Origin of the sequence: Amycolatopsis nivea (genome assembly GCF_004522235.1) — a bacterium.
GTDB lineage: Bacteria > Actinomycetota > Actinomycetes > Mycobacteriales > Pseudonocardiaceae > Amycolatopsis > Amycolatopsis nivea.
Genome location: NZ_SDLT01000023.1, coordinates 1 through 115343, shown reverse-complemented (window position 1 = coordinate 115343; position 115343 = coordinate 1). Strand labels below are relative to the sequence as shown.

At 69.3% G+C, this 115343-nt stretch carries 104 protein-coding genes and 1 pseudogene (1 of these 105 running past the window's edge); 53 read left to right on the top strand and 52 right to left on the bottom strand.

Features of this window, described 5'->3' with window-relative positions:
• Positions 1 to 2, top strand: a 2-nt sliver of a protein-coding gene (locus EIZ44_RS25720; protein WP_134731656.1) for a colicin immunity domain-containing protein. The gene continues 301 nt to the left of window position 1, outside the view; just 2 of its 303 coding nucleotides fall inside the window; the start codon falls outside the window, past its left edge; the stop codon is cut by the window's left edge — 2 of its three bases fall inside, at positions 1 to 2.
• A 397-nt stretch (positions 3 to 399) separates the two neighbouring features.
• Here the strand turns inward: EIZ44_RS25720 and EIZ44_RS25715 are convergent, their stop codons facing one another.
• The 6 genes from EIZ44_RS25715 to EIZ44_RS25695 form a co-directional block, all read right to left on the bottom strand.
• Positions 400 to 1278 (bottom strand): hypothetical protein, encoded by an 879-nt coding sequence (locus tag EIZ44_RS25715; RefSeq protein WP_134731655.1) that lies wholly within the window; start codon positions 1276 to 1278, stop codon positions 400 to 402.
• Positions 1278 to 5660, bottom strand: coding sequence for a PDDEXK-like endonuclease domain-containing protein (locus EIZ44_RS25710; protein ID WP_240691413.1), 4383 nt, complete (start codon positions 5658 to 5660; stop codon positions 1278 to 1280). Before EIZ44_RS25710 ends, EIZ44_RS25715 begins: the two co-directional genes overlap by 1 nt.
• Before the next feature lie 649 nt (positions 5661 to 6309).
• Positions 6310 to 6486 carry a hypothetical protein gene (locus EIZ44_RS45650; protein ID WP_240691412.1) on the bottom strand — a complete coding sequence of 59 codons (177 nt, stop codon included), beginning with the start codon at positions 6484 to 6486 and terminating at the stop codon, positions 6310 to 6312.
• An 82-nt stretch (positions 6487 to 6568) separates the two neighbouring features.
• Entirely contained in the window at positions 6569 to 7966 is a 1398-nt protein-coding gene (locus tag EIZ44_RS25705; RefSeq protein ID WP_240691411.1) for a protein kinase, read from the bottom strand.
• Positions 7967 to 8564: 598 nt separating this feature from the next.
• Positions 8565 to 9869 (bottom strand): adenine nucleotide alpha hydrolase family protein, encoded by a 1305-nt coding sequence (locus EIZ44_RS25700; RefSeq protein ID WP_134731653.1) that lies wholly within the window; start codon positions 9867 to 9869, stop codon positions 8565 to 8567.
• Entirely contained in the window at positions 9866 to 10429 is a 564-nt protein-coding gene (locus EIZ44_RS25695; RefSeq protein ID WP_134731651.1) for a hypothetical protein, read from the bottom strand. Before EIZ44_RS25695 ends, EIZ44_RS25700 begins: the two co-directional genes overlap by 4 nt.
• 781 nt (positions 10430 to 11210) lie before the next feature.
• Here EIZ44_RS25695 and EIZ44_RS25690 point away from each other — a divergent pair.
• A complete protein-coding gene (locus EIZ44_RS25690) occupies positions 11211 to 12953 on the top strand; it encodes a DNA/RNA helicase domain-containing protein (protein WP_205673298.1) in 1743 nt (580 codons plus the stop codon).
• 195 nt (positions 12954 to 13148) lie between these two features.
• Here the strand turns inward: EIZ44_RS25690 and EIZ44_RS25685 are convergent, their stop codons facing one another.
• The 4 genes from EIZ44_RS25685 to EIZ44_RS25670 all read right to left on the bottom strand — a co-directional run bounded on the left by EIZ44_RS25685 (position 13149) and on the right by EIZ44_RS25670 (position 15547).
• Positions 13149 to 13427 carry a hypothetical protein gene (locus tag EIZ44_RS25685; protein WP_134731647.1) on the bottom strand — a complete coding sequence of 93 codons (279 nt, stop codon included), beginning with the start codon at positions 13425 to 13427 and terminating at the stop codon, positions 13149 to 13151.
• A 34-nt stretch (positions 13428 to 13461) separates the two neighbouring features.
• Positions 13462 to 13857, bottom strand: coding sequence for a hypothetical protein (locus tag EIZ44_RS25680; protein ID WP_134731645.1), 396 nt, complete (start codon positions 13855 to 13857; stop codon positions 13462 to 13464).
• Positions 13854 to 14936, bottom strand: coding sequence for a hypothetical protein (locus tag EIZ44_RS25675; protein ID WP_134731643.1), 1083 nt, complete (start codon positions 14934 to 14936; stop codon positions 13854 to 13856). Before EIZ44_RS25675 ends, EIZ44_RS25680 begins: the two co-directional genes overlap by 4 nt.
• 338 nt (positions 14937 to 15274) lie before the next feature.
• Positions 15275 to 15547, bottom strand: coding sequence for a hypothetical protein (locus tag EIZ44_RS25670; RefSeq protein WP_134731641.1), 273 nt, complete (start codon positions 15545 to 15547; stop codon positions 15275 to 15277).
• Between the two features lie 254 nt (positions 15548 to 15801).
• On the opposite strand from EIZ44_RS25670, the gene EIZ44_RS25665 reads away from it, so the two are divergent.
• From EIZ44_RS25665 to EIZ44_RS25625, 9 genes are all read left to right on the top strand, one after another.
• Complete coding sequence (locus EIZ44_RS25665) at positions 15802 to 16098, top strand: hypothetical protein (RefSeq protein WP_134731639.1); 297 nt, start codon at positions 15802 to 15804, stop codon at positions 16096 to 16098.
• 592 nt (positions 16099 to 16690) lie between these two features.
• Entirely contained in the window at positions 16691 to 18067 is a 1377-nt protein-coding gene (locus EIZ44_RS25660) for a flavin monoamine oxidase family protein (RefSeq protein ID WP_134731637.1), read from the top strand.
• A gap of 500 nt (positions 18068 to 18567) precedes the next feature.
• Positions 18568 to 20451 carry a PAS domain-containing hybrid sensor histidine kinase/response regulator gene (locus tag EIZ44_RS25655; protein ID WP_167754274.1) on the top strand — a complete coding sequence of 628 codons (1884 nt, stop codon included), beginning with the start codon at positions 18568 to 18570 and terminating at the stop codon, positions 20449 to 20451.
• Positions 20448 to 21086, top strand: a complete 639-nt coding sequence (locus EIZ44_RS25650) for a response regulator (RefSeq protein ID WP_134731633.1) — start codon at positions 20448 to 20450, stop codon at positions 21084 to 21086. Before EIZ44_RS25655 ends, EIZ44_RS25650 begins: the two co-directional genes overlap by 4 nt.
• A 272-nt stretch (positions 21087 to 21358) precedes the next feature.
• Complete coding sequence (locus tag EIZ44_RS25645; protein ID WP_134731631.1) at positions 21359 to 22966, top strand: purine-cytosine permease family protein; 1608 nt, start codon at positions 21359 to 21361, stop codon at positions 22964 to 22966.
• Between the two features lie 36 nt (positions 22967 to 23002).
• Entirely contained in the window at positions 23003 to 25078 is a 2076-nt protein-coding gene (locus EIZ44_RS25640) for a hydantoinase/oxoprolinase family protein (RefSeq protein ID WP_134731629.1), read from the top strand.
• Position 25079: 1 nt separating this feature from the next.
• Positions 25080 to 26846: a hydantoinase B/oxoprolinase family protein gene (locus EIZ44_RS25635; RefSeq protein ID WP_134666052.1), complete on the top strand. Its 1767-nt coding sequence runs from the start codon at positions 25080 to 25082 to the stop codon at positions 26844 to 26846.
• Between the two features lie 97 nt (positions 26847 to 26943).
• Positions 26944 to 28200, top strand: coding sequence for an aspartate aminotransferase family protein (locus EIZ44_RS25630; protein ID WP_134666050.1), 1257 nt, complete (start codon positions 26944 to 26946; stop codon positions 28198 to 28200).
• 27 nt (positions 28201 to 28227) lie between these two features.
• On the top strand, positions 28228 to 29781 hold the full coding sequence (locus EIZ44_RS25625; RefSeq protein ID WP_134731627.1) for an AMP-binding protein: 1554 nt from the start codon (positions 28228 to 28230) through the stop codon (positions 29779 to 29781).
• Between the two features lie 130 nt (positions 29782 to 29911).
• Here EIZ44_RS25625 and EIZ44_RS25620 read toward each other — a convergent pair whose 3' ends face one another.
• The 4 genes from EIZ44_RS25620 to EIZ44_RS25605 all read right to left on the bottom strand — a co-directional run bounded on the left by EIZ44_RS25620 (position 29912) and on the right by EIZ44_RS25605 (position 34515).
• Positions 29912 to 30688 carry an acetoin reductase gene (locus EIZ44_RS25620; protein ID WP_043827579.1) on the bottom strand — a complete coding sequence of 259 codons (777 nt, stop codon included), beginning with the start codon at positions 30686 to 30688 and terminating at the stop codon, positions 29912 to 29914.
• 78 nt (positions 30689 to 30766) lie between these two features.
• Complete coding sequence (locus EIZ44_RS25615; RefSeq protein WP_037814443.1) at positions 30767 to 31651, bottom strand: MIP/aquaporin family protein; 885 nt, start codon at positions 31649 to 31651, stop codon at positions 30767 to 30769.
• Positions 31652 to 31769: 118 nt separating this feature from the next.
• A complete protein-coding gene (locus tag EIZ44_RS25610) occupies positions 31770 to 32909 on the bottom strand; it encodes a glycerol dehydrogenase (RefSeq protein ID WP_134731625.1) in 1140 nt (379 codons plus the stop codon).
• 154 nt (positions 32910 to 33063) lie between these two features.
• Positions 33064 to 34515, bottom strand: a complete 1452-nt coding sequence (locus EIZ44_RS25605) for an AAA-type ATPase lid domain-containing protein (protein ID WP_134731623.1) — start codon at positions 34513 to 34515, stop codon at positions 33064 to 33066.
• 179 nt (positions 34516 to 34694) lie between these two features.
• Here EIZ44_RS25605 and EIZ44_RS25600 point away from each other — a divergent pair, with 179 nt between their 5' ends.
• From EIZ44_RS25600 to EIZ44_RS25585, 4 genes are read left to right on the top strand one after another with little or no spacing between them, the layout of a single operon-like run.
• The gene (locus EIZ44_RS25600) at positions 34695 to 35720 is read left to right on the top strand and encodes an amidohydrolase family protein (protein ID WP_134666042.1); all 1026 of its coding nucleotides are present in this window, start codon (positions 34695 to 34697) and stop codon (positions 35718 to 35720) included.
• Positions 35720 to 36451, top strand: coding sequence for an iron-sulfur cluster assembly protein (locus EIZ44_RS25595; RefSeq protein ID WP_134666040.1), 732 nt, complete (start codon positions 35720 to 35722; stop codon positions 36449 to 36451). Before EIZ44_RS25600 ends, EIZ44_RS25595 begins: the two co-directional genes overlap by 1 nt.
• On the top strand, positions 36448 to 37473 hold the full coding sequence (locus EIZ44_RS25590; RefSeq protein ID WP_134731621.1) for an NAD(P)-dependent alcohol dehydrogenase: 1026 nt from the start codon (positions 36448 to 36450) through the stop codon (positions 37471 to 37473). Before EIZ44_RS25595 ends, EIZ44_RS25590 begins: the two co-directional genes overlap by 4 nt.
• Positions 37474 to 37499: 26 nt before the next feature.
• Complete coding sequence (locus tag EIZ44_RS25585) at positions 37500 to 37826, top strand: putative quinol monooxygenase (RefSeq protein WP_134731619.1); 327 nt, start codon at positions 37500 to 37502, stop codon at positions 37824 to 37826.
• Between the two features lie 58 nt (positions 37827 to 37884).
• Here the strand turns inward: EIZ44_RS25585 and EIZ44_RS25580 are convergent, their stop codons facing one another.
• The 3 genes from EIZ44_RS25580 to EIZ44_RS25570 all read right to left on the bottom strand — a co-directional run bounded on the left by EIZ44_RS25580 (position 37885) and on the right by EIZ44_RS25570 (position 40535).
• Positions 37885 to 38460, bottom strand: a complete 576-nt coding sequence (locus EIZ44_RS25580) for a TetR/AcrR family transcriptional regulator (protein ID WP_134731617.1) — start codon at positions 38458 to 38460, stop codon at positions 37885 to 37887.
• 66 nt (positions 38461 to 38526) lie between these two features.
• On the bottom strand, positions 38527 to 39081 hold the full coding sequence (locus EIZ44_RS25575; RefSeq protein WP_134731615.1) for a nuclear transport factor 2 family protein: 555 nt from the start codon (positions 39079 to 39081) through the stop codon (positions 38527 to 38529).
• Positions 39082 to 39092: 11 nt separating this feature from the next.
• Positions 39093 to 40535 (bottom strand): aldehyde dehydrogenase family protein, encoded by a 1443-nt coding sequence (locus EIZ44_RS25570; RefSeq protein ID WP_134731613.1) that lies wholly within the window; start codon positions 40533 to 40535, stop codon positions 39093 to 39095.
• A gap of 207 nt (positions 40536 to 40742) precedes the next feature.
• Here EIZ44_RS25570 and EIZ44_RS25560 point away from each other — a divergent pair, with 207 nt between their 5' ends.
• Complete coding sequence (locus tag EIZ44_RS25560) at positions 40743 to 41945, top strand: IS110 family RNA-guided transposase (RefSeq protein WP_134731611.1); 1203 nt, start codon at positions 40743 to 40745, stop codon at positions 41943 to 41945.
• On the opposite strand, the gene EIZ44_RS25555 is transcribed toward EIZ44_RS25560, so the two are convergent.
• The 4 genes from EIZ44_RS25555 to EIZ44_RS25540 form a co-directional block, all read right to left on the bottom strand.
• Positions 41929 to 42291, bottom strand: coding sequence for a hypothetical protein (locus EIZ44_RS25555; protein ID WP_134731609.1), 363 nt, complete (start codon positions 42289 to 42291; stop codon positions 41929 to 41931). The two genes, EIZ44_RS25560 and EIZ44_RS25555, sit on opposite strands and share 17 nt — an antisense overlap.
• Positions 42278 to 44248, bottom strand: a complete 1971-nt coding sequence (locus EIZ44_RS25550; protein ID WP_134731607.1) for a primary-amine oxidase — start codon at positions 44246 to 44248, stop codon at positions 42278 to 42280. The genes EIZ44_RS25555 and EIZ44_RS25550 overlap by 14 nt, the downstream gene beginning before the upstream one ends.
• A gap of 28 nt (positions 44249 to 44276) precedes the next feature.
• Entirely contained in the window at positions 44277 to 45716 is a 1440-nt protein-coding gene (locus EIZ44_RS25545; RefSeq protein WP_134731605.1) for an APC family permease, read from the bottom strand.
• A gap of 207 nt (positions 45717 to 45923) precedes the next feature.
• On the bottom strand, positions 45924 to 46682 hold the full coding sequence (locus tag EIZ44_RS25540) for a GntR family transcriptional regulator (protein ID WP_134731603.1): 759 nt from the start codon (positions 46680 to 46682) through the stop codon (positions 45924 to 45926).
• Between the two features lie 119 nt (positions 46683 to 46801).
• Here EIZ44_RS25540 and iolC point away from each other — a divergent pair, with 119 nt between their 5' ends.
• The 6 genes from iolC (at position 46802) to EIZ44_RS25510 (ending at position 54420) form a co-directional block, all read left to right on the top strand.
• A complete protein-coding gene (gene iolC / locus EIZ44_RS25535; RefSeq protein ID WP_134731601.1) occupies positions 46802 to 47749 on the top strand; it encodes a 5-dehydro-2-deoxygluconokinase in 948 nt (315 codons plus the stop codon).
• Positions 47746 to 48612, top strand: coding sequence for a Cgl0159 family (beta/alpha)8-fold protein (locus EIZ44_RS25530; RefSeq protein ID WP_043827556.1), 867 nt, complete (start codon positions 47746 to 47748; stop codon positions 48610 to 48612). Before iolC ends, EIZ44_RS25530 begins: the two co-directional genes overlap by 4 nt.
• Positions 48609 to 49415 (top strand): 5-deoxy-glucuronate isomerase, encoded by an 807-nt coding sequence (gene iolB, locus EIZ44_RS25525; protein ID WP_134731599.1) that lies wholly within the window; start codon positions 48609 to 48611, stop codon positions 49413 to 49415. The genes EIZ44_RS25530 and iolB overlap by 4 nt, the downstream gene beginning before the upstream one ends.
• Positions 49412 to 51277: a 3D-(3,5/4)-trihydroxycyclohexane-1,2-dione acylhydrolase (decyclizing) gene (gene iolD / locus EIZ44_RS25520; RefSeq protein ID WP_134731597.1), complete on the top strand. Its 1866-nt coding sequence runs from the start codon at positions 49412 to 49414 to the stop codon at positions 51275 to 51277. The genes iolB and iolD overlap by 4 nt, the downstream gene beginning before the upstream one ends.
• Positions 51278 to 51300: 23 nt before the next feature.
• The gene (locus EIZ44_RS25515) at positions 51301 to 52794 is read left to right on the top strand and encodes a CoA-acylating methylmalonate-semialdehyde dehydrogenase (protein WP_134731595.1); all 1494 of its coding nucleotides are present in this window, start codon (positions 51301 to 51303) and stop codon (positions 52792 to 52794) included.
• A 465-nt stretch (positions 52795 to 53259) separates the two neighbouring features.
• Entirely contained in the window at positions 53260 to 54420 is a 1161-nt protein-coding gene (locus tag EIZ44_RS25510) for an IS30 family transposase (protein ID WP_439098622.1), read from the top strand.
• 143 nt (positions 54421 to 54563) lie between these two features.
• Here the strand turns inward: EIZ44_RS25510 and EIZ44_RS25505 are convergent, their stop codons facing one another.
• From EIZ44_RS25505 to EIZ44_RS25480, 6 genes are all read right to left on the bottom strand, one after another.
• Positions 54564 to 55439, bottom strand: a complete 876-nt coding sequence (locus EIZ44_RS25505) for a sugar phosphate isomerase/epimerase family protein (RefSeq protein WP_134731593.1) — start codon at positions 55437 to 55439, stop codon at positions 54564 to 54566.
• 67 nt (positions 55440 to 55506) lie between these two features.
• The gene (locus tag EIZ44_RS25500) at positions 55507 to 56499 is read right to left on the bottom strand and encodes a sugar phosphate isomerase/epimerase family protein (protein WP_134731591.1); all 993 of its coding nucleotides are present in this window, start codon (positions 56497 to 56499) and stop codon (positions 55507 to 55509) included.
• Positions 56496 to 57515, bottom strand: a complete 1020-nt coding sequence (locus tag EIZ44_RS25495) for a Gfo/Idh/MocA family oxidoreductase (protein WP_134731588.1) — start codon at positions 57513 to 57515, stop codon at positions 56496 to 56498. The genes EIZ44_RS25500 and EIZ44_RS25495 overlap by 4 nt, the downstream gene beginning before the upstream one ends.
• 22 nt (positions 57516 to 57537) lie before the next feature.
• A complete protein-coding gene (locus EIZ44_RS25490) occupies positions 57538 to 57882 on the bottom strand; it encodes a universal stress protein (RefSeq protein ID WP_134731586.1) in 345 nt (114 codons plus the stop codon).
• Positions 57883 to 57885: 3 nt separating this feature from the next.
• Complete coding sequence (locus EIZ44_RS25485) at positions 57886 to 59328, bottom strand: sugar porter family MFS transporter (protein WP_134731584.1); 1443 nt, start codon at positions 59326 to 59328, stop codon at positions 57886 to 57888.
• A gap of 71 nt (positions 59329 to 59399) precedes the next feature.
• The gene (locus EIZ44_RS25480; protein WP_134731703.1) at positions 59400 to 60329 is read right to left on the bottom strand and encodes a TIM barrel protein; all 930 of its coding nucleotides are present in this window, start codon (positions 60327 to 60329) and stop codon (positions 59400 to 59402) included.
• A gap of 162 nt (positions 60330 to 60491) precedes the next feature.
• On the opposite strand from EIZ44_RS25480, the gene EIZ44_RS25475 reads away from it, so the two are divergent.
• Positions 60492 to 61538, top strand: a complete 1047-nt coding sequence (locus tag EIZ44_RS25475) for a LacI family DNA-binding transcriptional regulator (RefSeq protein WP_338081088.1) — start codon at positions 60492 to 60494, stop codon at positions 61536 to 61538.
• Between the two features lie 7 nt (positions 61539 to 61545).
• Here EIZ44_RS25475 and EIZ44_RS25470 read toward each other — a convergent pair whose 3' ends face one another.
• The gene (locus tag EIZ44_RS25470) at positions 61546 to 62451 is read right to left on the bottom strand and encodes a LysR family transcriptional regulator (RefSeq protein WP_134731582.1); all 906 of its coding nucleotides are present in this window, start codon (positions 62449 to 62451) and stop codon (positions 61546 to 61548) included.
• A gap of 90 nt (positions 62452 to 62541) precedes the next feature.
• On the opposite strand from EIZ44_RS25470, the gene EIZ44_RS25465 reads away from it, so the two are divergent.
• From EIZ44_RS25465 to EIZ44_RS25455, 3 genes are read left to right on the top strand one after another with little or no spacing between them, the layout of a single operon-like run.
• Positions 62542 to 63873 carry an aspartate aminotransferase family protein gene (locus EIZ44_RS25465; protein ID WP_205673297.1) on the top strand — a complete coding sequence of 444 codons (1332 nt, stop codon included), beginning with the start codon at positions 62542 to 62544 and terminating at the stop codon, positions 63871 to 63873.
• The gene (locus tag EIZ44_RS25460) at positions 63870 to 65375 is read left to right on the top strand and encodes an APC family permease (RefSeq protein ID WP_205673296.1); all 1506 of its coding nucleotides are present in this window, start codon (positions 63870 to 63872) and stop codon (positions 65373 to 65375) included. Before EIZ44_RS25465 ends, EIZ44_RS25460 begins: the two co-directional genes overlap by 4 nt.
• On the top strand, positions 65372 to 65572 hold the full coding sequence (locus tag EIZ44_RS25455; protein WP_134731580.1) for a hypothetical protein: 201 nt from the start codon (positions 65372 to 65374) through the stop codon (positions 65570 to 65572). The genes EIZ44_RS25460 and EIZ44_RS25455 overlap by 4 nt, the downstream gene beginning before the upstream one ends.
• 58 nt (positions 65573 to 65630) lie before the next feature.
• Here EIZ44_RS25455 and EIZ44_RS25450 read toward each other — a convergent pair whose 3' ends face one another.
• On the bottom strand, positions 65631 to 66926 hold the full coding sequence (locus EIZ44_RS25450; protein WP_205673295.1) for an MFS transporter: 1296 nt from the start codon (positions 66924 to 66926) through the stop codon (positions 65631 to 65633).
• 225 nt (positions 66927 to 67151) lie between these two features.
• Here EIZ44_RS25450 and EIZ44_RS25445 point away from each other — a divergent pair, with 225 nt between their 5' ends.
• The 9 genes from EIZ44_RS25445 (at position 67152) to EIZ44_RS25405 (ending at position 74384) form a co-directional block, all read left to right on the top strand.
• A complete protein-coding gene (locus EIZ44_RS25445) occupies positions 67152 to 68036 on the top strand; it encodes a LysR family transcriptional regulator (protein ID WP_134731578.1) in 885 nt (294 codons plus the stop codon).
• A gap of 113 nt (positions 68037 to 68149) precedes the next feature.
• The gene (locus tag EIZ44_RS25440; protein WP_134731577.1) at positions 68150 to 68680 is read left to right on the top strand and encodes a carboxymuconolactone decarboxylase family protein; all 531 of its coding nucleotides are present in this window, start codon (positions 68150 to 68152) and stop codon (positions 68678 to 68680) included.
• A 56-nt stretch (positions 68681 to 68736) separates the two neighbouring features.
• Positions 68737 to 69738 (top strand): alcohol dehydrogenase catalytic domain-containing protein, encoded by a 1002-nt coding sequence (locus tag EIZ44_RS25435; protein ID WP_205673294.1) that lies wholly within the window; start codon positions 68737 to 68739, stop codon positions 69736 to 69738.
• Positions 69725 to 70795, top strand: a complete 1071-nt coding sequence (locus EIZ44_RS25430) for a flavin monoamine oxidase family protein (protein ID WP_134731575.1) — start codon at positions 69725 to 69727, stop codon at positions 70793 to 70795. Before EIZ44_RS25435 ends, EIZ44_RS25430 begins: the two co-directional genes overlap by 14 nt.
• Positions 70783 to 71316, top strand: coding sequence for a DinB family protein (locus EIZ44_RS25425; protein WP_134731573.1), 534 nt, complete (start codon positions 70783 to 70785; stop codon positions 71314 to 71316). The genes EIZ44_RS25430 and EIZ44_RS25425 overlap by 13 nt, the downstream gene beginning before the upstream one ends.
• Before the next feature lies 1 nt (position 71317).
• The gene (locus EIZ44_RS25420) at positions 71318 to 71809 is read left to right on the top strand and encodes a BlaI/MecI/CopY family transcriptional regulator (protein ID WP_439098620.1); all 492 of its coding nucleotides are present in this window, start codon (positions 71318 to 71320) and stop codon (positions 71807 to 71809) included.
• Positions 71806 to 72744: a M56 family metallopeptidase gene (locus EIZ44_RS25415; RefSeq protein ID WP_134731571.1), complete on the top strand. Its 939-nt coding sequence runs from the start codon at positions 71806 to 71808 to the stop codon at positions 72742 to 72744. Before EIZ44_RS25420 ends, EIZ44_RS25415 begins: the two co-directional genes overlap by 4 nt.
• A 90-nt stretch (positions 72745 to 72834) precedes the next feature.
• A complete protein-coding gene (locus EIZ44_RS25410; RefSeq protein WP_134731569.1) occupies positions 72835 to 73548 on the top strand; it encodes a thioredoxin domain-containing protein in 714 nt (237 codons plus the stop codon).
• On the top strand, positions 73545 to 74384 hold the full coding sequence (locus tag EIZ44_RS25405) for a cytochrome c biogenesis CcdA family protein (RefSeq protein ID WP_134731567.1): 840 nt from the start codon (positions 73545 to 73547) through the stop codon (positions 74382 to 74384). Before EIZ44_RS25410 ends, EIZ44_RS25405 begins: the two co-directional genes overlap by 4 nt.
• A gap of 10 nt (positions 74385 to 74394) precedes the next feature.
• Here the strand turns inward: EIZ44_RS25405 and EIZ44_RS25400 are convergent, their stop codons facing one another.
• Genes EIZ44_RS25400 through EIZ44_RS25375 form a run of 6 tightly spaced genes read right to left on the bottom strand, consistent with a single transcriptional unit; the run spans position 74395 to position 79036 of the window.
• The gene (locus EIZ44_RS25400) at positions 74395 to 75438 is read right to left on the bottom strand and encodes an LLM class flavin-dependent oxidoreductase (RefSeq protein WP_037814479.1); all 1044 of its coding nucleotides are present in this window, start codon (positions 75436 to 75438) and stop codon (positions 74395 to 74397) included.
• Positions 75435 to 75647, bottom strand: coding sequence for a tautomerase family protein (locus EIZ44_RS25395; protein ID WP_037814481.1), 213 nt, complete (start codon positions 75645 to 75647; stop codon positions 75435 to 75437). Before EIZ44_RS25395 ends, EIZ44_RS25400 begins: the two co-directional genes overlap by 4 nt.
• A gap of 2 nt (positions 75648 to 75649) precedes the next feature.
• The gene (locus EIZ44_RS25390) at positions 75650 to 77137 is read right to left on the bottom strand and encodes an aldehyde dehydrogenase (RefSeq protein ID WP_037814482.1); all 1488 of its coding nucleotides are present in this window, start codon (positions 77135 to 77137) and stop codon (positions 75650 to 75652) included.
• The gene (locus EIZ44_RS25385; RefSeq protein ID WP_037814484.1) at positions 77130 to 77861 is read right to left on the bottom strand and encodes an alpha/beta fold hydrolase; all 732 of its coding nucleotides are present in this window, start codon (positions 77859 to 77861) and stop codon (positions 77130 to 77132) included. The genes EIZ44_RS25390 and EIZ44_RS25385 overlap by 8 nt, the downstream gene beginning before the upstream one ends.
• A gap of 6 nt (positions 77862 to 77867) precedes the next feature.
• Entirely contained in the window at positions 77868 to 78419 is a 552-nt protein-coding gene (locus EIZ44_RS25380; RefSeq protein ID WP_037814485.1) for an amino acid synthesis family protein, read from the bottom strand.
• Positions 78416 to 79036 (bottom strand): amino acid synthesis family protein, encoded by a 621-nt coding sequence (locus tag EIZ44_RS25375; RefSeq protein ID WP_134731565.1) that lies wholly within the window; start codon positions 79034 to 79036, stop codon positions 78416 to 78418. Before EIZ44_RS25375 ends, EIZ44_RS25380 begins: the two co-directional genes overlap by 4 nt.
• 321 nt (positions 79037 to 79357) lie before the next feature.
• Between EIZ44_RS25375 and EIZ44_RS25370 the strand changes: the two genes are divergently transcribed.
• The 6 genes from EIZ44_RS25370 (at position 79358) to EIZ44_RS25345 (ending at position 83812) form a co-directional block, all read left to right on the top strand.
• Entirely contained in the window at positions 79358 to 80833 is a 1476-nt protein-coding gene (locus EIZ44_RS25370) for a purine-cytosine permease family protein (RefSeq protein WP_134665994.1), read from the top strand.
• A gap of 32 nt (positions 80834 to 80865) precedes the next feature.
• Positions 80866 to 81294, top strand: a complete 429-nt coding sequence (locus EIZ44_RS25365) for an ester cyclase (protein ID WP_134666234.1) — start codon at positions 80866 to 80868, stop codon at positions 81292 to 81294.
• A gap of 5 nt (positions 81295 to 81299) precedes the next feature.
• Complete coding sequence (locus EIZ44_RS25360; protein WP_199817725.1) at positions 81300 to 81824, top strand: flavin reductase family protein; 525 nt, start codon at positions 81300 to 81302, stop codon at positions 81822 to 81824.
• 42 nt (positions 81825 to 81866) lie between these two features.
• Positions 81867 to 82547, top strand: a complete 681-nt coding sequence (locus EIZ44_RS25355; protein WP_037814493.1) for a GntR family transcriptional regulator — start codon at positions 81867 to 81869, stop codon at positions 82545 to 82547.
• Between the two features lie 19 nt (positions 82548 to 82566).
• On the top strand, positions 82567 to 83157 hold the full coding sequence (locus EIZ44_RS25350; protein WP_134731563.1) for a 3,4-dihydroxy-2-butanone-4-phosphate synthase: 591 nt from the start codon (positions 82567 to 82569) through the stop codon (positions 83155 to 83157).
• Between the two features lie 211 nt (positions 83158 to 83368).
• Positions 83369 to 83812, top strand: coding sequence for a hypothetical protein (locus tag EIZ44_RS25345; protein WP_134731561.1), 444 nt, complete (start codon positions 83369 to 83371; stop codon positions 83810 to 83812).
• A gap of 101 nt (positions 83813 to 83913) precedes the next feature.
• On the opposite strand, the gene EIZ44_RS25340 is transcribed toward EIZ44_RS25345, so the two are convergent.
• The 3 genes from EIZ44_RS25340 to EIZ44_RS25330 all read right to left on the bottom strand — a co-directional run bounded on the left by EIZ44_RS25340 (position 83914) and on the right by EIZ44_RS25330 (position 87675).
• The gene (locus tag EIZ44_RS25340) at positions 83914 to 84897 is read right to left on the bottom strand and encodes a S1 family peptidase (RefSeq protein WP_043827530.1); all 984 of its coding nucleotides are present in this window, start codon (positions 84895 to 84897) and stop codon (positions 83914 to 83916) included.
• Between the two features lie 505 nt (positions 84898 to 85402).
• Positions 85403 to 85963, bottom strand: a complete 561-nt coding sequence (locus tag EIZ44_RS25335; RefSeq protein ID WP_037814504.1) for an isochorismatase family protein — start codon at positions 85961 to 85963, stop codon at positions 85403 to 85405.
• Between the two features lie 155 nt (positions 85964 to 86118).
• Positions 86119 to 87675 (bottom strand): GMC family oxidoreductase, encoded by a 1557-nt coding sequence (locus tag EIZ44_RS25330; protein WP_134731559.1) that lies wholly within the window; start codon positions 87673 to 87675, stop codon positions 86119 to 86121.
• Positions 87676 to 87779: 104 nt separating this feature from the next.
• Here EIZ44_RS25330 and EIZ44_RS25325 point away from each other — a divergent pair, with 104 nt between their 5' ends.
• Together EIZ44_RS25325 and EIZ44_RS25320 are read left to right on the top strand one after the other, a co-directional pair.
• Complete coding sequence (locus EIZ44_RS25325) at positions 87780 to 88256, top strand: GbsR/MarR family transcriptional regulator (protein WP_134731557.1); 477 nt, start codon at positions 87780 to 87782, stop codon at positions 88254 to 88256.
• Between the two features lie 55 nt (positions 88257 to 88311).
• Positions 88312 to 89532 (top strand): hypothetical protein, encoded by a 1221-nt coding sequence (locus EIZ44_RS25320; protein ID WP_134731555.1) that lies wholly within the window; start codon positions 88312 to 88314, stop codon positions 89530 to 89532.
• On the opposite strand, the gene EIZ44_RS25315 is transcribed toward EIZ44_RS25320, so the two are convergent.
• On the bottom strand, positions 89527 to 90291 hold the full coding sequence (locus EIZ44_RS25315; protein WP_439098621.1) for an outer membrane protein assembly factor BamB family protein: 765 nt from the start codon (positions 90289 to 90291) through the stop codon (positions 89527 to 89529). The genes EIZ44_RS25320 and EIZ44_RS25315 overlap by 6 nt on opposite strands.
• A 51-nt stretch (positions 90292 to 90342) precedes the next feature.
• Positions 90343 to 90522: pseudogene (locus EIZ44_RS46300) on the bottom strand (hypothetical protein); the annotation flags it as partial.
• 271 nt (positions 90523 to 90793) lie between these two features.
• Here EIZ44_RS46300 and EIZ44_RS25310 point away from each other — a divergent pair.
• Positions 90794 to 91264, top strand: a complete 471-nt coding sequence (locus tag EIZ44_RS25310; RefSeq protein WP_134731551.1) for a hypothetical protein — start codon at positions 90794 to 90796, stop codon at positions 91262 to 91264.
• A gap of 417 nt (positions 91265 to 91681) precedes the next feature.
• On the opposite strand, the gene EIZ44_RS25305 is transcribed toward EIZ44_RS25310, so the two are convergent.
• Positions 91682 to 92224: a flavoprotein gene (locus tag EIZ44_RS25305; RefSeq protein ID WP_037814511.1), complete on the bottom strand. Its 543-nt coding sequence runs from the start codon at positions 92222 to 92224 to the stop codon at positions 91682 to 91684.
• A 59-nt stretch (positions 92225 to 92283) separates the two neighbouring features.
• Positions 92284 to 92991 carry a 5-formyltetrahydrofolate cyclo-ligase gene (locus tag EIZ44_RS25300; RefSeq protein WP_134731549.1) on the bottom strand — a complete coding sequence of 236 codons (708 nt, stop codon included), beginning with the start codon at positions 92989 to 92991 and terminating at the stop codon, positions 92284 to 92286.
• A gap of 153 nt (positions 92992 to 93144) precedes the next feature.
• Here EIZ44_RS25300 and EIZ44_RS25295 point away from each other — a divergent pair, with 153 nt between their 5' ends.
• Positions 93145 to 93819: an HAD family hydrolase gene (locus EIZ44_RS25295; RefSeq protein ID WP_134731547.1), complete on the top strand. Its 675-nt coding sequence runs from the start codon at positions 93145 to 93147 to the stop codon at positions 93817 to 93819.
• A 49-nt stretch (positions 93820 to 93868) separates the two neighbouring features.
• Here the strand turns inward: EIZ44_RS25295 and EIZ44_RS25290 are convergent, their stop codons facing one another.
• The 3 genes from EIZ44_RS25290 to EIZ44_RS45185 form a co-directional block, all read right to left on the bottom strand.
• On the bottom strand, positions 93869 to 94753 hold the full coding sequence (locus EIZ44_RS25290; RefSeq protein ID WP_240691409.1) for a phosphotransferase family protein: 885 nt from the start codon (positions 94751 to 94753) through the stop codon (positions 93869 to 93871).
• 186 nt (positions 94754 to 94939) lie between these two features.
• On the bottom strand, positions 94940 to 95590 hold the full coding sequence (locus EIZ44_RS45190; RefSeq protein WP_205673300.1) for a response regulator transcription factor: 651 nt from the start codon (positions 95588 to 95590) through the stop codon (positions 94940 to 94942).
• Positions 95591 to 95595: 5 nt separating this feature from the next.
• Complete coding sequence (locus tag EIZ44_RS45185) at positions 95596 to 96777, bottom strand: sensor histidine kinase (protein ID WP_205673293.1); 1182 nt, start codon at positions 96775 to 96777, stop codon at positions 95596 to 95598.
• A 184-nt stretch (positions 96778 to 96961) separates the two neighbouring features.
• On the opposite strand from EIZ44_RS45185, the gene EIZ44_RS25275 reads away from it, so the two are divergent.
• Complete coding sequence (locus tag EIZ44_RS25275; protein ID WP_134731689.1) at positions 96962 to 97723, top strand: ABC transporter ATP-binding protein; 762 nt, start codon at positions 96962 to 96964, stop codon at positions 97721 to 97723.
• 1 nt (position 97724) lies between these two features.
• Positions 97725 to 99614 carry an FtsX-like permease family protein gene (locus EIZ44_RS25270; RefSeq protein WP_134731541.1) on the top strand — a complete coding sequence of 630 codons (1890 nt, stop codon included), beginning with the start codon at positions 97725 to 97727 and terminating at the stop codon, positions 99612 to 99614.
• A gap of 22 nt (positions 99615 to 99636) precedes the next feature.
• Here the strand turns inward: EIZ44_RS25270 and EIZ44_RS25265 are convergent, their stop codons facing one another.
• Together EIZ44_RS25265 and EIZ44_RS25260 are read right to left on the bottom strand one after the other, a co-directional pair.
• Entirely contained in the window at positions 99637 to 100872 is a 1236-nt protein-coding gene (locus tag EIZ44_RS25265) for a helix-turn-helix domain-containing protein (RefSeq protein WP_240691408.1), read from the bottom strand.
• Complete coding sequence (locus EIZ44_RS25260; protein ID WP_238606741.1) at positions 100827 to 101843, bottom strand: S1 family peptidase; 1017 nt, start codon at positions 101841 to 101843, stop codon at positions 100827 to 100829. The genes EIZ44_RS25265 and EIZ44_RS25260 overlap by 46 nt, the downstream gene beginning before the upstream one ends.
• A gap of 245 nt (positions 101844 to 102088) precedes the next feature.
• Between EIZ44_RS25260 and EIZ44_RS44855 the strand changes: the two genes are divergently transcribed.
• Positions 102089 to 102235: a hypothetical protein gene (locus tag EIZ44_RS44855; RefSeq protein ID WP_167754273.1), complete on the top strand. Its 147-nt coding sequence runs from the start codon at positions 102089 to 102091 to the stop codon at positions 102233 to 102235.
• Between the two features lie 274 nt (positions 102236 to 102509).
• Positions 102510 to 103271, top strand: a complete 762-nt coding sequence (locus EIZ44_RS25255) for a hypothetical protein (RefSeq protein WP_238606743.1) — start codon at positions 102510 to 102512, stop codon at positions 103269 to 103271.
• 120 nt (positions 103272 to 103391) lie between these two features.
• Here the strand turns inward: EIZ44_RS25255 and EIZ44_RS25250 are convergent, their stop codons facing one another.
• The 3 genes from EIZ44_RS25250 to EIZ44_RS25240 are packed head-to-tail and all read right to left on the bottom strand — an operon-like array spanning position 103392 to position 107255.
• Positions 103392 to 105182, bottom strand: coding sequence for a dihydroxy-acid dehydratase domain-containing protein (locus tag EIZ44_RS25250; RefSeq protein WP_240691407.1), 1791 nt, complete (start codon positions 105180 to 105182; stop codon positions 103392 to 103394).
• A 52-nt stretch (positions 105183 to 105234) separates the two neighbouring features.
• Entirely contained in the window at positions 105235 to 106230 is a 996-nt protein-coding gene (locus EIZ44_RS45645) for a helix-turn-helix domain-containing protein (protein WP_240691406.1), read from the bottom strand.
• Positions 106231 to 106232: 2 nt separating this feature from the next.
• On the bottom strand, positions 106233 to 107255 hold the full coding sequence (locus tag EIZ44_RS25240; RefSeq protein ID WP_167754272.1) for a ketoacyl-ACP synthase III family protein: 1023 nt from the start codon (positions 107253 to 107255) through the stop codon (positions 106233 to 106235).
• Between the two features lie 212 nt (positions 107256 to 107467).
• Between EIZ44_RS25240 and EIZ44_RS25235 the strand changes: the two genes are divergently transcribed.
• Positions 107468 to 108640, top strand: coding sequence for a cytochrome P450 (locus tag EIZ44_RS25235; protein WP_134665974.1), 1173 nt, complete (start codon positions 107468 to 107470; stop codon positions 108638 to 108640).
• A gap of 109 nt (positions 108641 to 108749) precedes the next feature.
• Positions 108750 to 109301 (top strand): hypothetical protein, encoded by a 552-nt coding sequence (locus tag EIZ44_RS25230; protein WP_043827486.1) that lies wholly within the window; start codon positions 108750 to 108752, stop codon positions 109299 to 109301.
• A 260-nt stretch (positions 109302 to 109561) separates the two neighbouring features.
• Here the strand turns inward: EIZ44_RS25230 and EIZ44_RS25225 are convergent, their stop codons facing one another.
• Both EIZ44_RS25225 and EIZ44_RS25220 read right to left on the bottom strand, forming a co-directional pair.
• A complete protein-coding gene (locus EIZ44_RS25225) occupies positions 109562 to 112033 on the bottom strand; it encodes a hydroxymethylglutaryl-CoA lyase-like TIM-barrel protein (protein ID WP_134731539.1) in 2472 nt (823 codons plus the stop codon).
• Entirely contained in the window at positions 112024 to 113061 is a 1038-nt protein-coding gene (locus tag EIZ44_RS25220; protein ID WP_134665970.1) for a polyprenyl synthetase family protein, read from the bottom strand. Before EIZ44_RS25220 ends, EIZ44_RS25225 begins: the two co-directional genes overlap by 10 nt.
• A 217-nt stretch (positions 113062 to 113278) precedes the next feature.
• Here EIZ44_RS25220 and EIZ44_RS25215 point away from each other — a divergent pair, with 217 nt between their 5' ends.
• Positions 113279 to 115039: a 1-deoxy-D-xylulose-5-phosphate synthase gene (locus EIZ44_RS25215; RefSeq protein ID WP_134731537.1), complete on the top strand. Its 1761-nt coding sequence runs from the start codon at positions 113279 to 113281 to the stop codon at positions 115037 to 115039.
• A partial coding sequence (locus EIZ44_RS25210; protein WP_439098619.1) for a flavodoxin-dependent (E)-4-hydroxy-3-methylbut-2-enyl-diphosphate synthase occupies positions 115036 to 115343 on the top strand: 308 nt, incomplete at its 3' end. The genes EIZ44_RS25215 and EIZ44_RS25210, both read left to right, overlap by 4 nt.

Here is a 115343-nt window from a genome sequence, read left to right as displayed (position 1 = left end):
AATCGACGCGCGCTACGGCCGTCGAGGGACCTTCCGCCGACGATAAGCCAGAACCAAACCGAAGGGCTTGCTTCTGTGAGAAAGCTACGTCGTTCACGGAGCCAGGTGCAGGCGTGTGGAGTTGTGATCCCCAGGACACTTACTGTCCACCCGCGGAGAGGCTGTCACGTCGACAGCCTCCTTTCGTGGTCGAACCGCAGGTCAAGATCGAGGTCTGGGCAAAAGCGGGGCCAGATTGTCCAGCTTCGGACCAGTCAGCGCGGCTGCGAAGACCGCAAGAGTCACACCAATTCATCACGGCCAGCCCGGGTATCGGCCCAGCTGCACCGCGACGGGGACAGGCCCCTCCGGCAAGGACCCGACCAAGTGGGTCCCGGCCTCCGCGGCCGGGACCCTTTGTCACTTCCCGACCGGTTCCAGGTTCTGCTCCAGATCGTTCAGCAGCGCTTGAACGGGACCCCAGCACAGCATCACGGTGTCCGCATCGAATCGGGGGCTTTCCGCCAGTTCTTTGCGCGGGTGGATGAAGTTCCGGAAATCTCGCACGGTGTGCGCGAACGCCGTCGCGTCGAGTTGCACCCAGTCCTTCGCAAAGGCCGTGTCGATCAACAGTTCCATCGAAACCCAGTCGGGGCTCGAACGCTTTGTCGAACGCTTGTCAGGGGCGATTCGCTGGCGAACATCCGGGAATCCGTGTTTCCGCAAATCTTCGTCGCGCTCCAGGAGAACCGACAGCAGCAGGCCTTCGATGAAGGTGCCGATTCCGATCGTCGCCATCCGGTACGCGCCGCCCTCGACGCAGATCCGTGCCTCGGCCACCCGGCCCATGAGCACTTCGATGGTCTTCTCATCGGCGATCAGGTTTTTCAGGCGGCGCTGGAGTTCCGGCGGCTCCGCGAAGACCGGGTTGCCCCCGTCCGCGGCGAGCTCTCCGATCACCGGCCGGCCGCCGACCAGGGTGACGACCAGGCCCTCCGGAGCCAGCTTCTCGTTGACGACCAGGCGGAACTCCTCCGCGACCGCCGCGCCGTCGTCGTACTCGATCGGATCGCACACCCGGCAGAGCAGGCGCTCGATTTCGGCGTGGTTGTCGGCGCGCTCCACGAGCTGATCGCGCAACCACGGCACCCGCCGCGAGCCGTCGTACTCGGGCGGGTCGGCCCATCCGGCGTGCCGCAGCAGCTCCTCCAACTGATATCCCTTCCGTTCGTAGGAGCCGTCCATGTCGACGATGACCTCGGCCAGCCGGACGGCCGTCCGGTAGTCCAACGGGAACATCAGTTCTCCTCCTTGTCCGCGAGATGCAGCGCGATCTCGACGGCCCGGCTCAGCCGTTCGACGATCCGGGGGCCGCGTCGCCGGAATCCCAGCTCGGACATCGCCTGGGTCAGCCGTTGATCGGCGTCGAGCAGGAGGCCGTCGCGCATCAGCCAGCGGCAGATCTCGATGAGCTGCCGCTCGGGGTACTCCTGAATGGACAGACCGGCCGGGACCGGTGGCCGTGGACCGCGGACGGCCACCGGCGGCGGGTCGGCCGGCCGTGGCGCCGGCTCCGCAGCCGGCGCTACGGCCGTGTCGACGGCCGCCATCGCCTCGTGCCACGCCACGACGATGTTCTCGGCTTCGCGCTCCGGGTCGGCGAACCACGCCGAGGACCAGACCCGGTGGAAGCGCCAGCCGAGGTTTTCCAAGTGGGTCTGGCGAAGCCGGTCCCGATCCCGGGCGCTGTGCGCCTGGTGGTAAGCATGCCCGTCCGCTTCGACAGCCAGCACCATCCGCCCTGGCTGATCACGGTGTTCCAAAGCGAAGTCGATCCGATAATCCGAGAAGCCCCACTGCGAGTGGACCGGAACACCGCGACGTGCCAGGGCGTCAGAGATCGAACGTTCGAACCCGTTCAACGGCGTGCGCAACGGCCGCCCGACTTGGTCTGCGTTCAAGTGCGTAGCGAAATCGAGATAGCGCCGGAGCAGTTCGGTGCCGGTGATCTCGGCGGACGGCTCGATGTCGTGATGAGTGAACGAAGCCACCAGCGTCATCCGGCGCTTCGCACGGGTCACCGCGACATTGACCCGGCGCTCGCTGCCCTTCCGGTTGAGAAACCCGAAGCCCGTCTTGTTGATTTTGCCCGACGCAGTGCGTGCCACGCCGATCGTGAGGATGATCGCGTCTCGTTCGTCGCCCTGCACGCTCTCCAGGTTCTTGACGAAGAACCGACGGCCTAGCTCCTTCTCGTCGTCGGAAAAGAAATCTTCGAGTTCCGGATGGTCGCGACGGGCCCGCATCAGCCCTTGCTCGATCCGCGCTTGATGTGTGGTGCCGGGAGTGATCACACCGAGGCTTTCTGCCGGCCGCGTCCGCGCGTGCTCCATGATCAGCTCGACGACGCGCTCGACCTCGGCCGGAGACGAGCCCTTCTGCCCCGGTGCGGCCTGACCGTCCACGCTGACGAGAGCAACGGGGGTTTCTCTCTCCGCACCGGGGAAGGTGACCAGCCCATTGCGGTAGATCTCCTTGTTGGAAAATGCGATCAGGCGTTCATCGGCGCTGCGATAATGCCACCGCAGCATCTCCTGCGACGGCATGATCGGCCGAAGTGCGGTCAGGACCGATTCGTAATCCGAGAGCTCGCCTTCGTCGTTGTCGTCTTCCTCGTCGTCGATGGTGATCGCCCGGTCGAAGAAGTTCGACGGCGGCAGCTGTTTCTCGTCACCGGCGACAATCAAGTGCTCGCCACGCATGATCGACGTGATCGCATCGTGCGGGCGGATCTGGCTCGCCTCATCGAAGATCACCAGGTCGAACAACCGCTCGGCCGGCAGCATCCGGCTCACCACCAGCGGCGACATAGCCCAGCACGGCCGAAGCGAGAGCAGCACGTCCGACGCCTTCTCCACAAGCTTGCGAGTCGGCATGTGCCGCGTCTTCAGGCTGGCCTGTTTCTTGAGGATCTGCGCCTGGTCCCGATAGGTGTCCTGGGCCTCGCGGGCACGCCTGGCCACCCGCCGCCTGACCCTCCGGGCAGCCATCGCGAAGTGCTCTCGGTCCACAGTGCGGAAATCGGCCGCGGCCCGGCTTTGCTGGTCGGCCACGAACTGCCCGAGTTCCGGGATCCGCAGCTTGAAGTCGTCCTCGATAGAGGAGAGCCACATGCGTTCGAACGCTCGCCAAGCCTCGTCGGACGAAAGGTTGCGATCCGCGATGTCCTTGAGCAACGGCTCGAGACCGAGCTGGCGGAACCGATCCAGCTGCGCGTTCAGACCCGGCATTTTGAATAGCATGTCCTTATCGCTGGCCAAGGCAGTCAACCGTTGTTCGACCTGGGGCGCCGGGCCGTCGGCCAGATCCGGCCACTGTGCCGACACGGCCACCGCCGCGAGCTGGCGACGCAGCTCGGTGTAGTCACGCGCGACCTGGTCGAGCCCGATGATTTCGGACGGCGCCACCTCGCGGCCGCCGAGCTCCTGCCAGCGCTGCCGCTGCCCGAGTACTGCCGTCAGCGCCGCGTGGAGTGCCGGCTTCTTGCGCAAGCCGGTCGTGGTCAGCCCCCTGAGCTGTTTCACCAATGCTCGCCGCTGTCCCCACGAGAGAGGTTGCGAGTACCGAGCCCGAGTGGCACGGTCCGCAGTCGCCTGCGCGAACTGATCCAGCTGGGTCCCAAAGATCGTCGGCCCGAAGTCGCGGACGCTTTGGGTGATGCCGTCGAGAAGACCGAGCACCTCCTCCCACCCTGCGAAGTCCTGCGGCTGGCGCAGGCCGGTTTGCGTGACGAGCCGCTGGACACCGTGCTGACTGCGCTTCAGCGTCTGGTTGGATAATTGGTCGAGCTGGATCAGCACCGCTTCGGCCTCGTCGACGGTGCGGACCTGTGTGTTGCACCATGGCGTCTCGCGCCGCAGGATCCGCAAGCCGCCGCGGTCGACGAAGTCCTTGATCCCCTGCTCGAGTTCGCCGACAACTGTTGCGTCCAAGGCACGGAGATGGTTTCCCCGGAAAGCGCCGCGAATTTCGGGGCCTGGTGGCAGGTCGAGCAGCCGCTGCCGGACCTTGTACGCGCTCAGGTCCCACGGTTGTCGCCGTGTATGTAGCTCCCGCGAGTGGTCTAGCAGGCGCTGCCGCGCGTCGGACAGGCGGTTGTGCAACGCGGTGGCGTCGACCGGCGGTTCCTTCGACAGCTGGTCGAGACTGAGCGCGAGCTGCTGGGCTACTTCCCGCTTGCTGATCTTCTGCTGGTGCAAGTCGAACATCAAACCGTCGAGCTCGACGGCCGCCAGCCGGTTGAGCACCGCTTCGATGGCCGCCCGCTTCTCGGCTACGAACAGCACCTTTTTCCCGGTCGCGGCCGCCCCGGCGATGATGTTCGCGATTGTCTGGCTCTTGCCCGTGCCGGGCGGGCCTTCGATGAAGACGTGTCTGCCCGACAAGGCCGTCATGATCGCCCGGTGCTGGGACGAGTCCGCGTCCTGGACCAGGAATTCGTCGGCGGGCGACAAGGAATCGACGGCCGGCGGGCGGAACCCGCCCTCCGCGACCAGCGATTCGGCGGCCGGTGCGAACCCGGCCATGGCGGCAACCAGGTCGTGCGAGGCCAGCAGTTCGGTCGCGTTCGCCAGATCCTCGACCATCGGGAGCTTCTCGTAGTTGAAGGTGCCGAGCACGACAGCCTTCTCCAGCTGCAACGCGATCCCCTGAGCCGCGGCGACCTCGGTCAGCCGGGAGTAGGCGCTCTCCATCTGGATCGCGTGGTCCGAAGCGGAGTCGATCACGTCGCCGAGCCGGTCCGCGAGCCCTGCGACATCGACGCCGTACTGCTCGTTCAGTGCGTGCAAAAGCACTGGGTTGAGCTCGGGTTCGTCCGTGAGCTCGAGCGTGTAGTCGCTTTCGGAGTTCGTCCTGGCCTTGATCGTGACCGGCCGCAGCAGAAGGGGCGCCCGCAGCGGCGGCACCGGAACCGAGCCCTGCCGCTGCCGAGGGGTCGTGCGAATCAAGCCAAACGCAATTCGGCCGACGTCAAGCCCCTGTTCCTCTTCGAAGAGCTGGATCCGCTTGCCGAGGGCCCGGGTCCGGCTACAGGCGTCTTTGAGCTTCTCCTGCTCGGGTACCAGCTTGCTCAGCCGTACCTTGCCGCGAGTCGTCAGCTCCGCCAGGGCAGCCGGGTCCGCATCGGTAAGGTCGAGGCTGCCCAGTTTGGTGGTCTTGAAGTAAAGCAAGGTATTGCGGAAACTGAGGTCGATGAGATTGCGCCGCCACTCGGCGGCTTTCCCGGCGACGACTTCGAGCCGCCCGGTGTCCAGCTGTGCGGTCATACCGCTGATCCCCTTCGACAGAACGGAACGGTCGACCGCACGTACCTGGCACGTGCGGGCCCGACGTTCTGCGACGAGCCCTCCAGCATGCCAGAAGATCGCGCCCAACGGAACTTGCCCGATTGGCGTGCATCGTGTGCGATCACCAGCCTCCTCACAGGTTTCCGGGGAGAGATCGTTTACCAGCACGCCCTTGTCACACCTCACGCGAACAATCCACCCGTTCGGCCCTGACGGACCACGCCATCCAGCGATCGTCAGCCCAGGCCGACGGCCACCGTCGACGCACTTATCGGCCGTCTCGCAGGCCTCGACCGGCAGAACCTGGCGACAGTGCTGGCCCACCGGCCGCACGTGCTCGGTGAGCGATGGCGGAGGAGGCTGGACGCGTCGCCGCGCGGCTGGCGTCGGTGGCCTGGGTGAACGCGGCATTGCTCGGGCTGACGACGCCGCAAGCGCAGGTGTTGCGAGCCTCCAGCTGTGTCATGCGCTGGGTCGGCGGCCGGCACCGGTCGCCGGGGACACCCGATTGTTCGGCGCAGAACCAGCCATCGTCGAGTCCTTTGCGGATGCGCTCAAAGAGCAGGTGCTGGCTTGTTTGCTACCCGCCTGCCAGACAGCAGTACTCCTGGGTAGCCAAGTGTCGCTGGCGCTACCCCGCGCTGAGCCTGCCCGGCTGCGGAAAGCCATGGCAGATTCAGGGGTAGCTGATCACGTCGTACCCTCGAACCGAAGTGCGTTCCCGCTCCGTGGTTCCGGTCACGCGGATCCGCATCGGCACCACCATCGGCTGGAAAAGCGGGCCGATGCATGAACAACCAGGCGGACTTCCTGGTAAGCAGCAAGATCGACGCGTTGTTCGAGAGGTCCTCGTTCGGAACACCTGGCCTGAGTTCTGAACATGCGGCGAGTGCTGACACGTCAGGTTCAGATGAACGCTACCTGATTACGCCGGCGAGATGTCGGCCGACAACCGCGTCAAGGTGAAGCACCAGCTGCAGGCTCAGGCGGACACCTGCTCCAGCGCGCGGGCCTCAGCACGCAACCGGGCGGCCTTGTCGCCGTCCAGCGCGATCTTGAGGACACGCCGCTCACTGTGCGGCTTGCCGTCCTCGTCCTCCTCGGCGCGGCTGACGAGCAAGGCCCGCGCTGTCGCGCCGGTCCCGAGAATGCGTTCCACGATCCAGTCGCCGTCGACGGCCTGCCCGGGGGTGGCGGTGAGCGGGTCGACCTGAGGTGCAGTTTCGTCGGTCGGGGCGCCGTCACGTTCGACGGCGTCGAGGCGGGTCAGGAACGCATCGGCCGAATCCAGCCGGTCCGCAATGTCGGCACGGGCCGCGTCGAAGATCAGCGAATCCAAGGCGTCGGACACGCCGTCGGAGACAGCGAACGGATGCAGGCCCTTGTCGGCGGCCAAGCGCTCGATCAGTCCGCTGCGCTGGGCAGCAGGGGGTTGCCCGGTGGTGACGAGGTAGGCGATCGCACCGAGGCCGAACACGTCGAGATCGACCGGGTCGGCGAAGGGGGGTGTCGAACTCCGGTGCCAGGTACACCTCGGCGGCGTTGGAAACGTGTTCGCCGGGCAGCGAGGTGTTGCCGATCGAAGAGAAACCGGTGGTGTCGAAGTCACGCGCCGCGGCCTGCCAGTCGACGATCCGCATGATCGGCTCGGCGCCATCGTCCTTCGCCGACACGTATACGGACCGGGCAGCCAGCGCGCGGTGGTAGAGGGATCGGCTGTGCGCGTACCGGACGGCCTCGGCGAGCTGACGGACCATGTCGAGGCGGACCTCGGCTCCGAGACGCTCGCCGTGCACAGCCAGGTAGGACTCCAGCCGCAGGTCGTTGGCGCGATGGCGGAAGAGGATCGCAGGGCCCGCCTGGTGCTCGCGAATCTGCATGGCTTGGGCGATGCCGCGATGGGTGATGCCCTGCAGGACCTGGTACTCGCGGCGCGCAGCGCGCTCTACCGACTGCCGCCGCTCGTCGGTCGCCTGCTGAGCGGTGAGGTAGAGCTGGACCCGCCCCTCCTCGCGAACGATACCCGTCCGTTCGGCCAGGCGGTCCTCCCAGGTGGGACCCGCATCGAGCAGGTCGGAGCTGAGAGTCCAGTCGTCGCCGAAGCGCAGGTGCGCGGTGGACGCACGGATTCCGATCTTCTCCAGCAGCTGCGGCAGAACATGCCGAGAAAACTCCGGCGTGATCCGCTGCCGCTCCTGTTGCGGCGGTCGGGACAGCAGGTCGCGCCACAGCCACGGCAACCCTTCTGATGCCTCATCGCGGCCATAGACGCGGGTGCTCTGCACTTCGTCGAGTCCGGAGCGCAAGTTCGGCGCAGAGAGGAACACGGCGGGCTCGATGCGGGGAAGCCGGGTGCTGAGGTGCAACTGCTTGGCTGCCCACTCCAGCCTTCCCTTGAGTTCCTTGCACTTGAGGTCGGTGAAGTGCAGTGGGTTGCGCAGTGTCAACACCCGATTGGAGTCGTCCTGGAAGAACCTCCAGGTGTCGCCGTTGTTCACCACCCGCCCGGGGTGTCCTTTGAGCTCGAGCAGGTAGAGGCCGCCGGGGACGGCGATGAGCAGATCGCACTCGTTGATGCGCCCGGACGCGGCAGTGAACGAGAAGGTGGCCCAAGCGCGGTACGGCGCAGCCTTCGGCATGAGCCGACGTACGTGATCGAGCCCGTCCTGCTCCCAAGGATAAGGCGACGTCCGCTCCTGGAACCAGCGCTGAGCCTGCGGTGGAGGTGAAGGTTTGGGTATCGATGGTCCCCCGCCCGACAACACTGCCTCCCCTTCTCGGCTGACTAGCTGCTCGCTTGACGATCCTAGTTGCGCACGCCGAGGCGGACGTCAAGTCCTCGGGTGCTCAGCGGGCGATGGTCCACTCGATACCAAGTCGAGGTCACGCTGCGTTACGTTACATCTGCACCGAGGTCGTAGCCGGGTAGTTATCGGACGATCATGGGTGATCACTGCCGCGACTGGAATTACTAACGCCTGCAAGCAAACCAAGCATGCCACCGACGGGGCCCACGGGCAGCGCAGGATTCCCCGCCGAACCGACCTGCCCGATCACGGACGTCTTCCTCGGACAGTGTTCCAGCCGGCCGTATACCTACCACCGGCCGCAGTTCGGGACTGACCACCGATGTCACAAGAAGGCCCGCGTAACCAACCGTTCTTGCGCTTCAGGGGCGTTTGCTGCGGCCAGTAGCCGCAGACCGCCCACCGCTTCGGATCAGCTCAGCGCTCAAGGTCAGCTAGCGAGCCGGGGCACCCAGTTCCGCCTTAACACGCTGTTCTCCGGCACGACCTGTTCCACCATCGCCGCCAATTCGCGCCGCCCGCGGTGCAGCATCGGCAGCACCAGCGGGATCGGGGTCGTGCGCGGGAAAGGCATATCGGCGACCACATCCCGGAATCCGAAGTCGGCAGCCAGCCACCGGGCCAAAGCCCGGAGGTGCTCCGTGGTCTTGGTTCGCGCATTGGCTTCGGCGAGATCGACCCGGTAGTCGGTTCGGTCTTCGCCGGCGGCGGCCAGCAGCCCGGACCGGCGGACGAGGCACGGATAGCAATGCCCGCAGTTAAGTCGGCCGTGGTGGGCGTAGCGTGCGCTGCTCGGATCACCACAGCTGACCGTGCGTGCCAGGTCGTCCGGAGTAAGGCCGGCGTGCAGTGCCTGGCTGCACACCTCGCCTTTGGTGAACTGCAGGAGCGGGTTGATGACCTCGACACCTCCTCCCAGCCCGCGGATCAGGCGATTCGTCAGCTCCAGCGTCCAGGGATGCACCGAGCGCGTCGAGAGACAGGCAAGCCTGTTCGGTGTCAGCGGGGGATTGATCGCGAGCTGGCCGTTCTCCGGAGCTTTGATCCGCTCGACGCGATGCGCCGATGCGGCGGCGACCGCAGTCGCCATGTAGAGCAAGCCCCGGGTGCGGCTGCTGCGCTCGAGTTCGCCGTCGGGGCCGGAAAGCACCCGCTGGCCGATCTGGGCAAGCCTGACCGGACGGCGCTGGATACGGCCGATGGCTCGGCATACCTCTTGCTGACGGGCGCGGATGTTGTCGTCGTAGCCCATCAGCAACAAAGTTCCGGCGCGAGGTTCGGTCGCGGCTTGCGCGGCGTAGGCGGTGGAGTCCAGTCCGCCAGAGAAGAGCGCAACCTCCGATGCTCGTTCTTCGTAGTCCAGCCACTGTCGGTAAGCAGCGCCCCCGGTCACCGCGACATACCAGGTATCGCTCGTCAATGCTGCGAGCAGCGCAGTGAGATCAGCGAGTTGTGCCGCACCCCAGCGCTCGGGTTCCGCGACCTCAACCACTAAGTCGACAGTGCGCGACCACCCGTCCTCGGTCTTGCGGACGTAGCGCTTGTCCACCAAGTAGGCCGCCCTCGCGACTTGGAGAAGATCCCGCGCCCAGGTTTCCGCAGGTCCGGTCAGCGCGACCCCCTTGTCGAGTCGAGCCTCCCTGTCGTGAAAGTCGGCGTCGGAGAGCAGTTCGCGATTAAAGCCTTCGGGGCTCCGGCCGTCCGCGGAGAAGGCGAAACGGCGACCGCGGGTCACGCTTCCGCCCCGGGCAGTCCCAGCGCGATCGCGACCGCGTCCTGCAGCATGTCCCTGCCCAGTTCGAGGACAGATCGCGGATCTTCGGGATGCTCGCGCTTTCCGGCGCACGGCATCGGGAGCACCTCGGTGATCCGGTCGGCGACCCAGTCGGCGATCTGGCCGCTCGGATCGACCAGCACAAGAGCAGGCACCACCAGTTTCACTTTTTCGGCGATGACCGCATGCACGAACTCGGCGACGCAATCGGCGAACAGAAGCTGGTAGATCTCGCAGAAGAGGCCGTCCGGGAAGCTCCAGCCCGGATCTCCTTTCGCGATCGCGTCCGCCGCGGCCGGACTGGCAAGGACCCTCTCCGCGCACACAGCGGCGGAACGGCGCACGACGGCGTCGGCGATTGTCGTGCCTTCTCCGGCAACCGCGGAAACGAATCGGCAGACAAACCATTCCTCGCGAGTTCCGGGCCAGCCGGACTCGGGAACCAGGTTGTCCTGCCCGCGGCCCCGACCGAAGCTTTCGACGAATCCGATCAGCGACTCGCCCGCTGCTCTCATCGTCACTCGCAGTCCAAACGCGTCCGGGTCGTCGCGCACTGCCGCTGCGAGCGCCTCCCGGCAGCGTTGTCCTCGCTTTGCCGCCGACTCGTCCGAGACCAGGTGATCGCCTGGCAGTCGCGGCCCGGGAATCTCCGCGGCTATCGCCGCGGCGTCCTGGGCCGGTTGCAGTCGCGCGACGCTCCGGGAAACCGCCTTCCAGACGTCCGTTCTGGGCCCGGTCCATCTGCTCGATGTACCCACGCTAGCTCTCCCCATGCCGGCGACCTCATCCACGGTACGCACAGACAGTCACTCCGCAATAGCCTTCGGTAAAACCATCCGTTCGGCCCAGGTTGTCCGGTCGCTCCGGAAGGGCCGGGACGGCACCCGGTCACCTAATCGTGTAGAACGTGTTTACGAACCAAGACAGTTCCGGTTCCGAGAGCAGGGGGTGAAGCTCGAAAACGTGCTCTGATCGCAGACGACTGCGCGATCGGAGCACATCGCTGCACCCCGCAAGCTTGAGTCTGACAGACCAATCCCACATGGAATATTCCGCTTTCTCGGCCTCGTTCCCCTGTGCAGTGCGGGATCCCGAGAATTCCGGCGGAATGGTTCGAAGGAGACGACGACGAACGCGTGGAAGCCTCTGGAAGCGTTCTGGCCGGCACGGGAGATCCTTCGGGACAGTGACCGGCTGATTCCGGAAATCGAGAACCGCTTCCGGGAAGCGCACCCGAAGAACGAGGATGCGGGCCCCGGCGACGTGCGGTCCTGGCGGGAAAGCGTGTATTGGCTGGCGTCCTTGCTCGATCGCGTCGGGCTGGACCAGGTCTGGATGTTCGTGGAGTACCGGGTCGGGGCGATGAATCCGGTGGACGTCGTCCTGGCGGGTTACCACCCGAACGGCGGCTTGAGTTACGCGGTGATCGAGCTGAAGCAGTGGAGCCAGGCGGGACGTCCGCAGCCGAACCCCGCCAAAGGTCTGTGCGCCGAGTGCCGCCGGGCGGGAACGGGCGCCATGTGCGGTCGATGCGCACTCGACCTGGTCTTTGTGGACTCGTACGGAAGAAACAAGAAGCATCCGGCTGTGCAGGTATACGAGAACATGCAGTCGCTCAAGGTGCACCACGCCATGTTCGACGACCGTTACGTACACCTCACGGGTGCGTCGTACCTGCACAATCTCAAGGATCCCGATTCGCAGTGGATCAGAAATGTCTCTCCTCGGCCCGGGGTACCGACCTTCACCGCACGCGTCCCTCGCGAGCTCGAGAAATTTCTCAAGACCGCTTTCAGCGAGGAGTCAGGCGCCGGCGCCGCCGAAGCCCTGCTCGAACGTCGCCGGACCAGCTCGCTGATCGACTCGGACGTTGGAGCGGTCGTAGCCGGGCACACGCGGTTCAGCCTGGTGGAGAACCAGTTGACCGCAGTGAAGAAGGTGACTGAAGAGGTGGCCAGCCCGTCGACGGGCGCGAAGAAGGTGTTCGTCGTCAGTGGTCGCGCCGGGAGCGGGAAGTCGCTCGTCGGGCTCACTCTGCTGGGCTGGGCGCTCAGTACGGGACGCAAGGCCTGCTACGTCTCCGGCGGCGTCGCTTCGCGCGAGACCTTCAAGCGTGCCGCGCTGGGGCGGCGCTCCGCTTTCGCGACTCTGAACAGCATCGCGGACAACCGCACGGCGGACGAGTTGGACCTCGTCCTGTGCGACGAGGCGCACCGGCTGACGGAGCGGCCGATGAAGGGCTCCTATTCCATGCGCCCCGGCGAGTCCTCGGTTTCGGTGGTGGTCACCCGAGCGAAGGTGCCGGTGTTCTTCATCGACGGCGACCAGCGGTTGTTCTCCGACGAAGTCTGGTCTCCAGAAGCGCTCGTCCGCGAGGTGCAAAGCCTCGGCGCGGAGGTCGTGCCGATCAGTTTGGACCGGGTGCTGCGCGCTGTCGGCAGTTCGACCTACGACACGTGGATCCGCCGGCTGCTCGCCGAAGACCCGCTCCCCTGGAGGCCGGACGACGGGGACGAGCCGGAGCCGTTCCAGCTCTGCTACACCGAGAGCGCCGCGACCATGGAGCGCTTTCTCCGGGACAAGGAGCGCAACAAGGAAAGCGCACGGATGTCCGCCGGAATCTGCTGGAAGTGGGAGGACCGGAGCGGCACGGACCCGGAAGTCGCACCCGAACCCGGGTGGGCGCGCCCGTGGAACGCCGGCGACCAGCACGACACCCCCGGCGTGCCGAAACGACGTTACTGGGCTACGGAACCCGGCGGTTTCGGACAGGTCGGCTGCGTCCACACCGCGCAGGGCCTCGAGTACGAGTGGGGCGGCGTGATCATGGGGCCCGACCTCACCTGGAACGGCGTCGGCTGGCAAGTCCACCGCGAGCACGTGCTGAGCAAGGCCAGCCGGATCCGCGAGGACAACGACCTCGCCATCGCGATCCGGAACGCGTACGGGGTCTTGATGACCCGCTCGATCCGCGGCACGGTCCTCTACTCGGTCGACCCTGGAACCAGGAGGCTCTTCGCCGAACTCGGCGTTCAGAAACTGTGAATGCCGCCGGTGACGCGGAGTCGCCGCGGCCCTGTCCGTGCAAGCCGGACCGGCGGGACCTCGCCGTTTTGGCACGTACGCTTCCGAACTGCGCCCGAGCAAGCGGCGGCGGTCTGGCTTTGTCCTCGCCTGTCTGGTTCACGGGCCGGATTCGATTGCTGTGGGAGCGCGCACCCGACCCATCGGGACGCCAGCTCAGGACCGCTGGGTGACATGTGCGGCAAGCCCGGCGAGGCATCCAGCCGCGACGACAAGGACCAGGACCGCCGTGCTCAGGACCGCGACCGTGCCGCGGGTCGTCGCGAGCCTGAGCCGCAGGGCCAGAAGCAGGCTCAGCACCGCGCAGCCGATCGGCACTGCCCACAACCAATGCGGTCGCACAAACAGACCCAGCACAGCGAGCGCCGCTAAGGCCAGGCTGATCAGGAGGGCGCTGAAACACGCTTGCCGGAGGATCGCGCTCTGCCAATACATCGGGCCTGACTCCTCGTCCGAAGCTCGACGGCTGTTACTCATCAAGCCAGTCCCGTTCGGAAAAGTCTTCGACGTACTCATCGTCTTCGACCTGACAGCGCGAAGTTCGAGGCTTCCGTGATTCGTCGGCTCGCTCGTCTGCCAGATCGCGGAGCGCGTTTTCGCCTTTGGCTGCCTCAGCGTCCTTCTCAGACTCCGACAAGCCGCTGTACCAGGCGGCGAAGTCGTCAGCCGGTTTCTCCAGAGCGCCGGCGTAAAGCTGGGACTCGACGATCCGTCTTGGCGTCACGTTGCCGGCTAGCAGTTCTCGAGCAAGTTCCGCCATCATCGGGTTTCGGGTGTTCGCGGCCAATTTGACCAGCAACGCATGCCGTGCACGGTCCTGGACCGGGTCGGCGGAAAACTGCGGGCGATCTTCGGTCATCTTCACGCGCCAGGGTGATCGTAGCCGGCGGGCAATGGGTGTGCCTGAAATGCTCCGCTGGAGCCAACGACATCGAGGATGCCGCCGTGGATGATTCGAACGATGTTCTCAATATTCATCAGAAGGTTGCTTATCTGTTTCCAGTCGTCGACGACGCTCTTGCACTCCAGAGCCGCCAACGCCCAAAACGCCGCCGCGCCGACCACGGTCTCGGACAGCACAGCCCCGGCGGCGACCTCGATGGCAGCCCAGAAGGCGTTGTCGAAGATGCTTTGGATCAGGTCGTTGACCGACTCCGAGAACTCCCAAACTCCTTGCGCCGCCTCGCGGTACTTGTCTCGCAGAGCTGCCAGCCCTCCGCTGTATCCGTTGACCACGTCGCCGAGCTCGGTGAAGTAATGGAATGCTTCGTTGGCCACGTTGCCGGTCCAGGACGTCAGCAGTGCGTCGATATTGGCTTTGAGATCCTGTCCCAGGTCGGAGCAGAATAACGACAACGAGTTCAACGCGTCCGACGCTTTGGCGAATTGCTCCCAGTCGCCGGCCACCCAGTTGGAGAACTCTTGAACCGGGTTGACCCCGATCGTGCCTTCAAGAGCCTTCTGGATCCAGTACCCCGGGCTGATGAGATTGCCCAGATCGTTGAGGGTCTGAACGGGGTTGGTGAACCCGTCGGCCTTGGGCTCGGCCAGCCGGGCGGCCGGAAACGCAGTCTGCTGGACGGCCTCCGGCCCCTGGCTGGCAGGGATGCCGGGCAGCGACGGCATCGGCGGCGGACCGCCGGGATCGGGATAGGTCTGGTCCAGCCGACCGGCGGAACTGTAGTCGGTGCGGTCGTACATCCTCCAAGCACGGTCGAGCTCGGCCCCGCTCGCCTCGCACACTTTCTCCAGACTCCGCAAAGCAGTGAGGATCTCCGCTTTGGCCTGCTCGTGACTGCCGACCAGCCCAGCGATCAGGCCAGGCTGCTCACCAATCCGCAGGTTCTTGTCCGCGAATCTCTCCGCGGCCGTCGCATCCTGCTGATGGTTCTTGACGATCCCTGCATACACGCCGAGCTGGAACGTATCGACAGTGAATCCCACCGAGCCCTCTCATTCGCGTAGCCGTCTCGAAGCTCAGCGTGACGCACTGTCGGTGTCGACAGGTTTCCCCGACCACACGACACACCGCGGCAACGCCCCAGAGCTCCTGCGCCAAGACGATCCACTCGTCGCGCACGACGGACTCGGCGCAGCCGCCAGGGCCTGCAATGAGCTAGCACTTACTTGCAAGCACCCGCGTCACCGGCCGGTTGACTTCGCAGTGCGGAGCGAACCGCCAAGGGCGCGGAATTTCCGCTCGTTCGTGAAGATTCCTTCAACGGCGGAGCGAGTACTCGCTCAGCGGTGCAGACCTCCAGGACGGCCCGGCGGACGCCGGATCACGGCTCCGCCGGGGCCTGGCTCAGGAATCCCGCATAGATGATCTTCATCAGGACCGCGTAGGCGTGCTGCTGGTCCGCGCTGATCTGCTGTTCCTCGGTCAGCCCGCTGTTCAACGCTTCGATCCGGCCGATGATGCGGTCCAGTCTCGCCAGGACATCGATCTGCGCGGGGATGAAGATGCCGCGTTCCACGAAGCGGATCACCGTGGCCACGTACTCCTCGGTGCCTGCCAGCTCACCCTTGGTGTCGCCCAGGGGGTGGTTCAGCACGCCGCGAGGGAAAGGAAGCCACCGCCACAGCGTGTAAGCATCCTGGAAGCTCAGCATTCCGCTCTTTCTCCGATTCTCCTTGTACTGCCCGACGTTGAGCTTATCCTTCCCGGAAGGTCTATCCATGACCGCTGGCCGGAAAGACGACACTGTCGTCCGGTCCGGCTTTGAAGGACACAGCCGGCCGGAAGCGACGTCCTGGCAGAAACCCTCTGTGCGGAGCGGACAGCCCCACGGGGGCTACGCTGCCGACCATGACGGCACAACCGCGTCGCGCCGCGGTCCGCGCCGAACTTCGCCCCGAATTCCAGCAGTTCGTCATTGGAACCGGCGACGTGCTCACCGTTGCCCGGCAACTCACCGAACGCACATCCGGTGCCGACGCAGTGACGTCGTCGGATACCTGCATGCTGTTCACGCTCCGGCCGGGAATTGCCGACGTCAGGCTGACTGTCGAAGTCTGGGCTACGCCACCGTCCCCTCCCCTGGCGCAGGTGCAGCGATTCACTAGCACGCTCCGGACTGAGAGCGAACTTCTCCAGATCGTCTGATGTCCGCGATTACTCCGTCGCCGTATTCCTGACCGAGTTGTCGCGCGAGCACGACGATGTCTTCGACACGGACGTGAGAACGGAAAACTGGCTGGTTCACCTCTGGTGATCTCCGCCAGGGCCCGGCAGAGGCAGGCTTCTGCCGGGCAGGCGGCCCGGTCCTCCCGAAACTTTCTCGAGCGAATCCAGCGAGAGTGCTCGTGAAATGCAATTCGGCATAGACCGGTCCGCACTGCAACGGTGGTCTTCTGAATAAGAGAAACTGTAGTAGTCGCCCGAAGCTCTCGGCAGCCATCGGGCGGGAACCTGGCGGATGGAAAGGTTCCGGATTTCCCGGCTGGTCTGTGGCCAAGGAACTCGGTGCATCGTGCACCGGCCCTCGGGAAATCAGGTGCGTTCTGCAGTGGGGAGCCGCTGTCGCTGGCAGGAACAGTGGAAAGCATCGGCAGCGGAAAGAGCGAGAACCAGGGCGGTCATGACAGCTGAGGCATCCGGACACCGGGCCGCCCAGCTGTGCGCGGGATTTTCGCGGCCGAGGCGATTACCCGATGCATCGCACACCACGCGGACCGCGTGTGTCAAGGAGGGAACTATGTCGAAATCTGTTGAGCGTGAACCGAATACCGTATCGGCGGACGTCGTGATCGTCGGCGCTGGATTCGCGGGGTTGACCGCTGCGGAACGACTCGCGGACCTGGGGGTGTCCGTGCGGGTCGTGGAGGGGCGCGACCGGATCGGTGGCCGGTCGTATTCCGGCGAGGTCGCGGGGGTCAAGGTCGATCTCGGGGCGACGTGGGTTTCGCGGCGGCACACGGAAATCCGGAATCTCGCGAGCCGGCTGGGGTGTACTACGACCTCGCAGTTCGCCAAAGGTCTCAATGTTCTGTGGATGGGCGGGGAGCGCAGTACCTACCAGGGCACCATTCCCGAGATTTCGACTGAGGCCGTGGAGGACATGGGCCGCGTGCAAGGGATTCTGCACGAGCTGCTCTCGACGGTCGACGTCGAAGCGGTTTGGGAGTCTCCGGAAGCCGACCGGCTCGATGCGATTTCGTTCGGTGAATGGCTCGACCAGAACGACGCGCAGCCTGGCACGCGTGCGCTGATGACCATTCTCAGCAAGGTGCAGTGGGGCTGCAGCCCGGGTGACGTCTCGCTGCTGCACGCGTTGCGCTACATCCGCGCGGCGGGCGGGGTTTCGCACATGCTGGACGTCGAGGACGGTCAGCAAGAGGAGCGTTACGCCGAAACCACTCAGGAGATCGCCATGCGGCTCGCCGGGAAGCTCGGCGACCGGGTGGTGGTGGGCACTCCGGTCCGGCGAATCGCGCAGGACGGCAGTGGCGTCACGGTCAGCACCGACTCGGAGGTGATCAACGCCAGGTACGCCATTGTCACCGCTGCTCCCGCGCACCGGGCCGACATCGAGTTCGAGCCTGCGCTGCCGGAGAAGGGCGAGTGGCTGGCCAAGACCTGGCGGATGGGCGCGTTGAGCAAGGCGTTCGTCGCCTACGAGAAGCCGTTTTGGCGCAGCAGCGGGCTTTCCGGCGAGGCACTGACCGACACCGGCACCGTGTTCATCACGTTCGACGTCTCGCCTGACGACAGCGGACCGGGCATTCTGATGGCCTTCTGCGACCCCCGGGTGTACGACAACTTCAGCCCGGAAGCCCGGCGGGACCGCGTCGTCCGGCAGCTCGTCGATCTGTACGGGCCGCAGGCCGGTGCCCCGATCGACTACGTGGACCACTGCTGGGGCACGGAACCGTTCGCCCCGGGCGGCCCGAATCCGGCGGTTCCCCCTTACGCGTCCGGCAGTTACGGGAGCGCTCTCGCCGAGCCGCACGGGCGCGTGCATTGGGCTGGGGTGGAAACCGCGGGCGAGTGGGCCGGAACGATGAACGGTGCGGTCCTGACTGGTCAGCGGGCTGCTGAGCAGGTCGCTCGGCAACTCGGTGTCTTCAAATAATTCGCGCTGTTTCCTCGGGAGCAGGACGGGTCGGTCCTGCTCCCGAGGACTCCTCGATCAGGTGAGCCGGGGCAGCGGGTGCACCGTTCCGGAAGAGCGCGGAGCCGCGTGCGGTGCCCCTCCCCCGCCACGTCCAGCGAGTCCTCGACCGTGAACGGGACGCCGTGAGACGCCGTCGCCCCGGCGAAACCGCTGCGGGACAAGTGCTTGGCGATACTGGACGCGGCGGTGCAGGATTCCGAACGCGCAACCGGTACGCCGCGTGCGCTCAAGTCATCAGCTCCGGCGGCGACCTGGGCAGGAATCCCGAAGTCACAGCGAGTATCGGCGCGGATCAGCTCCTTCAGCTCTGCGATCCGGCGGGCTGTCCGGGAAGCGCCGAGGTCATGACGCGGTCAGTTGCACAACGGCGACCTGAATCGAAAGAGCGGCCTCAGTTCGCCCTGCTTACCAGCGTCATGGGCCGACGCACTGCCGGTGTGCGCCTAGGATCTGCGGCTGTGGACGTGTCGCGCCGATCCAACGGAGTATCGACGGCGGCCGCGGAGCTGATCGAGCTCGCGGTCGCGCCGTCGTTGATCGTGCGCCACGGGCCGGACGGCGCCGAGGTGGTTGCCGCCAGCACGGCGTTCAGCGCGCTGCTCGGCCGTTCTGTTCCGGCGGGCACCTGCTTGAGCGAGCTGTTCCCGGCGCTGCCCGCCGACGCGCTCGCGGCTGGCTGCGGACCGCGCGAGGTGAGTCTCGCCGGTGCTGGCGGGGAGACTCCGGTGCTTCTGCGCGTCGACCGGTTGCGGTCCGACGAGCTCACCGGGCTGGTGCTCGTGCAGCTCGACGTCACCGCGTCGCGCTCCCGGGCCGATCGCGCGCTCTGGGAAAGCGAGCAGATGATGCAGGCGATCGCGGACGCGGTCGACGCGCTCATCTACCTCAAGGGCGCCGACGGGCGTTACCTGCTGATCAACAGTTCGTTCGAGAAAGCCACCGGGGTCCGCCGGGAGGAGGTCGTCGGGATGACCGACGACGACATCTTCGGCGCCCGGCTCGGCCGCACCTATCACGCCAACGACCGGCGCGTACTCGACGCGGCCCGGAGCATGATGTTCGAGGAGCTGGTCCCGGGAGACACGATCTACCTGTCGACGAAGTTCCCGCTGATCGGCGAGGACGGAAAGCCGTACGCGGTCGGCGGCATCTCGACCGACATCACCGACCGCAGCCACGCCGAGCAGGCCGTCCGCCTCGCTCGCGACGAGGCGGAGCGCGCCAACGCGGCGAAAACGGAGTTCCTGTCCCGGATGAGCCACGAGCTGCGCACGCCGCTCAACTCGATCCTGGGCTTCGGCCAGCTCCTGGAGCTCGACCTGCGGGGCGAGCAGGCCGACCGGGCGCACCGGATCGTGCAGGCGGGCCACCACCTGCTGAACCTCATCAACGAGGTCCTCGACATCACCACCACCGAGCACGTCGGACTGGACGTCGAGGTCGAGCCGGTCGGCGCGGTCGAGGCCTTCCAGGAAGCGCTGGTCCTCGTGCGCCCGCTGGCGGAGGCCCGCGGGATCACCCTCGCCCGGGATTTCCACGGCGGCCTCGACACCGCCGTCGTGGCCAACCGGCGCCGGCTCGCGCAGGTGCTGTTGAACCTGCTCAGCAACGCGGTGAAGTACAACCGCCCGGACGGCATGGTGACCGCGTCCTTCCGCGCCGGCGAAGGGCGGATCCGGTTCCTGGTCACCGACACCGGCCGGGGGCTGACCGCCGAGGAGGCCGAGCGGGTTTTCGCCCCGTTCGAGCGCCTCGACGCCGGCGGGACCGAGGTGGAAGGGACCGGTTTGGGCCTGACCCTTTCCCGCACCCTGGTCGAGGCGATGGGCGGGACGCTGGGGGTCGAGCGGTCGAAACCGGGCCGCGGAAGCGTGTTCTTCCTCGAACTGCCGGTCGCCCCCGGGGTGCGGCCGCAGCACGAGGCGGCGGAGACCGGGCCTGGCGAGCCGCTCGCCGACCTGTCCTCGGTGCACGTGCTGTACATCGAGGACGCCGACGCGAACGTCGAACTCGTGCGAGGCGTGCTCGAGCGGCAACGCGTCGCCGAGCTGACCTGCGCGAGGACCGGGGCCGACGGCGTCGCGCTCGCGCGCGTGGCCCGGCCCGACATCATCCTGCTGGACCTGCACCTCCCGGACGCCGACGGGGAGAACGTCCTCGCCCGCCTCCGCGCCCAGCCGGAGACGGCGGCGATCCCGGTGGTCGTCGTGTCCGCGGACGCGCTCGGCCCGCGCATCACCCGGCTCACCGAAGCCGGGGCCGCGGCCTACCTGACCAAGCCCGTCGACCTTCGTGCGCTCGTCCGCACGATCAGCGAACTGACCTCGGAGAGCCGCGGATGAACCTGGTGCGGGTGCTGCTCGCGGACGACCACCCCGTCTATCGCGACGGGCTGGCCGCGCAGCTGGGAAGCCATGCCGAAATCGAGGTCGTCGGAGTGTCCGGGGACGGCGCGCACGCGCTCGAACTGCTTCGCCGGACCGAACCCGACGTCGCGGTGCTCGACCTCATGCTCCCCGGGGCCGACGGAATCGAGATCATCGAGCAGTGCGCGCGCGAGGGCCTCGCGTCGCGATGCGTGATCGTCTCCGCGTACGAGGACAGCGCGACGGTCTACCGCGCTCTGGCCGCCGGCGCCCGCGCCTACCTGATGAAGATCGTCTCCGGGCAGACCGTCGCCGAGACCGTCCTCGCCGTCGCCGGCGGGGCTACCGTGATCCCGCCCGAGTTGCAGACGGGCCTGGCCGAGGAACTCCGGCGACAGGCCCGGCGGCAGGAGCAGCCGCCGCTGACCGAGCGCGAGCGCGATGTGCTGCGGCTCGCCGCCGAGGGAACAGCGATCAAGGACATCGCCGCCGAACTCTTCGTCGGCGTGACGACGGTCAAGACTCATCTTCAGCACGCCTACGAGAAGCTCGGCGTGAACGATCGGGCCTCGGCGGTGGCCGCGGCGATCCGGCGCGGCCTGCTCGACTGATCCCCCGCCACCGGCCGCGCGGAGGATGCCTTCCTCCTCCGGATGGCCGGAGCGATCTCCTCCCGAAGACCGTCCGCCGGGATGACCCAGGTCACAAGGGCCGCTCGTAGCGTTGTCCGCGGCGATCGACGGCCCGCCCACCCCCAGCGGCCCGGTCGCCGGAACCGCATTCGCCGGTTCGCAGCGTCGCCGCCCAGTCGACGGCGGCCCATCCGGTCGTGTCCGCCGCACCCGCCCGCGGCGGACGACCATGGCCATCCGAGGACTGCCCCATGACTGCCGATTCCTTCCCGGAGACCGAACACCCCGTCAGACCTCCGCTCCGCATCACCCGCACCGACGACCCCGCGGTCGTCAAGCAGGCCGCGACCCAGGACTACGCCACCCACGTCGTGCCGCTGACCGGCCGGGCAGGCCGGACGTCCCTGTCGATGGCGTGGCTCGCGACTTTCAGCGCGATGTTTTGGCTCTACGTAGCGGTTTCGGTGGACCAAGCCGTCGGCCGCACGAACGCCGTCGTCGGCATGGTTCTCGCCTCGGTGGTCTTCGGGCTCGTTCAAGCCGTGCTGGTCCGCTACGCCATTCGTTCCGGGCTCACCGTGGCCCTGCTTTCCCGACGGCTGTTCGGTTATCTCGGCGGCGGCCTCGCTCCGCTCCTGCTCGGCGCCACCGCGATCTACTACGCGGTCTTCGAGGGCTCGGTGATCGCGGTCGCGCTGCAGCGGTGGTTCGCGCCGACCAGCGACATCCGCATCTGGTACGCGATCGTGGTCCTCTACGCCGTGCCTCTCGTGATCGGCGGAGTCCAGCGCTGGCTCGACCGGCTCAACGGCGTGCTGCTCCCGCTCTATCTCGCCGGGCTCGTCGCGCTGGTGCTCGCCGCCGGCATCCAGCACGGATTCGCGTCCGGTCTGGCAGCCACGCCGACGCCGGCCGGGCTCGCGCTTCCCGGCTGGGTCACCGCCTTCATGGTCTACCTGGGCACCTGGGTCCTGATGATGTTCGCCGTCGACTACGCCCGCCTTGGCCGCCCTTCAGACGCGCGGTTCCACTCGCGGGTCACCTTCGGAATTCCTTACTACTTGGCCACATTCGTGCTCAACGGCGTCATCGGCATCTTCGTGACCACCGCCGTCCTGCCGGGGCAGGCGGCCTCGGAGACCGGGGTCATCGACGCGGTGCTCGGCACCCTCGGGGTCGCGGGCCTGCTGTTCATCCTGGTCAGCCAAACCAGGATCAACACGGCGAACTACTACGTCGCCTCGACCAACCTGGAGGCGTTCGGCGAACGCGCGCTGCGGCTGCGCTGGCCCCGGATCGCCTGGTCGGTGATCGCCGGAGTCATCGTCTTCGCCTTCATGCTCACCGACGTGCTGTCCTATCTGCTGACCGCACTGGCGTGGCAGGGAGTGTTCGTCGCCGCCTGGGTCGCCATCGCGCTCACCCACATCGGGCTGGTCCGCGGGGACCGCGACGGCATCCCCGAGTTCCGTCCCGGCCGGCTCCGCAACGTGCTGCCCGGCCTCGCGGCCTGGATCCTCGCCTCGCTGACCGGGATCGTGCTGACCGAATCCGGCCGCCCCGGCGCCTGGTACACGACCCTCGCACCGGCGATCACCTGTGTCCTCGCCGCGCTCCTGTACGCCGTCGGGACGCGGGTCGGACGGTCGCCCTTGCTGCCTCGCGGCGACGACCCGCGCGACGAGGTCGACGACGTCTGGGGCGCCCGGATCCGGTGCCACGCCTGCCAACTCTCCTACACCGCCATCGAAATGGACCGCGACCCGTCCGCCGGTCTGGCCGCGATCTGCGCGGGCTGCGCCGCGGAATCCGCCGATTTCGTCCGCGCCGCCCGTCGCGCCGGCGCGCGCACTGCCTGACCGGCCGCTCCGAACCCTGCTGAAAGGACTGGACCAGTGCCCTACAAGATCACCGTCGACACCGGCGGCACCTTCACCGACGTGGTCGTGACCGACGCCGACGGCCGCCTCACGATCGGCAAGGCACCGACCCGCGAGCGAGCTTTCGACGGCGTGCGCGGAGGAGTCGAGGTCGCCGCTGCCGAACTGGGCATCACCGCCGGGCAGCTGCTCGCGGACACGACCACGTTCGTCTACTCCACGACTCGCTCGACCAACGCCATCCTCGAGGGCCGCACCGCCCGCACGGCGCTGCTGGTCACCGAGGGCTTCCCGGACATCCTCGTGCTGCGCGAGGGCGGGAAACACGACGGATTCGACCTCAGCGTGCGCTATCCCGAGCCCTACGTGCCCCGCGCGCTCACCAGCGAAATCCCGGAACGCATCGACTCCGAGGGCGACGTCGTGCGACGCCTGGACGAGGACGCGGTCCGGGACATCCTCCGCCGGCTGCGCGCGCAGGACGTCGAAGCCGTCGCGGTCTGCCTGCTCTGGGCGATCGTCAACGGTGCGCACGAACGCCGCGTCGGCGAGCTGATTTCCGAGGAGCTGCCCGGGATTCCCTACACGCTCTCGCACGAGGTCAACCCGATCGTCCGGGAGTACCGGCGAGCCTCGACGGCCGCGATCGACGCCTCCCTCAAACCGATGATGAGCGCGCACCTGTCCGCCATCGCCGAGGATCTCGCCGCCGCCGGGTTCCGCGGGGAACTCATGGTCGCGACCTCGTTCGGCGGCGTGCTGCACCTGCCCGACGCCGCGGCCCGGCCGGTCGACACGGTCCGCTCCGGACCCTCGATGGCCCCGGTGGCCGGACTGACGTTCGCCCGGGCCGAGAACGACAACCGCGACGTGATCGTCTGCGACACCGGCGGGACGAGCTTCGACGTCTCGCTCGTCCGGGCCGGCGCGGTCACCTTCACCAACGAAACGTGGCTCGGCCCGAAGTATCTCGGGCACCTGACCGGAACGGCCTCGGTGGACATCCGCTCGATCGGGTCCGGCGGCGGCTCGATCGCGTGGGTCGACAACGGCGGGCTCCTGCGTGTCGGCCCGCGCAGCGCCGGCGCCGATCCCGGGCCGGCTTGCTACGGCCGCGGCGGGACCGAGCCGACCGTCAGCGACGCCGCCTGCGTCCTGGGCTACCTCGACCCGGACACATTCCTCGGCGGCCGCATGCCGCTCGACCGCGACGCCGCCAACACCGCGGTCGACGGGCTCGCCGCGACGCTCGGGCTCAGCCGGGAGAAGACCGCGGAGTCGGTCCTGACCGTCGCGAACGAGCACATGGTCGGCGCGATCCAGGACATCACCATCAACGAGGGCGTCGATCCCGCGCGGGCGCTGGTCGTCGCGGGCGGCGGTGCCGCGGGGCTGGGCATCGCGGCGATCGTGCGCGCGCTCGGCTGTTCCTCGGTGCTGATGCCGCGATCGGCCGGAGCGCTCAGCGCGACCGGCGGCCAGTTCTCCGACATCGTCGCGGAGTTCACCGCCAGCCAGTTCGCCGACACCAGGTCCTGGGACTTCGAAGCGGTGAACAGCGTCCTCAAAGGACTCGACGAGCGCGCGGACGAGTTCGCCGCCGGACTGCGCGAGCGCGGCGTCGACGGCATCACCGTCGACCACCTCGTCGAGGCCCGCTACGCCTACCAGGTGTGGGAGCTGGAAGTGCCAGTCGGCGCGCAGATCGACGACGCCGACGGTCTGGCCGCGCTCCGGCAGGCCTTCGACGAGGCTCACGAGCGCGTCTTCTCGGTGAAGGAACCCGGTGCGCCGTTGGAATGCCTGACGTGGAAGGCGCGGCTGCGCGCCCCCGTCGGAAGCCGCGCGGTCGCCGCGGTCACCGAGCGCCGGGACGGGCTCGAACCGGTCCGCACGGGCGCGGACCGCGTCAAACCGGCCTACTTCGACGGCGCTTGGCACGACACGACTGTCGTCGCCGGAGGGTCGCGACCGCCCGGCACCGTCCTCGCGGGGCCGCTCATCGTCGAGGAACCGACCAGCACCCTCGTCGTGCCGCCGGGCGCCCGCCTGCACGTCACGTCCGCCGGCAACTACCTCGTGGAGGTCTGACATGACATCCGGGACCCTCGACCCCGCCCAGATGGCGGTCATCGCCAACCGGCTCGACACGATCGTCCGCGAGATGACCAGCACGCTGCTGCGCGCCGGCCGCTCCTCGGTCATCGCCGTCGCGCGGGACTTCTCCTGCTCGATCGTCACCGGCGAGGACGAACTGCTCGCCTCCGCCGAAGGCCTGCCGGTGCACATCTTCGGCGCGCATCTGCAGACCGCCGAACTGCGCCGCCGGCATCCCGACCTCCGCGACGGCGACGCCTACCTCGACAACGATCCTTACGTCGGCGGCTCGCACCACGCCGACCACACGATCATGGTGCCGGTGTTCGTCGGCGACACGCACCTCTTCACCGCCGTCGCCAAGTCGCACCAGGCCGACATCGGCAACAGCATGCCCACGACCTATTTCGCGATGGCCAAGGACGTCTACGAGGAGGGCGCGCTCAACTTCCCGTGCGTGCAGGTCCAGCGCGACCGCGAGGACATTTCCGACGTCATCGAGATGTGCCGCAGGCGGATCCGGGTGCCCGACCAGTGGTACGGCGACTATCTCGCGACGCTGGGCGCGGCCCGGACCGGCGAACGCCGGCTCAAGGAACTCGTCGACGTCTACGGCCTCGAGCTGATCCGGCAGTTCGTCGCCGAGTGGTTCGACTACTCCGAGCGCCGGATGACCGCGGCGATTTCGGCGCTGCCGTCCGGGCGTTACGTGCGGCACGGGCAGCACGACAGCGTCGGGCCGCTGCCCCCGATCCCGCTCAAGGTGGACCTGACGGTCGACGCCGAGGCGGGCCGGGTCAGCATCGACCTGCGCGACAACCCGGACTGCGTTCCGGCGGGCCTGAACATGACGCGTTCGACGGCGACGAACATGGCGATCGCCGGGCTGTTCAACAACATCGACCCGACCGTGCCGCACAACGCCGGGGCCTTCCGCCGCGTCGAGGTCCTCCTGCGCGAGAACTGCGTCGTCGGGATCCCCCGGCACCCGACGTCCGCCTCGATGGCCACCACGAACGTCGCGGACCGGCTGGTCAACCTCGCCCAGTCGGCCCTCGGCGAAGCGGGCACCGGCCACGGCGTCGCCGAGGGCGGCACCGGCATGGGACCGGGCATGGGCGTCATCTCCGGGACCGACTGGCGGACCGGGATGCCGTTCGTGAACCAGATGTTCGTCGCCAACAACGGCGGACCCGCCTCGCGGGACTGCGACGGATGGCTGACCTGGATCCTGCCGGTCTGCGCCGGCCTGCTGTACCGGGACTCGATCGAGATCAACGAGCAGAAGTACCCGGTCCAGTTCGACTACGTGCGGCTGCTCCCCGACTCCGGCGGGCCTGGCAGGCACCGCGGGGCCAACGCGATGGAACTGGCCTACACCGCACGCGGAAACCCGGTCGACGTCGTGTGGACGCTCGACGCCCACGAGTCGCCGCCGAACGGCATCCACGGCGGCGGCCCCGGCGCCACGGCCGCGGCCGCGCTCCGCCACGCGACCGGCGAGGTCACCGACCTGCCGGGCACCGGCGCGATCGCCCTCGAACCGGGCCAGTACGTGCTCAACACGACCGCGGGCGGCGGCGGATTCGGCGACCCGCGTACCCGCGACGCCGACGCGGTACTCCACGACGTCGCCGAGGGTTACGTCACCCGCGACGCCGCCGCGGAGGTGTACGGCGTGGTCATCGTCGGAGAAGGGCACGCGCCCCGGGTCGACCATGACGCGACCCAACGGCGACGGGCCGCCTTGGGAGCAGTGTGAGCGAGGCGCCGTGGCCAACGGCAATTGTGGCCACGGCGCCATCCATTTCAACGCCGACCTCGGCGATTGCTTCGGTCTCTCGAGGAGGGATTTCCTGATGGCACTGGAAAGTTCGCGTCTGGCTTTTGAACGGGCCCGGCGCAGCATCGGCGGCGGGGTGGCGTCGGGGTTGCGCCTCGCGATGCGGCCGCATCCGCTCTATGTCCGCGAAGCACGCGGTGCGCACGTGTGGGACCTCGACGGCGACCGTTACGTCGACTACGTCATGGCGTGGGGACCGATGCTGGTCGGCCACAGCGACCCCCGCATCGTCGAAGCAGCCTGCGCGGCCGCGACCCGGATGCAGGTCGTCGGCACCGGCCACGCCCTGGAATACCTGGCCGCGGAAGCCGTCCTGGACGCGGTCCCGCACGGGCAACGACTGCTCTGGAGCAACACCGGCACCGAAGCCGTCCAAATCGCCCTGCGCCTGGCGAGGGCGGCGACGGGTCGGCGGCGGGTGGTGAAATTCGCCCGCAGCTACCACGGCTGGCACGACAGCGTCTACGCCGGACTCGCCGACACCGACACCGACCGGGCCCCCGCACCGGCGTCCAAAGGCCAGACGCCCAGCGTCCTCGACGACCTCGTCATCGCCCGCTTCAACGACATCGCCATGGCCGAACGCCTGCTCGCCGAAGCAGTGGAACGCGACATCGCGGCGGTGCTCGTCGACCCGATCATGAGCAACGGCGGCGTCGAAGCCCCGTCGGCGGAGTTCCTGCCCGCGCTGCGCGCCCTGTGCGACCGGCACGACGTCGTCCTCGTCTTCGACGAAGTGATCGCCGGATTCCGCATCGCCCGCGGCGGTGCCGCCGAGAAATACGGCGTGCACCCGGACCTGTCCGTGTTCGGCAAAGCCATCGCCGGAGGATTCACCCAGAGCGCCGTCGTCGGCCGCGCCGACCTGATCGATCAGGTGACGTCCGGCGTGGTTCATGCCGGGACGTTCAACGCCAACCCCGTCGCGTTGGCCGCCGTCGAGGCGACCATGCGCGTGCTCGCCGACCCCGAGGTCTACCTCGCGCTGGAACGCGTCTCCGAGGAGTTCCAGAACACCGTCGGCGCCGTGCTCGCCTCCGCACCGGGCCGGGGCAGCCTCAACCGGGTCGGCTCGCTCCTGCAATACGTCCCCGACGGCGGCGCCACCGGCCTGCACGGAACCGGTGGCCCCTGGAGCCACATCCTCGACGGCATGCTGCACCACGGCTTCCTCTTCATGCCCTCGGGAAAAGTCTTCCTCTCCACCGCCCACACCCCCGCCGACATCGACGCCACCGCCGACGCACTCGACAAAGTGCTCCGCCAGCTGTAGCCCGCCCATCTTCAGAAAGGACCGCGGATGCCACCGCCGTTGTCGTTCGAACCCCTGACCCCGACGTCGTTCCTCGATCGTGCGGCCGCGGCGCACGGCGACCGGACGGCGGTGATCGACGGGGACCGGCGCTGGACGTACACCGAGTTCCGCGAGCGGTGCACCCGCCTCGCCGGTGCGCTGGCGGGAATGAGCGAGGCCCGACCCGTCGCGGTGCTGGCGCCCAACACGCATGTGCTGCTGGAAGCGCACTTCGGCGTGGTGTGGGCAGGAGTGCCGCTGGTGGCGGTCAACACCCGGCTCTCCGCGCGGGAAATCGCCTACATTCTCCAGCATTCCGGGGCTTCGGTGCTGATCCACGATCCGTCGTTCGACGCCCTCGCCGACGACGCCCTCGCGCGGCTCGACTCCCCTCCCCGACGGATCCGCGCCGGGGAGGATTACGAGGCGCTCCTGGCCGCGGCCGAACCGGTGCGGCATACGCCGTCCGACGAATTGGCGCTGCTGTCGATCAACTACACCTCGGGAACGACCGGCCGGCCCAAAGGCGTGATGTACCACCATCGCGGGGCCTACCTGCAGTCCATGGCGATGGTCGGCCACACGGGATTGACGCCGTCGGCCGTGCACCTGTGGACCTTGCCCATGTTCCACTGCAACGGATGGTGCTTCCCGTGGGCGGTGACCGCGGCCGCCGCGACGCACGTGTGCCTGCCGAAAGTCGACCCCGCGCAGGTGTGGCGGCTGATCCGGGAGGAGGGCGTGACGCACCTCAACGGCGCTCCCACCGTGCTGTCGATGATCGCGTACGCCGAGGAGGCGGCCGCCCTCCCTGCGGGGCGAACCGTCCGGATCGCGACCGGCGGCGCGCCTCCGTCGCCGGCCATCCTGCGGCGGATGGAGTCCCTGGGCTTCGACCTCACGCACCTGTACGGGCTGACCGAAACCTACGGCCCCGCCATGATTTGCGACCGGCGCCCGGAATGGGACTCCCTCGAAGAGCGCACCCGGGTGCGGCTGATGGCGCGCCAGGGCGTCGGGAACATGATCTCGTGCGTCCCGCGGGTGATCGACGAGGACGGGAACGACGTCCCGGCCGACGGCGAGACCGCGGGGCAGATCGTGTTGCGCGGCAACAACGTCATGCTCGGCTACCTGGACGATCCGGCCGCGACCGCAGCGGCGGCGCCCGACGGCTGGTTCCGGACCGGGGACATCGGCGTGGTGCACTCCGACGGCTACGTGGAACTGCGCGACCGGGCGAAGGACATCATCATCTCCGGCGGGGAGAACATCGCGTCGATCGAGGTGGAGCAGGCGATCATGGACCACCCCGCCGTCCGCGAGGCAGCCGTGATCGCGGTACCCGACCCGCGGTGGGGCGAGGTGCCCGCGGCTTATGTCACGCTCCTCGACGGGCTCGCCGCGACCGAGCAGGAGATCATCGACCACGTCCGGCAACGGCTGGCCCGTTTCAAAGCCCCGAAGTCCGTGACGTTCGGGGAGCTGCCCAAGACGTCGACGGGGAAGATCCAGAAGTTCGTGCTGCGCGAACGGCGTGCTGCGAGCCAGGCTGGCTGATGGAGGTCACCGGGGATTCCTTTTTGGACACTCGCGCGGGGTGCGGTCGACGAGCATGATGGCGGCGTTGGCCACAAGCACTCCCAAGCTCCGGGCGCCGTGGGCCGGTGCCCGGAGCTTAGGGCGCGGTTCAGGAGAACTGGATCCCGCCGTCGATCATCACGGACTGGCCGGTCATGTAGTCCGAATCGGGCGACGCCAGGTAGGACACGTAGCTGGCCACGTCCTCCGGGACGGAGACCCGGCCCAGGTGGATGAGGTCGGAGTACTTCGCGATGGCCTGGCCCTTGCGCAGGCCTTCGGATTCGGCCAGTTTCTCGTCGATGAGGTCCCACATCGCGGTGCCGACGATGCCCGGGCAGTAGGCGTTGACGGTGATGCCGTGCTTGGCCCATTCCATCGCCGCGGCCTGGGTCAGCCCGCGGACGGCCCACTTCGACGCGGAATAGTGGCCCAGCAACGCGAACGGCCGGTGCGCGACGATCGAGGCGGCGCCGATGATCTTGCCTCCCCCGCCCTGTTCGATCATCTGTTTCGCGGCGGCCTGGTAGCACAGGAACATGCCGCGGGCGTTGACCGCCATCATCCGGTCCCAGTCCTCCGGCGTCAGTTCCAGCAGCGGCAGGACCTGCGCGATGCCCGCGTTCGCGACCATCACGTCCAGGGAACCCAGCGCCTGCACGGTTTCCCCGACCATCGCGGTCACCGCGGCCGGGTCGGACACGTCCGCGGTGACTGTCGCGGAGCGGCGGCCGGCTGCGCGGATTTCCTTGGCTACCGCTTCCAGTTCGCCCGCGTTGGCCGGGATGTCGTTGACCGCGACGTCGTGCCCGTCCGCCGCGAGGCGCAGTGCGATTCCCCTGCCGATGCCCCGGGCGGCACCGGTGACGAGAATGTTCTTGCTCATGCGACAACTCCTTTGTCTTCGCTGGGATCCGGCAGAAATGTAGGCGGCGTTTCGGGGCCGTTCAACGCGTCGGTTGTCTCACTTTGAGACGCTTTTCCCGAGTGGGAGCGAATCGCGCGCGTGCAGGACATCGCCGATGAAGAAGTCGTACAGCAGCACTCCGACGGCGCCGCCGATCAGCGGTCCGACGATCGGAATCCACAGATAGCCGCCGGGGCCGGGCAGTGCGGCGTCGCCCCATCCGGCAAGGAATGCGAAGAGCCGCGGGCCGAGATCGCGGGCCGGGTTGATCGCGTAACCCGCGTTCGCGCCGTAGGAGAGGCCGATCGCGGCGACGGTGAAGCCGATCAGCAAGGGAGCCATTTTCGGCGTCGACGCCGCGATCCGGCCGTCGATGATCGCGAGCACCACCGCGAGGAGCACGGCGGTGCCGACCACTTGGTCCAGCAGCGGTCCGAGCCAATCGGTGAAATAACGCGCGGGCGCGGTCGCGAAAATGGTGAACGTCGTGTTCTTCCCGTCGGCACCGGCTGCCGCCTCGAACGCGCGGATGGCCGGGTGGTACACCGCGAAAACCAGTGCAGCGCCGGCGAACGCGCCGAAAAGCTGAGCGCCGCAATAGCCGGGAACCCGCCGCCACGGAAACCGCCGCCGCAACGCCATCGCGAACGTCACCGCGGGATTGAGATGCGCGCCGCTGACGCCGCCCGCGAGCAAGACGGCGAACGCGACCGCGAACGCCCAGCCCCACACGATCAGCATCCAGTCGCCGGTGCCCTGGAAGATCACGGTGGGGCCGGCGGTACGGCCCGAGCCGGGCAGTCCGGCCACCGCCATGGCGACACAGCCGTCGCCGAGCGCGATGAGCACGAACGTGCCGAAGAATTCGGCGAGCAGGTCACCGTAGCCGCCGCGGAGCCGTGCGAGGGCTCCCTGCCTGCGCAAAGGTGGTGTGTCGGTCACTGGTCCTCCTTGACCCGAAGTGACATTCGCCCGTCCCGCAACCGCTTCAGGCGGGCAGGGTTGAATACCCGGGCGGCGGCAAGGGGTTTCCGCCGCTGCCCGGACGGTCGCGTTTTCGTCAGGCGTGCGCCAGATACGGCACCGGGTCGGGGAGTTTCGCCTCGCGGCGGACCCTGGTCGCGAAGCGTTCGATCGAGGCCAGCGCGCTCGCGACGTCGCGGCTGTGCACCTCGAACGGCATAGCGTGGATGGTCTCGCCTTCGGCGGTCGCGGCGTCGGCGACCGCGCGCAGGCTGTCGTGGTCGTCGCTGCGCAGGCCGACTTCGGTCAGTGTCGTCGGCAGTCCGACCCGGGTCGTGAACTCGACGAAGTCGCGGACCTCGCCGGACGGCGCGCCTTCCAGCACGAGTTGCGCGATCGATCCGATGTTGACCTTCTGGCCGTGCGCGAGCCCGTGGGTGGCCGCGACCGCCGTCAGTCCATTGTGGACGGCGTGCGCCGCGGCGAGTCCGCCGGATTCGAAGCCGAGGCCGGACAGCAGTGTGTTCGCTTCGATCACTTTTTCCACCGCCGGCGTGACTTGGGAATCGCGTACCGCGTCGACGGCCTGAAGTGCGTTGTCCCACAGCACTTCCCAGCTGAGTTTGGCTAGCGCGGTGCCGGTGACCGTGGGCAGCCCGCCCGCCATCGTCGTCGAGTTCGACTGGGCGGTGGCGCGCGCTTCGAGCCACGTCGCCAGTGCGTCGCCGACCCCGGCGGCGAGCAGTTCGACCGGCGCGTTAGCCACCACCTGCGAGTCGACGAGCACCAGGTCGGGGTTGCGCGGAAAGAACCGGTACTCCTCGAATTCGCCGTTTTCGGTGTAGATCACCGAAAGCGCGCTGCAGGGGGCGTCGGTCGAGGCCACCGTCGGGCAGTTCGCCCAGCGGATCCCGGCGAGGTGGCCCGCGGCCTTCACCGTGTCGATCGCGCTCCCGCCGCCCACCGCGACCGCCACATCGGCACCGGTTTCTTGCAGGACACCAGCGATCCGATCGACCTCCGCCGCGCTCGGGAGGCCGCGGAACGTCTCCCGCCGCACCGGCAGGCCCGCGCTCTTCAACGACGTCTCGACGTCGTGGCCGACCATTCCCCACACCAGATCGTCGGCGACGACCACCGGCCTCGCCCCGATCGGCGCGAGATATTCGCCGAGCCGCCGGATCGCGCCGGCTCCTTGGACGTACCTGCTCGGGCTGATCACGGTGCGCAGCGACATTGCTGATGCTCCTTCGGATTTGCCGAATCCATGTCCTTCGACCGGCCGGTGGCCCGATCGTAGGCAGGCGGCAAGCGGAGCGGCGCGACCTGCCGTCTCACTTTGAGACACCCGGCCGGTCCCACTGAACGTCGCTACGGCGCGGCTGTCCGCGTCACGAGCGAAACTGGCGCTGGTCGATCCCGTACTGGGCCATTTTGCGGTAGAGCGTGGCCCGGGCCATGCCGAGTTCCTCAGCCGCGGCAACCACTGTCGCCCCTTGCTGCGCGAGGCAGCGGACGATTTCGTCGCGTTCGAGTGCCTGCAGGCGGTTGAGCCGGTGCCCGGCGTTCGTGAAGATTTCCGCGGGCAGGTGCCTGCTGTCGATCGTCTCCGAGCGCGCGGCAGCGGCCTGGACCACCCGCCGGAGTTGTTTGACGTTCTCCGGCCAGTCGTAGGCGCACAGTGCGCGCGCCGCCGAGGGCGTGAACGCGACGGCCCGCCCCCGCGACTGGTGGGCGAAGTGGTGCGCCAAGGGCAGCACATCGTCCGGCCGGAAGCGCAGCGATGGCACCTCGACCACGGTGTCCACCAGCGGCAGGAGCGCGGCCGGGACCTCAGCGGAGGCGGCGGTGAGCACGAACGACGCGGCACTGCCCCGCTCGCGCAGCGCCGCGAACCGGGCGGCCAGTTCGCTCGCCGCCCACGCCGGCAACGCGTCGACGCCGGCCACGATCACGCAAGTGTCGTCCTTGCCCAGTTCGGGCTCCCACACCGTGAGCCACGTCTGCACGTCCTCCGGGGCGGGCGCGCGGGCGTTGAGCAGCCGTTCGCGCGAGTGCAGTTCCCGGCGCGCAAGCGCCGCCAGCGCGGTCTTGCCCGCCCCCGGCTCGCCCGTCACGAGGACCGTCCGTCCCCAGCGCATGGCAGCCGAGGCTTCGGAGACCGCGTGCTGCCAGGTCGCCGACAACCGCGGCGGATCAAGCCGGTCGGCATACATCCGGTACACCTCGCCGCGCGGCGCCGGACGCGACTGCCGCCCGGACGCGCGCGCCAGCATCAGCGCGCTGGTGTGCCCCGCCGCGGTCTGCGCGAGCGCGAGCAGCAGCTCCGAGGACTGCTCCGACCAGGTCGTGAGGTTCACGCTGCCCGCCAGCGCACCGCTGATCGGCTCCAGCACCGGGACCGCGGCGCACGTGTAGCCGCGGAGGCTGGTGCAGTAATGCTCCCCTGCGCGCACCAAGGACGGCACGCGGTCGGCGAGCGCTAGCCCCAGTCCATTCGTGCCGGCATTGCTCTCCGCGAAATAGAACCCCGGCGCCAGGTGGACCCGGTCGAGCGACCGCGTGATCCCCATGTCCCCGCACATCCGGCTGAGCACCAGGCCCTCGGCGTCGGTGAGCATGAGGCTGATCGGCTCGTTCGCGAGCGTCGCGTGCAACCCCTCGAGCACTTCGTTGCCGCAGTCGTACAGCAACGATTCAGTGTCCACCGCACCGCTGAACACCGGGGTGACCTCGTCGCCGGGCACCCCGTAACGCTCGCTGCGCTGCCACGAGGCGCGCAACCGCGGTGCGGTCGAACCTCGCGGCGCGAGCGGCCCCGATTCGCGCGGGCTGTGCGCCATATCGGCCTCCCAGGAGACGCGCCACTGCGTCGGACGGGATCGAGGCTACCCGCGCGCGGGCGCTCCGCAGTGCGGCCGCTGTCTCAAACTGAGACAGCGCGGCCCTGCCTGACCTGCGCCGGGATCCCTACCGTCCGAGTCCGGACGTGCCGATGAGGTCACGACGGGAGAGGAAACCGATGTACACCAAGGACGGGGAGAGCTACTACATCCTGGACGCGCACGTCGCGCTCTGGGACGCCCGGCCGGGCAACCAGCGCAACATCCACGGCAAGCAGTTCATCGACTGCTTCTACGACTACCACCGCAACCTCAGCCCGGAGTCCGAGGTCTGGCCCTACGAGGACTACCTCTACCAGGGCGGCGACCGGCTGATGAAGGACCTGTTCGCCGACGGCTACGTCGACCACGCGATCTTCCAGCCGGCCCTGCTGCCCGCGTTCTACACCAACGGCTTCGGGCAGACCGAGGAAGCGTTCGCGCTGGCCCAGCGGCATCCGGACAAGCTCACCTACAACCACTGCTGGGACCCCCGGTTCGGCGAGGACGGGCTCAAGCAGCTGCGCGAGGACGCGAAACGGTTCGGGCTCAAGGGCGCCAAGCTCTACACCGCCGAATGGTTCGGCGATTCGCGCGGCTGGAAGCTCGACGACAAGTGGAGCTACCGCTACCTGGAGGCGGCCCAGGAGCTGGGCGTCAAGAACATCCACATCCACAAGGGCCCGACGATCCGGCCGCTGGACCGCGACGCGTTCGACGTCGCCGACGTGGACAAGGTCGCCACCGACTTCACCGAGCTGAACTTCGTCATCGAGCACTGCGGGCTCCCCCGGCTGGAGGACTTCTGCTGGATCGCCACGCAGGAGCCGAACGTGCACGCCGGGCTCGCCGTCGCGATGCCGTTCATCCACACCCGGCCGCGGTATTTCGCGCAGATCATCGGGGAACTGCTGTACTGGCTGGACGAGAACCGGATCCAGTTCTCCAGCGACTACGCGATCTGGACGCCGAAGTGGCTGGTGGAGAAGTTCGTCGACTTCCAGATCCCGGCGGACATGACCGAGTACCCGCCGCTCACCACCGAGGTCAAGAAGAAGATCCTCGGGCTCAACGCGGCGGCGATGTACGACATCGAGGTCCCGGCCGAACTGCGCGTCGCCGACGATCCGGCCGAGGCGACCCCCGACGCGGTGGCGGTCGGCTGATGCCCGCACTGGAAGAGCGCGCCCGCGCCGCGCTGTCCGCCGTCTTCGACCCCGAACTGGACGAACCGATCACCGATCTCGGCTTCGTCCGTTCGCTCGAAGCCCGCGACGGAACGCTGACCGTGCACCTGCGGCTGCCGACTTCGTTCTGTTCGCCCAATTTCGCGTACCTGATGGCGTCGGACGCGAAGGACGTGCTGACCGCGCTGCCCGAGGCGGGCCGGGTCGAGGTGCTGCTGGACGACCACCACGATTCGGACCTGATCAACCGCGGCCTCGCCGCCGATGCCGGCTATCGCGGCACGTTCGGCGACGAGGCGGAGCAAGACCTCGAGCAGTTGCGCGCGACGTTCCGGCGCAAGGCGCACACCGCGGCCATGGAACGGGCGCTCACCGCGCTGCTGCGCGCGGACGGCGACCTGAGCGAAGAGGCGCTGCACGACGTGACGCTCGGCGACCTGCCTGACGACCGGGTCACCGCCGCGCTCCTGCGCCGCCGGGAAGCGCTCGGTCTCGCGGTCACGCCGGACCAGCCGGTGCTCGTCGACGACCTCGGCCGGCCGTATCCGAAGGAGGAAGTACCGCTGCGGCTGCGGTTCGCGCGGTCGGTCCGGATTTCGATCGACGGCAACGCGCACTTCTGCCGCGGCCTGCTCCGCACCCGTTATCCCGAATCCGCGGCCGACCAGGCGCCGCGGCCCGGCTCGCCCGAGGAGGCCCGAGCATCGTGAAAGCAGTCCAGGTCGTCGGTTACGACCAGCAACTTCGGCTCGCCGACGTACCCGTCCCCGAGGTCGCCGGCCCGTACGACGTCGTCGTGCGGATCGGCGGGGCCGGCGTGTGCCGCACCGACATCCACATCCTCGAAGGGCAGTGGGCGGAGAAGTCCGGCGTCGCGCTCCCCTACACGATCGGCCACGAAAACGCGGGCTGGGTGCACGCGGTGGGCAGCGCGGTCACCAACGTCGCCGAGGGCGACAAGGTGATCGTGCACCCGCTGATCACCTGCGGCCTGTGCCGCGCCTGCCGCGCCGGCGACGACGTGCACTGCGCGGCCAGCCAATTCCCCGGCATCGACACCGCGGGCGGTTACGCCGAGTACCTCAAGACCTCCGCGCGCAGCGTGGTGAAGCTCGACGATTCGCTGGAACCGGCCGATGTCGCCGCGCTCGCCGACGCCGGGCTGACCGCGTACCACGCGGCGGCCAAGGCAGCGCGGCGGCTGCGCCCGGGCGACCGGTGCGTGGTGATCGGCGCCGGCGGGCTCGGGCACATCGGCATCCAGGTGCTCAAGGCGCTCACCGCCGCCGAACTGATCGTGGTCGACCGCAACGAGGACGCGGTGAAGCTGGCCGAATCGATCGGCGCGGACCACGGCGTGGTCGCCGACGGCGGGCACGTCGCCGCGGTGCGGGACCTGACCGGCGGCGAGGGCGCGGAGACCGTGCTCGACTTCGTCGGAGAGGGCGGCGCGACCCGCGACGGCGTCGCGATGCTGCGCCGCGCGGGCGACTACCACGTGGTGGGCTACGGCGAAAACATCGACGTGCCCACGATCGACATCATCTCCGCCGAGATCAACTTCATCGGCAACCTGGTCGGCTCCTACACCGATCTCTGCGAGCTGATGGTGCTGGCCGCGCAGGACCGCGTGCGCCTGCACACCGCGACCTACCCGCTCGAGTCCTTTCAGGACGCGCTCGACGACCTGGCCGCCGGCCGCGTCCGCGGACGCGCGATCCTGGTTCCCTGAAACGGAAAACCGCCCCGAGGAGACCGATGATCTTCATCACCGCCAAGTTCCGGGTGAAGCCGGAGCACGCGGACGCGTGGCCCGAGATCTCCCGCGCGTTCACCGAAGCGACGCGAGCCGAGCCTGGCTGCCTCTGGTACGAGTGGTCGCGCAGCCTCGCCGACGCCAGCGAATACGTGCTGGTGGAAGCATTCCGCGACGACGACGCGGGCGCCGCCCACGTCGGTTCGGCCCACTTCAAGACCGCGCAGCGCGAGCTTCCGCCTTATTTGGCCGAAACGCCGCGCATCGTGCACGCGAAGGTGGACCAGGAAGGCTGGTCCGAACTCGGCGAACTGGCCGTGCGCGACTGACCGGTACCGGGAACAGTCCGGCCGGGGCTGGCTTGACGCATGGTCAAGCCAGCCCCGGCTACTCCACGCTGCGCTCAGCCGCAGCCCCCGCATACGCCCGCAGCAACGCCCGCAGCTTCGCCGCCGCTCGTTCGCCGCGCGACGTGTCCCCGAACGCCGTCAAATGGAACACCAGCCCGTCGAGGGCCAGGAACACCAGTTCGGCCAGGTCGGGGTCGTCGAGGCCGTGTGCGGCGAGTTCGCGGCGCACCGCGTCGCGGTACAAGTCGTTGGCGCGTTCCATGACCGGGCGCAGTTCGGGGCGGCGCCGGGCTTCCATGGTCAGTTCGTACTGGAAGGCCTGTGCCCCCGGATCGGCGGTCACGAGCGAGACCAGACCCGAGGCGAACTCGTCGAAGCCCTCGCCCTGCGACGACAGCTCCGCACCCTGGACGCTGCGCTCGACGCAGTGCGCGAGCGCCTCTTCCACCAGCGTCCGCCAGTCGCCGAAGTGGTAGCGGACCGAACCGTGGGTGACGCCGGCTTCGGCGGCGACCGAGCGGTAGGTCAGCCCGCGCAGGCCCTGCGCCGCTACGACCCGTACCGCGGCGTCCAGCAGCGCTTGCCGTCCCGTACCGTATGCCAGCCCTGCCATCGCGTCCTTCCCGTCCGGTTGCCTCGGCTCAGCGTAATCCGCGGCGAACCGGACAGGAGGGGCCGGTCACGGCTTCAGCAGCACCGACGTCGACGGGTAGTCGCTCGCGAACCGGTCCGGCAGCGGGGCGACGAACACGTTTTCGGTGCGGGTCCGGGTGATCCGCCAGCCGTCCGGCTCCTTGCGGAAGGCGTTGTTGAGCCGGCTGGAGCGCAGCAACGACTTGCCGTCCGAGAACAGCCACGGCTGCATGTGGATCCACTGTCCGTCGGCGGTGTCGCCGTGCACGTGGATCTGCTCCGAAGTCAGGTAGTGCGCGTTCAGCAGCAGCGCCGGATCCTGTTTCTCGCCCCAGAACCGCTGGAAGTGCTCGCGGATCGCCGGTTTGCCCTCGGCGCGGCCGAACTGGCCGTCGTAGTACTCGCCGACGCCTTCCCACACCGCGTCCTCGGTGTAAAGCTCAAGGATCAGCTCGATCCGCTTCGCGTCGTCAGCCACGCCGTACTCGGGATTCGGCGTGTCGCAGAGGAACATGTAGCGCGCCTGCAGCCGCCGGATGTCGGCCTCGGCTTCGAGCACCTCGACCCTGCGGATCAAAGCTGCCACGGTCTCGTCGGTCATCGATTCCCCTTTCACAATACGATGGTCACGGTTTTCGCCTCAGTGTTGGCGAGGATGCCCTCGTAGCCCAGTTCGCGGCCGACCCCGCTCGCTTTCAGCCCGCCCCACGGCAGCTGAGGGGCCAGCGGCGACCAGCCGTTCACCCCGACCGCGCCCGCTTCGAGCGCGGCCGAAACGGTGTGCGCGCGCCCGACGTCGCGGGTCCACACCGTGGCCGCGAGCCCGTAGTCGCTGTCGTTGGCTATCGCGACCGCCTCGGCCTCGTCGTCGAACGGGATCACGGTGCCGACCGGGCCGAAGATCTCCTCGCGCGCGATCGCCAGGTCGTTCGTGCCGGAGAAGACCGTGGGCGCGACGAAAAAGCCCGGCCCGTCCGGGGAATTGCCCCCGGCGACGAGCGCCGCGCCCTCGTCCCGTCCTTTGTGGACATAGCCGAGCACCCGCTCGCGCTGGGCGCCGTTGATCAGCGGGCCCATCGTGGTCGCCGGGTCGAACGGGTCGCCGAGCACCTGCGCCGCCGCGGCGTCGCGCAGTCCGTCCAGCACCGCGTCCAGCACGGGCCGCTGCACGAGGATGCGCGTCCCCGCGGCGCAGACCTGGCCCTGGTTGGTGAAGATCCCCGCCGCGAGGCCGGCCACCGCGGCGTTCAGGTCCGCGTCGGCGAACACCAGCTGCGGGGATTTGCCGCCCAGCTCCAAGGTCGTCCGCTTGAAAGTGTCCGCGGAGTTGCGCAGGATGCGCCGCCCGACGCCGGTGGAACCGGTGAAACTGACCTTGTGCACGCCCGGATGCCGCGCGAGCGCCTCGCCGGTGACCGAGCCCGGACCGGTCAGCACCTGGATCACGCCGGGCGGGAAACCGGCCCGTTCGGACAGCTCCGCGAGCTGCAGGATGGACAGCGACGCGTCCTCCGCCGGCTTCACGATCACCGTGTTGCCCGCGGCGAGCGCGGGAGCCAGCTTCCAGCCGAGGATCATGAGCGGCGAGTTCCACGGCACGATCGCGGCGATCACGCCGACCGGTTCGCGGCGGGTGTAGGAGTGGGTCGGCGCGCCGAAATAGCCGTCGGTGGGAACGAACTCGCCGGTGATCTTGTCCGCCCAGCCCGCGTAGTACCGCAACGACGCCACGAGATTCGGCACGAACATGCCCTGCGCGATCCCGGCGGGCGCGCCCATGTCGAGCGACTCCAGCCGCGCGAGTCCCTCGGCCTCCTGCTCGACCAAGTCCGCCAGCCGGGAGAGCAGCAGGCCTTTCCGGGACGGCGGGGTCGCCGCCCACTCCCCCTTCAACGCCCGCGTCGCCGCCCGCACCGCGCGGTCCACGTCGGCCTCGTCGGCGGCGGCGATTTCCGCGAGGGGTTCCTCCGTCGCCGGGTTGAGCGTGGTGAATCCCGGCGCACCGCCTTTCGTCCAGACGCCGTCCAGGAACAGCGCGGTCACGGTGTCAGTCATGCGGTTCTCCGTAAGTTGTTGGGCGGTCCGGGAGGGCCGGATGTGGCTGATGCGGTCTTGCCCTTGGTGGCTCCGAAGGAGTGGCCGTCCGGCTCTCCGGGGCACCCTGGCTGCTGATTGAGATGCGCGTGCTGATCGCTGTTTACGGAGACGACGGCGGGGTGTTCCTCGGGCCGATGGTCGATCGAGCAGTTCGAGGAGACGTGTTTGAACGAGCAACGCACCCGCGCCTGGGCAGGGATCGACGCGGGCAAGGCCCACCACTGGGCGGCAGTGGTCGACGACACCGGGACCACGCTGTGGTCGCGCAAGATCGTCAACGACGAGGCGGCGATCCTCGACGCCCTGGCCGACATCCTCGGCCTGGCCGGGCAGGTGTCCTGGGCGATCGACATCGCCGGCACCGCCTCCGCGCTGTTGCTGGCCTTGCTTGCCGCCCACGGCCAACAGGCCGTCTACGTGCCCGGCCGCACCGTCAACCGGATGACCGGCGCCTACCGGGGCGAAGCGAAAACCGACGCGCGCGACGCCTACGTGATCGCTGAAACGTCCCGTGTCCGCAAGGATTTCGCGATGATCGACGTGCCCGCGCAACTCGCCGCCGATCTGGGCCTGCTCACCGCGCACCGCAGCGATCTGGTCGCCGACCGGGTCCGGTTGATCAACCGGTTGCGTGATGTGCTCACCGGCGTCAGCCCCGCCTTGGAACGCGCGTTCGACTACTCCGCGCACAAAGGCGCCCTGGTGTTGCTGACCGGCTATCAGACCCCGGCCGCGATCCGCCGGATCGGCCAGACCCGGCTGACGGCCTGGCTCGTCAACCGCAAGGTCCGCGGCGGCGAGGCTGTCGCCGTGACCGCGCTGTCCGCTGCTCGATCCCAGCACACGACCCTGCCCGGGGAGCACGTCGCCGCGACGATCGTGGCCGAGCTGGCCCGCCAGATCCTCGCCCTGGACGACCGGCTCACCGCGATCGAGACCCAGATCCGCGATACGTTCCGCGCGCACCCGCAGGCGGAGATCATCGAGTCGATGCCCGGCATCGGCCCGATCCTCGGGGCGGAGCTGGTCGCGGCCGCGGGCGACCTGGCCGCCTACGCCGACGCGGGGCGCCTGGCCTCGGCCGCTGGTTTGGTGCCGGTGCCGCGGGATTCGGGCCGCCGCACCGGAAACCTGCACCGTCCCAAGCGCTACAGCCGCCGACTGCGCCGGGTGTTCTACCTGTCCGCGCAATCCAGCATCATCCGCGACGGCCCCAACCGCGACTTCTACCTCAAAAAACGAGGACAAGGACTCAAACACGTCCAAGCCGTCATCGCACTCGCCCGCCGCCGGGTCGACGTATTGTGGGCACTGCTGCGCGACAACAGGGTGTTCACCCCCGCCCAGCCCGTCACGCAGTCGGCTTGACAAACTCATTGAGACTCCTTTGCGAGTGGCGCGCGAGGTACCACGCGCCCGCGGCGATGCCGCCTTCGGTGACGGTGAGGACGGCGAGCGCCGCCGATCCGGAGTGGTGCCCGGTTCCCACCGCGAGATGGATCGCGACCATGGCCGCGGCGTTGCCCGCGACCAGCCGCAGCGCGGACCGGCCGCCGCGCCACAGGTGCGCCGCGCACGGCAGGCACAGCACGGCCATGCCCGCGAAAACCGCCGTCAGAGCGGGCGTGTGCGCGGCGACGGCGACGTGGGCGAGCGCACCGGCCATCGCGAACACGGCGAGCCAGCGGCACAGCGCCAGCTCACGGCCCGGCATGACCGGCCGGGCCGCAGCAGCCGGACTTCCCGCTGAGGTCAGGCACGTCGAGGGTCGGGTTGCGGTCGAAGAAACCGTCCGGCTTGAGCTTGAACCCGGCGTAGTCGACCGGCATGATCGGCCAGTCCTCGGTGCGCACGAAATGCGTCAGGCCGAAGGTGTGCCACAGCACCACGTCCTCCCCGTCGATCGGCCGGTCCCGCGCGGTGTAGGCGGGCAGCCCGTCGTCGCCCGGGTTCTGGTTCACCGTGTAACCCGAGGGCCACAGCTGGTCCCGGTCGTACCGCGAAACCCAGAGATGCTCGCGGGCGAACGCCGCCCGGCGGGCGATCGAGGAGTTCTCGTCGGCCAACAGCGCCGGCTGGCCTTCCGGGTGCAGCACGTACGAGGTCGGCTTGCCCAGCCGGTTGGTGCGCTCCGCGCTGGAGATCGCCCACACCCGGTTGAGGTGGTTCGCCGCTTTCCGGCGGGCTTCGCGTTCGGTGCGCAGCCGGGTGCGCTTGCGGCCGATCGCGTTGCCCCACGGGTTGTTCCCGCCCATCGGCACCGGCGCGACGTCCAGTTCGTCCACGCAGTTGCGCACCCCGTCGACGGTCAGGTCGAGGCGCACCGAGAACAGGTGCTGGTGCACCGGGGCGCCGAGACCGGGCGCGAGCTCGCTGAAGTGCGGGTCCGCGCCGTCGTACCCGGACGGGAACGGGATGCCGGTGGCCTTGGTCTCGAACTCGATGGTGCCGTCGAGGTAGAAGTACCAGTAGAACCCGTAGTCGTAGTTGCCGACGGTGCCGAAGACCGACACCACGAGCCGGCGCTGCCGCCGCGTCTGCGAGGTGCCGGTGAAGATGTCGTTGTGCTTCCACAGCACGCCGAAGTCCTCTTCGTGGATGCAGATCGCGTTGCGGATCAGCTGCGGGCGCAGGTGGTCGTCGGCCACGACGGCGTCGGCGTAGGTGATTTCGCCGAGACAGTCGCAGCCCAGCTCCAGCGAGTTCGCGAGCCGCCCGAACTGGTACTCGCCGAGGTCGAAGTAGTTCTGCCAGCCGTGCGTGGGCCCGGGATCGCCGTAGTTGACCACCATCTCCGCGACCGAGGCCCGGTAGACGACCGGCCGCCGCACGCCGCCGTCGGCATAGGACACCTGGTGCAGGGTCAGCCCCTCGCGGCCGTTGAACCCGAGTCGCAGCTGCCAGTTCTGCCACGACAGGACGCCGTCGTCGTACTGGAACGAGACGCCTTCGGGCTGGGTGATGGAGATCGGCTTGAGGTCGGTGCGCTGCGGGCCGCGGACGGCGTCGTGCAAGTAATCGCCGGACTCCTCGGGCACGTGGTCGACGTGCGTCTCCACGACCCGCAGCACCCGCCGGTTGCTCACGTCGACGTGCGCGATCACCCCGCCGACCGGATGCGCCCACGGCGGTTCGCCGGGGTGCGGCTGATGGAAGGAGAGCACGCGGTACACGCGGGCGCCGACCTCGTCGGGATAGCCGAACACCCCGGCCGACAGCGGCACCGTCCGGACCTTGCCGACATCGGCGACGCCGCGCTTGGCGACCGCGGCGAGCCACTGCTCGTCGCTCTTGACGATCTCGTCGACCAGGTCGTAATCCTCGTCCAGGCACGGGCCGAAGCCCACCTCGGCCGGGTCGAGCACCGTCCGCGAGACGACCTCTCCCGCGGTCAAGTCCACCACCACGGTGCTGAGGCCGAGCGGTTCCAGTTCGGTCACCAGCACCGACACCTCGCGCGGCAGCGGGGTCCGCCCGTCCCAGGCGAGGACGTCCTGCTTGTCCGGTTCGCGGAGCAGGACGTAGGAGAACCGGGTCGACGCGGACACGAGACCGGCTTCCTCGAGAATCCTTCGCGCGGCTTCGAGTTCGGCCGCGGAGAGCACAGCCAGCGGATGCGGGGCGGCGTTCTCGCCGTCGACGGGCGACACGGGCAAAGTTTGGGTGGACATAAGCCTTTCCTTGGTCAGAGGGAAGAAGTCAGACGGGTTCGGCAGCCGGGTCCGGAGCGCCGCGCGGCACTGTCCGGGGCGAGCGCAGGAGCCCGGCGGCGAACACGACGGGCACGATGGCCAGCAGCAGCCACACGGTCGTCGCGCTGCCTCCGGTGAGCACTCCGAAGTTGCGCACCACCTGGCTGAGGATCCCGAGCATCAGCACGGCGGAGAGGGCCGGCGCGAGCAGTGTGGTCCAGAGATTGCGTTCGGCGCGGGTGCGCCGGAAGTAGCCGATGACCGCCGCCGAGGTGAGCGTGTACAGCACCACGAGCGTCGCGACGGCCAGCCCGGACAGCCAGCTGAACAGCTGGTTGACCGGGTCCATCCCGGCCGCTGCGAAGGGCAGCACCACCACCGCGGCCAGCAGCGACTGCGCCAGCGAGGCCGCGGCCGGGGCCTGGTGCCGGTTGGTGCGCTCCAGGATCGGCGGGAACAGGCTGTGCCCCGCCATGGTGTGGAAATAGCGCGTGATCATGTTGTGGAAGGACAGGATCCCGGCGAACAGCGACGTCGAGAGCAGCACGTCGGCCGCGGTCCCCGCCCACTCCCCCAGCACGCTGTTGAGCGGCGTCACCGCGAAGGAAGCGGGGTCGGTCTGCAGCGCCGTCCGCGCCGCCTCCTGCGCCTGCCCCGCGCCGTAGAAGCAGACCAGCGTCCAGGTCAGGAACGCGAGGAACACCGCGATCAGGACGACCGCGATGTAGGTCGCGCGGGGCACGGTGCGCCGCGGGTCCTTCGCCTCGCCCGAGTAGATCGCCGTCGATTCGAATCCGAACATCGACGCGATCGCGAACATGATCGCGACTCCGGGCGCGCCGGCCAGCACCGCTTTCGGGCCGAAGCTCGCGGGAACGTCCAAAGCGGACCATCCCTTGGTGACGACCACGCCGACGGCGAACCCGGCCAACAGCAGCAATTCGAACGCCACGAGCACGGCGAGCACGCGGGCGCCGAGTTCGATCTTGCGCGAGCCGAGGAACCACACGACAGCGATCGCGCCCGCGACGCAGGCCCACCACGGCACGGAAATGCCCGCGTGCCGGGACAGCAGCCCGGACAGGCTGGCCCCGAACAGGCCGTACATCGCGATCTGGATCGCGTTGTAGGACAGCAGGGCCAGCGCGGATCCGCCGGAGCCCGCGCGACGGCCGAGCCCCGCCTTGATCACGGCGAAAAAGCCGCCGCGGGTGTCCACGTGCCGCGTGATCGTGGTGAACCCGACCGCGAACAGCACGATCACGACGCCGACGACGAGATAGGCGCCGGGTGCGCCCGCCCCGTCCCCGAGCGCCACGGCGAGCGCGGCCGCGCCCACGATGCTCGTCAGCGGCGCTTGCGCCGACAGGACGAAGAACAGGATTCCGGGAACGCCGAAAGCGTTCCGCTTGAGATCGGTCTGGTGCTGGACTTGCGCGTTCGACATTGAGCGCCTCCGCCGGGAACGGCTCGGCGGCGCCTGCGCCGGCGCCGCTGGTGTTGCCGACAACCTTCAGCGCCAGACCCAGAACTTGTCAAGTGGATAGTTTCGCGGATTCATGCACGCTGGCGATGAATCCCGCTGTCTCGCCAGGGGTATCGCGAAGACCGGTTTCGCCCCCGGCCGCCGGACTGTCCGGAATGGACAGTCGCGTCAGGAATTCGCCAGGGAGAGGTTGAACGAGTACCGCGAAGCCCGGTACACATGCCATCCGTACTCGACGACCCGGCCCGTCTCGTCGTAGGTCGTGCGCTGCATGGTCAGCAACGCGGCCCCCGGCTTCTCGTCGAGGAGTTCGGCGTCCTCGGCGGTCGCGAGGCGGGCGCCGATGTTCTGCTGCGCGGAGTGCAGGCGCAGCCCGGTCCCGCGCAGCAGCTGATACAGGCCCTTCCCCCGCAGGTCGTCGTCCGACGGGTCGATCAGGCCGTCCGGGAGGTAGTTGTTCATCACCGCGAGCGGCTCGCCGCCCGTCGAACGGATCCGCTTCAACCGGCGCACGCGCGTCAGCCCCGGGGCTTCCAGCAGCCCGGCGGCCTCCGCGTCGGCATCCTCCACGCGGTTGCACAGCACCGTCGTCTCCGGCGCTCCGCCCAGCCCGGCGAGGTCGTCGTACAGGCTGCTCAGCCGCAGCGGACGGGTGACTTTCGTGCGCACCACCTGGGTGCCGACCCCGCGCTTGCGCACCAGCAACCCCTGGTTGACCAGCGACTGGATGGCCTGGCGGACCGTGGGACGGGACAGCCGCAGCCCGGCCGCGAGGTCCAGTTCGTTCGCCAGCCGCGCGCCCGCCGGCAGGCGGCCGTCCTCGATCGCGGCGTGCAGCTGACGCGCGACCTGGAAGTACAGCGGTTCGGGGCTGGCCGGATCCACCGCGATCTCGCGCGCGGGGTCCCAAGCCGGGCTGGCGTTCATCCTCGGGAGCCTACCGACTCAGGTGCCGATGACCTAATGTCCATATGTCTTGACAAAGTCCCTCGGGGTCCTGCACTGTCAGAGGGCGGAGCCACCGCGGCAGGCAGGAGGACGCGACGATGACCACGGGGTTCGACCTCGTCACGATGGGCCGGATCGGGGTGGACGTCTACCCCGAGCAGATCGGCGTCGGGCTGGAAGACGTCACCTCGTTCGGCAAGTATCTCGGCGGCAGCGCGACCAACGTCGCGGTCGCCGCCGCCCGGTACGGCCGGGCCTCGGCGGTGATCACCAAGACCGGCGACGATCCGTTCGGCCGGTTCCTGCACCGCGCGCTCGCCGGATACGGCGTGGACGACCGGTTCGTCGGGACGTCGCCGCAACTGCCGACGCCGGTGACGTTCTGCGAGATCTTCCCGCCGGACGATTTCCCGCTCTACTTCTACCGTTTCCCGAAGGCGCCCGATCTCGACATTTCCGCCGGCGAACTCGACTTCGACGCGATCCGCGCGGCGAAGGTGTTCTGGGTGACGGTGACCGGGCTGTCGCAGGAACCGAGCCGTTCGGCGACGCTGGCGGCGCTGGAGGCCCGTGGCCGCAGGGGGATCACGGTGCTGGACCTCGACTACCGGCCGATGTTCTGGGACTCGCGCGAGCAGGCCCGGGAATGGGTCGGCAAGGCGCTCGAACACGTCACGGTCGCGGTCGGCAACCTCGACGAATGCGACACCGCGGTCGCCGTCCGCGAACCTCGGGAGGCGGCGAAAGCGTTGCGGGACAAGGGGGTCTCGCTCGCCGTGGTGAAGCAGGGCCCGAAGGGCGTGCTCGCGGTGGACGACACCGGCGAGGTCGAGGTGCCGCCGGTGCCGGTGGAGGTCGTCAACGGTCTCGGCGCGGGCGACGCGTTCGGCGGCGCGCTGGTGCATGGCCTGCTGTCCGGCTGGGACACCGCGCGGGTGATGCGGTTCGCGAACGCGGCCGGCTCGCATGTGGCGGGCCAACTGTCCTGTTCGGACGCCATGCCCACCGAAGACCAGGTACTGCGCAAGCTCGGAGGAAACGAATGAACACGGTCGAGCGGATCGTCGCCAAACGCGTGCGCGATCCCGAAGCGATCGCCGAGGCCGCTGCCGTGCGCGTGCGGGCCAAGTCGCCGTTCAACGACAAGGGCCGCACGATGATCATCGCCGCGGACCACCCCGCGCGAGGCGCGAACGCGGTCGGCTCCGACCCGCTGGCGATGGCCGATCGCGGCGAACTGCTGGAGCGGCTGTGCCTCGCGCTGGAACGCCCCGGCGTCACCGGCGTGCTCGCGACCCCGGACATCGTCGACGACCTCCTCCTGCTCGGCGCGCTGGACGGCAAGACGGTCATCGGGTCGATGAACCGCACCGGGCTGGCCGGGTCGAGCTTCGAGATCGACGACCGGTTCGCCTGCTACGACGCGGAAACCATCGCGCGCATGCGGTTCGACGGCGGCAAGACGCTCACCCGGATCTGCCTCTCCGACCCGGCGACGCCGAGCGTCCTGGAGAACACCGCGAAGGCGATCGACGCGCTCGCCGACCGGAAACTCGTCGCGATGGTCGAACCGTTCCTGTCCGAATGGGTCGACGGCCGGATCAAGAACGACCTCTCCCCCGACGCCGTGATCCGCTCGATCACCATCGCCTCCGGGCTCGGCCGCTCGTCGGCCTACACCTGGCTGAAGCTGCCGGTGGTCGCCGAGATGGAGCGGGTGCTGGCGGCCTCGACGCTGCCCGCGGTGCTGCTCGGCGGCGAGGTCAAGGACCCGGACGCGGCGTTCGCGTCCTGGCAGCAGGCGCTCGCGCTGCCGACGGTGCAGGGTCTCGTGGTCGGACGGTCGCTGCTCTATCCGCACGACGGCGACGTGGCGAAGGCGGTCGATACGGCGGTGGGGTTGCTGTGAACCGGTTCAGTCTCGAAATCACTCCCGAATCGGCCGGATGGGGCTACTCCGGCCTGCGCGTGCTGGAACTCGACGGCGCCGAGACCGTCTCCACCGGCGACGCGGAAACGCTCGTGCTCCCGCTGTCCGGCAGCTGCTCGGTGTCGGTCGACGGCGAGACGTTCGAGCTGGCCGGGCGCACCGGCGTGTTCGACGCGGTCACCGATTTCGCTTACCTGCCCAGGGATGCCGAGGCGACGATCACCGGACAGGGCAGGTTCGCGCTGCCCTCGGCGAAGACCTCGAAGCGGCTGCCCGCGCGCTACGGCCCCGCCGACGACGTGCCGACGGAACTGCGCGGCGCGGGCAACTGCAGCCGCCAGGTCAACAACTACTGCCTGCCGCACACCTTCGACGCCGACCAGCTGCTCGTGTGCGAAGTGCTTACGCCGGGCGGGAACTGGTCGTCCTATCCGCCGCACAAGCACGACGAGGCGAGCGAGGGCGAAAGCGAACTCGAGGAGATCTACTACTTCGAGGTCGCCGGCGGCGGCATGGGCTACCAGCGCGTCTACGGCACTCCCGAGCGCCCGATCGACGTCCTGGAAGAGGTCCGCACCGGCGACGTCGTGCTGATCCCGCACGGCTGGCACGGCCCGTCGATGGCCGCGCCCGGCTACGACCTCTACTACCTCAACGTGATGGCCGGTCCCGGACCCGAACGGGCCTGGCTGATCTGCGACGACCCCGCGCACGCGTGGGTCCGCCAAACCTGGGAATCCCAAGACGTCGACCCTCGGCTGCCGTTCGGAGGCGCACGATGAGGCTCACCACCGCGCAAGCCCTGGTGCGGTTCCTGGCCAACCAGTACTCCGAGCGCGACGGCGTCGAACGCCGGCTGATCCCCGGCTGTTTCGGGATCTTCGGGCACGGCAACGTCGCCGGGATCGGCCAAGCGCTGCTGCAGGCCGCCCGCACCGGCTCCGACGACCTGCCGTACTACCTCGCGCGCAACGAACAGGGCCAGGTCCACGCCGCGACCGCGTTCGCGAAAATGCGCAATCGGCTCCAGGCCTTCGCCTGCACCGCGTCCACCGGCCCCGGCTCGACGAACATGATCACCGGAGCCGCCCTCGCCACCACGAACCGGGTCCCGGTCCTGCTGCTGCCCAGCGACATGTTCGCCACCCGCGGCCCCGACCCGGTGCTGCAACAGCTGGAGGACACCCGCGGCGGCGACGTCACGGTCAACGACGCGTTCCGCCCGGTGTCGAAGTACTTCGACCGGATCACCCGGCCCGAACAGCTGATCTCCGCCGCCCTCGCCGCCATGCGCGTGCTGACCGACCCGGTCGAGACCGGCGCGGTCACGCTCGCGCTGCCGCAGGACGTCCAAGCCGAAGCCTACGACTGGCCCGAGGAGTTCTTCCGCCGCCGCGTCTGGCACATCGACCGCCCGGTGCCCGAACCGGAAGCACTCGGCCGCGCCGTGGACCTGCTGCGCGCCGCGAAGGCCCCGCTGATCGTCGCGGGCGGCGGCGTCGTGTACTCCGAGGCTTGGGAAGAACTGCGCGCGTTCGCCGCCGCCACGGGGATTCCCGTCGCCGACACGCACGCGGGCAAGGGCGCGGTCCCGTGGGACCATCCGAGCGCGGTCGGCGGCATCGGCTCCACCGGCACGTCCGCCGCCAACGCGCTCGCCGCGGAAGCCGACGTCGTGCTCGGCATCGGCACCCGCTACAGCGACTTCACCACCGCGTCCCACACCGTGTTCGGCAATCCGGGCGTGCAGTTCGTGAACCTCAACGTCGCGCGCCTCGACGCCGCGAAGCATTCCGCGGAAATGGTGCTGGCGGACGCGAAACGCGGCATCACCGCACTGCACGAAGCCCTCGCCGGATGGCAGGTCGACGACGCGTACCGGACCCGGGCGCGGCTGCTGGCCGACGAGTGGAACCGCACCGCGGACGACTGCTTCGCCGTCGGGCACCAGCCGCTGCCCGCGCAGACCGAGATCCTCGGCGCGCTCAACAGCGAACTGGACGACCGCGACGTGGTCATCAACGCCGCCGGATCGATGCCGGGCGACCTGCAGATGCTCTGGCGGGCCCGGGATCCGAAGGCCTACCACGTCGAATACGCCTACTCGTGCATGGGCTACGAGGTCGCCGCGGGCGTCGGCGCGAAAATGGCCGCGCCCGACCGGGAAGTGGTCGTGCTCGTCGGCGACGGCTCGTACCTGATGATGGCGCAGGAAATCGTCACGATGGTCGCCGAAGGGCTCAAGGTGATCATCGTGCTCGTGCAGAACCACGGGTTCGCCTCGATCGGATCGCTGTCGGAATCCCTTGGCTCACAACGATTCGGCACTTCCTACCGGTACCGTGCCGACAACGGCCTGCTGGAGGGCGGGGTACTGCCCGTGGACCTCGCCGCCAACGCCGCCAGCCTCGGCGCGACCGTGCTCCGAGCGTCCACTGTGGACGAGTTCCGAGCCGCGGTGAAACAGGCCAAGGCGAACTCCACGACCACCGTTGTGCACGTCGAAACCGACCTGCACGGCCCCAACCCGCCCGGATCGGCGTGGTGGGACGTGCCGGTCAGCGAAGTGTCCGACCTGGACTCCACCCGAGCGGCGCGCGAAACCTACGCCGACGTCAAACGCAAACAGCGCCCGTACCTCTGACCGACCTCTCGACGAGGAGCGAAGTGAACACCATCGAACACTGGATCAACGGCGTCTCGACCCCCGCCGGTTCCACCCGCACCGCACCGGTCTACGACCCCGCCACCGGCAAGCAGCAGTCCGCCGTCCTGCTCGCCGAATCGGCCGACGTGGACACCGCCGTCGCCGCCGCCGCGAAGGCCGCCGAGTCCTGGAGCGAATCCTCGCTCACCCAGCGCACCCGGATCCTCTTCGCCTTCCGCGAACTGCTGGTCAAGCACGAGGACGAACTCGCCCGCGTCATCTCCAGCGAACACGGCAAGGTCGTCGACGACGCGCGCGGGGAGATCGTGCGCGGCCGCGAGGTCGTCGAATACGCCTGCGGCATCGCCGACGCGCTCAAGGGCAGCTTCTCCGACCAGGTCTCCCGCGGCGTCGACGTGCACGACTTCCGCCAGCCGCTCGGCGTCGTCGCGGGCATCACCCCGTTCAACTTCCCGATCATGGTGCCGCTCTGGATGCACCCGGTCGCCATCGCCGCGGGCAACACCTTCGTGCTCAAGCCCAGCGAACGCGACCCGTCCGCGTCCAACCTGGTCGCGCAGCTCTACGCCGAAGCCGGCCTGCCCGACGGCGTGTTCAACGTCGTGCACGGCGACAAAGTCGCGGTCGACGCCCTGCTGGACCACCCGGACGTGTCCGCGGTGTCGTTCGTCGGCTCCACGCCGATCGCCAAGTACGTGCACGAGCGCGGCACCGCGACCGGCAAACGCGTCCAAGCCCTCGGCGGCGCGAAGAACCACGCCGTCGTGCTGCCCGACGCCGACCTCGAATACGCCGCCAACCACCTCACCGCCGCCGCGTTCGGCTCCGCCGGACAGCGGTGCATGGCGATCTCCGTCGCGGTCGCGGTCGGCGACGCAGGCGACCGGCTGATCGGCGTGCTGGAACGCAAGGCCCGCGAGGTCAAGGTCGGCCCCGGCTCCGACGCCACGAACGACATGGGCCCGGTCGTCACCGCCGCCGCGCGGGACCGCGTGGTCGACGCCGTCGCCCGCGGCGCCGAAGAAGGCGCGACCGTGGTGGTCGACGGACGCGGCCGCTCGGTCGACGGACACGAGGAAGGCTTCTTCGTCGGACCGTCCCTTTTGGACCACGTGACCACCGAAATGCAGGCCTACCGCGAGGAAATCTTCGGCCCTGTGCTCGCGGTCGTCCGAGTGTCCACGGTGGACGAGGCGATCGCGCTCATCAACGCCAACCCGTACGGCAACGGCACCGCCATCTTCACCGGCAGCGGCGAAGCGGCCCGCCGCTTCCAGCGCGGCGTGCATGTCGGCATGATCGGCGTCAACGTGCCCATTCCGGTCCCGATGTCGTACTACTCGTTCGGCGGCTGGAAGGACTCCCTCATCGGCGACAGCCCGATCCACGGCCCGGCCGGAGTGCGGTTCTACACGCGCGCCAAGGTAGTCACCACGCGGTGGCCGGAGACCGAGGCGCACGGGGCGGCGTTCAACTTCCCGACTGCTAACTGAACCACGACGAAGGGGCGCACCCGGCCGGGCGTGCCCCCTTCACTGAGGTTTTCTCGTCAATGCCAGGGACTTAAGCTGGGCGGCTTCGGCCTGCGGACTGTCCGCACAGGACACCAAACCCGCCGAAATGCCCGACTGATATCCGTCTGACCGTATCCGTGAGTCCGTGAGGGGCCCCTTGAGGGAATCAGATTCCCTCAAGGGGTCCCTCACAGACCGCACACCGCGCTTCCGCCCGACCGGCCCGCCTGCCGACAGCCAGCCCAGCCTTCCCGACCCGGGCAGACGCGCTCCCCACGCACCCGCAGGGCCGCCTTAAGTCCCTGGCACTGGAGGTTTTCGCGTACGTGAGGGGAACCCTGAGGAACTCTGCTTGGGTTCTAGTGGTGGTTGCAACGCCTGAGTTGTGCAGGGGTTGCAGTGGTCGTGGTCGGGCGTGGTCGGGCTCCGCGGGGCCGGGTGAGGCTGGCGGCGGAACGCCGCCGCTATTTTGATCTTGTGGCGGAGGGCGTGGGCACGGTCGAGGCGTGCCGCAGGGTCGGGGTCGACCGCAGGACCGGGCACTATTGGCGGCACGGGAGGCCGAGCCGGGCGGGCGCGACCGCGCGTCCGGCCGCGCGGCCCGGGCCGGACTCGGGCCGGTTCCTGAGCGCGGGCGAGCGGATCGCGATCGCGGACGGGCTGGCGGCGGGCCGCTCGCGGCGGGCGATCGCGGCCGAGCTGGGCCGCAGCCCGTCCACGATCAGCCGGGAGATCGCCCGCAACGCCCGCCCCTGCGGCGAATACCGGCCCCACGCCGCCCACGACCTCGCCCGGGCACGGCGCCCGCGACCGAAAACAGGCAAGATCGCGGCCTGCCCCGAACTGCGGGACCGGGTGCAGGCGATGCTGACCGACAAATTCAGCCCGGAGCAGATCGCCGCCCGGCTGCGCCGCGACCACCCCGACCGGCCGGAGCTGCACGTGACCCACGAAACGATCTACCAGGCCCTCTACGTCCAAGGCCGCGGCGAACTGCGCCGCGAGCTGGCCCGCGCCCTGCGCACCGGCCGCACCATGCGCAAACCCCGCGCCAGCGGCGAACAACGCCGGCCCCGCTTCGCCGAACCCATGGTCATGATCAGCGACCGGCCCGCCGAAGCCGCCGACCGCGCCGTCCCCGGCCACTGGGAAGGCGACCTGATCATCGGCAAGGACAACGCTTCCGCCATCGCCACCCTCGTCGACCGCTCCACCCGCTACACCCTGCTCGTCGCGCTGCCCGACGGCCGCGGCGCCGACGCCGTCCGCGACGCCCTCGCCGCCGTCGCCGCGACCCTGCCCGCGCACCTGCGACGATCCCTGACCTGGGACCAGGGCAGCGAAATGGGCCGCCACCACGAATTCACCGTCGCCACCGGCATCCCCGTCTACTTCTGCGACCCCCACAGCCCCTGGCAACGCGGCAGCAACGAAAACACCAACGGCCTGCTGCGCCAGTACTTCCCCAAAAGCACCGACCTCTCAGTCCACACCCCCGAACACCTCGCCGCCGTCGCCGCACAACTCAACCGCCGACCCCGCAAAACACTCAACTGGGACACCCCAGCCGAACGCCTCGCTACACTCCTCGCCGAAACCAGTTGAACCACCCGCGTTGCAACAACCCCTCGAATCCACCCTGATTCCGTCAGGGTTCCCCTCACGTACGCCGGCACCAGCCCAACCGCGCCCCTCGGCCAGAAGCAGCTTCACCCCCACCGCACTACTGAGAAAACCGCACTGTAGCCCTAAAGCTTCCCGCCCCCAAAATGCTTCTCCACCAACCCGACAGCCTTCTCCCGCTGCCGCACCGAAATCTCCTCCGCCCGTTCCTCCCAGCCGAACACACACGACGACACCACCCCGTCGAACCCGACATCGGCGAGCGCGGCGAAAACCTCGTCAAAATCGACCTCGCCCCGCCCGATCTCGGCATGCTGATGGACCCGGACAGTCGAACCCGGCGGATTCACGATGTACCGCAGCCCGTTCGACGCAGTGTGGTCCAGGGTGTCAGCAAGGTGCACGTAAGTGACCTTGTCCCCAGCGTCAGCGATGATCCCCGCCGCATCGTTGCCCTGATGGAACGTGTGCGGCGTGCAATAGAGGAACGAGATCCACTCCCGATTGAGCCCCCGCACGAGCCGCACCGCGGCATGGCCGTCCTCGATGAAGTCGTCCGGATGCGGTTCCAGCACCAGCTTCACGCCCTCGCGCTCGAACACCGGGATCAGCTCGTCCATCGAGCGCAGGAACTGGCTCTCGGCGAACTCGGCGGCCTCCGGGCGGCCGTTGAACTCCGAGTTCATCGTGTCCACCCCCAGGTCGACCGCGATCTGGATCGCCCGCTTCCACGCGCGCACCGCGGCTTGGCGTTCCTCCTCCCCCGGGCCGGACCAGCGCAGCACGGGCAGCACCGACGCGATGCCCACCCCGGCGTCGGCGGCGCGCTTGCGCAGTTTCGCCACCGTGGCGTCGTCGGCGCGCGGGTGGCCGAAGAACGGGATGAAGTCGGCTTTCGGGGACAGTTCGAGCCACGAGTAGCCCAGGCGCGCCACCACGTCCGGCAGGTCGAGCACGGAATGGGTGGCGTAGAACATCTGCGGGTCGAGAGCGAGTTTCACGGTTTCCTCCGGAGAACAGGCGGGGCGGCCGGGAAAGTGCCCCGGCCGCCCCGCGCGTGGATCGGCTTCACAAGTCGCGAGCGGCGGCGTGCAGGTTTTTCGCCGCGAGCGCGAGCCCTTCGGTCTGCGAGTAGGCGGCGTCCTCGTGTTCGATGTTCACCGCGATCCCCGGATCGACCTCCTGCAGCGCACGCAGGAACCCGGTCCAGTAGCCCGTGTCGTGCCCGAGGCCGACCGCGACGAACTTCCACGCCGGGTCCTGCGGCCAGGCCGAGCACCAGTAGCCGATCCCGGTCGGGACCTTTCCTTCCTGCGCGGCGGGCACCCGGGTGAACGACGTGTCCAGCACGCCGCGGACGTCCGCCCCGGGGCAGAGCGTCACGTCCTTCGCCGCGGCGTGGAACACCAGCGGGCCCAGCCACCGGATGCAGGCGAGCACGTCCATGCCCTGCCACATCAGGTGCGACGGGTCCAGTTCCGCGCCGAGGTTCGTCGCGCCGGTCTCGTCGACCAGCCGCTTGAGCGTCACCGGCGAGAACGCCAGGTTGTGCGGATGCATCTCAATCGCCACCCGCACGCCGTTTTCCCGGGCCAGCGCGTCGATCTCGTTCCAGAACTCCGCCGCGACGTCCCACTGGTAGTCCAGCACGTCCAGGTACACGCCGTCCCACGGGTTCACCACCCACGACGGGTATTTCGCGTCCGGGTCCGAGCCGGGAGTGCCGGACATGGTCACGACGTGCCGCACGCCGAGCAGCCCGGCCAGCCGGATGCTGCGGCGCAGGTCCTCGGCGTGTTTCGGCCCGACGCCCGGGAGCGGGTTGAGCGGATTCCCGTTGCAGTTCAACGCTGTCAGCTCGATGCCGCGCTCCGCGAACGCCGCCAGGTACTCGCGGCGCGCCGAGGCCGAGGACAGCAGCAGGTCGACCGGGCAGTGCGGGGCCGGGAGGAATCCGCCGCTGTTCACCTCCGCCGAGGTCAATCCGTTGGCCCGCAGCACGTCGAGCGCCTCGGCCAGGGTGTGGTCGTGCAGGCAAGCGGTGTAGGCGCCCAGCTTCACCGCTCGTCCCCGGCGTAGAAGGCGGGCCGGTCCTTCATCGTCACCCCGACCACCCGGCCGGTGTGCAGGGCCTCCACCGTCGCGTCGGTGATCACCGTCGCGGCGTAACCGTCCCAAGAGGACGGTCCGGCCGGTTCGCGGCCGGCCGCGAGCGTGTCGATCCATTCCTGGAATTCGACGTCGAACGCCGCGGCGAACCGCTGCTTCCAGTCCTGGAGCACCGCCACCCGGCTCGACCCGGCGGTGCGCACGGCGGGACTCGCCGGATCGGGCAGCCGGACCAGCCCGGTCTCGCCCACCGTCTCGCACTGGATGTCGTAGCCGTACTGGCAGTTCACGAACACCTCGAGGTCGATCCGCACCCCGGCCGCGGTCTCGAACAGCATGATCTGCGGGTCCCGCAGGTGCGGGAACCGGTTCCCCGTCGACCGCGGCGTGAGCACCTGCGCGGACACGATCTCGTCGGACAGCAGCCAGCGCAGCACGTCGATCTCGTGCACGGCGGTGTCCTGCGCGGCCATCTCCGAGTGGTAGCTCTCCGGCACCGTCGCGTTGCGGTGCGCGCAGTGCACCATCAGCGGCGTGCCGATCTCGCCCGCGTCCAGCACGCGTTTCATCTCGCGGTACCCCGCGTCGTAGCGGCGCATGAACCCGACCTGCACGAGCCGGCGGCCGAAGGCCTGCTCGGCCTCGACGATCCGCAGGCAGTCCTCCGCCGTGGTGGCCAGCGGCTTCTCGCAGAACACCGGCTTCCCCGCGGCGATCGCCGCCAGGACGTGCTCCGCGTGCGTCGGCCCCCACGACGTGACGACCACAGCGTCCACATCGGACTGTCCGATCAGGTCAGCTCCGTCGGCCGCTGCCCGGGCACCGACCGCCTCGGCGACCCGCGCAGCCCGTTCGGCGTCGAGGTCGGCCACGGCGACCACCTCGGCTCCGGCGACCACGTCGGTCAGCCGCCGGACGTGGTCCTGCCCGATCATCCCGGCCCCGATCACTCCCACGCGTACGGTCACGGCGGGTTCTCCCTTCACCTCTTCAGTATTCGGCTGTCTTCACAGCCAGGACAGGCACCTCCGCGCCGAGCAGCAGCCGCTGCGCGACGCTGCCGAGCACGAGCTTCCCCACCGGCGAACGCCGTTTCATCCCGATCACCAGCAGGTCGACCTCGCCGGCCCGCTCGGCCAGCAGGTCGAGCACGTGCTCGGCGACGTCCACGCCGGGGCGGCGGTCCAGCACCTCCGCCGCGGCCGGCGCGTCCAGCGGGGTCAGCCGCAGGTTCGCCACCAGCAGCTTCGTCCCGCGCAGCTCGGCTTCCTCGATCCCGCGAGCGAGCGCGAGATCCCCTTCCCGCGAGTCAGTGACCGCGGCGAGCACCGCCATCGTTCAGCCCTCCTTCGCGGCCAGCGCGGGCGCGCCGAACCGTTGGTGCAGCTCGGTTTCCAGTGCTTCCAGCGAGCGGCCGCGGGTCTCCGGGACGACCTTCGCCACGAAGGCGATCGCGGCCAGCCCGAGCAGCACGAACAGGAAGAACGTCATGGAGATGTGCAGCGCGTCGACCAGGATCGGGAACGTCAGGCCGATCGCGAAGTTCGTCAGCCACAGCACCAGGCTCGCGATCCCCATGCCGAGCCCGCGCAGCTTCAGCGGGAAGATCTCCGACAGCATCAGCCAGGTGACCGGCGAGATCGCGCCCTGCTGGAACGCCAGGAACGTGATGGTCAGCGCGAGCACCACGAACGCCCGGCCCTGCCCGGCGGGCAGCAGCAGGGAGAACAGCCCGATCAGCAGCAGCGCCGACGTCGTGCCGATCTGCCCGGCGATCAGCATCGGACGGCGGTTCACCTTGCCCAGCAGGTAGATCCCGGCGAAGGTCGCCAGCACCGAGATCACCCCGTTGGCGATGTTCGCGGTCAGCGCGCTGTTCGCGGAGAACCCGGCGTCGGTGAGGATCTGCGTGCCGTAGTACATGATCGAGTTGACCCCGGTCACCTGCTGCACGACCCCGATCCCGATGCCGACGAGCACCAGCCGCCGGATCCACGGCGTGGCGAGGTCGCGCAGCCCGCCGGTCTGGGACTTCTTGTCCTCCAGCGCGAGCCGGCGCACCTCGTCGAGTTCGGCCGTCGCGCGCTGCTCCGAGCGCACCTGCTTCAGCACCGCCAGCGCGTCGGCGAACCGGTCCTTCGACACCAGCCAGCGCGGGCTTTCCGGCATCACCAGCATGCCGAACCACAGCACCACCGCGGGCAGGGTCGCGATCACCAGCATCCAGCGCCACACGCCGTTGCTCTCGCCGAACGCGTTGCCGATGAACGCGTTGAAGGTGAACGCGAGCAGCTGGCCGGACACGATCATCAGCTCGTTCTGGGTGACGAGCCTGCCTCGCCGTTCCGCAGGCGACACTTCGGCGAGATAGGTCGGCACGGTCACCGACGCGCCGCCGACGGCCAGGCCCAGCACGAACCGGCTGAGCACCATCACGGCGGTGACCGGGGCGAGCGTGCAGCCCAGCGTGCCGATCAGGAAGATCGCGGCCAGCACCAGGATCGTGCGCCGCCGTCCCCGCCGGTCGGCCAGCCGCCCGCCGAGGATCGCGCCGAGCGCGGCTCCCAGCAGCAGCGAACTCGTGACCAGCCCTTCGGTGAACGGGGACAGGCCGAGGTCGGCCTTCATGTACGGCAGCGCGCCGTTGATGACCCCGGTGTCGTAGCCGAACAGCAGGCCGCCGAACGTCGCGATGACGGTGACCAGCCGCAGCCGGCGGGAATGCGGGCCCTTCTCCTCAAGCGGTACGGCCGGTGGCGTCGTTGCCCGGACGTGACTCATGCGGTTGCTCCCGGTTCGGTGCGCCAGACCCCACTGGCGCGTGAGTTTCCCCGTGGTTCCCCGGATCGTGTTCAGCCCAGGCGCGGCCGGGCGGTGCCGGCCAGTCCCTGCGCGGCGAGATATTCGCGGGTGCGCACCGCGATCGGCAGCGGGACCTCGGCCGCGCACGGGTAGAGATCCTGTTCCACGATCACGAACAGCTCCGCGTCCAAAGCGGACAGTGCCTCGACGACGGACGCCGGGTCCGGCACGCCCGCGGGCGGCTCGACGCACACGCCTCGTTTGACCGCTTCGCCGAACGACAGCCCTTCGGCGGCCACCTGCGCGAGCACGTCCGCGTCCATCTGCTTGATGTGCACGTAGCCGATGCGTTCGGCGAACCGGCGGATCAGGTCGAGGTTGTCGCCGCCGCCGTAGGCGACGTGCCCGGTGTCCAGGCACAGGTTGGCGTACCGGGAATCGGTCTCGTTCAGGAACCGCTCGATCTCCGGCTGGGTCTGGATGTGGCTGTCCGCGTGCGGATGCAGGACCAGCCGCACGCCGTACTCGTCCAGCAGGATGCGGCCGAGTTCGTTCGCGCGCCCGCCGAGCGAGTTCCACTGCTCCGCGGTGAGCCGCGGTTCTTCGGTGTACGCGCCGGTCTTCTCGTCGCGGTACATCGGCGGGATGAACACGAGATGGTGCGCGCCCGCGGCGGCGGTCAGCTCCGCGACCCGGCGGGCCGTAGCGACCGTCTCGGCCCACTTTTCCGGGCGGTGCAACGCGCCGAACGTGGTGCCGCCGGAGACCTGCAGGCCCCGGGCGGCGGCCTCGTCGGCCAGTTGCCGCGGGTCGGTGGGCAGGTAGCCGTACGGGCCGAGTTCGAACCACCGGTACCCGGCGCTCGCGAGCTCGTCGAGGAAGCGGGTCCAAGGCACCTGCTGCTCGTCTTCGGGGAACCACACGCCCCACGAGTCGGGCGCCGACCCGAGGCACAGGTTCCCGGCGGTGATGCGGGACATCGTCGTCACTTGCGGTCCTCCCGGACGTCGGAGGGAATCTGTCTAGCGCGCTCTACTAGCGCGCTCTAGTGCGAAGAACTATGCTGGCTGTCACACCCGGGTGTCAAGGGCGGGCGGGAAAGCCTGGAAGAATCGCCGGGAACGCCGACGAGAGGAGCGCACGTGCCCGACCGAGTGCCGCCCGGCCCCGCGGACGGCGCGGAACCCGCGGGCAAGCCGCGGCGCCCGACGATGGTCGACGTCGCCGCCAAGGCCGGCGTCTCCCGCGCGCTCGTCTCGCTCGTCTTCCGCGACCAGCCCGGAGCCAGCGAGGCCACCCGGCAGCGGGTGCTGCGCGCCGCCGACGAACTCGGCTACCACCCGGACAACGCGGCGCGGCTGCTCGCCCGGGGCCGCAGCCGCACGCTGGGCGTCGTGCTCACCGTGCACCAGCCGTTCGACGCGGACCTGGTCGAGGGCATCTACCCGGAGGCCGAACGCCTGGGCTATGACGTGCTGCTCTCCGCCAGCGCCCCCGGACGGGACGAAGCCAAGGCGGTGGAAGCCCTGCTGAGCCACCGCTGCGAGGCGGTGATCCTGCTCGGCCCCACGTCCCCGCAGGCCTACCTCGCCGAACTCGGCCGGCGCACGGTCGCGGTGTCAGTCAGCCGGCGCGTCCCCGGCGCACACCTGGACAGCGTCCACACCGCCGACACGGTCGGGGTCCGCCAAGCCATCGACTACCTGGCCGAACTGGGCCACCGCGAAATCGTCCACGTCGACGGCGGCAAGGGCCCGGGAGCCTCGGACCGCCGCCGCGCCTACCGCGGCGCGATGCGCAAGCACAAACTGCCCGCCCGCGTCCTGCCCGGCGAGTACACCGAAGACGCCGGAATGGCCGCCGCCCGGCAGCTGCTGGACGAAGACCGCCTGCCTACCGCGATCCTGGCCGGCAACGACCGCTGCGCCGCGGGCCTGCTGCACGCCTTCGCCCGCGCCGGACTCGACGTGCCCAAAGACCTGTCCGTGGTCGGCTACGACGACAGCCATCTGTCGCACCTGTCGCACTTCGACCTCACCACCGTCCGCCAGGATGCGAACCGGATCGCCGAACAGGCCGTCCGTCAGGCGGTCGCCCGGCTCGAGGACGAAACCGTCGCGCCAGCCGAGACAGTCCTCGACCCGAAACTGGTCGTCCGCGGCACCACCGGTCCGCCGCCGCGCCGCTGACGACGGCTCACCGCGGCCGATCGGACAACTCGCGCGCAGTCTCCGCCGCGGCCTCCGCGAAGTTCTTCGCGGCTTGCGGCGCGTCCGCGGAACAGGCGACCGCGACCGTGCAGTCCGGAAGATCCGAGATCGGCACGAACCGCACTCCCGGACGCGCGTAGAACTGGCTCGCCGAAGCGGGCACGATCGACAAGCCCCGCCCCAACGCGACGGCCTGGAGCTCCGCTTCGAACGTGGCGGCTTCGCAGGCCACCACAGGGGATTCGCCGCGCAGGCCGGTCAGGATCCAGGAATCCCGCCACTGCCCGTCGCCGGGAGCGGCGACGATCGGCTCGCTCAGCAGGCGGGCCACGCCGACCTCCGGCTGTCCGGCGATCGGGTGTCCTTCCGGGACGCACGCGACGCATTTTTCGCGACGCAGGATTCGCTCGCGCAGGTCGGGCAAATCCAGCGGCGGCCGGACGATCGCGACGTCGGTTTCGCCGGTGTCGAGCCCGCACCGGGGCGCGGAGAAGTCGTACTCCACCAGTTCGACGTCCAAGTCCGGATACCGGCCCGCGAACGCCCGCATGATCGCCGGGACCAGGTCGACGACCGCGCCGATGAGGTACCCGACGCGCAGCGTGCCGACCTCGCCGACCGCCATCCGGCGCGCCAGGACGGCCGCCTGGTCGAACCGGGCCAGCACCGCCCGCGCCTCGGCCAGGAACGTCTCCCCCGCCGAGGTGAGGGCGGTCGCGCGGGTCGTGCGCGCGAACAGGCGGAAGCCCAGCTGCCCTTCGAGCTGGCGGATCGCGTAGCTCAGCGACGGCTGGGAGATCAGCAGCGCCTCGGCCGCCCTCGTGAAGTTCGCCGCCTCGGCCACGGCGACGAACGCGCGCAGATGCCGCAACTCCACATTCATAGAGAGCATCTATGAAGTCTACTCAATTCCGTCTTTCCGCCGGACCGCCTCGCGTTCTTACGCTCGGGTGGACATCCACCGCGCTGCCAAGGAGAAACCGTGACGAGCACGCTGACGGACACGCCCGACCTGCACCTCCTCGGGCGGGAGGCCCTCCTGCACGAGCCGGCCGGCGGCGACCCGGAGAAGCTGACCCTGGTCCGCGCCCAGGGCTCGCTGGTGTGGGACGACCGCGGCAACGAGTACCTCGACTGCACCGCGCAGGCCTGGTCGAACAACCTCGGCGCCGGCGACGAGCGCGTCGTCGAGGCCGCGATCGCGCAGACTCGCGAGCTCACCCACGCCCGCCCCACTTTCCACACGCCGGCACTGCTCGAGCTGGCCGCGCTGATGGTGTCGATCGCCCCCGGCGACCTCAACCGGGTCGGGTTCACCCTGCACGGGTCGATGGCGGTGGAGATGGCGCTGAAACTCGCCCTGCGCAACCGCCCGGACGCCGAGCACGTCGCGGTGCTGCACGACGGGTACCACGGACGGTCGATCGCCACCATGGCCGCCAGCTGGCCGCATCCGGGCAACGCGTTCGCCCGGCTGCAGCCCCGGTTCCTGCGGCTGCCCCGGCCGGACCTGTTCCGCCCCCGGCTCGGCCGGACCGCCGAAGAGGACACCGAACTGACGCTCGCGATCGTCCGCGACATCCTGGAGAAGGGCGCCGAAGGGTCGGTCGCCGCCCTGATCTACGAACCGATCCAGGGCAACGGCGGGCACAACGAGTTCTCCGCGAGCTGGCACCGGGGCATCCGCGAGCTCTGCGACGAATTCGGGATGCTGCTGATCATCGACGAGGTGCAGACCGGATTCGGCCGGACCGGGCGGATGTGGGCGAGCGAGCATTACGGCCTCGACCCCGACATCCTCGTGTTCGGCAAGGGCGTCGGCGGCGGCTTCCCGCTCGCCGGGGTCCTCGCCAAGCACGAGCACGCGAAGTTCCTCGCCGGCGACGACCAGCTCACCTTCGGCCAGTTCCCCGTTTCGATCGCCGCCGGGCTCGCGACGGTCAAAGCGATCATCGAGGACGACCTGCCCGCCCGCGCGGCCGAGCACGGTGCCTATGCGACCGAGCGGCTGCGGGAGATGCAGACACGCCACCCGCTGATCGGCGACGTCCGCTCCCCCGGCCTGATGGTGTCGATCGATTTGGTCCGCGACCGGGCGACGAAGGAACCGGCGCCCGCCGAAGCGCACGAGGTTTTCCTTCGGGCGCAACGCAAGGGAGTGATCTTCGGGGAAAGCCGCTACGCGAACCTGGGCAGCCTGATCAAGATCAAGCCGCCGCTCGACATCAGCCGGGACCAGCTTTCGCACGCTCTCGACGTCCTGGACGACGTGCTGGGCGACGTCGAACGCGACTACGGGACCGGCGTCCGGTGAACGCGCCGGAGCACCCGGGCGCCACCCGGGCCCGCGCCGCACGGGTTTCCGACGACGACGATCTCGCCACGCTCGGCTACCGGCCGCAGCTGCGCCGGACCATGAGCTCGTTCACCGCGTTCGCGCTCGCGTTCTCGATGGTGTCGATCAACACCGGCATCATCACCCTGTTCACCGACCCGTACCAGTACCTCGGCGGTTCGGCGGTCTTCCTGTGGCTGCCGGTGCTGCTGCTGGTCCTCACCCTGGTCGCGGTGTACGCGCACCTGGCCGGGCGGATCCCCATCACCGGCTACGCCTACCAATGGTCGAGCCGGCTGGTCGGGCCGAACTTCGGCTGGTTCACCGGCTGGATCGCGCTGGTCTCGTTCCTCGCCGGCACCGCCGGGACGGCCGCCGCGGTCGGCACCGTGTTCGCGCCGGAGATCTGGACGGACCCGACACCGCGCCAGGTGCAAGCGCTGTCCATCGGCTGCACCGTCGTGGTCGCCGGGCTGAACATCATCGGGGTCAAGGTCGCTACGCGGATCAACAACATCGGCGCGTCCATCGAACTGATCGGCACCGTCGTCCTCGGCATCGTGCTGGTCGCCGGGCTGCTCGTGTTCTTCGGGCACACCGAAGGCCCCCGGATCCTGACCGACACCCACCCGCTGAGCGGAGGCGCGGCGACCCTCACCGGCATCTCGCTGGCGGCCCTGCTCCCGGTCTACGTGCTCCTCGGCTGGGAAGGAGCCGCCGACCTCGCGGAGGAAACACTCGACCCGCGCCGCGCCGCCCCGCGCGCGATGTTCCGGGCCGTGCTCGTGTCCGGCGTCATCGGTTTCCTGATCTTCGCGCTCCTGGGCATGGCTCTGCCCGCCGACCCCGCGACTTTCTTCGCCAGCGCGGAAAACCCGGTGCTGCGCTTGCTCGCCGTGCATCTCGGGCCGTTCGCCCGGGCGATGATGATCGTGGTCGCCTTCGCCTCGATCTTCGCCTGCCTGATCGCCAACATGGCGGTCGCGACCCGGATGACCTTCGCGCTGTCCCGCGACAACATGCTGCCCGCGTCCCGGGGCCTGCAGAAGGTCGGCAGCCGGAGCCGCGCCCCGGTCCGGGCGATCGTCTTCGTCGCCGCGGTCGCGATCGGGCTCAACCTGCTCAACGGCGGCATCGTCGGCCAGATCTACGCCATGGTCGGCCTGACCTACTACCTGGTCTACGGCCTGACCCTGACCGCGACCGCCATCGCCGCCCGCCGAGGCCGCATCCCCGCCGCCCGACCCGGCGTCTTCGACCTCGGCCGCTGGCTGAACCCCGTCGTCGTGCTCGGCCTGCTCTGGTGCGCCGCCGTGGTCGCCGCCCTGACGGTGCCTGCGGAGAACCGGCAGAACGCGGTCACTGCCGCGGTCGTGCTGGGGGTCGGGTTCCTGTGGTGGGTCGCGGTGCTGCGTCGTCGGCTGAACAACGGGACGGCGGGGCCGCCCAATCCAGAACAGGCCACGGCGGAATCTCCGTGACCGGAGCCTTCGGCCTCTGGTGCGCCGCCGTCGTCGCCGCACTGACCGTGCCCGCGGAGAACCAGCAGAACGCGGTCACCGCGGCAGTCGTGCTCGGGGTCGGGTTCCTGTGGTGGGTCGTGGTGCTGCGCCGTCGGCTCAACAACGGGACGGCGGGGCCGCCCAATCCAGAACACGCCCCGCCGGAACCTCCGTGATCAGCCGAATCGCCCGCCAGACAGTTGGCGGGCGATTCGCGTCAGCAGACCGTGGTCGTCACTGCTTCTTCCGAACGAGAAAGAAACTGAACACAATCACCGGCAACGTGAGCGCCGCGGCGAACGCGTTCAGTCCGCCGAACCCGATCACGGCCATCAGCGGTCCCGCCAGCCCGGCGCCGAGCGCGGCGACGACGTTCATCGAGGTGTCGGCGGTGCCTTGCACGAGGGGCCGCAGGTCCGCGGGCGTCGCCTCGTTGAGCATCGCGGAACCGGCGACGAGGGCGAAGGACCAGCCGAGGCCGAGCAGGAACAGGCTCGCCATCGTCAAGGGGATCGCGCCGTGGCCGAGGATCGACGCCAGTGCGGACAGGATGAAAACCGCCTGCCCGGCAAGCGCGACCGGCAGGGTTCCGGCCTTGTCGGTGAGCCAGCCGACCAGCGGCGAGAACGCGTACATCCCCAGCAGGTGGCCGCTGATGGTGATGCCGACGATCGTGAGCGCCGCCCCGTCCCGGCTCATGCTGACCGGCGTCATCGTCATGACCGCGCCCATGACGGTGTTGCCCACGACGATCGTCAGGAACGCGAACGCGGCGCGCGGGCTGCGGCGCAGGTGACGCCGGACCGATTTCAGCGTGCTCGCGAACGATTCCCGCGGCGAATCCGCGTCCGTCTGCTGGCCCGCGTCGTCGGCTTGTCGTTGCCGCGCAAGCAGAAGCGGGTCCGGACGCAGCCACAGCCACAGCAGCACGGCACCGACGAGCAGACAGGCCGTCGCAAGCAGAAACGCTCCGGTCAGCCGGGGAAGATGCAACGCGGCTGCGATCCCGGCGCCGGGATCGGCGAGATTCGGGCCCAGCACCGACCCGATCGTCGTCGACCACACCACGATCGACAACGCCCTCGCCCGGCGGTGCGGCACTGCCAGATCCGCTGCCGCGTAACGGCTCTGCTGGTTGGTCGCGCTGCCGATCCCGAACAGCAGCATTCCCGCGACGAGCAACGGCACCGACATCAGCACCGCCGCCGCCACGAGCACCAGTCCGCCGAACCCCGCCAAGAGCCATCCGGTGCTCAGCGCTGCCCGTCGCCCCCGCCGGTGCGCGAGAAAGGCCAGCGGCACTCCGGCCAGGGCAGCGCCCGCGGTCGTGGCGGTCCGGGCCAGTCCGGCGTAGGTTTCGCTCTGCGCAACGGATTCCGCCAGCAGCGGGCCGAGCGACGCCGACACCCCGACGCCCACCCCGCCGACGATCTGCGCCGCGGCCAGCAGCCAGACGGTACGCCGTTGCACCGCGCGCGTGCGGGGCTCGGCCTGCCAGGACGCCACTGATGTTTCCGGTGCGGCGGACACGCGCTTCCTCTCGACAGGCAATTCAGGCAGGCGCCCGCCGGAAACGAGCAGGGACGGTGCGCGAACGGATTTCCGCCAGCGGCGAAAACCGCCGAATTGCGCTGTGCTCTCCCCCAGTGATCCCGGTCGGGCCCGGGTGCCTACCTTAGAGGCGGCCGGCGCCGTCCGGTAGCCGCTGCGCACGAATGCGGTTATATTCACTGGTTATAGCCAGGAGAGAGCACCATGAACATCGAGACCCTGCGGTACGCCCAGGCGGTGTCCCAGACCAGGTCGTTCAGCGCGGCCGCCCGCGCCTACGGCGTGACCCAGCCCGCGCTGTCCAACGGCGTCGCCCGGCTGGAGGAGGAACTCGGGGTCCGGCTGTTCGACCGCTCGCCGCGCGGCGTCAAGCCGACCGCGCACGGCGCTCGTCTGCTGCCGATGATCGACCACGCCCTGGACACCCTCGACGCGGTCGCCACCGAGGCCCGCCGGCTGGCCGCGCCCCCGGCGGGCACCATCCGCGTCGGGGTCTCGCCGCTGATCGGAGCCGACCTGGTCGCCCGCGCGTTCGACGCGGCCCGCGCGCTGGCCCAGCCGAGCGCGCTGGTGCTGCGGGAGGCCGATCTCGCCGTGCTCCGCGAGGCACTGGCGGCCGGTGAACTCGACCTGCTCCTGGTGCCCGCGGTGCAGGTCATGCCCGGGTGCCACCGGCGCGTCATCGCCCGCGAACCCGTCGTGGTCATCGACCCGGTCCCCGCCGAGGCCGACGGCCCGGTCGAACTGCGGGCAGCCGCGGACGCCGACTACATCCTGGTGCCCGACAGCTGCGGGCTGACCACCTTCACCACCGACCTCTTCACCGCCGCCGACCTCCCCATCCGCGCCTACCCCGGCGAAGCCGCGAGCTACCGCGTGCTGGAGGACTGGGCGAGCATGGGCGTCGGCGCGGCCATCCTCCCCCGCTCCAAGATCACCCGCGAACACGCCAACTGCCGCCCGCTCGTACGCAACGGCCGACCGGTCGAGATCGCCTACGAAGCCGTCTGGGCACACAACAACCCGCTGGGCGCGACGCTGGAAGAACTCGCCGAAGGGATCGCGAACTTCGCGACGCCCGGCCATTAGCTTTGGTTATCGCTTCATGACTCAGCGGCCGCTACCGGACCGCGCTCGGAATATCTAGTCTCGTTCGCATCGGGACGTTATCCCGGAACGAGCAGCGATCCAAGGAGCAAGTCGTGAGCAGCGTGCGCGTCACCCCCTGGCACGAAGGCGCGGAATTCCCCGCACCACCGGAAGAAGTGCTTTCCGCGATGCGGGATCGGCGGCCGAACGGCGAGCTGATCGGCATCGACCGGGTGCTGCTGCGGAGCGTCCCGCTCGCGACCGGCTGGAACGGACTGCTGGGGCGGGTTCGCGCGGAGTTCGCTCTGGAGCTGGAATACCGCGAACTCGTCATGCTCCGCGTCGCCGTCCTCAACCGCGCGGATTTCGAATGGAATGTGCATCATCCGGCGTACCTGCAAGCAGGCGGGACCGAGGAAAAAGCCCAGGCGCTGCAGGGCCGCACCGCGATCAGCGAGATATTCGGCGAGAAGGAACGCGCCCTGCTCCGCCTCACCGACCAGTCCACCACGCAGGTCGACGTCGCCCCTGAAGTCATCGAAGAAGTCAAAGACCTGTTCGGAGAACAGCAAACCGTCGAAGCAGTCGCGACGGTCGCGGCTTACAACATGGTCTCCCGCTTCCTGGTAGCGCTGGCGATTTGATGTTGCCCCCGCACGAATCCGCGCAAGTGTCCGAACCGGACGGTCCGGTACGCGTAATGCCCGTGTCCGCACGCCGCCCCGGCGAGGGCGAAGTGCGCATCGACGTCGTCGCGTCCGGCATCTGCGGTGCCGACGCGGGCACAGTCGCCGCGAAGTCTCCCGCGAACGGTTTTCCCATCACTCCGGGCCATGAAGCGGCTGGGGTGGTCGCCGAGGTCGGACGAGGCGTGCGCGGCTGGGACGTCGGCCAAGCCGCGGGCGTCGGCTGGTTCGGCGGCAGCTGCGGACACTGCACGGCGTGCCGGTCGGGCGACCCGGTCCACTGCCCCGACCGCCGGATCCCCGGCCTGTCCTACCCCGGCGGATGGTCCTCGACCCTCACCGTTCCGGCGAGCGCCCTGATCCGCATTCCCGACGGAATCTCCATGGCGGAAGCCGCCCCGTTCGGCTGCGCCGGAGTCACCACGTTCACCGCGCTGCGCGACAGCGGAGCCCGCCCCGGCGACCGGGTCGCCATCCTCGGCATCGGCGGTCTCGGACATTTCGCCGTGCAGTTCGCCGCCGCCATGGGATTCGAAACCGTCGCCATCGGCCGCGGCGAGCACAAACGCCAAGACGCCGCGGCACTCGGCGCACACCACTACGTCAACGCCGCGGAGGAAGACGCCGGACAGGCGCTGCGGGAGATGGGCGGCTGCCAGCTGATCCTCTCCACCGCGTCCAGCAGCGCACCGCTGGCCGGACTGATCGACGGACTCGCCCCGCACGGCCGGCTCACGGTCGTCGGATTCGACGGCACCGCACTGCCCGTCCCGCTGGGCAAACTCGTGATGCACGCCCGGACCATCGCCGGACACGTGACCGGCAACCCCGCCGACACCGAACAGGCTCTGCGGTTCGCCCAGGCCGCCAACATCCGCCCCTGGGTGCAGACCGTCCCGCTGGCCCAAGCCGCGGAAGCGCTGAAGAACCAGCGATCCGGGCACGCGCGCTTCCGAATGGTGCTCACCGTCGACCCGCGCGAGCGAGAAGAGGACAACCCCGATGCCGCGTCCTGACGACCGTTCCGTCGTGGTCATCGGAGCCGGAGCGGCCGGACTCACCGCCGCCGCGGCCCTCACCGCCGCCGGATACGACACCGTGTGCCTGGAAGCCCGCAACCGCGTCGGCGGCCGGATGCTCACCACCGCAAATCCCGCTCTCGATCTCGGCGCCACCTGGTTCTGGGACGGCGAAACCCGCGTGCGAGACCTGGTCACCCGGCTCGGGCAGCAGATCTTCCCCCAGCACACCGCAGGCAGCGCCGTGTACCAGGACGACACCGGCGCGTACCGGCTGCCGAACAACCCCGTCGACGCACCGGCGTATCGCTTCGCCGCCGGAGCCGGAGCCCTCGCCGAACGACTGGCCGCCACCTTGCCCGACGGCGTACTGCGCCTGGCCACTCCAGTCACCGCCATCCGCGAAACACCGCAGGGACTGTCAGTCGAGACCGCAGCCGAGAGCTACGAAACCGCGCACGTCGTACTCGCCGTGCCACCCGCGCTCGCCGCGGCTCACCTGGATTTCGGCGGCGCACTCCCCGAAGAACTCCTCCGGGTCGCGGCGCAAACGCCAGTGTGGATGGGCGCCATCACCAAAGTCGTCGCGACCTACCGACGACCGTTCTGGCGGGACCGAGGCCTCGCCGGCGCCGCCATCAGCCACTCCGGACCATTGCGAGAACTGCACGACATGTCCGGACCGGACGGCGCCACCCCCGCGCTGTTCGGCTTCGCCGCCGCTGCAACCCCCGGCTTCCGGCAGGCAGTCACCCGACAGCTAACCGAACTCTTCGGACCGGACGCCGCCGAACCCGAAGCCCTGCACATCCAAGACTGGAGCACCGAACGCTGGACCTCCCCGCCCCAGGTGCACCGCCGGACCGACTACGGCCTCTTCGGACACCCGCTCTACCAACGCCCCGCACTGGACGGACGGCTCCACTGGGCCTCGACCGAAACCAGCACCGAATACGCAGGCCACATCGAAGGCGCACTCGCCAGCGGACTCCGCGCCGCGAACACGATCGCCTGCTCCTCCCCCGACCCGAAGGCGGAACCATGCACGAAGTGAACGCCCTGCTGCGCGAATACGACCGCGCCCGCGCCTACACCGACGCCCTGTGGAAAGACCTGACCGCGGACGAGGTCGTCTGGCGTCCGAACGAGAACTCCAGCGCCATCGGCTGGCACCTCGGCCACCAAGCCCACGTCGCGCACTTCATGATCCGCAACCTCACCGCCGCCGAACCCAGCCCCGACCCCGAACTGGACGGCCTCATGGACTCAGCCCAACCGGAACGCTTCCGCGGCGCCCTGCCCACAATCGAACGGCTCACCGCCTTCCGCGACACCGTCGCCGACCGCGTGCACGCCCGCCTCGGCGCCATCGCCGCCGGACAAGTCAGTGCACCCGCGCAACTCACCATCGTCGCCACCACACTGCTGACCGCCCTGATCAACCACGAATACCAACACGACCAATGGATCAGCGAAGTCCGCGCCGACAACCTCGGCCACCCGCTGCCGCCCGACCCGGACACCGACCAGATCTCCCGGCTCGACGGCTACCTCGTCCTCAACTCGTTCGCCTGAGGTGCCGCACGCCCGCCTCGCCGCCCTCGCCGCCAGCCGAGTCAGCGCACCCGCGCAGCTCACCACAACCCGTTCGCCCGAGGTGCCGCACACCCGCCCGACCCGGCTGTGGTACATCACTGGGGTGGCTGGTCTAGGTGACTTGGAAAGCCGAATCATGGCGGCGCTGTGGGACTCGGACGTCCCCCAGACCGTCCGTGCGGTCCATTCGACGCTGCGGGCCGAGCGCGATCTCGCCTACACCACCGTCATGACCGTGCTCGACAACCTGCACACCAAAGGCTGGGTCGTCCGGGAACGCGACGGGCGCGCGTGGTCCTACCGTCCTGCCCGCGCACGGGAGGAGGCTGGCGCGCAGATGCTCCGCGATCTGCTCGACTCGCTGGGCGATCCGCGCGGGGTGCTGATGAGCTTCGCGCGCGACATGAACACCGAGGAATCGCAGTTCCTGCGCCAAGCCCTCGACGAGCCCCGGAAGCCGGAGCGCTCGTGACGCTCGCCGTCGCCTTCCTGCTCGCCTCTGTCGTCATCGCCGCCGGGGCGCCCCGCTACCTGCGGCCCGGCAGCACGCCGCGGGTCCATCCCGCCCTGTCGCTGTGCGCGTGGCTGGTCGCCGCCCTCTCGATGATCGCGACCGCCCTCTCGGCGGCCGTCATCCTGCTGAGCCCCGACCCGGCCGTCCCGGACGGAGCGCTCGGGCTCGCCACCGTCTGCTGGCGGGCGATCGGCCACTCCGCGTTCCCGTGGCTCCTGCTGACCCGCCTTCTCACCGGCCTCACCGTGCTGCTGCTCCTCGTCCGGCTCGGCAGCGTGCTGACCGCGGATCTGGTCAGCGGCAGCCGGAACCGCCGCGACCGCGCGAGGACCCTGCGCGCGGTGGCCCGGGTGTCCGGCGACGTCTGGTGGGTGCCCAGCGAACAGCCGCTCGCGTTCTCCATCGGCCGGTTCCGCCGCGGGATCGTCGTCGCCTCGACCGCGGTGGACCGCCTCGAGGACGACGTCGCCCAAGCCGTGCTCGCCCATGAACGAGCACATCTGCGCGGACGGCACCATCTCGCGGTCACCCTCGCCCATTCGATGGCCCGCGCACTGCCGTGGGTTCCGTTGTGCCGAGCCGCCCCGGCCGCGATTTCCGTGCTGTGCGAGCTTTCCGCGGATGCCGCGGCCGTCAACGCGTGCGGTCTTCCCGCCGTCACCGGTGCCCTGCACTCGATGGCACCCGCCCCTGCCCCACCCGGTGTCGTCGGTTTCGGCGCGCACGTACAAGCCAGGGTTTCGTGGCTGACCCGGCCCCGCTCGCCGATGCTGCGGCGCTCCGGGGCGATCTCCCGCGGCCTGGCCGGAACCACGGCGCTCTTGCCGCCGCTGGTGTCCGCCGCGATGGCGGTCGCGTCGCTCACGCTGCTCTGCCTGAGCCGCACCAGCTGACTTTTCCCGGCCCCGGCTGATCTCCGGTCATCGCTGTCTACTAGGTTCTTAGTAGTTAACTACTATCGACTTAGTAGAGGAGTCGGCGGCATGGCCCGGCGCAACGGCGGAGTTCCCACCCTCGTCCTCGCAGCGGCGCTGGCCGTCGCCGTGCTGGGACTCGTGGTCTTCGCGGTCATTTCCTCGAAGACCGACACGAACGCCTCGCCCGCCTCCACTGCCCCGCCGGCCAAGCCGTCCCTCGGCCCGCTCGGCGAACTCGCGCACCGCAAGCCCGGCGATCCGCTCGCGCTCGGCAAGCCGGACGCGCCGGTGTCCATGGTGATCTTCTCCGACTACCGGTGCCCGTTCTGCGCGAAGTTCAGCAAGGACACCGAACGCACGCTGGCCACACGGTACGTCGACACCGGCAAGCTGCGGATCGAGTGGCGCGACTTCCCCATCTTCGGCGACCAGTCGATGCAAGCCGCGATCGCGGGCCGCGCCGCGGCGCTGCAGGGGAAGTTCTGGGAGTTCAACCACGCCCTCTACGACGCCGCGCCCGAGAAGGGCCACCCGGACCTGCCGCCGGACCGGCTCCTGGAATTCGCCCGCACCGCCGGGGTCCCCGACCTGGCCCGCTTCCAGCAGGACTCCGCCTCCCCGCAGCTCGCCCAGGAGGTGCGCACGGACCTCGCCGAGGCGTCCGCGCTCGGGGTGTCCAGCACGCCCGCGTTCTCCGTCAACGGCTACCCGGTCCTCGGCGCCCAGCCGACCGAGCTGTTCGAGCAGCAGATCGACCGCGCTCTGGCCGGCGCGTCGTGACCGGCGTCAGCCTGCTCACCGCGTTCCTCGGCGGTCTCCTTTCTCTGGTCAGCCCGTGTGCCGCGCTGCTGCTGCCGTCGTTTTTCGCTTACGCGTTCGGCACGGTCGGCGCGCTGCTTTCGCGCACCGCCGCCTTTCTCGCGGGTCTCATGGTCGTGCTCGTGCCGCTGGGCGCCGGGGTGGCGGCGATCGGGGAACTGCTCACCCGCTACCGCGGCATCGCCACCACCGTGGGCGGCGCGTTGCTGGTGTTGCTCGGGCTGATGACGATCGTCGGCCTCGGATTCGGCAGCACCGCCGCCGGACGCTTCGCCGGGAAATGGCGAATCTCCAGCCTGGTCTCCGTTTTCGCGCTCGGCACGGTGTACGGCCTCGCTGGATTCTGCTCCGGCCCGTTGCTGGGCGGCATTCTGACCGTCGCCGCGCTCGGCGCGCACCCGGCCTACGGTGCCCTGCTGATGGCCGTCTACGCCGTCGGGATGGCAGCACCGCTGTTCGTGCTGGCCCTGTTGTGGGACCGCCTGCGCCTGTCTTCGCGACGCTGGCTGCGCGGCCGCGAGCTGCGGATCGGCCCGCTGCGCACCCAGTCGACGTCTCTGATCTCCGGCCTGCTGTTCATCGCCATCGGCGTGCTGTTCCTGGCCACCGACGGCACCGCAGCCGTCGGGGCCGCGGTCGGCGTCGACCAGCAATTCGAGGCGCAGCAGACGGTCCAGCGGGTTTTCGGCGCTATACCGGATACCGTGGTGGCGCTGGCCCTGGTCATCATTGTGCTGACGGCGATGCTGGTGCGCCGATCCCTGCGCCAGAAGCGCAACGACCCCGACGGCGCGTGACGGCGAACAGTCAGGAGAAGACCGGCACGACGTCGGAGATGAAGCGGGCGAGGGATTCCTTCTTCTCTTCGTGCGTCATGCTGTTGTCGGTCCAGTAGCTGAACTCGTCGATGCCCAGTGCTTCGTATTCCTTGAGGCGGGCGATGATCTCCTCCGGGGTGCCGATCATCGCGGTGCGGTGCAAGGAATCGAGCGAGAATTCGGGACGATCGGCGAACTTCGACTCCGGGCTCGGCTCGAGGAAACCGTTCTCCGGCACGGTCTTGTTGCCGAACCAGGCGTCGAAGGTGCGGTAGAACCGGGAAATCGCCGCGGCCGCCGGACGCCAGCCGTCGGGGTCGTCGGGCGAGTGCGCGTAGGTGTGGCGCAGCACCATGATCTCCGGCTGCGGGACCTCGGGGTGGTTGCCGACCGCGGTGTCGAACTTCTCCTTGAGGGCGGCCACTTCCTCGTCGCCCTTCATCAATGGCGTCACCATGACGTTGCAGCCCTGCTCGACCGCGAAGTCGTGCGACGCCGGGTCCCGCGCGGCGACCCACATCGGCGGCGTCGGCTGCTGGACCGGCTTGGGGACGCTGGTCGCGGTCGGGAACTGCCAGATCTCGCCGTCGTGGGCGTAGTCGCCCTGCCAGAGCGCGCGGACCGCGGGCACCAGTTCCCGCAGGTGCTTGCCGCCGTCGGTGGCCTTCAGGCCGGGGGCGAGCCGGTCGAATTCGATCTGGTAGGCGCCGCGGGCGACGCCGACTTCCATGCGGCCGTTGCTGATCACGTCCAGCAGCGCGGTTTCGCCCGCGGCGCGGATCGGGTTCCAGAACGGGGCGATGATGGTGCCCGCGCCGAGCCGGATGGTGCTGGTCTTGGCGGCGAGGTAGGCGAGGACGGGCATCGGGCTGGGCGCGATCGTGTACTCCATCGCGTGGTGCTCGCCGACCCACACGGTGCCGAACCCGCCGGCCTCGGCCATGAGGGCCAGTTCGGCCAGGTTCTCGAACTGCTCGCGGTGGGTGGTCTGCTCGTCCCAGCGTTCCATGTGGACGAAGAGGGAGAACCTCATTGAAACTCCTTCGGTCGGCCGTCGTGCATCTCGGCGATGGTCTGGTTCCCGGTGGCCCAATGGGTCCGGGGGATTTCGCGGACGAGGACGCGGATGTGCTCGGGCCGGGCGCCGACGGTGCTGAGCACCGCCTCGTGCACGGCCGAGATCAGGTCGCGGATCTGCTGTTCGCTCCGGCCCTCGGCGAGGCTGATGTCGATGTTCGGCACGATCAGCCCCGCATCACGAACGGATCGGGCACCGGGCCTTCGTCGGTGTTGATCCAGACGCTCTTGAGGCGGGTGTATTCCTTGATGGTCTCGGTGCCGTGCTCGACGCCGACGCCGCTGGCCTTGAAGCCCTGCCGGGGCGACATCGGCGACATGGCGCGGTAGGTGTTCACCCACACCGTGCCGGCGTCCAGCCGCGCCGCCATCCGGTGCGCGCGGGCGAGATTCGTCGTCCACACGCCCGCGGCGAGCCCGTAGTCGGTGTCGTTCGCCAGCGCCACGACCTCGTCCTCGGTGTCGAACGGCATAATCGCGGCGACCGGGCCGAAGATCTCCTCGCGCACGGCGCGCATTCCATTGTGGACGTCCACGAGCACAGTGGGTTCGTAGAAGCAGCCGCCGAGCCCGCCGTCGGTGGCGCGGCCGCCGGTCAGCACCCGGGCGCCCTCGCTGCGCGCGAGGTCCACATAGGACGCGACCTTGTCGCGCTGGTCCGGGAACGCGAGCGGGCCCAGTTCGGTGTCGTCGGCGAGCGGGTCGCCGATGCGGATGCTGCGGGCTCGTTCGCTGACGCGTTCGAGCAGTTCGTCGTACACGGCGCGGTGGGCGAACACCCGGCTGCCCGCGATGCAGGTCTGCCCGGCGGCGGCGAAAATCCCCGCCACCACGCCGGTCGCCGCGTTCGCGACGTCCGCGTCCTCGAAGACGATGTTCGGCGACTTCCCGCCGAGTTCGAGTGTCGAGCCGATGAACCGGCCCGCGGCCGCGGCGGCGATCCGCGACCCGGTGGCGGTGCTGCCGGTGAACGAGATCTTGGCGAGCCCGGGGTGGTCCACCAGCGGTTGTCCCGCCTCGCCGCCGAACCCGGTCACGACGTTGACCGCTCCGGGCGGGAAGCCCGCCTCGACCGCGAGTTCGGCGAGGCGCAGCACCGTCGCGGACGTGTGCTCGGACGGCTTGATCACGACCGTGTTGCCCGCGCACAGGGCCGGCGCGAGCTTGCTGCCGGTCAGGGTGAGCGGGGAGTTCCACGGCGTGATGGCGCCGACGACGCCCAGCGGCTCCCGGACGGTGTAGTTGAGGACCCGCCGGTCGGACGTCGGGATCACGTCGCCCTGGATCTTGTCGGCGAGCCCGGCGTAGTAGTGGTAGTACTCGGGCAGAGTGGCGAGCTGGCCGCGCATTTCGCGCAGCAGTTTCCCGTTGTCGAGGCTTTCCGAACGCGCGAGTTCTTCGGCGTTCTCCGCGATGAGGTCGCCCAGGCGGCGCAGCAGATGACCGCGCCGGGTCTGGCTAAGCTCCTGCCATTGCGAGTCGTCGAACGCCTTGCGGGCGGCTTCCACCGCGGCCGCGATGTCGCGGTGGTTGCCGCGCGCCGCTTCGTAGAGGACCTCGCCGGTGGCCGGGTTGGCGCTCGGGAAATACTCGCCCGAATCCGGCGGCGTCGGCTTGCCGCCGATGAAGTGGTACAGCCGTCGCGGCTCAGACATGGGAGCACCTTCCGATGAATGCGGTCAAACAGGTGACGAGTTCGCGGGGGTTCTGGACGGGAAGCATGTGCCGGGCGCCCGGGATCACCTCCGCCGTGCAGTCCGGGACGGCCTCGGCGAGCCGGCGGGTCATCTCCGGCGTGGAGCCCGGGTCAAGTTCGCCGGTGACCGCGAGCGCCGGAGCCCGGATCTCCCCGAGCCGCGGCCCGATCTCCGCGTCGGCCGTCGCGAACACGCGGTAGCAGCGGGCGAAACTGGCCGGATCATTGGCTTCCAGCGTGGCTTCGGTGGCGCGGATCCGGTCCGCGGACACGTCCGTCCCGTCGAACCACCGGTGCAGCGAGGCGGCCGTGCTCGCTCGCGGGTCGGCCTCCGCCGTGGCCAGGCGCTTCAGCACCGCCGCCCGTTCGGCCTCGGTGCGACGGCAGACCGAACTGACCGAGGTCAGCGTCGCCACGAGCTCCGGGCGGTGCACCGCCAAATGCTGCGCCACGAGCGCGCCGAGCGAGAATCCCACCACGTGCGCGCCGGGCGGGATTTCTCCGGCGACGCCGGCCGCGAGATCGCCCAGCGTCGTGCCCTCGGGTACCGGCGGACGCGAACCGTGGCCGGGCAGATCGGGCGCGACGATCCGGAACCGGCCGTCGAGCAGTGCGGTCACCGGCTCCCACACGGTGCGGTCGAGGCCCACACCGTGCAGGAGAACCAGCGTCTGCGCGGTCATCGGCGGCTACTGCTCGGTGGTGAGCGGAGCGAGCCGCTGCTGGGGACGTCCCTGCGCGGCGGCGGCGAGGGCCACGACGATCTCGCCGGCGTGCGGCGCGTCGGCGATGCGGACCTCGACCGTCTGGTGATGCGAGCGGATCGTGGCGTCGGTGATGTGCTTGAGCGGGATGTCGAAGACGATCCCCGCCGGCGCGCGCTTCTCGACGGCGGGCAGCAGCGTGGTGGCGTTGGCCGCCTTGCGGAAGTGGTCGCCGAACTTCAAGGTGTGGATGAGCGCCGAGCCGTGCTCGATCTCGCCCTCCAGCCCGACGATGGCGGCCTTGCCGTACGCCTCCGCGGGCCCGCCCAGCGCTTCCATCACCCGGGGGGCGAGCAGGGCGCCGACGTCCGAGGCCGTCGCCTCGATCCCGGGAGCCAGGTCGTCGACGAAACCCTGTCCGTGCCAAGGGTTTTCGATGATCGCGGCGACCACGGCGACCCGCGCGGCCGGCTCCACCGGGCGGCCGCCCTCGGTCAGGGTCTCCTCGACGACGGTGACGATCTTGCGCAGCTTCATGACGGAACGCTCTCCAGTTTCTTCGAGGTGACAGCGGGATCGGTGGTGCGGTCCCCGATGCGGGGATGCGGGCGGGGGCCGGTGGAGGCCGCGGCGACGACGACGATCTCGCCGGGCCCGGGGGCGTCGGAAATCCGCGTGGCGACCGTCTGGTAGTGGCTCCGGGTCGCGGCGTGGGTCTTGTGCCACAACGGAACCACCAGCGTCGTCCCGGCCTCCGCGCGGGTGTCGGCGAAGCAGATGATCGATTCGCCGTCGAGGAACTCGCGCATCAGGTTGCCGAAGTACGGGGTGTGGATCAGCGCGCCGCCGTGCTCGATCTCGCCGGCGTTGCCGACCACCGCGGCCTTCCCGAACGCCTCGACGGCGTCGACCCCGCCCAGCGCGTCCAGCAGCCGGCCGGTCAGCACCCGGGCCAGGACCGGCGCGATCGCCACGACCTCCGGCGACAGGTCCCGCGAAGGACTCGTGCCCAGCCACGGATTCCGCAGCACCGCGGCGACGCTCGCCTGCACGGCGGGCCGCGCGGGCGGCGCACCGGCCTCGGCGACCACCTCTTCGCGGTAGACCACGACCTTGCGCAGGCCGATCTCGTCAGCGCTCACTTCCTCTTGCATGCCACAGACCGTAAGTCGGGACGGGTCGGACGTCAAGGGATCGAGCATGGACCGCGGCGGTTCTGCTCGACAAAAGCCCCGACTCGACGCAGATCGGAAGCACATAACCGCAGATCAAATGCGATTTCTAGGCTTGGCCGCCAGCCGGGCTGCCGCGTCCTCCTCCGCACTGGCGGCCGCAAACCATTGACATGCAAGCGTGGCCACGCCTACCTTCTCTTGCATGCCAGGGAGGCGGCCCCGCCGCAGTACCGGCCGCTCCGGACGCCCCGTCGTCCGCCTTGTCTCCCGCGCTTCGATCCCCATTCGAAAGGTGATCCGATGCCCAGCAACGACGCTGCATCCCCGGTACCGGCCGGGGAAGCACCGGACCTGCACTACCGCGACCGGATCGCGGTCGTCGAACCGTACGGAGTGGACGCGATCCCCGACTCCGAACGGCACGGCAAGCCGGTCTCGCAGTTCTTCATCTGGTTCGCGGCCGGCATGAACTTCCCGATCATGGTGCTCGGGTTCGTCGCGTCCGGCTTCGGGCTGTCGCTCACGTCCGCGGTCACCGCGATCATCGGCGGTTCGCTGCTCGGCGCGGTGCTGATGGGCGTCTTCTCCCGGATGGGCGGGCGCCTCGGCGTCGCCCAGCAGATCCAGGCCCGCGGGCCGCTCGGGTTCTTCGGGAACTTCATCCCGGTCGCCTACGTGAACGTCTTCGCCGGCATCGGCTGGGCCGCGGTCACCGTCATCCTCGGCGGGCAGGCGCTCAAGGCGCTCGCCCCGGGCATCCCCTACTGGCTGGGCACGCTCGTGCTGGTCGTGCTGCAGCTCGTCGTGGCCGTGTTCGGCTACAACATGATCCACTACCTCGAGCGGATCCTCGCGGTCGTGCTGTTCTTCGGCTTCGTGATGATCACCGTCGTCTCGGTCAGCCGCGGCTGGACCGGCAGCTTCCAGTCCAACCCGCACGCGTCCGGCTGGATCGGCGGCACCGGCGGCTGGATCACCTTCGCCGGCTACTTCCTGTCCTTCCTGATCGCCTGGTGGCCGTTCGCCTCCGACTACTCCCGCTACCTGCCCGACAGCAACCGCGTCAACCGCGCCACCGGCATCTGGACCTTCGCCGGCAACTTCCTGTCGCTGTCCTGGCTGGGCATCGCGGGCGCGCTGCTGGGCAACTCGGCCGCGTCCGGCGAAAGCCCCATCGAGGCGCTCGACCGGCTCACCGGTCCGTTCCACATCCCGGCGCTGCTGGTCATCCTGATCTCGTCGTTCTCGCAGAACTTCCTGAACGTCTACGGCGGCGCGATCTCGGTGCAGACGCTGCGGATCCCGATCAGCCGCCGCACCGCGGTCACCGCCATCTGCGCGGTCGCCTACGCGATCAGCCTGTGGGCGGACGAAGGTTTCGAGGCGAAGTTCAAGACCTTCCTGTTCCTCGGCGCGTACCTGATCGCCCCGTTCGGCGCGGTGCTGCTGCTCGACTACGCGCTCGGGCACCGGCGCGACCGGTCGCGCATCGCCGAACTCTACGACTCCCGCCGGATCCTGGAATGGGGTTTCGTCGCCTGGGTGGTCGGCGCGGCGGTCTCCGCGCTGTTCTGGAACCTGTCGTTCTACGTGGGCCCCATGGCGAAAGCGCATCCCGAGTGGGGCGACCTGTCGTACTTCGTCGGCTTCGGCGTCGCGGCGATCGTCTTCGTCCTGACCTACCGGCTGCCGCCGTTGTGGCACCGCGAGAAGCCGGTTTTCGACGACCCCGCCGTCAAGGCCGCCGAGGTCAAGAGCACAGCCCGGGCGTCCTGACCGCCCCGCACCAAGAGAAGGGACACATCGTGATGGCCGACAACGACTCCCGGCGCGACCGCATCCGCGCCGCCTGGGAGAGCGCCTGGGACCGCGGCGAGGTCGACGCTCTCGACGACCTGCTCAGCCCCGGCTACCGCCGGATCGAAAGCGGCGGCGCCGAACACGACCGCGACCAGTTCAAAGCCTCCATCGTCTCGACCCGCTCCGCGTTCCCGGACCTGACCACCGTCGTGGACGAGATCGTCGTCGAAGGCGACCGCGCGGCCATCCGCTGGCACAGCACCGGTTCGCACACCGAGTCGTTCCTCGGCGTTCCCGCGACCAACCGGTCCGTCGCGGTCAACGGCGCCACCTTCGCGCGGTTCAGCGAAGACCGCATCTTCGAGGAGACGGTCACCTGGGACCCGCGCGCCCTGCTCACCGCACTCGGCATCGTCGCCGTCGGACAGGACCGGTGACCGCCATGACTTCCACGATCCCGCCGAGGAACACCCCGATGACCTTCCCCGACCCGGACCTGATGAAGCAGGTCAACAGCCGGTTCGTCAGCGGCGTCACCGTCGTGGCCGCGCTCGACGGCGACACCCCGCGCGGGCTCGCCGTCAACGCGTTCTCCAGCATCTCGCTCGACCCGCCGACGGTGATGGTCGCCGTCCAGCACACGTCCTCCACGCACGACTGCCTGTACCGGACCGGGCACCTGGCGATCAACATCCTGTCCGCCGGGCAGCTCGACGTCGTCAAGACGTTCGCGACGAAATCCGCCGACAAGTTCGCGGGCCTGGACTGGACGCCGGGCCCGCACGGCAGCCCGCTGCTGGAGGGCAGCGCCGCACGGATGGAGGTCGAGATCCGCGAGCGGCTGCTGGCCAGCACGCACACGGTGTTCATCTGCCGGGTCGTCCACGCGGAGGCCGCCGACATCCCGTCGATGGTGTACAGCGCAGGTAGGTTCTTCGACGGAAGCGCCCTCGATCCGCTGGCCTAGACCGGCAGCGGAACGCGGGGCAGGCGAAGGGAGACAGGCACCATGGCTGGCGTCAACGGGACGAGCACCGGCTCCATCCAGGGCAGGCTGATCGCCGAGATCCGGCGGCGCATCATCGCCGGCGAGGTCTCGCCCGGGATGAGCCTGTCCGAACTCGCGCTCGCCGAGGAATTCGGCGTCAGCCGCACCCCGGTCCGGGAAACCTTCAAACAGCTGCAGACCGAAGGCCTGGTCGAGATCCGCCCGCGCGTCGGCACCTTCGTCACCGCACCGTCCCGCCGGGAAATCACGGAACTGTTCGAGATGAAGGAACTCCTCGAAGGAGCCGCGGCGCGCCTGCTCGCCCAGCGCGGCCAAGTGCCCGAGATCGACCAGCTGAAAGAGAATCTGCGCCAAGCCGACCTGGCCGTCGACGCCGACGACCGGGCGCGCTACGCCCAGCTCGTCGAAGAATTCCACGACCTCATCATCGTCGGCGCGGACAACCGCAAACTCGAAGCGCACTACCGCACCCTGATGAACCAGCTCGCCTACTCGCGCCTGGTCACCACGTCGCTCAAACAACCGGGCCGGCCGCACCAGTCCGACCGCGAACACCACCACGTCCTCGAACTGATCCTGTCGAAAGACGGCGACAGCGCCGAACAGGTCATGCGAGAGCACGTCCGAGCCAGCCGCCGCGCCCTCCTCGCAGGCCTGCGCACCGGCGACGCCGCACCCTGACCACCGCAAGGAACCCCCGATGACCGACCTCTGCACCCTCCCGGCCCCAGCCGACATTGTTTATCTCGCCCTCGCCTCCGGCCGCCCCGCAGTGCTGCAGGATGACGACGGAGCCGTGCTCGTCCTGCCCGCGCAGTCCTCGACGCCCGAACTGCTGCACTTCGCCATCCGGTACTCCAGCGGCCTGCTGCACGCCGCCGCCCCGTCCGCCTGGCTGGACCGCCTGCGGATCCCTGACCAGCCCGTACTCGCCTCGGAAGACAGCGGAACGTCCTTCACCGTCGCCGTCGACGCGGTCGATACCGGAACCGGCATCTCCGCCCGCGACCGAGCCCGCACGATGCGAGTCCTCGCCGATCCGGGCACGGTGCCCGCCGATCTGATCCGTCCTGGGCACGTGCTGCCTGTGCGGTGCGCTTCGAGTGGCCGCCCGCGGGTGTGGGAACGAGCGGTCGAACTCGTTTCCGCGGCTGGGCATCATCCGGTCGCGATGGTGTGCCGGCTGGTCGACGATCGGGGCGAACTGCTGGATGACTTCGCGGCTGCTCAGTTCGCTGCTGAGCATGGGCTTCCGGTGGCGGCCTGGGGACCGATGCAGCACGGTCTTTGACGCGCGCGATTCTGGCGAGTCGGGTGTTTTTGCACCACGACTCCAGAAATCATTCCTTCAGGAAATGAACTCCGGCAGCTGCGGGCTCCCCGATTCGCGGACGAGACGCGGCCTGTCCACCCGTTCGTGTCCGTTGCGCCTCCACACCCGGGTTCTTACTATGTGAAGTTGATCAACCACCCGCGGTGTCCACAAAGGAATGAGGCTGGTCGTGCAGGTGCTTCGAAAGGCAGTCCTCGCGGCGTCCGCGACGGTGGCGTTGGCAGCCACGGCATCCGCCGGTCAGCCCGCGTCCGCCGCCCCAGCCAAAACCAGCTGCACGTTCGCGGATCGCTACATCAGCTACCCGAGCACCACCCACGCCACGGCGGTGAAGTGGGCCGTGCGGGTCGACTGGTGCTACGACGGCAAGACCGTCAGCAACATCCGCCACTACGACTACCTCAAGGAAGACGGCGGCGGTGTCGCCGACTACCAGGGCCTCATCCAGAACCAGCTCAGCTACCCCGGATCCGCGCACTACGAAGCGACATTGGTGAAACAGGCGAAGATCGCGCTCTGCGTCTTCAAAATCGGCTGCTACCGCACGTATTACCCCCTCGAACGATTCGTGCTCGGCAACAACGGCAGCTACCGGCTCGAACAACGGAAGTAGCCGCCGCCGCTTCGCAATTGCGGCCTGCAGCGCGTTTATCGCCCTTAAACTCACGGAAATGCCGTGGGGAGACTCCAGAGCCTCCCCACGGCACCCGAGGATCAGGACTGGGGCAGCGTCACCCCGTACCTCTTGGCCGACAGTGTCGCCGGGAAGAAGCACGACGTCTGCGTGTCTCCCCCGGAGAGAGTGCCGAGACCCTTGCTCCCGTCGTAGGCCGGGCCGCCGGAGTCGCCGTGGTCGGAGTGGGCGGTCGTGCAGAACTCGTGGTAGACCGTGTAGCCCTCGGCTTCGAAGGTGTAGTCGACCTTGGTGACCTTGCCCGACGTCACGCCGGAGGTGATCCCGGCGCGCTTCATCTCCTCGCCGACCGTCGCGTCGGCGAATTCGGTGATCTTGGTGCCGTCGTTGATCTCGCTCGGTCCTTCGCCCGAAGCGTTCTCCACGAGCATGTTGTCTTCGTCGGGGAACACCGCGTCGACGGTCTTGCCGTCGTTCCACGGACCGCCGCCGCCGAGTTTTTCGCAGTGGCCTGCGGAGAGGAGCAGCTTCTTGCCGTCCTTCTCCACGTTGAATCCGTTGGAGCAGGACGCTTGGCCGTTGCTGATCTTGTCGCCGCCCTTGATGAACAACGACATGGCACCGGGATGGTGTTCGACGCGGACCATGTCGCCGTGCTGGCGGGCGGTCTCGAGCAGCGCGTCCTTCTGTGCCTTCGGGGTGGCGTCGTAGACGTCGACGACGACCTGGTTGTGCGCGAGGTCGAGGCCCCAGCCTGCGCTGGGCACGCCGCCGGTCGCGTCCAGTTGCTGTTTCACCGTGCTGAGTTGGCTCAGGCTGTACTTCACCACCTGCGCGTTCAGGCCGGAAGCGCGCACCTTGGCCGCGTCGGCGTTGTTGAGCACAGTGACGACCGAGGCGCCGCTGTCGTCGAGGTAGTGCCCGCCGGTGGCGGAGCCGAGACTGCTCATGACCGCGGCCGGTGTCGCCGCTGCGGACGCGGCGGGCACGGTGGTCATGGCGAGGGCCAGCGTGCCGAACGAGCCGACGGCGAGGACGCTCAGCCTGAAACGTGTCGATCGCATGTGTTTCCTCCTGCGCGGAACGGGAGAGAAAGGACGTGCACCGCAGGGGAAGCCCGCCTCCGGGCTTCCGGATTCGGTGCCGGACTCGGCTAGCTGCGGAGGGATCTCCTCCCCCGGGCGTCGGGTGACCGGATCATGAGCCTCCAACCGTCTCGTTGTGGAAACGGAACGTGATCAACCTGAGGTTCGTGATTCTCGAACAGTTCCGGGCAATCGCGACACCGACGAAGGTAGGTTCACGTTTGGCGCAATGCGCGCGCCCGAACGGCGCAGCGGCGGGATGCGTCCGAGCCAGTTGGCGGACGAGTGTCCATTTGAGACGGTTACCGCGTATCGACACGCTTGGTCAACCAGGAAATCGCGCTCGCGCGACTGGAGCAATCAGCCTTACGCTGAACGGACCGAAGTCGCGGCCAGGCTGGGCATCAGCCCGACACCTGCGTGAAGCGCGGCGTCGGCAGCAACCCCGAGCCACCCTCCTCGGCGGGCCAGGGGCGGAGACGGTTCAGTCGATGGCGGCGAAGTCCATTTCCTTTGTCCGCACCGTGCCCGCCGAACGACCCGGCGCGCGGTGGTAGGTCCAATAGAGGTTCGTGTGCGCGATGACCTGATCCGGCGGCGGGGCGCCCCATTCGGAATGGTCCTCGGTCGTGTGCGCGTCGGCGACCAGAAGCGCGTCGTACCCCTTCACGATCGCCGTGTGCAGTGTGGCCCGGATGCACTCGTCGGTTTGCGCGCCGGCTACCACGAGCTTGCCCACCGACAGATCCGAGAGCACTTCTTCCAGTGCGGTGCCCTCGAACGAATCCGCGTAGTTCTTCTCCACCCGGCGCTCGCTCTCCGCAGGCGCGAGTTCGGGCACGATCTGCCACTCCTCGCTCCCCGACGCGAGCTGCTCGTCGGAATGCTGTACCCACACCACCGGCACCGCGTGTTCGCGGGCGTTGGCCACCAGTTCCGCCACGTTCGCGACGACCTCGTCCCGCGCGTGCGCGCCGGAAACGACCGCGTTCTGCACGTCGATCACCAGCAATGCCGTTTTCGGCCGGTTGTCCAGTGTGGTCATTTTCCCCTCCAGGCAAAGTCCCCCACGAGCCAGCAGCACCATAGCGCGCCTTTCGCGGCATTGCTACCGCGCGATCCAGCGCGGTTGTTCGATTCGGAATTCTTTTTTGTCGCTGGGGGCGGGACCCGGGTTTCAGCGGAGAGGAATCTCGGCTTTTAGCGGTCGAGTCGTTCGGCCATCAGCTCGCCCGCCATGATCGATGCCAGGTTGGTATTGGCCCGGGGAACGAAAGGGAAGATCGACGCGTCGACCACGCGCAGGCCGTCGAAGCCGAGTACTCGGCAGTCGGGATCGACGACCGTGTCGCGGTGTCCGGGGTCGCCCATCCGGCACGTGCTGGTGGCGTGCTGCGAGTCGCCTGCGGTGGCGAGCAGGTGATCGTCTAGCTCGCTGTCGTTGTCCAGCACCGCGAACAGCTCCTCGTTCGCGCTCTCCAACGAGCCGCTGAGGATCGGCGCGGTCTCGTCGGAGCGAGCTAGTTCGACCAGCGCTCGAATACCGGCGCGTAGCCGCGGCAGGTCGCGTTCGTCGGAGAGCATTCGCTGGCGCACCAACGGTTGCGCGTCCGGATCAGTGGAGATCAGGCTGACGTCGCCGCGAGAATAGTTCTGGTTGAGCCACACCCCGTACGAACCGGCCCCGGCTCCGGTGTCCGCGAACGCCATGGCGAGCACGCTCTGGTTCATCGAGACGAACATCAGGTCGCCTTCGGGCGCGCCGGGGCCGCTGGTGAAGCGGACGCAGACGTTGGTGTGCCGGTCGTCCGGCGTCTTGATCGCGGCCGCTTCGGTCAGCGGGAGCTGGATCATCGCGATCGGATGGTCCTGCAGGCCGCGGCCGACCGGCAGGTCCGCGCGGACGTCGATGCCGAGCGACCGCAGCTGACCCGCTGGTCCCACGCCGGAGCGCTGGAGGATTGTCGGCGTGTGGATCGCGCCTGCGCTCAGCACGACCGTGTCGGCGAGCTCCGTCGTGGCCGTCCCGCCGATGACGGCCCGGACGCCGATCGCGCGGCTGCCGTAGAAGAGCACCTGGTCCACGATCGCGTCGCCGCGGATGGTCAGGTTCGGCAGCGCCCGGGCGGGTTCCAGGTAGGCGTCGTTGACCGAAACCCGCCGCCCGGCGCGGGAATTGATCGGGTACGGCGAGACGCCGCTGGCTCCCGGAGCGTTCACATCCGGTGCCCAGCCGTAGCCCGCGGCGATCGCCGAGCGGTGCAGCGCGGCGTCGACCGCGCCCCAATTCTCCTGCGGCATACGGTAAATCGGAGTCGGGCCGCCGCGGCCGTGGTAGGGCTCGTCGCCGAAAGCCTCGTCGTCCTCCAGCTTCGCGAAGTACGGCAGCACGTCGCCCGGTCCCCAGCCCGGCAGCGCCCAATCAGCGAAATCCGCCATCGGCGGGCGGATCGCGATCTGCCCGTTGATCGACGAACTGCCGCCCACGCCCCGGCCGCGCCAGTACAGCGCCGGCAGCTGTTTGTCCGTGCGCGTGGAGTCCAAGCCTCGCCACACCATTTCTTTGGCCGCGGCCGGGTCCAGCAGGGCGACGATGGGATTGGGCGAGCGCCACGCTTCGGGCATCTCCGCGGACCGGTAATCCGGACCGGCCTCGAGCAGCAGGACCCGCTTGCCCCGTTCCGCCGAGCGGACTGCCAGCGCCGCTCCCGAGGATCCGGCGCCGACCACGATGAGGTCCCAGCCGCTGTCCGCCATGTGCCTGCCCCTTCGCCGGTCTCCGTGGCGGCTAGAATGATCCCCGGCCGTACGTTCAGTCAAGAGTGAACGTTCAGTTTTTCCTGAGCTACCGTGAGGTGCCGATGACCTTGCCCGACCGGTCCGCCGAGCACGCGCTCGTCGAGGACTTCGGCCTGCGCATCGGCCGGGCGATGGGCTGGCCGCCGATGGCGGGCCGCACCAGCGGCGTGCTGCTGCTCAGCGAAAAACCCCTGACCCTCGGCGAACTCCAGGACGCGCTCGACGCGAGCAAGGGTTCCGTGTCCGAGATGACGCGGCTGCTCATGGTCAACGGCGTCGTCGAGCGGACCAAGAACCCCGGCAGCCGCCAGTTCGTCTACCGCTGGCGCGACGACGCCTGGCTCGGCTGCCTGCAGCACCAGGTGAACGCGACCCGCGAACTGCTCGAGCTGGCCGAGAGCGCACAAGAACACGGCAAACACCTGGCAGCCGAGCAACGCGCCCGGCTGCGGCGAATGCGCGACTACTACGTCTTCATGACCGAACAGCTCGAAGCGCTCCTGGCCGAGTACTCCAGCCGAACCGAGTCCGATGCCTGACCCGGATGACTCAATCCGGACCTGCGCGCACTGACCTGGCCTTAAGGTGAGCCAGGTGGAGCCATTGACCGCGATCGCCACGATCGCCGCGAAGTACGGCGCTTCCCAGCTGATCCGTGCGCTCACCGGGAACGACGAGCTCAGCGGGCTGGCCTCGGAGCTGCTCGGCGAACTCGTGGCCAGCGAAGACCGCCTCAGCGAGCAGATGGCCGGGATCGGCCGTCAACTGGACGAGTTGCTGGATCAGCGGTACACGGTCGCGTTGGGGGCCGGGCAGCGGGCGTTGCGCGACGCGAGCACCGCGCCCGAGCCGCGCTCTCGGGCCGCCGAGCTGGCCCGCGCGCGTGACTTGTTCCGCGAGGCCGCCGCGGCAGCCTCAGCCAAGTCCCCGCTGCAGATCGCGGTGGCCGAGCGGTACGTGGCGCTGTGCTCCCTCTCCGCGGGCCGCCCCGACGCCGTGCCCGCGGCGCTGGACACGTTGAACGAGGCGGCCTTCCGGGCGCTGACCGAGGCGCTTCCGCTCTTCGGGCCCAAGGCTTACGAGAAGGCTCGGGCGCAACTCCCCCGGTCGAGCCGGCTGGGCCTGCGGGGCCGGCGCGAGGAGCGGATCGACGAACTGGGCAGCGACCTCGTCGACGCGGTCGACGACGTCGTGGATCTCGCCCTCAACCTGCTCGCCGAATCGGAGGCCCTCGCGCGCGGGCTCGGTCAGGACCTCGGGCCGGAAACCGACGTCGACCTGCTCCTGCCCGCGGGGTACGAAGACGACGAGCGACTGGCCAGCACCGCGCAGGTGGTCGTCCGGCCGATCGAGCCCGGGCCGCTGCGGTTCGGTCCGCTGACGGTCGCTTTCGGCGACATCCGCCCGGTTCCAGGCCAGCCGCAACCTCCTAGTGCTGCGTCCGCCGCCGTCGTGGTCGCCGCCAAGTTCGCGCAGGACTCGCCGCCGGGGTACGCGGCGACGGCGCGGCCGCCCGGCTTCGAGGTGGAAGTGCTTGTCCGGTCGGACTTTCCCGTGTCGCCGTCCCTGATCGTGTCGTTGCGGCCCGGGCTGGTCCTGGCGGACGAGGTGCTGCAAGAGGTGATGCCCGGCCAGCCCGCGTTCACCGGGGTCGCCAGCGACATGCTCGCCGCGCGGATGCAAGAGATCCGGCTGCCCTATTTTCACCCGGACAGGTTCGTCAACGAGTGGACGGTGAACATCAACAACGTGTTGATCTTCCAGTCGTCCGATCGCCAACTGCTCGAACTGGAGGGCGACGCGCGCTTTCTATGAGCCCGCGCTGTTCCTGACCGCGATGGCGATCAGGCTGCCCTTGGCTACCGCGAACAGCCGATCGGGTGCGGCGCTGCGCAGCGCCCAGATCCGCCGGGCCACGCGGGTGCGATTGGCGAGCCGTCCGTCGGAAGTCAGGTGGAACAGCACGCCGGAGATGCCGGCGACCAGGAAGCCGTCGGCGGTCGGGAACACCTGGCCGACGAGCCGCTCCCCGACATCGACCCGCCACTGCAGGCGTCCTCCGGCGGGGTCCACGACCGTGTAGCCGCGGGGTTCAGGCAACCACAGCAATCCTCCGGCTTGTTCCGGCGCCGCAGCCACAAGGTCAGTCTCGGCCTGGACGAACTCGCGGGCAGTGTCGGATGACAGGTCGATTTCAGCCAGGGCACGTCGGCCGCAACGCAGCAGAAAACGGCCGGGCCCGACCGTTGCGATGCTGGATCCGGCGTCGTTGTCCACGAGCGGCTGCGGAAGCCGCCATGCGGCCCGTACCCGGCCGTCGTGCCGATCGATCAAGCGCACCCGGATGTCGCCCGGTACGCCGATCAGGAAGCCGTCACCGGCGGGCACGGGCAGCACGGTGCGGATTCGCTGCTCGGTTTCCCAGCGGAGCCGCCCCGTCGCGAGGTCGAACGCGCGCAGCGGCGTGTATCCGCGCCAGCCGCCGACGAGCACGACGTTCGCCGAAACGACCAGATGCCCGGGGGTTGCGGGGAGGTCAGCGGACCAGATCTCGCGCCCGGTCGCGAGGTCCAAACAGGACAATCGGGGGTTGTTCTGCGGGATCACCAGGCAACGCTCACCGACGACGGCAACCGCCCGCGGCCACGTGCCGATCGGAACGTCCCACCGCACAGCACCGTCGGACGGGTCGAGGCTCACCAGCCTGGTGCTGCGCTCGTGGACGATGACGTGACCGCTTGTCACGGCCAGGCCCGAGGCAACGCCGCGCTGGTGCAGCGGATGCTCCCACTCGATGTCGATCACCGCATCAGACCACCACGATCAGGTGACCATCGGCAACCGCATTAGGTGCGCCGCGAAACCAGGCGGCCCGCTTTATTCTTCGCGCGGCAAAAATTTCGCTAGGCAACATTCTCGGCCAGATGTCCCGGGCCATGCAACCGTTTCTGATTTCCCCAAGTCCCACGGCTGACGCATTCGGAGCCGCTGCACCGAATGCGTCAGAAACGGAGCTTGACATCGGTGCAATGCTGAAAGTTCGCAGGCGGAAATCCATCTATCGCCGAGGGGTGCCATGAAAAAGACCGGTTTGCTCCTGACGCTCGCTGCCGTCCTCGTGCTGAATGCGCTCACGTCCGCCGGGACGTCGGCCGCGGTCCCCCGCCGGGATCCGGCTTCGGCCTTCGAGGCCTACGTGACCTTGTTCAACCAGACCAACCGGGTTCTGACCCTCAAGGCGTCCCACCTCGACCACGGGTGCTGGGACACCGAACCGTCCAGCCGGATCCAGCCGCACACGGCAGTCTATTGGCGGTCCGACAGCTGCGGGGCGTTCACCGGCACCGAAGGCTGGGTGAACTACACGATCGAGAGAACGGGGGGTCAAGGCTACGCCTACGCGCACTGGAACCTCCCCTATTCCGGCTCCAATTCCTTCGACGGCACAGCAGGCGGGCTGTTCACGATGACCACGCAGGGAAACAACGAACGACACGCACAGGTCAACTACATCCTCAAATGTGTCATTCCCAGCTGCGTGGGATGAGCCATCTGGTCCACCCCAGGGAGTAAGACGACCGCCCGGCGGCCCTTCTCTTCGGTCGCCGGGCCTGACGCGGCCGGTCCCGCAGAGCGAGTCGCAAGAGGCGCAACTACCGCGACTGCGCGTCGTGTTGTGACCTGCTCGCGCCAACCAGACCCACCGCGACCGTGCCGCCTCGCATGCCCGGGCCAGCTGTCCCAGGCGCGATCCCCGCGGCAGCCGCACAGAACCCGTTCCCCAAGCCCGTTCTGGCGACGCCCGCTGCATGCACGGCCTCTCCCGGGGCTCCCGCACGGCGTGACCGGGTCCAACCGCCCAGCTTCTCCGGGAAGTCGGAGCGACTCCCAGCACCGCGCGTCGGATTCCGACCGGCAAGCCTGTAACGGAGAGGTGAGCCGTCACACTGCGAGCGCCTCGCCTTCAACCTCCTGAGAGTTCTTTTACGTCTCGTAAAGCCGCGACGATCTGCGGCCAGTCGAAGGTGGCCAGACCGTCGTCGGCGCGCACAGTCACAGCATCCGGATCCATTATGGAGGCACCCGCGTTGACCAGTCTGGCCACGCTCTCGCCGTACGCAGGATGCCTGCGCAGTACGGCTTTCACGCACGGCACAACAACAATCGGGACACCCGTGCCGAGCATCTCGTTGAGAATTCCCAGAGCGAAGGTATCGCTGAATCCGGCCGCCCACTTGTTGATCGAGTTGAACGTCATCGGTGCCGCCAGCACAGCCGCTGCGCGAGGAAGCGACTCCCGTTGCCGCGGGGATCCGGAGTGAACCCGCGTGATGCAGCCTGTCGCAGCAGCGAGTTCGTCCAGATCGGTCCACGACGCCGCGTTCGGAGTGGCGATGACACAGACCGACCAACCCTCGCAGGTGAGCGTCCCGACGAGCTCCTGGATCCGCAGGACCGGCGGAGCAGCAGTGACTACCAGATACAGCCACCGCGATTTGTCGCTCATCCACCCCTCCCCTGTTCGTATCTTGCGCGAACCCGGTGCCAACTGACGGCGACTGCGCCTCAGCGGCGCGCGAAGAGCCGCGACAGCGCCGGGACAGCCCGGATTTTCTCGCTGCTCAGATGACTCCACACGATCCCAGCGGGCCGGCGGCGCGCTTCGCAGTAGATAACTTGCGTCGGCGTCACAATGACGTCAACGCTGAAGTCGTGCTCGGTTTCGGGGAGATCGGTATCCACGACTTGAAGCTCGTGCACGGTGCTGATGATCGTCGTCTGCGGGCCGATCAGCCCGGCTTCCGACAGGAGGGCAACCTCGATGTCCGAGTAGCCTGCCCCCTTTCCGACTCGCGCGCCTCGCCTGTCGACTGCGACACTGCCGCAAACGACGACGTCTATCGGTTTCATCTGTCCGGGGCCTACCGTCGGGGCAACGTCGGCAGCATACTTGCTCTGCGCGGCTTCAATGCTGACCCTTTCCGGATCGAGCGCGTAGAAGGGGTTCGGGTTGTCCATCGCGGGTACGGCCATGCAGAGAATCTTTCCGTCCCGCAAAGCCCTCTCCCGCACCAGCAGTTGAGCGCGATCCGGATTGGACTTGACCACCCGTGCGTCCCGCCAGACGTCCAGCGCGGCCAAACGCTCCGCTGCTGCCGCTGTTCCAGCGAATGACGGAATGCACCCAGCAGCGCCCCTCGGGTCCACCGCTTCGGCGTCGAGCGCCGCCCAGACACGCTCACGGGCAGCGCGTTTCGCTTCGTCGATCTCCATGTCTCTGTTGTACCGTGCAGATCGCTGCACCTCATACCTCAAGTTGAGCACCGCGTTGGCCTCGGACGCGTCGATCGCTTTGATCCCGGATCGAGGAGCACGGTCTCGCCGCCGGGCGACTCGTTCCGAGCGGTCTTGCCGTAGGAGTAGTACATGGTCACTTCTGTGGTGTTCGACGTCGGTGAAACGCTGCTCGACGACTCCCGCGAATGGGGTGAGTGGTCCGATTGGCTCAACGTGCCTCGGCACACTTTCTCCGCGGTGCTCGGCGCCGTCACGGCACAGGGCCGAGACAACGCCGAGACGTTCGAGTACTTCCGCCCCGGATTCGATCTTGCGCGCGAGCGGCAGCTCCGTGAAGAAGCTGGCCGCGGTGAGCAGATAAATGAAGACGATCTTTACTTTGACGTTCGCTCCGCACTCTCGGGGCTTCGGGAACTCGGCCTTTGGCTGGGTGTCGCCGGGAACCAGACGGCCCGTGCGGGAGATCTCTTGCGTGCCTTGCAGCTGCCGGTCGACCACATCGGCACATCCGGCGAGTGGGGTGTGGCGAAGCCTGATCCGCGGTTCTTCGAGCGGCTGATCGAGCTGGCGCCGGGCGAGCCAAGCGAGATTGTCTACGTGGGCGACCACCGTGACAACGACGTCGTGCCAGCGAAGGCCGCGGGTTTGCGCACGGCGTTGATCCGGCGCGGCCCGTGGGGTTTCCTGTGGGCCGACGACCCGGCAGTGCGCCGGCATGCCGACTGGGTTATTGGTTCCCTCAACGAGCTCCCGGCGCTTCTTGCGGCTGACCGGAGCCGTGGTGCCCAGCAGAGTCGCACCTAGCGCCAATCGGAGCCTTCTGACGCGGATGACGTGCAGTCGTTTCCTTCCGTCAGAAGGCATTCCACGTCCACGGCCTCGGGATCTCGCCGCGCAAGCAGGCTATGCGGTGCGATGCTTCCCGGGCGGCGTCGGCGCTCGTCGCGCCCTTTGCCAGCACAAAGGTCGCCCACCGCAGTTCCTGGATGTCGTCAAACGTCCGGAAAGACGCCGCCGTGGTGACGTCACGGCCATAGGCTGTGGCGAAATCGCGGTAGTCGGATCGGCTCACCCGGACAAAGTCCGCGAAGTCCGCCGCGAGCGGAATCAGGTCCCAGTCGCGGTCTCCGAGCGAGACGTGCTCCAAATCGAGGAGCACCGGCTTTCCGTCTGCGAGCACAGCAACGTTGTTCTGCCACGCGTCCCCGTGGATCACCGTCGGAGAATGGCGTGTTCGCTCTCGCTGCAGCCGTTCGCGCAGAACACCGACCTGGTGCGCAAGCCAGGCACGGTCGTAGTCCGGAAGGTGCCGCGCCGCAGCGATCCGGCCGGCGACCCCAGCGAACGGATCGAACATCCGCAAAACAGGGTGCGCCGGCGGCTCCAGGCGGTGGAGCAACCGGAGAATGCCGCCCAGTTCGGCGGGGCTGGCGGGGCGGTGCGCAGGCAGTTCCCGCCACCAGGTCACCGGCCGGTCATGGACGACGACCGGCTGGGCGATGTCGTCCAGAACAGCGACCGAGTTGATGCCAGTGCCTGCCAGCCAGCGGGCCGCCTCGATCTGGAATTCTGCGGCTTTCTCAGTGCCGGCGGGGCCGATGCGAGCGACACAGCCGCCGACGAGCCGGTACATCAGGTTGGATCCGTCGCGGATCAGAACCGCTCCGGCAGGATTCAAGCCCGCTCGTCGTGCCGCGGCCGCCAGAACGTCGCCCGCAGGCTTCGAGGTCGCTGTCACGCTGACGATGATGTCAACGTCTGGTGCATCCGGCCGGACAGTGCGCGCGTCAGCGGACGATGACGCGCCGATCCAACACGGGTGAGTCCGGAACCCGCGCTTGGCCGTTGCTCGTTGCTGCCGTAGATCGACGCGCGTGGGCCAGCGTTGGGCACCCGGCGGACCGAACCTGGACCGCAGGATGGGTCAGGGCGATTCGCGCAGGTAGGCCAGGACCGCGAGGACTCGCCGGTGTGTGTCGGGCGCGACGGGCAGCTCCAGCTTGGCGAAGATGTTGCCGATGTGTTTGGCCACCGCCGCTTCGGTGACCGACAACTGGGCGGCTATCGCGGCGTTGCTCGCGCCTTGGGCCATGTAGTCCAGCACTTCGCGCTCGCGGGCGGTCAGGCGGGAAACAGCGGGGCTTTCCCGGTTCCTGGCGAGCAATTGGCGAACCACTTGCGGATCTATCACCGTTCCGCCGGAGGCGACGCGGCGGATCGCGTCGGTGAGGACGTCGATGTCGCCGAGGCGGTCCTTCAGCAGGTAGCCGACTCCCGCGGAGTCGGAGCTCAGGAGTTCGGCCGCGTAGGTCTGCTCCACGTACTGGCTCAGCACGAGCACGGGCAAAGCCGGCTGCGTGGTTCTCAGCCGCAAGGCAGCGCGCAGTCCTTCGTCGGCGTTTCCCGGGGGCATCCGCACGTCGGTGATCACGAGGTCGCATTTCGTCCGGGACAGTGCTGCCAGGAGCTCCGGAGCGGTGCCTGCCTGGACGACCACGCGGTGGCCGTGGAATTCCAGGATTCGCACCAGCCCCTCGCGCAGCAGGACCGAATCCTCGGCCACCGCGATCCGCAGCCCGGTCACGGCAGGGGCTCGCTGGGGATGCGCACGCGCACCACCGTCGGGCCGCCGGGCGGGCTGGACAGCGCCACCGTTCCCCCGACCACCGACGCGCGGTCGGCCAGCCCGCTCAGGCCGCCGCCACCCTCCTGGTCGGCACCGCCCCGGCCGTTGTCCCGGATCTCCACCAGCAACACGCCTTGCTGGTAGCGCGCGACGACTTCGGCCCGATCGGCACCGCTGTGTTTGACGACGTTGGTCAGGGCTTCGCTCACGGCGTAGTAGGCGGCGCTCTCCGCCGAATCCGGCAGTCTCGTGCCGACTGCGGTGTCCACCCGCACCGGCAGGGCGCACCGGTCCGCCAGGTCGCCCAGCGCGGCGTCCAATCCCCGGTCGGACAGGATCTTGGGATGGATGCCGCGGATCAGGTCGCCGAGTTCCGCCAGCGCGAGTTTCGCCTCCGTGTGGGCGCGGTCGACCAGGGCGCCGGGGCCGCTTCCGCCGTCCAGCTGGGTGCGGGCCAGGCCCAGCACCATCGCCAGCGACGTCAGCCGTTGCTGGGCGCCGTCGTGCAGGTCTCGTTCGATCCGGCGGCGCTCGGCTTCGTGCTGGTCCACCATCCGGGCCCGTGAGCGCCGCACTTCCACCAGTTCGAGCTCGTCGCCTCCGCGGGCCGGCTCCAGCATCGCCCGGCTCACCCTGGCCCGCGCGCCTGCCGCCGCGGGCAGAACGAACACAGCGGCCGCCAGCACGGCAGCTCCGAGAGGCACTATCGCCCAGACGAGACCGCTTCGCACCATCGCCGCCCCGGAAGGCACCCATTCGGACGGGGACAACGCCACCACCAGCGGAGCCGCGATCATCGCGCCGGGCAGCACTACGCCGACGAGGACGACGATCAAGTCGAACACCCACAGCAGGGTGGCGAGCAGGGCGGTGTAGCCCAGCTCCTGCCAGGTGACCCGTTCCCGCAACCGGGCCTTCGACCGGCGCCACCACCCGCCCGCGCACGACGAGCGGAGGGCAGCCCGCACCGGCCCGGGGCTGACCCACCCCAGCCTGCGTCGCTCCACTCTGGCGACGGGGATTCCCAATTGGCACAACAAGATTAACGGCACCACCCCGATCGCGACCGGCAACAGCGCAACTCCCGCGCCTGCCGTCGCCACGATGACCAGCAGGCAGCCGACGCCCAGCGGCACACCGCTCAGCAAGTACGCCGCCGAGCGCACCACGCCGGCTTTCGACCTGTCCCGCACCATGGCTCCCTCCCTCGGAAACCACCATAGGTCCGTCGGCGCGGGCCGCGCAGGTATACCCAGCACTACCTTTGAACACCTGCCTGGGCCCGTGCGCGAAGGCTCGAACCAGGGTTGGCTTGAGCGCATGGGATCTTCACCGTCGGCTGAGTCCGTTCGTCTGGTGCGCCTGACCAAAGTGCACGGCGCCGCCCCGCACGAGGTGGTGGCGCTGAACGCGATCGACCTGGCATTCCGCCGCGGCACGTTCTCCGCTGTCATGGGTCCCTCCGGTTCGGGGAAAACGACGCTGCTGCAGTGCGCGGCCGGCCTGGACCGGCCCACCGACGGCGCGGTCTTCTTGGGGGACACCGACATCAGCGCCTTGTCCGAGCGGAAGCTCACCTCGTTGCGCCGGGACCGGATCGGGTTCGTGTTCCAGAGTTTCAACCTGATGGCGACCCTGACCGCCGTGCAAAACGTTTCGCTGCCGCTGCGTCTTGCCCGGCGCGGGGTGCGAGCCGATCGTGCGCGCCAACTGCTCGAACAGGTCGGGATGGGCGACCGGACCGGCCACCGGCCAGCCTCGTTGTCCGGCGGCCAGCAGCAGCGGGTGGCGATCGCGCGTGCGCTGGCCGGCAACCCCGAGGTGGTGTTCGCCGACGAACCGACCGGCGCCCTGGACAGCCGCAACGGTCGCCAGGTGCTCGAATTGCTGCGGAAACTCGTCGATGACGACGGCCAGACCGTCGTGATGGTGACGCATGACCCGGTAGCCGCCGCCTTCGCCGATCGGGTGACGTTCCTGGCGGACGGCCGGATCTCCGGCCATCTGGACAATCCCACCGCTCGGGTGGTCGCCGACCTGATGACCACGCTGGAGGAAACCGTGCCGAAAGAGGTCGGCTGACGTGCTGTGGATCGCCTTGCACACCCTGCGCGGCAGGCGCGTGTCGTTCGCGGGAGCGTTCCTCACGCTGGTTTTCGGCGTGGCCATGATTTCCGCGTCCGGCACGGTGATCGCAGTGTCGGGAGACGGGAAGAGCACGGCCGGCCCCGCCGCCCGGACAGCTCTGGCCGAGGCCGGCAACCTGCTGGCGCTGTTCGCCGGCATCGGCGGATTCCTGACGGTTTTCATCGTGGCGAGCACCTTTTCGTTCACGGTGTCGCAACGTCGCCGCGAGTTGGCGTTGTTGCGGATGGCCGGCGCCGGTCCCGGCCAAGTGCGCCGGATGGTGCTGACGGAGACGACGGTCCTCGGCACGGCGGCGGCAGCGGCGGGCGCGTTGCTCGGCGTCCCGCTCACCTCGGTGCTCGGCGACGTCCTCGTATGGAGGCAGGTGCTGCCCGCCGGCATCGAGTTGCCGTTGACACCGTCGCGGCTGGTCGCGCCGATGCTGGTGGCGTTCGTGCTCGGCCTGGCAGTCGCGATCCTCGGCGCGTGGCCCGCCGCGCGCCGGGCCGGTGCTATCCGGCCGGTGGAAGCCTTCCGGGAGGCGGTCGTGGACACCCGGCCGATCCCGCGGGGCCGCCGCTTTCTCGGGGTGCTGGGCCTTGCCGTCGGCCTGGGGCTGATGGTGCTGTTGCCGCGCGTGCCCCCGGACGGCCAGCTCCCGCTCGCCCTGTTCACCGCCCAGCCGATCGTGGTCGGCCTGGCCCTGCTGGCACCCGTGTTCGTCCCGCGGCTCACCGGGCTTGTGGTCGCGCCTCTGGCCGCGTTCACCGGAGCCAGCGGTCTGCTGGCGCGAGAGAACCTGCGCGCCGCGATCCGCCGGACCGCGTCCTGCGCGGCTCCAGTCCTGGTCACGATCGGAATCACCGGCTCCCTGCTGGCGGGCACGAACATGCTCGGGGCAGCGGGGCGGGCGAGTGCGGCGAAGCTCTACACGTCGCAACTGCGGGCTACTGGGGACAACCTGGACACAGCTGTGCCGGGCGTCCGCGCCGCAGTGCTAGTCGAGGACGCGGCTGTAAGCGCTTTGGTCCACCGCACAAGCAGGGAGATGGCTGCCCTCGGCGTCGCGGGGAAAGGTGTCTCCGACGTACTCGGACTGGGCACTACCACCGGCGACCCGGCTCAGCTCACCGGCTCGGCCGCGATGCTGGGGAGGCGGCAAGCGGCGGGCTTCGGCTTGACGGTCGGAGACTCGGTGGGCCTCCGGATGCCCGATGGCGCAACGGTTCCGGTCAAGGTGGTGGCTCTCTATGACGGCCCGCCTTTGACCGCTCCCCTGCTGCTGCCTGAACAACTCGTGGCCCACCACCGCGCGGTCGGAGCCCGTCCGCCCGCGCTGCACGTGGCGCTGAACAATCCGGCGGACGCCGCCAGGGTGGAAAACCTGTTGGCAGCGAAGGGCTACGAGGTGACGTCGACGGCCGCATGGCTGGCGACTTCGGCGGGGTTCCGTGAGGACGGCATGCGAATCGGCGCAGAACTGCTGGCATGGTTCGCCTTGCTGTACACGCTGTTCGCTGTCGCCAACACGGTCACGATGTCGTTCAGCGAGCGCGCGGGCGAGTTCGCCCAGCTGCGGTTGCTCGGTGCCCAACGCACACAAGTGTTGCGGATGGTTCTGTGGGAGGGCACGGGAATCGCGCTCACCGGCCTCGTCCTGGGAGCGGCGGCGGTGGCACTGGCAGTGGGCGGACTGTGGCAGGCGGTGCGTTCGGCCGGGCTCGACATCCCGCTCGACCTGCCATGGGTTCCGCTGCTGTCGATCGCGGCGGGTTGTGTCGTGGTGCTGCTGACCGTGTCCACAGTGGCCACAACGGTGGCGATGCGTCCCTCAGACACGCGTTGACACCCAAGCGCAGCCCACAGATTCACCTGGCAGCAGCCAGCTCGCCCCGCGAAGCCACCTTGAGTTTTCGCAGTACGCTGGCCACATGCTGTTCCACTGTGTGGCGCGAAAGGAACAGCACCTCCGCGATCTCGCGGTTGGTATGCCCGTCCGCCAGAAGACGCGCGACGTCCTGTTCCCGCGGCGAAAGCTCGTTGCCGTAACCACGTCTGCCACGCCGGGACGGGGCTACTGCGCCGGTCGCGCGGTGGGTGTGGCGGCGGCGGGCGGCGGCCCGGGTCGCGCCTAGGCGGGCGAAATCCTCTGCCAGGGCCGGGAAGGCCTCGGCGGCGCCCGGTTCGCCCATCGCCAGCTGGCTGCGTGCTAACTGTTCTCTCGCCAAGGCAGCGGGATATGGGGCGGGCAGGCGGTCGTAGCCATCGCTTGCTTTGTGGAAGAAGTGAGCTGCGCGCGCATGGTCGTGGCGATGTGCGGAGAGGATGCCGCGGCACAAGAGCAGGGCGACGGTCGCCAAGGGTGCATCGAGGTCGGGGACTTCCTGGGAGGCCTCGTCGATCAACGCGGCGGCGGCTCTGGTGCGGCCGATGCGGCAGTACGCCTCGACGGCGACCGGCAGCAACTCGCCGGACCAGGACCAGGCTCCCTTGGCGCGCAATAGCTCCAGGCCGAGGTCCGCGCGGGCTGCGGCAGCCTCGTTGTCGGAGTGCGACAGCAGCATGCTCGCGATTCCGGCGTGCGCGGCGAGCACGACCGGGGTCACCGCGTTCTCCGGTTCGTCGGGGCCGACCGCGGCGAAATGGGCGGTGGCCCGGTCCCATTCTCCCCTGGCGGTCGCCAGCAAACCCAGCACCAGGGAAAGCTCGCCGCTCATCGGCAGCAGCTGCCGGTATTCGGCGAGCAGGGAGCGGGCTTTGTCGTCGAGTCCGTCCCATCTGCCGGTGAGCCAGTCGGTGTGGACGCCGGTGGAGCGTGCGATGCCGATCAGGTACGGGGCGCCGCAGTCCGAGGCGAGTTCGATTGCGCTGCGCACCAGGCTGCTTGCGCGTCGGTGGTGGCCGATCCACACGCATGCGTCGGCGACGTTGGCGTGCAGCCGGGCCAGCTGGCGTTGTTGTTCGGCTGACGAGACCGCGGTCGGGACGGCGTCCATCGCCGCCAGTGCGTCGGGGTCGCCGATCTGGAGCCGGGACGGGAGGCAGCTCGCCAGGAGGGTCAGGACGAGGGTGCGGTCAGTCGTGTTCGCGATGACCTCGTCCACCCGGTCGAGCCAGCGCAGGTGCTCGGCGACCGGGGTGGCGCCGAACCACGGCTGGCCGAGACGTACATGCCCGGGTCGACCTGGACCGAACCGGGGGTGGCGCCGAGGGAGAAGCTGTCGGTGCCGACGTTCCCGATCTGCTCGGCGACCCAGTCCCCCATGTCGTTGTTGAGCCTGCCGTAGACGCTGTACCACTTGAAGTCGCTGCGGCTCCACGACGCGACGCCGACCACCTTGCCGTCCACGATCAGCGGGCCACCGCTGTCGCCGGGCAGGATCGTCGGGTCACCGTTGGAATAGCCGGCGCAGATCATCGTGGCGTCCTGGAAACCGGCCCCGACGCCCTGGCAGTTCGAGCCCTCGCGGATCGGCAGGGTAGCTTTGTTGACGGTGACGTCCCGCGAGTCGTCGTTGAAGTCCTTCTTGCCGTAGCCGACGCCGACCCCCTCTTTGCCAGGCTTGGTGAGCTCAGTGTCCGCGGAGGTGGCCACCTTGGCGTACTGGCCGTTCGGCACCGGGATGTCCGCGTCCGTGGTGACGATCGCGACGTCGTAGCCCTGGTCGAAGTTCACGTATTTGGGGTGGGTTTCGTAGCTGACGACGCCCACCCGGGTGCCGCCGCCCGCGTTCAGGTCGTCGAGGCCGTACAGGAACGTTTTCTTGCCCTCGGCGGCCTTGCAATGCGCCGCGATCAGGATCTTGCGCGGCGCGACGACCGAGCCGGTGCAGGTCTGGCCCTGCGGGCGGGTGCCGCCCTCGCGCAGGCCGGCGACGATGAACGGGAACTCCGCGACCGAGCTGTCCTGCCCGTGGTAGAACTGCGGCCGCATGGCGGGCGGGATGTGCGTGTCGCCGGTCGGAGCGACCGCGGTCGTGTTCGGTGCTGCTTGGGCAGTGCCGTCGAGGAGCGGGGCGGAGAGGACGGCCAGCCCGGCGGCCAGCAAGCCCAGTGTCCGGTGGGGTCTGTTCACAGCGGTTTCCTTTCCTGAGGCAGGAAGGTCACCTTCCGGTGCCCGGCCGGGCGGTAGCAATCCGGGAACCGGACCGTATGGGTACGGAACTATCTCCGCTCCGCGCGCGAGGAATATTCGCGCGGACCCTAAATTCCGCTCAACCGAGCCTAAGCAATCCTCAAGTTTCCCGCCGCGGGCTCCGGGGCGGAATAGAGTGGCGATGTCGGACCATGAGGGAGAACAGCCGGCCGTCAGGGGGAATCATGCTCGAAGCATTCGTCATCCTCGGTGGGATCATCATCGTTCTGCTCGCGGCGGGGCTGCTCGTGGCCTCGAAGGACGTCGGCCGCAAGGGGAACGCGGGCCAGCCTCAGCGCGGCTACTTGTTCCTCAGCAAGCCGTGGGGCTGACGGCGTTCGCACAAATAATGCCGCGCCGCCGGAAATCGCGGAAATAAGCGCGCTCGAACGCACACAACCGTCGGCGGATGCGCGTTTTCGCCAAGGCGAGATCCCATAGTGGTCCCGCTGCCGCGGCGACCCAGCCGTGTCGCGGCGATCAGACCCGCCCGTCGCGCCGTCCGGTAATCGATGGGAGGCCTCGTCCGGTTCCGGTAGGTTGTCGGATATCTCGGTGCACCGGGAACGACGACCCGTGGGATTGGGTCCGTACGAGGGGAATCAGATGCACAAGGGTTTTGTCCTGTCCGCAGGCCGTGCGGTCGTGGCGGTCGCCGCTGTCAGCGGGCTGGCGGCGTGTTCGTCGGGGACCGCGGCGGCTCCGGCGGAAACCGCCGCCGCGCATGCCGAGGTCTTCGGCGCGGGCGGTTACCGCGGCATTGCGCCGGGGATGGCCAAGGAGGCGGCGCTCGCCACCGGGAAGCTCGCCAACGCGCCGGTCTCCATGCTGGACGGCTGCACGGTCCTGAGCTGGCAGGGCGGCCCCGCGCCGGACCAGGCCAGACTCGCGGCCGAGGCCGCGGCGCAGAAGAAGGCCGACGAGCTCTACGCCAAGTCCGACGCGGCGGACCGGGACTCGAAGGAGAACACCGGCAAGTCCGCCGCGGAATTGGCGAAAGCAGCCGCCAAGGACGCGGAAGCGGCCCAGCTGGCGGCCGACTCCGCGATGGCGAGCGCCGAACTGGCGGGCAAGCGGGAAGAGCGCGACAAGGCGTTCGCCGCGGCCGGTGGCGCGTCGTTCGGCAAGAACGGCGTGCACGAGCTGGGCGCGCCGCCCGACGCCAAGACCGCGGAGGGCATCGGCATCGGCTCGTCGCTGGCGGACCTGCACAAGGCGTACGACGCGCGCGGCCTGAAGCTCGCCGAGGCCGGGCGGTTCGAGATGCCCATCGCGGAGAAGCCGGGCTGGCGGTTCGTGTTCACTCCCGCTGCCAACGGCACGGTCGGCGGAGTGGCGATCTCCGACGGCGTCCTGAAATGCCGGTGACGCCGTGGTGGTAAGTCCATAGTGGACTGATGAAGGCCTCCTTGCCGTTGCGGGCAAGGAGGCCTTCGCTTTCCCCGGATCGAGCACTCCGCTCGCTGTCCACAGTGGACGAACGATCGGTCAGGAAGAGACCTCCGACATCCCCGCGCCCTCGATCGCGGAGGCGGCTAGTGCGCGCATGCGGCGGAGCAGGCGGGACGTCACCGGGCGGACCAGTGGGTGGACGCCGCCGTTCGCTTCGGCGGCTTGCTGCCACTTCGCCAGGCGAGCCTGGTTGATAGCGGGGTCGGCCAGTTCGGTGCACTCGAGGGTGTCGGTGTTCAGGTCGACGGTGATCGTGTCGCCGTCTTCGACGAGGGCGATGGGGCCGCCGAGCGCGGCCTCCGGGCCGACGTGCCCGATGACCAGTCCGACCGATCCTCCGGAGAACCGCGCGTCGGTCATCAGCGCGACGGAAATGCCTTTCCTCCGGCACAGCGCGGTGATGCGGGAGGTCGGGTCGAGCATTTCGGGCATGCCCGGAGCGCCCCTCGGGCCTTCGTAGCGGATGACGACCATGTCCCGGTCGGCGAATTCGTCCGGCGTCTCGACGAGCGCCCGCAGCAGGGCCTGCTCGCTGTCGAAAACGCGCGCCCGTCCCTCGAACCGGCCGTCGACGACGCCGGTCTCGACCCCGGCCAGCTTGATCACCGCGCCGCCCTCGGGGGCGAGGTTGCCCGACAGCAGCCGCAGGCCGCCGGTCGGCTTGAACGGCTCGGCGACGGGGAAGATCACCTCGCTGTCCGGGGCGGGCGGGGCGAGCCGTTCGACTTGTTCGCCGAGCGTCTCGCCGGTGCAGGTCAGCGCGGAGCCGTCGAGCAGGTCGTGCCGGAGCAGTTCCGCCACCACCGCCTGCAGGCCGCCGGCGGCATCGATGTCCACCATGCTGTACTGCCCGAACGGACGGGCGTCGACGAGCACCGGGACATTCCGGGAGAGCCGGTTGAACTCCTGCTGCGTCATGACCTCCGACCAGAAGTCGAGGCCGGCCGCGCGGGCGATCTCCGGCGCGTGCAGGACCACGTTCGTCGAGCCGCCCAGCGCGATCGCCACGACCGCGGCGTTGCGGAACGCCGCCGGGGTGGCCAGCTGCCGCGGCGTGATCCCCCGCTGCGTCATGATTTCCAGGCAGTCCACGATCTGTTCAGGGAATTCCCCGGTCCGCCGCGGATCCTCGGACGCCGGCGACACCATGTGCAGCGGCTCCAGCCCCAGCACGGCGATGAACGACTGCATCGTGTTGTAGGTGAAGATCCCGCCGCAGCTGCCGTGCCCGGGACACGCGTTGCGCGCCCACCGCTCACGTTTGGCCGCGTCCGGGTCCCCGGCGACCTGGAAGCAGCTGACCAGGTCGATCCGCTCCCCGGTTTCGGGGTCCGTGCCCGGCCGGATGGACCCGTCGGAGAGCACCACCGCGGGCACGTCGCGCTCCAGGATCGCCGCCGTCGCCCCGACCGGGGGCTTGTCGCACGCCACCACGGCGACGGTTCCCCGGATCTCGCTGCCCTCGAAATGCAGCGACAGCCCGTCGTTCGTCGTCTCGCGGCCGATCAGCGAGTACCGCATCTGCGGCGTGCCGTTGCGCTGGCCGTCCGAGATCCCGCCCGAGTAGTTCGGGGCCAGCAGCCGGACGGGCAGGTCGCGCTCGCGGATCCGGCGCGCCAGCGCTTCGTGGATCGCCTCGACCTTGTCCGAGACGCCGACGTAGCAGACGCTGTCGCCCAACGTGCCCACGACGCCCCATGCGTCCCCGTGGATCTTGTCCACGTCCTGGCCCAGCGCGCGGGCCGTGGCCACCGCCTGGCAGTCCTGGCCCGGGCGCCACACATCCCGGCGGCTCGACTCGTCCATCAACGCTCCCGTCTTCGACACGACCGTCCCCATCGTCGCAGATCCGGGCGGGTGCGCATCCCGGCTTCGACGGTCAACCGGCGTGCGGGCGGGCCTGGCCGGTGCGGAGGGCGGTGAGTTCGTCCAGGCAGTACTCGGCGCGGCGGGCGGAGCCGTAGCGGGTCAGTTTGCCCCGGCGCGCCCACTGGCGGACGGTCGCCTCGGGCACTCCGGCGGCGAGCGCGGCTTCCTTGGTGGGCACGGTGCGCCGCCGGTTTTCTTCGCGGGTGCGGACGTCGAGCCAGTCCGCCGGGGGCAGGTCATGCCCGGCTTCGCAGGCGACTGTGGCGGTGGCGGGCCGCAGGTGCACCGGAGCGCGGCAGCCGCCGACCGGGCAGTTCCCGACCGGGACGGCGGGGCGCGGGTCGTCGAGGGCGGCGGTCGCGGAGGAGATGAGGTCGGAGAGCTCGTCGAGGAAGTCCGCGCCGCTGGGGTGCCCGGCCAGCCAGTCCCGGTGCGCGGCGAGGAAACGCACCAGCTCCGGCACGGTCCGCCGCGGCGCCGGGACCTGCCGTTCGGCGGCCACCAGTCCCGCCCAGGAGGCCAGGACGCCGAGGATCCGCGACCGGGCGTCGAAGGCGGCCTCCCGGAACGGCAGCCCGGTCCCCCGGCGGGCGGGGTGTTCGCGCACCGCGCCGCCGGTCCGTCCGGGCTGCAGCGCGGCCTCGCAGCGGGAGTAGAGGAGGGGAAGCGCGGTCAGCCCTGCGCCGACCGGGTCGGTTCGGCCGGACGGTCCGGCCGGGCGGCTTGGCTCGGCGGGACGGGTTGGGGCAGTCAGCCGGGCAGGGTCGACCGGGCGGGTCGGATCAGCCGCGCGGGCCGGGGCAGCCGAGCGGCTCCCGCCGGACGTGCGGATTCGGTCGTCCGGGCGGCTTCCGGCAGCCGGACGAGTCCGACCGGCCGCACAGGCCCGCTCGCCCGGATCGCCCGCCTCGGCCAGACGACCCGCGTCCGCTGGGCGAGCCCTCTCGCCCAGACCGCCCGTCTCCCCTCGGCAGGTCGCGTCCGCGGGCCGGGACTCGTCGGGCATGGTCAGTTCCGTTCGGGGTCCGGGCTGTCTTCCAGCATTTCCAGGACCGCCGAGGTGATGGTGTAGCCGGTGCCGCCGCCGAGGAGCAGGATGCGGTCGCCTTTGCGGGCCCGGCCGGTGCTGACCAGGTGGTGCAGGCCGGCGAACTGGTCGCCGGTGCCGAGGTGGCCGGTGGTGCGGCCGAATTCCCAGTTGGTGCGCTCCAGCGGGATGCCGAGGAAGCGGTCGGCGATGTCGGCGGCGCGGGCGGCGGTGGTCACCACCGGGACGGCGAACGCCAGATCCGCCGCGGTGATGCCCGCTTCGTCGAGGACGCGGTGCAGGGAGGCGCCGAACAGCGCGGCCATCCGGCCGTAGTGCTCCAGCATCGGCAAGTCCTTGGCGTGGAACTGTTTGCGCATCGCGTCGAAGTCGACCGGCGGCTGCTGCGCGCCGGCGAATCCGCCGCCGCGGGCCTCGCCTTCTAGGGAGTTGTCGGCCATCGTCGAGAGCGACAGGATCCGGGCGAATCCGCCGGAACCGCTCAGCAGCAGCGCGCTCCCGCCGTCGGCGAGCACCGACTGGTCGCCGTACCAGCGGCGGACCCACGCGCTGTCGAAACGGTCGCCGGTGGTGACGAGGACGGCGTCCTCCGGGCCGGTCACGAACCGGCGGCCCAGTTCGAGCGCGCCCATCGCGCCGTTGCATTCCTGGACGACGTCGAACGACGGGACGTCGCGGCCGACCGTGTGCAGGGCGACGTACGGGGCGGCCTGCCAGTAGTGCGCGCCCTGGTAGTCGACGTAGGAGTGGAACACCGCGCGGACCGTGCCGAAGTCGCGGGCGGACGCCATGGCCAGCGCGCCGCGTCCGGCGATCGCGGCCATTTCCGCCGGGTACCGCTCGGTCTCGACGCAGGCGGAGCGGACGCCGTCCGTCTGTGCTGACTCGGCGTCGTACCGGTTCGCCGCGACGGCTTCCTCGGCCGTCTCCCGGTCGGGCAGGCAGGCGCCGACGCCCGCGACGTACAGGGGGCACGGATTCACCGGGTCGCTCCTTCCCCGGCGCAGGGCCGGACCCCGCGCCACGATTGGACGAACCGACCGTACGGCGCGGGGATTGGGGCGGCGTTGAGCCGGTGTGGACGCTCCGGCGGCGACGGCTGTGCGCCGGGCGGACCGGCTGGTAGGAGGGAGCACGGGGGCCGCGTTCCGGCTCCGTCCGCAGTTCCCACCGCGGTGGGCCATCGGGAGGTTCCGTGTACGAATTGCCGTTTCCGCCGAGCGAGGACCTGTCCCGGCTGGCCCCGCAGTACTACCGCCTGCTCGAGGACGAGCCGCTGACGAAGGTCCGCACGCCCGCCGGGGACGAGGCCTGGCTGGCCTGCGGGTACGACCTCGTGCGGGACCTCGCCTCCAGCCCGGTGCTGCGGCGCGGCCACCGCACGCCGGAATCGGCGGCGCGGATCAACGATTCGGTGGTGCAGGGCGGTCCGACCGAGGAGTTCGACGGCGAACTGGAGCGGCACACCCGGATGCGCAAGCTGCTCACGCCCGCGTTTTCCGCGAAGCGGATGCTGGCGCTTCAGGAAAGCGTCGAGGAACGGGTCGACGCGCTGCTCGACGAACTCCCCGGACCGCCCGCCGACCTGCACGCCGGGCTGTCCCAGCGGCTGCCCGCGATGGTCATCTGCACGCTGGTCGGGGCGCCGTACGAGGATTACGAGCTGTTCCGGTCCTGGACGTCGCGGCTTTCGGGCACCGGCGATCCGGAGGCGGGCCGCGCGGCGCAGATCGAGTTCGGCGTCTACATGGCGGAACTGCTGGAGCGGAAGAAGCGCGAACCGAGCGAGGACGTCTTCTCCGACCTGGCCGCGGCGGGCGGAGTGGAACTGCCGGAGGCGGCCCGGCTCGCGGCCGCGCTGCTGTTCGCCGGGTACGAGACCACGATGAGCCGGATCGACCTCGGCACCGTGCTGTTCATCCGCAACCCCGCGCAGTGGGCGAAGCTGACCGCCGACCCCGGGCTGGTCACCGGTGCGGTGGAAGAAGTCCTGCGGATGGTCGTGACGAACATCCAGGACACCGGAGGCTCGGTCCGATACGCGGCCGAAGACCTGACGGCGGGCGACACGACCATCCCCTCCGGCGACGCGGTGCTGCTCGCCTACCACGCGGCGAACCGGGATCCGCGCGTGTTCGAGCGGCCGGACGAGTTCGACATCACCCGCTCGCCCAATCCGCACCTCGGTTTCGGGCACGGGATGCGGTACTGCGTGGGCAACACGCTCGCCCGGATCGAGCTGCGGGCGGTGTTCGGCGCGCTGGCGAAACGGTTCCCCGGACTGCACCTCGCCGCGGACGGGGACGCGCCGCGGCGCCGGGCCGAATCGGTGACCGGCGGAGTGACCGAGCTCGCCGTCAGCTGGTGAACCGGGCCGGTCGGCCCCAGGATTCCACCCTCCTTTGCACCCCCGGGTGGATGCCCGCCCGGGGGTGCGCTGCCTACCGTGGGGCCGACCCCGAGGAACGGATTGCGCGATGTGGAAGACGTTGGACGAAATCTCGAACATCGTGGCCCTTGTGGCCGGCGGCGCCTACATCGTCTGGTCGATCATCCGCAGGCTGCGCGGCACGCCGATGTCCACGAAACGGCTGCTGGTCCTTCCGGTGGTCTGCTTCGCCGTCGGCATCTACATGGCTGCCGGCGACGTCACGAAGGCGACCGCGCTGGACTGGGAGCTGCTGGGCGTCTTCGTGCTCGCGGCGTACGGCGAGGGCCTCGGCCGCGGGGCCACCATCCGGCTCTACGAGCAGGACGGCCTCCCGCACCAGAAGTACAACTGGCTCACCGTGACGATCTGGCTTTCGCTGATCCCGCTGCGCGTCGGCATGGTCCTGCTGGCCCAGCACTGGCACGCGGACATCGCGGGCGGCACCGACATGGTGGGCATTCTGCTCGGCCTGACGTTCCTCGGCGAGGCCTCGGTGGTCCTCCCCCGCGCCCGCCGGATGGGGCTCAACCTGAGCTTGTCGCCGAAGAAGAACGCCAAGAAGGGCCGGGCTTCCGACCGGGTCGGGCACGCTGGCTGAGACGGATGGCAGTCAGGGTGTCGCGCCCTGGCAAGGAATGTCCGGGACCGCACGGTGCGCCCCAATGTGGCATTGGGTGCGTCAGATGCACCCAATGTGGCGTTCGGTGCGTGAGATGCACCCAATGCCACATTGGGGTTTTCTCAGCGGCTGCCGTAAGCGGCCTCGCTCTCGGTGAACGTACGTGAGGGGAACCCTGACGGAATCTGGTTCCGTCAGGGTTCCCCTCACGTACGCATCAGCGGCGTGGCTGCGGTGCCTCAGGCAACGGGGCGGGCGCGGGTCAGCAGTTCGGCTACCCGGTCCGTGCCTACCGCGCCGCGTTTGAGTTCTGTCAGCACCGCGTCGATGTCCGCGGGTTCGACCGTCAGGCCGCGTTCGGCGGCGACCGCCGTCACGGCCGAGCGGCCGGAGTGCTTGCCCAGCACGATCCGGCGCTGCCTGCCCACCAGTTCCGGCGGGTACGGCTCGTAAGTGCTGGGATCGCGGGAGATTCCGTCCACGTGGAGGCCGCTTTCGTGCACGAACGCGTGCGCGCCGACGACGGGAGCGTACGCGGGCACGCGATCGCCGATGAGCCCGGCGACGTGCCGCGCCAGCGGTTCCAGCAGCGGGAGGTCGAGGCCGGTCGAGTGGCCCATCGCGGCTTCCAGCGCCATGACGACCTGTTCCAGCGGGGCGTTCCCGGCCCGTTCGCCGATGCCCAGCACCGAACACTGCACCCCGGACGCACCGCCGAGCAAACCCGCGAGCGAGTTCGCGGTGGCCAGGCCTAGGTCGTTGTGACAGTGCACGGCCAGCGGCAACGGGCAGCTCTCGCCGACCCGTTCGACCAGCTCCCGCATCGTCCACGGCTGCGCGATCCCGGCGGTGTCCGCGAGGCCCAAGGCGTCCGCACCAGCGTCCGCGGCTGCCTCGTACACCGCGGCGAGGATGTCAGGGTCGGTGCGGGTGGCGTCTTCGGCGGCGAATACCGCCTGCCGTCCGGCTGCCTTGACCCGGCGCACCGCGCGGTCCACCCGACGTTTCAGCTCGTCCACGTCGATGCGCAGTTTGTGGCGCAAGTGCGATTCGGACGTGCCGATGAAGACCGCGACGCTGTGCGCGCCGGTGTGCAGCGCGGCGTCCACATCCGCGTCGGCGGGGCGCGCGATCACCTGGATGACAGTGTCCAGCTCGGCGGCCACGATGGCGCGAATCGCGGCGCTCTCCTCTTCGGACACCACCGGGAAGCCCGCTTCGATCATCGGGACGCCCAACGCCGCCAGCCGCCGGGCCAGTTCCAGTTTCTGGTCCGGGCGGAACGCCACCCCGGGCATCTGCTCGCCGTCGCGCAGCGTGGTGTCGCTGACGACCACTCGCTCCGGCAGCTGCCCGGTGCGCAGCGGTTCGCGCGGCACGGCGGCGGCTCGGCCGCGCGGTCCGCGGAATTCGTTGAACAGCTGGTTGAGCAGCATCATGTCGCGGGCGGGTGCGTCCATCCGCAACGCGCGGGTTAGGTAGGCGCGGCGGGGATTGCTGGTTCCGTCCAGGAAAATCGCCGCGAAGACCGTGCCGGTGGTGGTGATCGTCAGCCGGGGCAGTTCCGGCTCGGGCTCGTCGGCGGAGAGCCGTCGTACGGCGTTGTCCGCGGTGCACAAGACAATCGCCAAGTCCGGTTCGGACAGCCGCACCTCGATCAGCCGCGCCCAGCCGCTCAGTGCGCGCAATCCGGTCTCGCGGGCCGCCAGTCCGGCCAACTGCTGGTCCACGAAGGACAGAACCGCTCCGGCATCCACAGTGGACTTGTCATTGCCCAGTTCGTGCCGGGCACGCAGGAGCCGCTGACTCCCCCACGCACAGCCCAGCGCGACCGCGGTGATCGGGACACCGACCGCGAGACCGCAGCCCAGCGTCACGAGCGCGCCTGCCAGCAGGACCCGTTCGAGCACCAGCACGGTATGCGCCCGATAAGCCCGCAGCCGGGTCACTTCCTGAGTCCACAATGGAGCGAGCGCGGCCACCGCGGCTGCGATGGACAAGGCGAACACGACGAGTGCGGCGACAGTCGCGGACGAGACCACGAACTGCGCGACCGCGCACAGATAAGCGACCAGGATCGTGCCGGTGGCCACCCGCACGCCGACGGTCAGCCCGTGGCGGACCGGCAGCGTCGCGTAGCCGCCTTCGCGGTCGCCGTCCACGTCGCGCAGGGCGCCGACCAGGTTCGATCCCGTGTCGTGCAACCAGAACGCAGCTGCCAGAGGGATGACCGTAGCCGGAGGGAGGTCGGCTACGGTCATCGCCCCGAACAGGCAGGCGAACGCCGAAATGAGGCCGCGCACCGCGTTTCCGGCCAATCCGCGCCCTTTGAAGAAGCTGCTGTACGCGATGCCGAGCAGCAAGGCGACCAGGACGAGGCCGAGCGTCCGCCAGTTCACCGCGAGCCCGATGATCCCGCCGGCCGCGGTGAGCCCGATCAGCATGCCCAGCGCGGTGCCGGGGCGCATCCGGCCGGACGGGATGGGCCGATGCGGCTTCGCGGTCGCGTCCAGGTTCCGGTCGAAGTAGTCGCCGCCGTACAGCCCGGCCAGCCAGCCGATCGTCGGCACCGCCCAGGCGCACAGCAACCGCAGCGGCGACGCGGCCGGATCAGCCAGTGCGGCACCGGCCAATCCCACCAGGCCGACGTAACAAGCGGTGTACGGCCGCCACGTTTCGACGTGCGCGAAGAGGATCTCTTTCAGCCGCATCGGTTCACAGTCGCCTGTGCGAAGTAGGACAGCGTTTCCTTGCTCGGCGTGCTGGGCAGCACCTCGAGGACTTCGGTTGCGCGCACGGCATATCCGCGGGCGGCGTCGGCAGCCGCGTCGACCCCGCCCGCTTCGCGCACCAGTGCGGAAACCGCGGCCAGGCGCGCGGCCGGGTCGCCGGTGCCGCGCAGCTGGCGGTCGAGTTCCGCGGACACCGCCTCGCCGCCGAGTTCGCGCGCGAGCAGGAACGGCAGGGTCAGCCGCTGGTTGGCGATGTCGCTGGTGACGGCTTTGCCCATGGCGTCGCCGTCGCTCGTGTAGGCGAGCAGGTCGTCGTGGATCTGGAAGGCCGAGCCGAGAAGTTCGCCGTAGCTGGCGAGCGCGGTGCACCATTCCGGCGGCCCGCCGCCGAGGATCGCGCCGCTGGCGCAGGCCGCGCGGAACAACGCCGACGTCTTCAGCCGGATCATTTCCAAATAGGACGGAACGTCGCAGACGTAGCCCTCGCACAGTTCGGCTTCCATGCTCTGCCCGCGGCACAGGTCGATCCCGGCCGCGGCCACTGCGGTCATCGCGCGCGCGACGCGTTCGTCCGGCACCCCGCGTTCGCCGCATTCGCCGAGCGCGGCGAACAAATAGAAGATCAGCGCGTCGCCGGCCACGATCGCGTCGTCGCGGCCGTAGGCGGCGTGCACCGACGGGCGGCCGCGGCGCATCGCGTCGCCGTCGATGATGTCGTCGTGGATGAGGCTCGCCACGTGGCCCGCCTCCGCGCCGGCCGCCGCGGGCACCACCTGTTCGACGTCCGCGCCGACCGCGCCCGCCGATTCGAGCAGCAGCAGCGGCCGGAACAGTTTCCCGCCGGGCACCAACGCGTAGTGGCAGATCCGGGCGAGATGCGCGCCCTCGGCGTCCCAGCTGTTCTCGAGGTGTTTGCCGACCAGCGAAACCAGGTGATCGATGCGGTCGGAACGGTCCAGGATGGCCGTGCCGAAATCCCGTTTCCCGGTGCTGTATGTGCTTTCCATGACCGTCCCATTCCGACGATTTCCCCCGTGCCTGCCGACGGTAGGGAGCCCGCGCGCCCGCGGACAAGGCCTCCGGCCCGTCCTCAATACGGGGTCAACAAGGCTTCAACAGCGCGGCCGGAACGGTGTTGCGGAAACGTTGAGCGGCGCTCTCCGGCGCCTTGTCGCCCGCCCGGAAGGCGCCGTACGTTGCCGGTCGTCTCGAGGAGGACGACGCATGGCTTTGCTGGAGAGAATTCGGGGACCGCGCGATCTCGACGGGCTGTCCGGAACGGAACTCGGCGCGCTCGCCGAAGAAATCCGCGGGTTCCTGGTCTCCGCGGTCGCCCGGACCGGCGGGCACCTCGGGCCCAATCTCGGGGTCGTCGAGCTCACCCTCGCCCTGCACCGGGTTTTCGATTCGCCGTGCGACACGCTGCTGTGGGACGTCGGGCACCAGTGCTACGTGCACAAAATCCTCACCGGCCGCCAGGACGGGTTCGCCGGGCTGCGGGGCGAGGGCGGGCTGTCCGGCTATCCGAGCCGCCGCGAATCCGGCCACGACGTCCTCGAGAATTCCCACGCGTCCGCCGCGCTTTCCTGGGCGGACGGGCTCGCCAGGGCCTACGAGGTGCGGCAGGTCTCCGATCGCGCGGTGGTCGCCGTGGTCGGCGACGGCGCGCTGACCGGAGGAATGGCTTGGGAAGCGCTCAACAACATCGCCGGCGCCCAGCGGCCGGTCGTGGTGGTGCTGAACGACAACGGCCGCGCGTACGACCCGACCGTCGGCGGGCTCGGCCGTCATCTCGCGGCGCTGCGGAGCGATCCCGGCGACGGCGGCGTTTTCTCCGCGCTGGGCATGGACTATCTCGGCCCGGTGGACGGGCACGACATCACCGCGCTGGAAACCGCGCTGCGGGACGCCCGCGCCCGGAACCGGCCGGTGGTGGTGCATTGCGTGACCCGCAAGGGCGCCGGGTACGCACCGTCCGAAAAGGACCCGGTCGACCGGCACCACGCGATCGGCCCGTTCGACCCCGGTACCGGGACGGCCCCCGCCGGGCCGCCGTCGTGGACCTCGGTGTTCAGCGACGAAATGATCAAGGTGGGCAACGAACGCGAGGACGTCGTCGCCATCACGGCGGCCATGCGAGGCCCGACTGGGCTCGCTCCGTTCGCCGAGCAGTACCCCGGCCGGTGCTTCGACGTCGGGATCGCGGAGCAGCACGCGGCGGCGGCCGCGGCCGGGCTGGCTTACGGCGGCCTGCATCCCGTAGTGGCGGTGTACGCCACGTTCCTGAACCGCTGTTTCGACCAGGTGCTGATGGACGTCGCCCTGCACGGCGCCGGCGTGACTTTCGTGCTGGACCGCGCGGGGCTGACCGGCGACGACGGGCCGAGCCACAACGGCATGTGGGATCTTTCGCTGCTGCAAGCGGTTCCCGGTCTCCGGGTGGCCGCTCCGCGGGACGCCGCGCAGCTGCGCACCCAGCTGCGGGAGGCGATCGAAGTGGCGGACGCGCCGACCGTCGTGCGGTTCCCGAAGGGCGCGGTGGGTCCGGACATCGAGGCGATCGAACGGCACGGGCCGGTCGACGTGCTCAGCCGCGGTGTCCGGGAGGACGTGCTGGTGGTCGGCATCGGCCCGCTCGCCGGGCCCGCGGTGGCGGCCGGGGCGCGGCTGGCCGAGATGGGCATCGGCGCGACCGTGGCGGATCCGCGCTGGATCCAGCCGGTGCCCGACGCGCTGGTCGCGCTGGCGCGGGCGCACCGCGCGGTCGTGGTGGCCGCGGACTGCGGACGCGCCGGCGGGCCGGGGACCCTGCTGGCACAAGCACTTCAGGACGCCGGTTCGGATGTTCCGGTGACCGGGCTGGGGATTCCCCAGCAGTTCCTCGAACCCGCCAAACGGGCGCGGCTGCTGACCGCGCTGGGACTCACCGCGGATGCCATTGCCGAGGCGTCCCGCCGCACTGTCGAGAAAGGACTGTCCGAGTGACCGTCGCGTTGGGCATGCCGGGTTTGCCTGCTCCTNTGGGGTCGGTGGGGGTCGGCAGCGACCACCCGATCTCGGTGCAGTCGATGACCACGACGCTGACCTCCGACGTCAACGCCACCCTGCAGCAGATCGCCGAGCTGACCGCGGCGGGCTGCGACATCGTGCGCGTCGCGTGCCCGTCGGCCGACGACGCCGAGGCGCTGCCCGCGATCGCGAAGAAATCGCAGATCCCGGTGATCGCCGACATCCACTTCCAGCCCAAGTACGTGTTCGCCGCGATCGAGGCCGGCTGCGCCGCGGTGCG

Coding starts and splice junctions, on each gene's coding strand:
- EIZ44_RS25715 (WP_134731655.1), bottom strand. CDS start 1,278: ATGTTCCCGTTGGACTACCGGACGGCCGTCCGGCTGGCCGAGGTCATC.
- EIZ44_RS25705 (WP_240691411.1), bottom strand. CDS start 7,966: ATGCCGAAGGCTGCGCCGTACCGCGCTTGGGCCACCTTCTCGTTCACT.
- EIZ44_RS25685 (WP_134731647.1), bottom strand. CDS start 13,427: ATGTATTGGCAGAGCGCGATCCTCCGGCAAGCGTGTTTCAGCGCCCTC.
- EIZ44_RS25665 (WP_134731639.1), top strand. CDS start 15,802: ATGACGGCACAACCGCGTCGCGCCGCGGTCCGCGCCGAACTTCGCCCC.
- EIZ44_RS25660 (WP_134731637.1), top strand. CDS start 16,691: ATGTCGAAATCTGTTGAGCGTGAACCGAATACCGTATCGGCGGACGTC.
- EIZ44_RS25650 (WP_134731633.1), top strand. CDS start 20,448: ATGAACCTGGTGCGGGTGCTGCTCGCGGACGACCACCCCGTCTATCGC.
- EIZ44_RS25645 (WP_134731631.1), top strand. CDS start 21,359: ATGACTGCCGATTCCTTCCCGGAGACCGAACACCCCGTCAGACCTCCG.
- EIZ44_RS25635 (WP_134666052.1), top strand. CDS start 25,080: ATGACATCCGGGACCCTCGACCCCGCCCAGATGGCGGTCATCGCCAAC.
- EIZ44_RS25630 (WP_134666050.1), top strand. CDS start 26,944: ATGGCACTGGAAAGTTCGCGTCTGGCTTTTGAACGGGCCCGGCGCAGC.
- EIZ44_RS25625 (WP_134731627.1), top strand. CDS start 28,228: ATGCCACCGCCGTTGTCGTTCGAACCCCTGACCCCGACGTCGTTCCTC.
- EIZ44_RS25620 (WP_043827579.1), bottom strand. CDS start 30,688: ATGAGCAAGAACATTCTCGTCACCGGTGCCGCCCGGGGCATCGGCAGG.
- EIZ44_RS25610 (WP_134731625.1), bottom strand. CDS start 32,909: ATGTCGCTGCGCACCGTGATCAGCCCGAGCAGGTACGTCCAAGGAGCC.
- EIZ44_RS25605 (WP_134731623.1), bottom strand. CDS start 34,515: ATGGCGCACAGCCCGCGCGAATCGGGGCCGCTCGCGCCGCGAGGTTCG.
- EIZ44_RS25600 (WP_134666042.1), top strand. CDS start 34,695: ATGTACACCAAGGACGGGGAGAGCTACTACATCCTGGACGCGCACGTC.
- EIZ44_RS25595 (WP_134666040.1), top strand. CDS start 35,720: ATGCCCGCACTGGAAGAGCGCGCCCGCGCCGCGCTGTCCGCCGTCTTC.
- EIZ44_RS25585 (WP_134731619.1), top strand. CDS start 37,500: ATGATCTTCATCACCGCCAAGTTCCGGGTGAAGCCGGAGCACGCGGAC.
- EIZ44_RS25580 (WP_134731617.1), bottom strand. CDS start 38,460: ATGGCAGGGCTGGCATACGGTACGGGACGGCAAGCGCTGCTGGACGCC.
- EIZ44_RS25575 (WP_134731615.1), bottom strand. CDS start 39,081: ATGACCGACGAGACCGTGGCAGCTTTGATCCGCAGGGTCGAGGTGCTC.
- EIZ44_RS25570 (WP_134731613.1), bottom strand. CDS start 40,535: ATGACTGACACCGTGACCGCGCTGTTCCTGGACGGCGTCTGGACGAAA.
- EIZ44_RS25555 (WP_134731609.1), bottom strand. CDS start 42,291: ATGCCGGGCCGTGAGCTGGCGCTGTGCCGCTGGCTCGCCGTGTTCGCG.
- EIZ44_RS25550 (WP_134731607.1), bottom strand. CDS start 44,248: ATGTCCACCCAAACTTTGCCCGTGTCGCCCGTCGACGGCGAGAACGCC.
- EIZ44_RS25545 (WP_134731605.1), bottom strand. CDS start 45,716: ATGTCGAACGCGCAAGTCCAGCACCAGACCGATCTCAAGCGGAACGCT.
- EIZ44_RS25540 (WP_134731603.1), bottom strand. CDS start 46,682: ATGAACGCCAGCCCGGCTTGGGACCCCGCGCGCGAGATCGCGGTGGAT.
- iolC (WP_134731601.1), top strand. CDS start 46,802: ATGACCACGGGGTTCGACCTCGTCACGATGGGCCGGATCGGGGTGGAC.
- EIZ44_RS25530 (WP_043827556.1), top strand. CDS start 47,746: ATGAACACGGTCGAGCGGATCGTCGCCAAACGCGTGCGCGATCCCGAA.
- iolD (WP_134731597.1), top strand. CDS start 49,412: ATGAGGCTCACCACCGCGCAAGCCCTGGTGCGGTTCCTGGCCAACCAG.
- EIZ44_RS25490 (WP_134731586.1), bottom strand. CDS start 57,882: ATGGCGGTGCTCGCCGCGGTCACTGACTCGCGGGAAGGGGATCTCGCG.
- EIZ44_RS25485 (WP_134731584.1), bottom strand. CDS start 59,328: ATGAGTCACGTCCGGGCAACGACGCCACCGGCCGTACCGCTTGAGGAG.
- EIZ44_RS25480 (WP_134731703.1), bottom strand. CDS start 60,329: ATGTCCCGCATCACCGCCGGGAACCTGTGCCTCGGGTCGGCGCCCGAC.
- EIZ44_RS25470 (WP_134731582.1), bottom strand. CDS start 62,451: ATGCTCTCTATGAATGTGGAGTTGCGGCATCTGCGCGCGTTCGTCGCC.
- EIZ44_RS25445 (WP_134731578.1), top strand. CDS start 67,152: ATGAACATCGAGACCCTGCGGTACGCCCAGGCGGTGTCCCAGACCAGG.
- EIZ44_RS25435 (WP_205673294.1), top strand. CDS start 68,737: ATGCCCGTGTCCGCACGCCGCCCCGGCGAGGGCGAAGTGCGCATCGAC.
- EIZ44_RS25430 (WP_134731575.1), top strand. CDS start 69,725: ATGCCGCGTCCTGACGACCGTTCCGTCGTGGTCATCGGAGCCGGAGCG.
- EIZ44_RS25425 (WP_134731573.1), top strand. CDS start 70,783: ATGCACGAAGTGAACGCCCTGCTGCGCGAATACGACCGCGCCCGCGCC.
- EIZ44_RS25410 (WP_134731569.1), top strand. CDS start 72,835: ATGGCCCGGCGCAACGGCGGAGTTCCCACCCTCGTCCTCGCAGCGGCG.
- EIZ44_RS25400 (WP_037814479.1), bottom strand. CDS start 75,438: ATGAGGTTCTCCCTCTTCGTCCACATGGAACGCTGGGACGAGCAGACC.
- EIZ44_RS25390 (WP_037814482.1), bottom strand. CDS start 77,137: ATGTCTGAGCCGCGACGGCTGTACCACTTCATCGGCGGCAAGCCGACG.
- EIZ44_RS25385 (WP_037814484.1), bottom strand. CDS start 77,861: ATGACCGCGCAGACGCTGGTTCTCCTGCACGGTGTGGGCCTCGACCGC.
- EIZ44_RS25380 (WP_037814485.1), bottom strand. CDS start 78,419: ATGAAGCTGCGCAAGATCGTCACCGTCGTCGAGGAGACCCTGACCGAG.
- EIZ44_RS25375 (WP_134731565.1), bottom strand. CDS start 79,036: ATGCAAGAGGAAGTGAGCGCTGACGAGATCGGCCTGCGCAAGGTCGTG.
- EIZ44_RS25370 (WP_134665994.1), top strand. CDS start 79,358: ATGCCCAGCAACGACGCTGCATCCCCGGTACCGGCCGGGGAAGCACCG.
- EIZ44_RS25365 (WP_134666234.1), top strand. CDS start 80,866: ATGGCCGACAACGACTCCCGGCGCGACCGCATCCGCGCCGCCTGGGAG.
- EIZ44_RS25360 (WP_199817725.1), top strand. CDS start 81,300: ATGACTTCCACGATCCCGCCGAGGAACACCCCGATGACCTTCCCCGAC.
- EIZ44_RS25355 (WP_037814493.1), top strand. CDS start 81,867: ATGGCTGGCGTCAACGGGACGAGCACCGGCTCCATCCAGGGCAGGCTG.
- EIZ44_RS25350 (WP_134731563.1), top strand. CDS start 82,567: ATGACCGACCTCTGCACCCTCCCGGCCCCAGCCGACATTGTTTATCTC.
- EIZ44_RS25340 (WP_043827530.1), bottom strand. CDS start 84,897: ATGCGATCGACACGTTTCAGGCTGAGCGTCCTCGCCGTCGGCTCGTTC.
- EIZ44_RS25335 (WP_037814504.1), bottom strand. CDS start 85,963: ATGACCACACTGGACAACCGGCCGAAAACGGCATTGCTGGTGATCGAC.
- EIZ44_RS25330 (WP_134731559.1), bottom strand. CDS start 87,675: ATGGCGGACAGCGGCTGGGACCTCATCGTGGTCGGCGCCGGATCCTCG.
- EIZ44_RS25325 (WP_134731557.1), top strand. CDS start 87,780: ATGACCTTGCCCGACCGGTCCGCCGAGCACGCGCTCGTCGAGGACTTC.
- EIZ44_RS25310 (WP_134731551.1), top strand. CDS start 90,794: ATGAAAAAGACCGGTTTGCTCCTGACGCTCGCTGCCGTCCTCGTGCTG.
- EIZ44_RS25305 (WP_037814511.1), bottom strand. CDS start 92,224: ATGAGCGACAAATCGCGGTGGCTGTATCTGGTAGTCACTGCTGCTCCG.
- EIZ44_RS25300 (WP_134731549.1), bottom strand. CDS start 92,991: ATGGAGATCGACGAAGCGAAACGCGCTGCCCGTGAGCGTGTCTGGGCG.
- EIZ44_RS25295 (WP_134731547.1), top strand. CDS start 93,145: ATGGTCACTTCTGTGGTGTTCGACGTCGGTGAAACGCTGCTCGACGAC.
- EIZ44_RS25275 (WP_134731689.1), top strand. CDS start 96,962: ATGGGATCTTCACCGTCGGCTGAGTCCGTTCGTCTGGTGCGCCTGACC.
- EIZ44_RS44855 (WP_167754273.1), top strand. CDS start 102,089: ATGCTCGAAGCATTCGTCATCCTCGGTGGGATCATCATCGTTCTGCTC.
- EIZ44_RS25255 (WP_238606743.1), top strand. CDS start 102,510: ATGCACAAGGGTTTTGTCCTGTCCGCAGGCCGTGCGGTCGTGGCGGTC.
- EIZ44_RS45645 (WP_240691406.1), bottom strand. CDS start 106,230: ATGCCCGACGAGTCCCGGCCCGCGGACGCGACCTGCCGAGGGGAGACG.
- EIZ44_RS25230 (WP_043827486.1), top strand. CDS start 108,750: ATGTGGAAGACGTTGGACGAAATCTCGAACATCGTGGCCCTTGTGGCC.
- EIZ44_RS25225 (WP_134731539.1), bottom strand. CDS start 112,033: ATGCGGCTGAAAGAGATCCTCTTCGCGCACGTCGAAACGTGGCGGCCG.
- EIZ44_RS25220 (WP_134665970.1), bottom strand. CDS start 113,061: ATGGAAAGCACATACAGCACCGGGAAACGGGATTTCGGCACGGCCATC.
- EIZ44_RS25215 (WP_134731537.1), top strand. CDS start 113,279: ATGGCTTTGCTGGAGAGAATTCGGGGACCGCGCGATCTCGACGGGCTG.